This window comes from Tardiphaga sp. OK246 (assembly GCF_900188215.1).
GTDB lineage: Bacteria > Pseudomonadota > Alphaproteobacteria > Rhizobiales > Xanthobacteraceae > Tardiphaga > Tardiphaga robiniae.
The window spans coordinates 1-115096 of record NZ_FZOX01000005.1 but is presented as its reverse complement, the minus strand read 5'-3'; the positions used below and the strand labels follow the sequence as shown (position 1 = coordinate 115096).

The 115096-nt window shown below is 59.9% G+C and carries 104 protein-coding genes, 1 tRNA gene and 3 pseudogenes (1 of these 108 cut by a window edge); 51 read left to right on the top strand and 57 right to left on the bottom strand.

The features are described from left to right. From CHC01_RS22000 to aroA, 12 genes are all read right to left on the bottom strand, one after another. Positions 1-482 carry the 5' portion of a metallophosphoesterase family protein gene (locus CHC01_RS22000; protein ID WP_089266412.1) on the bottom strand. The gene continues 259 nt to the left of window position 1, outside the view, so only the first 482 of its 741 coding nucleotides appear in the window; it begins with the start codon at positions 480-482; its stop codon lies beyond the left edge, outside the window. A 57-nt stretch (positions 483-539) separates the two neighbouring features. Next, positions 540-1871: a bifunctional folylpolyglutamate synthase/dihydrofolate synthase gene (locus tag CHC01_RS21995; RefSeq protein WP_089266410.1), complete on the bottom strand. Its 1332-nt coding sequence runs from the start codon at positions 1869-1871 to the stop codon at positions 540-542. Then, on the bottom strand, positions 1868-2797 hold the full coding sequence (accD, locus tag CHC01_RS21990) for an acetyl-CoA carboxylase, carboxyltransferase subunit beta (protein ID WP_089266408.1): 930 nt from the start codon (positions 2795-2797) through the stop codon (positions 1868-1870). The genes CHC01_RS21995 and accD overlap by 4 nt, the downstream gene beginning before the upstream one ends. Before the next feature lie 105 nt (positions 2798-2902). After that, on the bottom strand, positions 2903-3739 hold the full coding sequence (trpA, locus tag CHC01_RS21985) for a tryptophan synthase subunit alpha (protein WP_089266406.1): 837 nt from the start codon (positions 3737-3739) through the stop codon (positions 2903-2905). Continuing rightward, the gene (gene trpB, locus CHC01_RS21980) at positions 3736-4953 is read right to left on the bottom strand and encodes a tryptophan synthase subunit beta (RefSeq protein WP_089266405.1); all 1218 of its coding nucleotides are present in this window, start codon (positions 4951-4953) and stop codon (positions 3736-3738) included. The genes trpA and trpB overlap by 4 nt, the downstream gene beginning before the upstream one ends. Then, positions 4953-5609, bottom strand: coding sequence for a phosphoribosylanthranilate isomerase (locus tag CHC01_RS21975; protein ID WP_089266404.1), 657 nt, complete (start codon positions 5607-5609; stop codon positions 4953-4955). Before CHC01_RS21975 ends, trpB begins: the two co-directional genes overlap by 1 nt. A 57-nt stretch (positions 5610-5666) precedes the next feature. Then, positions 5667-6056, bottom strand: a complete 390-nt coding sequence (locus CHC01_RS21970; RefSeq protein WP_176454679.1) for a LapA family protein — start codon at positions 6054-6056, stop codon at positions 5667-5669. 87 nt (positions 6057-6143) lie between these two features. Further along, a complete protein-coding gene (locus tag CHC01_RS21965) occupies positions 6144-6455 on the bottom strand; it encodes an integration host factor subunit beta (RefSeq protein ID WP_089266402.1) in 312 nt (103 codons plus the stop codon). Positions 6456-6616: 161 nt separating this feature from the next. Next, complete coding sequence (gene sppA / locus CHC01_RS21960) at positions 6617-7597, bottom strand: signal peptide peptidase SppA (RefSeq protein WP_089266400.1); 981 nt, start codon at positions 7595-7597, stop codon at positions 6617-6619. Positions 7598-7798: 201 nt separating this feature from the next. After that, complete coding sequence (gene rpsA / locus CHC01_RS21955) at positions 7799-9502, bottom strand: 30S ribosomal protein S1 (protein WP_068730324.1); 1704 nt, start codon at positions 9500-9502, stop codon at positions 7799-7801. Between the two features lie 262 nt (positions 9503-9764). Then, the gene (gene cmk, locus CHC01_RS21950; protein ID WP_089266398.1) at positions 9765-10403 is read right to left on the bottom strand and encodes a (d)CMP kinase; all 639 of its coding nucleotides are present in this window, start codon (positions 10401-10403) and stop codon (positions 9765-9767) included. Between the two features lie 110 nt (positions 10404-10513). Further along, a complete protein-coding gene (gene aroA, locus CHC01_RS21945; protein ID WP_176454678.1) occupies positions 10514-11863 on the bottom strand; it encodes a 3-phosphoshikimate 1-carboxyvinyltransferase in 1350 nt (449 codons plus the stop codon). Between the two features lie 147 nt (positions 11864-12010). On the opposite strand from aroA, the gene CHC01_RS21940 reads away from it, so the two are divergent. The 3 genes from CHC01_RS21940 (at position 12011) to CHC01_RS21930 (ending at position 13020) form a co-directional block, all read left to right on the top strand. Beyond that, complete coding sequence (locus tag CHC01_RS21940; RefSeq protein WP_068730321.1) at positions 12011-12424, top strand: TIGR02300 family protein; 414 nt, start codon at positions 12011-12013, stop codon at positions 12422-12424. 81 nt (positions 12425-12505) lie between these two features. Then, positions 12506-12581, top strand: a tRNA-Ala gene (locus CHC01_RS21935). A gap of 202 nt (positions 12582-12783) precedes the next feature. Continuing rightward, positions 12784-13020, top strand: coding sequence for a GIY-YIG nuclease family protein (locus tag CHC01_RS21930; protein ID WP_089266885.1), 237 nt, complete (start codon positions 12784-12786; stop codon positions 13018-13020). 23 nt (positions 13021-13043) lie between these two features. On the opposite strand, the gene CHC01_RS21925 is transcribed toward CHC01_RS21930, so the two are convergent. After that, positions 13044-13502, bottom strand: coding sequence for a MarR family winged helix-turn-helix transcriptional regulator (locus tag CHC01_RS21925; protein ID WP_089266394.1), 459 nt, complete (start codon positions 13500-13502; stop codon positions 13044-13046). A gap of 161 nt (positions 13503-13663) precedes the next feature. Here CHC01_RS21925 and CHC01_RS21920 point away from each other — a divergent pair, with 161 nt between their 5' ends. The 10 genes from CHC01_RS21920 (at position 13664) to CHC01_RS21875 (ending at position 22383) form a co-directional block, all read left to right on the top strand. Continuing rightward, the gene (locus tag CHC01_RS21920) at positions 13664-14089 is read left to right on the top strand and encodes an organic hydroperoxide resistance protein (protein ID WP_089266392.1); all 426 of its coding nucleotides are present in this window, start codon (positions 13664-13666) and stop codon (positions 14087-14089) included. A gap of 222 nt (positions 14090-14311) precedes the next feature. Beyond that, a complete protein-coding gene (locus tag CHC01_RS21915) occupies positions 14312-15520 on the top strand; it encodes a CaiB/BaiF CoA transferase family protein (RefSeq protein ID WP_089266390.1) in 1209 nt (402 codons plus the stop codon). 167 nt (positions 15521-15687) lie between these two features. Continuing rightward, entirely contained in the window at positions 15688-17001 is a 1314-nt protein-coding gene (ugpB, locus tag CHC01_RS21910; protein WP_089266389.1) for a sn-glycerol-3-phosphate ABC transporter substrate-binding protein UgpB, read from the top strand. Between the two features lie 105 nt (positions 17002-17106). Continuing rightward, positions 17107-17988, top strand: a complete 882-nt coding sequence (ugpA, locus tag CHC01_RS21905) for a sn-glycerol-3-phosphate ABC transporter permease UgpA (protein ID WP_089266387.1) — start codon at positions 17107-17109, stop codon at positions 17986-17988. After that, positions 17988-18836: a sn-glycerol-3-phosphate ABC transporter permease UgpE gene (gene ugpE, locus CHC01_RS21900; RefSeq protein WP_089266386.1), complete on the top strand. Its 849-nt coding sequence runs from the start codon at positions 17988-17990 to the stop codon at positions 18834-18836. Before ugpA ends, ugpE begins: the two co-directional genes overlap by 1 nt. A gap of 6 nt (positions 18837-18842) precedes the next feature. Further along, positions 18843-19940: a sn-glycerol-3-phosphate import ATP-binding protein UgpC gene (locus tag CHC01_RS21895; RefSeq protein WP_089266384.1), complete on the top strand. Its 1098-nt coding sequence runs from the start codon at positions 18843-18845 to the stop codon at positions 19938-19940. 158 nt (positions 19941-20098) lie between these two features. Beyond that, on the top strand, positions 20099-20524 hold the full coding sequence (locus CHC01_RS21890; RefSeq protein WP_089266382.1) for an Hsp20 family protein: 426 nt from the start codon (positions 20099-20101) through the stop codon (positions 20522-20524). A gap of 106 nt (positions 20525-20630) precedes the next feature. Continuing rightward, positions 20631-20897 (top strand): BQ00720 family protein, encoded by a 267-nt coding sequence (locus CHC01_RS21885; RefSeq protein ID WP_089266380.1) that lies wholly within the window; start codon positions 20631-20633, stop codon positions 20895-20897. A 322-nt stretch (positions 20898-21219) separates the two neighbouring features. After that, on the top strand, positions 21220-21828 hold the full coding sequence (locus CHC01_RS21880) for a hypothetical protein (protein WP_089266378.1): 609 nt from the start codon (positions 21220-21222) through the stop codon (positions 21826-21828). Positions 21829-21855: 27 nt separating this feature from the next. After that, positions 21856-22383, top strand: coding sequence for a hypothetical protein (locus CHC01_RS21875; protein WP_089266377.1), 528 nt, complete (start codon positions 21856-21858; stop codon positions 22381-22383). Between the two features lie 112 nt (positions 22384-22495). Here CHC01_RS21875 and ptsN read toward each other — a convergent pair whose 3' ends face one another. The 8 genes from ptsN to CHC01_RS21835 form a co-directional block, all read right to left on the bottom strand. Further along, entirely contained in the window at positions 22496-22957 is a 462-nt protein-coding gene (ptsN, locus tag CHC01_RS21870; RefSeq protein ID WP_089266376.1) for a PTS IIA-like nitrogen regulatory protein PtsN, read from the bottom strand. Between the two features lie 224 nt (positions 22958-23181). Beyond that, entirely contained in the window at positions 23182-23787 is a 606-nt protein-coding gene (hpf, locus tag CHC01_RS21865; protein WP_089266375.1) for a ribosome hibernation-promoting factor, HPF/YfiA family, read from the bottom strand. 59 nt (positions 23788-23846) lie between these two features. Next, positions 23847-25523 carry an RNA polymerase factor sigma-54 gene (rpoN, locus tag CHC01_RS21860; RefSeq protein ID WP_089266374.1) on the bottom strand — a complete coding sequence of 559 codons (1677 nt, stop codon included), beginning with the start codon at positions 25521-25523 and terminating at the stop codon, positions 23847-23849. 90 nt (positions 25524-25613) lie between these two features. Further along, positions 25614-26630, bottom strand: a complete 1017-nt coding sequence (gene lptB, locus CHC01_RS21855) for an LPS export ABC transporter ATP-binding protein (protein ID WP_089266373.1) — start codon at positions 26628-26630, stop codon at positions 25614-25616. 197 nt (positions 26631-26827) lie between these two features. Next, positions 26828-27508, bottom strand: a complete 681-nt coding sequence (locus CHC01_RS21850) for an LptA/OstA family protein (protein ID WP_089266372.1) — start codon at positions 27506-27508, stop codon at positions 26828-26830. Next, positions 27505-28254: an LPS export ABC transporter periplasmic protein LptC gene (gene lptC / locus CHC01_RS21845; RefSeq protein ID WP_089266371.1), complete on the bottom strand. Its 750-nt coding sequence runs from the start codon at positions 28252-28254 to the stop codon at positions 27505-27507. The genes CHC01_RS21850 and lptC overlap by 4 nt, the downstream gene beginning before the upstream one ends. 175 nt (positions 28255-28429) lie before the next feature. Further along, positions 28430-29044, bottom strand: a complete 615-nt coding sequence (locus CHC01_RS21840; RefSeq protein ID WP_068730302.1) for a ribonuclease D — start codon at positions 29042-29044, stop codon at positions 28430-28432. Between the two features lie 157 nt (positions 29045-29201). Beyond that, the gene (locus CHC01_RS21835) at positions 29202-29696 is read right to left on the bottom strand and encodes an ester cyclase (RefSeq protein WP_176454676.1); all 495 of its coding nucleotides are present in this window, start codon (positions 29694-29696) and stop codon (positions 29202-29204) included. Positions 29697-29777: 81 nt separating this feature from the next. On the opposite strand from CHC01_RS21835, the gene CHC01_RS21830 reads away from it, so the two are divergent. Both CHC01_RS21830 and CHC01_RS21825 read left to right on the top strand, forming a co-directional pair. Next, positions 29778-30350 (top strand): TetR/AcrR family transcriptional regulator, encoded by a 573-nt coding sequence (locus CHC01_RS21830; protein ID WP_176454675.1) that lies wholly within the window; start codon positions 29778-29780, stop codon positions 30348-30350. Between the two features lie 92 nt (positions 30351-30442). After that, complete coding sequence (locus CHC01_RS21825; protein ID WP_089266368.1) at positions 30443-31261, top strand: NYN domain-containing protein; 819 nt, start codon at positions 30443-30445, stop codon at positions 31259-31261. A 33-nt stretch (positions 31262-31294) separates the two neighbouring features. On the opposite strand, the gene CHC01_RS21820 is transcribed toward CHC01_RS21825, so the two are convergent. Further along, positions 31295-31675 carry a cupin domain-containing protein gene (locus CHC01_RS21820; RefSeq protein ID WP_089266367.1) on the bottom strand — a complete coding sequence of 127 codons (381 nt, stop codon included), beginning with the start codon at positions 31673-31675 and terminating at the stop codon, positions 31295-31297. Between the two features lie 24 nt (positions 31676-31699). After that, a complete protein-coding gene (locus tag CHC01_RS21815) occupies positions 31700-33199 on the bottom strand; it encodes a 4-hydroxyphenylacetate 3-hydroxylase family protein (RefSeq protein ID WP_089266366.1) in 1500 nt (499 codons plus the stop codon). A 784-nt stretch (positions 33200-33983) separates the two neighbouring features. Between CHC01_RS21815 and CHC01_RS21810 the strand changes: the two genes are divergently transcribed. Beyond that, positions 33984-34253, top strand: coding sequence for a helix-turn-helix domain-containing protein (locus CHC01_RS21810; RefSeq protein WP_244558480.1), 270 nt, complete (start codon positions 33984-33986; stop codon positions 34251-34253). A gap of 224 nt (positions 34254-34477) precedes the next feature. Continuing rightward, a pseudogene (locus tag CHC01_RS21805) lies at positions 34478-34642 on the top strand (JAB domain-containing protein); the annotation flags it as partial. 736 nt (positions 34643-35378) lie between these two features. Here CHC01_RS21805 and CHC01_RS21800 read toward each other — a convergent pair. The 10 genes from CHC01_RS21800 to CHC01_RS21755 all read right to left on the bottom strand — a co-directional run bounded on the left by CHC01_RS21800 (position 35379) and on the right by CHC01_RS21755 (position 47857). Beyond that, positions 35379-35702: a hypothetical protein gene (locus CHC01_RS21800; protein WP_089266364.1), complete on the bottom strand. Its 324-nt coding sequence runs from the start codon at positions 35700-35702 to the stop codon at positions 35379-35381. Positions 35703-35899: 197 nt separating this feature from the next. Continuing rightward, complete coding sequence (locus CHC01_RS21795; protein WP_158550426.1) at positions 35900-36901, bottom strand: polysaccharide biosynthesis/export family protein; 1002 nt, start codon at positions 36899-36901, stop codon at positions 35900-35902. Between the two features lie 580 nt (positions 36902-37481). Continuing rightward, positions 37482-39695 (bottom strand): Wzz/FepE/Etk N-terminal domain-containing protein, encoded by a 2214-nt coding sequence (locus CHC01_RS21790; RefSeq protein ID WP_089266362.1) that lies wholly within the window; start codon positions 39693-39695, stop codon positions 37482-37484. Positions 39696-39858: 163 nt separating this feature from the next. Continuing rightward, positions 39859-40596, bottom strand: a complete 738-nt coding sequence (locus tag CHC01_RS21785; RefSeq protein WP_089266883.1) for an SDR family oxidoreductase — start codon at positions 40594-40596, stop codon at positions 39859-39861. A gap of 2 nt (positions 40597-40598) precedes the next feature. Next, the gene (locus tag CHC01_RS21780; protein ID WP_089266361.1) at positions 40599-41921 is read right to left on the bottom strand and encodes an FAD-binding oxidoreductase; all 1323 of its coding nucleotides are present in this window, start codon (positions 41919-41921) and stop codon (positions 40599-40601) included. Continuing rightward, complete coding sequence (locus CHC01_RS21775) at positions 41918-42346, bottom strand: GtrA family protein (protein ID WP_089266360.1); 429 nt, start codon at positions 42344-42346, stop codon at positions 41918-41920. Before CHC01_RS21775 ends, CHC01_RS21780 begins: the two co-directional genes overlap by 4 nt. Continuing rightward, positions 42343-43782, bottom strand: a complete 1440-nt coding sequence (locus CHC01_RS21770; RefSeq protein WP_089266359.1) for a UbiA family prenyltransferase — start codon at positions 43780-43782, stop codon at positions 42343-42345. Before CHC01_RS21770 ends, CHC01_RS21775 begins: the two co-directional genes overlap by 4 nt. A 115-nt stretch (positions 43783-43897) precedes the next feature. After that, positions 43898-45088: an acyltransferase family protein gene (locus CHC01_RS21765; protein WP_089266358.1), complete on the bottom strand. Its 1191-nt coding sequence runs from the start codon at positions 45086-45088 to the stop codon at positions 43898-43900. Positions 45089-45340: 252 nt separating this feature from the next. After that, positions 45341-46672: a hypothetical protein gene (locus tag CHC01_RS21760; protein ID WP_089266357.1), complete on the bottom strand. Its 1332-nt coding sequence runs from the start codon at positions 46670-46672 to the stop codon at positions 45341-45343. Positions 46673-46738: 66 nt separating this feature from the next. Next, the gene (locus CHC01_RS21755) at positions 46739-47857 is read right to left on the bottom strand and encodes an acyltransferase family protein (RefSeq protein ID WP_089266356.1); all 1119 of its coding nucleotides are present in this window, start codon (positions 47855-47857) and stop codon (positions 46739-46741) included. A gap of 479 nt (positions 47858-48336) precedes the next feature. On the opposite strand from CHC01_RS21755, the gene CHC01_RS21750 reads away from it, so the two are divergent. Together CHC01_RS21750 and CHC01_RS21745 are read left to right on the top strand one after the other, a co-directional pair. Further along, positions 48337-49938 carry a GMC oxidoreductase gene (locus CHC01_RS21750; protein WP_176454674.1) on the top strand — a complete coding sequence of 534 codons (1602 nt, stop codon included), beginning with the start codon at positions 48337-48339 and terminating at the stop codon, positions 49936-49938. 242 nt (positions 49939-50180) lie between these two features. After that, the gene (locus CHC01_RS21745; protein ID WP_089266354.1) at positions 50181-51521 is read left to right on the top strand and encodes a UDP-glucose dehydrogenase family protein; all 1341 of its coding nucleotides are present in this window, start codon (positions 50181-50183) and stop codon (positions 51519-51521) included. Positions 51522-51557: 36 nt separating this feature from the next. Here CHC01_RS21745 and CHC01_RS21740 read toward each other — a convergent pair whose 3' ends face one another. Genes CHC01_RS21740 through CHC01_RS21730 form a run of 3 tightly spaced genes read right to left on the bottom strand, consistent with a single transcriptional unit; the run spans position 51558 to position 55361 of the window. Beyond that, positions 51558-53084 carry an oligosaccharide flippase family protein gene (locus CHC01_RS21740; RefSeq protein WP_089266353.1) on the bottom strand — a complete coding sequence of 509 codons (1527 nt, stop codon included), beginning with the start codon at positions 53082-53084 and terminating at the stop codon, positions 51558-51560. Positions 53085-53137: 53 nt separating this feature from the next. Continuing rightward, on the bottom strand, positions 53138-54085 hold the full coding sequence (locus tag CHC01_RS21735; RefSeq protein WP_176454673.1) for a class I SAM-dependent methyltransferase: 948 nt from the start codon (positions 54083-54085) through the stop codon (positions 53138-53140). A gap of 28 nt (positions 54086-54113) precedes the next feature. Next, the gene (locus CHC01_RS21730) at positions 54114-55361 is read right to left on the bottom strand and encodes a glycosyltransferase family 4 protein (RefSeq protein WP_141137147.1); all 1248 of its coding nucleotides are present in this window, start codon (positions 55359-55361) and stop codon (positions 54114-54116) included. 471 nt (positions 55362-55832) lie between these two features. Here CHC01_RS21730 and CHC01_RS21725 point away from each other — a divergent pair, with 471 nt between their 5' ends. From CHC01_RS21725 to CHC01_RS21655, 14 genes are all read left to right on the top strand, one after another. After that, entirely contained in the window at positions 55833-57305 is a 1473-nt protein-coding gene (locus tag CHC01_RS21725; protein WP_089266350.1) for an undecaprenyl-phosphate glucose phosphotransferase, read from the top strand. Between the two features lie 71 nt (positions 57306-57376). Then, complete coding sequence (locus CHC01_RS21720; RefSeq protein WP_089266349.1) at positions 57377-58543, top strand: glycosyltransferase; 1167 nt, start codon at positions 57377-57379, stop codon at positions 58541-58543. After that, positions 58533-59870, top strand: a complete 1338-nt coding sequence (locus CHC01_RS21715) for an O-antigen ligase family protein (RefSeq protein ID WP_210421700.1) — start codon at positions 58533-58535, stop codon at positions 59868-59870. Before CHC01_RS21720 ends, CHC01_RS21715 begins: the two co-directional genes overlap by 11 nt. A 71-nt stretch (positions 59871-59941) precedes the next feature. Then, positions 59942-60895 (top strand): glycosyltransferase family 2 protein, encoded by a 954-nt coding sequence (locus CHC01_RS21710; RefSeq protein WP_089266347.1) that lies wholly within the window; start codon positions 59942-59944, stop codon positions 60893-60895. Further along, positions 60892-61998 carry a glycosyltransferase gene (locus CHC01_RS21705; protein ID WP_176454672.1) on the top strand — a complete coding sequence of 369 codons (1107 nt, stop codon included), beginning with the start codon at positions 60892-60894 and terminating at the stop codon, positions 61996-61998. The genes CHC01_RS21710 and CHC01_RS21705 overlap by 4 nt, the downstream gene beginning before the upstream one ends. A gap of 1865 nt (positions 61999-63863) precedes the next feature. Then, positions 63864-64484, top strand: coding sequence for a GntR family transcriptional regulator (locus CHC01_RS21695; protein WP_176454671.1), 621 nt, complete (start codon positions 63864-63866; stop codon positions 64482-64484). A 199-nt stretch (positions 64485-64683) separates the two neighbouring features. After that, positions 64684-65193, top strand: a complete 510-nt coding sequence (locus CHC01_RS21690; protein ID WP_089266343.1) for an ureidoglycolate lyase — start codon at positions 64684-64686, stop codon at positions 65191-65193. Positions 65194-65203: 10 nt separating this feature from the next. Then, complete coding sequence (locus CHC01_RS21685) at positions 65204-66115, top strand: allantoinase PuuE (RefSeq protein WP_089266342.1); 912 nt, start codon at positions 65204-65206, stop codon at positions 66113-66115. Between the two features lie 34 nt (positions 66116-66149). Further along, entirely contained in the window at positions 66150-67013 is an 864-nt protein-coding gene (locus CHC01_RS21680; protein ID WP_089266341.1) for a substrate-binding periplasmic protein, read from the top strand. A gap of 75 nt (positions 67014-67088) precedes the next feature. Then, entirely contained in the window at positions 67089-67760 is a 672-nt protein-coding gene (locus tag CHC01_RS21675; protein ID WP_089266340.1) for an amino acid ABC transporter permease, read from the top strand. A 9-nt stretch (positions 67761-67769) separates the two neighbouring features. After that, positions 67770-68441, top strand: a complete 672-nt coding sequence (locus CHC01_RS21670; protein WP_089266339.1) for an amino acid ABC transporter permease — start codon at positions 67770-67772, stop codon at positions 68439-68441. 1 nt (position 68442) lies between these two features. Continuing rightward, a complete protein-coding gene (locus CHC01_RS21665) occupies positions 68443-69426 on the top strand; it encodes an NAD-dependent epimerase/dehydratase family protein (RefSeq protein WP_089266338.1) in 984 nt (327 codons plus the stop codon). Further along, entirely contained in the window at positions 69423-70199 is a 777-nt protein-coding gene (locus tag CHC01_RS21660) for an SDR family NAD(P)-dependent oxidoreductase (protein WP_089266337.1), read from the top strand. Before CHC01_RS21665 ends, CHC01_RS21660 begins: the two co-directional genes overlap by 4 nt. Beyond that, positions 70196-70981, top strand: coding sequence for an amino acid ABC transporter ATP-binding protein (locus CHC01_RS21655; RefSeq protein WP_283805464.1), 786 nt, complete (start codon positions 70196-70198; stop codon positions 70979-70981). Before CHC01_RS21660 ends, CHC01_RS21655 begins: the two co-directional genes overlap by 4 nt. A 100-nt stretch (positions 70982-71081) precedes the next feature. Here the strand turns inward: CHC01_RS21655 and CHC01_RS21650 are convergent, their stop codons facing one another. Both CHC01_RS21650 and CHC01_RS21645 read right to left on the bottom strand, forming a co-directional pair. Next, on the bottom strand, positions 71082-72455 hold the full coding sequence (locus tag CHC01_RS21650; protein ID WP_089266336.1) for an NAD(P)/FAD-dependent oxidoreductase: 1374 nt from the start codon (positions 72453-72455) through the stop codon (positions 71082-71084). Between the two features lie 25 nt (positions 72456-72480). Continuing rightward, positions 72481-72879 (bottom strand): nuclear transport factor 2 family protein, encoded by a 399-nt coding sequence (locus CHC01_RS21645; protein ID WP_089266335.1) that lies wholly within the window; start codon positions 72877-72879, stop codon positions 72481-72483. A gap of 229 nt (positions 72880-73108) precedes the next feature. Here CHC01_RS21645 and CHC01_RS21640 point away from each other — a divergent pair, with 229 nt between their 5' ends. Then, positions 73109-73891: a sulfite exporter TauE/SafE family protein gene (locus tag CHC01_RS21640; RefSeq protein ID WP_089266881.1), complete on the top strand. Its 783-nt coding sequence runs from the start codon at positions 73109-73111 to the stop codon at positions 73889-73891. A 6-nt stretch (positions 73892-73897) separates the two neighbouring features. Here the strand turns inward: CHC01_RS21640 and pdxR are convergent, their stop codons facing one another. Beyond that, positions 73898-75442: a MocR-like pyridoxine biosynthesis transcription factor PdxR gene (gene pdxR / locus CHC01_RS21635; protein ID WP_089266334.1), complete on the bottom strand. Its 1545-nt coding sequence runs from the start codon at positions 75440-75442 to the stop codon at positions 73898-73900. A gap of 235 nt (positions 75443-75677) precedes the next feature. On the opposite strand from pdxR, the gene CHC01_RS21630 reads away from it, so the two are divergent. From CHC01_RS21630 to CHC01_RS21600, 7 genes are read left to right on the top strand one after another with little or no spacing between them, the layout of a single operon-like run. Continuing rightward, positions 75678-77279, top strand: a complete 1602-nt coding sequence (locus CHC01_RS21630; RefSeq protein ID WP_502695680.1) for an amidohydrolase — start codon at positions 75678-75680, stop codon at positions 77277-77279. Beyond that, positions 77276-78277, top strand: a complete 1002-nt coding sequence (locus CHC01_RS21625; RefSeq protein ID WP_089266332.1) for a CobW family GTP-binding protein — start codon at positions 77276-77278, stop codon at positions 78275-78277. The genes CHC01_RS21630 and CHC01_RS21625 overlap by 4 nt, the downstream gene beginning before the upstream one ends. Positions 78278-78293: 16 nt before the next feature. Further along, positions 78294-79922 (top strand): ABC transporter substrate-binding protein, encoded by a 1629-nt coding sequence (locus tag CHC01_RS21620; RefSeq protein WP_089266331.1) that lies wholly within the window; start codon positions 78294-78296, stop codon positions 79920-79922. Between the two features lie 32 nt (positions 79923-79954). Then, positions 79955-80935, top strand: coding sequence for an ABC transporter permease (locus CHC01_RS21615; RefSeq protein ID WP_089266330.1), 981 nt, complete (start codon positions 79955-79957; stop codon positions 80933-80935). Then, the gene (locus CHC01_RS21610; protein ID WP_089266329.1) at positions 80932-81834 is read left to right on the top strand and encodes an ABC transporter permease; all 903 of its coding nucleotides are present in this window, start codon (positions 80932-80934) and stop codon (positions 81832-81834) included. Before CHC01_RS21615 ends, CHC01_RS21610 begins: the two co-directional genes overlap by 4 nt. 3 nt (positions 81835-81837) lie before the next feature. Beyond that, positions 81838-82833, top strand: a complete 996-nt coding sequence (locus tag CHC01_RS21605) for an ABC transporter ATP-binding protein (RefSeq protein WP_089266328.1) — start codon at positions 81838-81840, stop codon at positions 82831-82833. Then, positions 82830-83861, top strand: a complete 1032-nt coding sequence (locus tag CHC01_RS21600) for an ABC transporter ATP-binding protein (RefSeq protein WP_244558479.1) — start codon at positions 82830-82832, stop codon at positions 83859-83861. Before CHC01_RS21605 ends, CHC01_RS21600 begins: the two co-directional genes overlap by 4 nt. A 78-nt stretch (positions 83862-83939) precedes the next feature. Here the strand turns inward: CHC01_RS21600 and CHC01_RS32695 are convergent, their stop codons facing one another. From CHC01_RS32695 to CHC01_RS21565, 8 genes are all read right to left on the bottom strand, one after another. Further along, positions 83940-84101, bottom strand: a complete 162-nt coding sequence (locus CHC01_RS32695; RefSeq protein WP_176454670.1) for a hypothetical protein — start codon at positions 84099-84101, stop codon at positions 83940-83942. Between the two features lie 52 nt (positions 84102-84153). Continuing rightward, positions 84154-84873 carry an ABC transporter ATP-binding protein gene (locus tag CHC01_RS21595; protein WP_210421707.1) on the bottom strand — a complete coding sequence of 240 codons (720 nt, stop codon included), beginning with the start codon at positions 84871-84873 and terminating at the stop codon, positions 84154-84156. Positions 84874-84890: 17 nt separating this feature from the next. Beyond that, positions 84891-85688 (bottom strand): ABC transporter ATP-binding protein, encoded by a 798-nt coding sequence (locus tag CHC01_RS21590; protein ID WP_089266326.1) that lies wholly within the window; start codon positions 85686-85688, stop codon positions 84891-84893. Next, positions 85685-87616, bottom strand: a complete 1932-nt coding sequence (locus CHC01_RS21585; protein WP_089266325.1) for an ABC transporter permease — start codon at positions 87614-87616, stop codon at positions 85685-85687. The genes CHC01_RS21590 and CHC01_RS21585 overlap by 4 nt, the downstream gene beginning before the upstream one ends. Positions 87617-87691: 75 nt before the next feature. Continuing rightward, the gene (locus CHC01_RS21580) at positions 87692-88915 is read right to left on the bottom strand and encodes an ABC transporter substrate-binding protein (RefSeq protein ID WP_089266324.1); all 1224 of its coding nucleotides are present in this window, start codon (positions 88913-88915) and stop codon (positions 87692-87694) included. Between the two features lie 137 nt (positions 88916-89052). Next, positions 89053-90294 (bottom strand): FAD-dependent monooxygenase, encoded by a 1242-nt coding sequence (locus tag CHC01_RS21575; RefSeq protein ID WP_089266323.1) that lies wholly within the window; start codon positions 90292-90294, stop codon positions 89053-89055. A 30-nt stretch (positions 90295-90324) separates the two neighbouring features. Continuing rightward, positions 90325-91278, bottom strand: a complete 954-nt coding sequence (locus tag CHC01_RS21570) for a PDR/VanB family oxidoreductase (RefSeq protein ID WP_089266322.1) — start codon at positions 91276-91278, stop codon at positions 90325-90327. Next, a complete protein-coding gene (locus tag CHC01_RS21565) occupies positions 91265-92323 on the bottom strand; it encodes a Rieske 2Fe-2S domain-containing protein (RefSeq protein ID WP_089266321.1) in 1059 nt (352 codons plus the stop codon). Before CHC01_RS21565 ends, CHC01_RS21570 begins: the two co-directional genes overlap by 14 nt. A gap of 96 nt (positions 92324-92419) precedes the next feature. On the opposite strand from CHC01_RS21565, the gene CHC01_RS21560 reads away from it, so the two are divergent. From CHC01_RS21560 to CHC01_RS21545, 4 genes and pseudogenes are all read left to right on the top strand, one after another. Continuing rightward, the gene (locus tag CHC01_RS21560) at positions 92420-93322 is read left to right on the top strand and encodes a TetR/AcrR family transcriptional regulator (RefSeq protein ID WP_210421699.1); all 903 of its coding nucleotides are present in this window, start codon (positions 92420-92422) and stop codon (positions 93320-93322) included. A 15-nt stretch (positions 93323-93337) separates the two neighbouring features. After that, positions 93338-94366 (top strand): 2,5-dihydroxypyridine 5,6-dioxygenase NicX family protein, encoded by a 1029-nt coding sequence (locus CHC01_RS21555; protein WP_089266320.1) that lies wholly within the window; start codon positions 93338-93340, stop codon positions 94364-94366. A 1420-nt stretch (positions 94367-95786) separates the two neighbouring features. After that, positions 95787-95985, top strand: a pseudogene (locus tag CHC01_RS33155) (hypothetical protein). Between the two features lie 284 nt (positions 95986-96269). After that, a pseudogene (locus CHC01_RS21545) lies at positions 96270-96437 on the top strand (JAB domain-containing protein); the annotation flags it as partial. A gap of 15 nt (positions 96438-96452) precedes the next feature. Here CHC01_RS21545 and CHC01_RS21540 read toward each other — a convergent pair. The 6 genes from CHC01_RS21540 to CHC01_RS21515 all read right to left on the bottom strand — a co-directional run bounded on the left by CHC01_RS21540 (position 96453) and on the right by CHC01_RS21515 (position 101665). After that, positions 96453-97148: a tetratricopeptide repeat protein gene (locus tag CHC01_RS21540; protein ID WP_176454668.1), complete on the bottom strand. Its 696-nt coding sequence runs from the start codon at positions 97146-97148 to the stop codon at positions 96453-96455. Positions 97149-97307: 159 nt separating this feature from the next. Then, positions 97308-97958 (bottom strand): AprI/Inh family metalloprotease inhibitor, encoded by a 651-nt coding sequence (locus CHC01_RS21535; RefSeq protein WP_089266317.1) that lies wholly within the window; start codon positions 97956-97958, stop codon positions 97308-97310. Between the two features lie 56 nt (positions 97959-98014). Then, positions 98015-98998 carry a 2-hydroxyacid dehydrogenase gene (locus CHC01_RS21530; protein WP_089266316.1) on the bottom strand — a complete coding sequence of 328 codons (984 nt, stop codon included), beginning with the start codon at positions 98996-98998 and terminating at the stop codon, positions 98015-98017. Next, positions 98998-99789 carry an ABC transporter permease gene (locus tag CHC01_RS21525; RefSeq protein ID WP_089266878.1) on the bottom strand — a complete coding sequence of 264 codons (792 nt, stop codon included), beginning with the start codon at positions 99787-99789 and terminating at the stop codon, positions 98998-99000. The genes CHC01_RS21530 and CHC01_RS21525 overlap by 1 nt, the downstream gene beginning before the upstream one ends. A 41-nt stretch (positions 99790-99830) precedes the next feature. After that, a complete protein-coding gene (locus CHC01_RS21520; protein WP_089266315.1) occupies positions 99831-100634 on the bottom strand; it encodes an ABC transporter ATP-binding protein in 804 nt (267 codons plus the stop codon). Positions 100635-100642: 8 nt separating this feature from the next. Continuing rightward, positions 100643-101665, bottom strand: a complete 1023-nt coding sequence (locus CHC01_RS21515; RefSeq protein WP_089266314.1) for an ABC transporter substrate-binding protein — start codon at positions 101663-101665, stop codon at positions 100643-100645. A gap of 88 nt (positions 101666-101753) precedes the next feature. On the opposite strand from CHC01_RS21515, the gene CHC01_RS21510 reads away from it, so the two are divergent. The 3 genes from CHC01_RS21510 to CHC01_RS21500 all read left to right on the top strand — a co-directional run bounded on the left by CHC01_RS21510 (position 101754) and on the right by CHC01_RS21500 (position 105424). Next, positions 101754-102575, top strand: a complete 822-nt coding sequence (locus CHC01_RS21510; protein ID WP_089266313.1) for a creatininase family protein — start codon at positions 101754-101756, stop codon at positions 102573-102575. A gap of 191 nt (positions 102576-102766) precedes the next feature. Further along, on the top strand, positions 102767-103027 hold the full coding sequence (locus CHC01_RS21505; protein ID WP_089266312.1) for a hypothetical protein: 261 nt from the start codon (positions 102767-102769) through the stop codon (positions 103025-103027). 411 nt (positions 103028-103438) lie between these two features. Further along, positions 103439-105424, top strand: coding sequence for a carbohydrate porin (locus CHC01_RS21500; protein ID WP_244558478.1), 1986 nt, complete (start codon positions 103439-103441; stop codon positions 105422-105424). A 59-nt stretch (positions 105425-105483) separates the two neighbouring features. On the opposite strand, the gene CHC01_RS21495 is transcribed toward CHC01_RS21500, so the two are convergent. Beyond that, a complete protein-coding gene (locus CHC01_RS21495) occupies positions 105484-107124 on the bottom strand; it encodes an FMN-binding glutamate synthase family protein (protein WP_089266310.1) in 1641 nt (546 codons plus the stop codon). A 212-nt stretch (positions 107125-107336) separates the two neighbouring features. Continuing rightward, the gene (locus tag CHC01_RS21490; protein ID WP_089266309.1) at positions 107337-108110 is read right to left on the bottom strand and encodes a ferredoxin--NADP reductase; all 774 of its coding nucleotides are present in this window, start codon (positions 108108-108110) and stop codon (positions 107337-107339) included. A 374-nt stretch (positions 108111-108484) separates the two neighbouring features. Between CHC01_RS21490 and CHC01_RS21485 the strand changes: the two genes are divergently transcribed. Together CHC01_RS21485 and CHC01_RS21480 are read left to right on the top strand one after the other, a co-directional pair. Further along, positions 108485-109492, top strand: coding sequence for an ATP-grasp domain-containing protein (locus CHC01_RS21485; RefSeq protein ID WP_089266308.1), 1008 nt, complete (start codon positions 108485-108487; stop codon positions 109490-109492). Continuing rightward, on the top strand, positions 109485-110804 hold the full coding sequence (locus tag CHC01_RS21480) for a bifunctional folylpolyglutamate synthase/dihydrofolate synthase (protein WP_089266307.1): 1320 nt from the start codon (positions 109485-109487) through the stop codon (positions 110802-110804). Before CHC01_RS21485 ends, CHC01_RS21480 begins: the two co-directional genes overlap by 8 nt. A 151-nt stretch (positions 110805-110955) precedes the next feature. On the opposite strand, the gene CHC01_RS21475 is transcribed toward CHC01_RS21480, so the two are convergent. Next, the gene (locus CHC01_RS21475; RefSeq protein WP_089266306.1) at positions 110956-111873 is read right to left on the bottom strand and encodes an amino acid ABC transporter substrate-binding protein; all 918 of its coding nucleotides are present in this window, start codon (positions 111871-111873) and stop codon (positions 110956-110958) included. A gap of 8 nt (positions 111874-111881) precedes the next feature. After that, complete coding sequence (locus CHC01_RS21470) at positions 111882-113177, bottom strand: dicarboxylate/amino acid:cation symporter (RefSeq protein WP_089266305.1); 1296 nt, start codon at positions 113175-113177, stop codon at positions 111882-111884. Positions 113178-113411: 234 nt separating this feature from the next. Here CHC01_RS21470 and CHC01_RS21465 point away from each other — a divergent pair, with 234 nt between their 5' ends. Continuing rightward, positions 113412-114413, top strand: coding sequence for an NADP-dependent oxidoreductase (locus tag CHC01_RS21465; protein WP_089266304.1), 1002 nt, complete (start codon positions 113412-113414; stop codon positions 114411-114413). Positions 114414-115096 lie beyond the last annotated feature (683 nt).

Sequence of the window (115096 nt, the reverse complement as noted above, 5' to 3'; positions counted from 1 at the left end):
GCACGCGCGATGTGGGTGTGTGCGCAGAGAATCAGCGATTGCGTGATACCCCCCGCCTTCTCCTCGATGGCTTCGATCGGGGCCATATGCACGATGCCTTCGGGGGTCACCGCTTCCATCCAGTAGGTGTTGTCGTCATCGGGCGTCGCGTGAACGAGATAGACCTCGCCCTGATAAATCGTGCTGAAGGGCAGCGCGCGCAGCCAGTCCATCTGCTCTGGTTCTAGCTGACTGTGTGCCAGCCGATCGGACGGCCACATGTCGTCAAGCTTGTAGTCGGTGATGTAACGATCATGATTGCCGCGGACATTGGTGGCATTGAGGCCCATCATGATGTCCACCGCACGGCGCGCATCGAGCGCACCGCTGGCCATATCACCAAGATTGACGATGTCGGTGATGCCTTGGGTACGGATATCGGCGACAACCGCCTCAAGGGCAAAGTGGTTGCCGTGAACATCGGCAATGGCAGCGAAGCGCATCGAACCTCCCTAAAATCAAGCAAAGATCAATCAGAGATCACTTGTATCGATGCCGTTCTATGCAGGGAGCGTGCCGTTCTCCGCAAGTACATGACCGGCCAGATAGAGCGAGCCTGCAATCAGGATCCGCGGAGGCACTTCATAGGCGAGCCGGGTGAGGGATTGCAGCGCATCGGCGACGCTCGGCGCTGTCTCGACGCGCATGCCGAGACTCCGCGCGGCGTCGGCCAACGCATCCGGCGCCATGACGCCGTCGCGGCCGGGGATTTTCACCGCGATGATATGGCGGGTCTGGCCGGCGAAATTCGCCAGAAAGCCCGTCGCATCCTTGTTGGCCATCATGCCGGCGATCACCACCAGCGGCCGCGGCACGCGCTCTTCGAGATCGCCGAGCGCCGCCGCAATGACGCGCCCGCCATCGGCATTGTGACCGCCGTCGAGCCAGACTTCGGAATCGGCGGGCGCCGCCGCCACGAGCCTGCCCGATGTCAGCCGCTGCATCCGCGCCGGCCATTCGGCACGCGCCACACCGGTTTCATAGGCGGCAGGATCGATCTTGAAGATATCCAGCGCGCGCAATGTCGCAATCGCCAGACCCGCATTGCCGAACTGATGGCGCCCGAACAGCCGCGGCGCAGCGATATCCATCAGCCCGCGATCGTCCTGATACACCAGACGGCCACGCTCAATATTGACGTGCCATTCCTGCCCGGCGCTCACAAGTGGCGCGTGCATCCTGCGCGCCTGCTGTTCGATCACTTCGGTTGCATCAGGCGCTTGCTCGGCCGTGATGACCGCCACGCGGCGCTTGATGATGCCGGCTTTCTCGGCGGCGATCTTCGCGAGCGTATCGCCCAGAAAATCCGTGTGGTCGATGGTGATCGGTGTCAGCACGCAGGCGATGGGCGCTTCGATCACATTGGTCGCGTCGAGCCGCCCGCCGAGACCGACTTCGAGCAGCACGACGTCGGCGGGATGCTTCGCGAACAGATCGAACGCGACCGCGGTCTCGGCCTCGAACAACGTGATCGGTGCGCCGGCATTGACCGTCTCGACATGGGCGAAAGCCGCGCGCAATGCGTCGTCGCTCACCAATGTGCCGGCAAGCCGGATGCTCTCATTCATGCGGACGAGATGCGGCGAGGTATAGACGTGGACGCGCAGGCCTGCGGCCTCACAGATCGCGCGTAGATAGGCGATGGTCGAGCCCTTGCCGTTGGTGCCGGCAACATGGATCACCGGGGGCAGCTTGCGCTCGGGATTGCCGAGCTGCGCCATCAGCCACTGCATGCGGTCCAGCGACAGATCGATGGCGTTCGGATGCAGCTTCGAGAGCCGCGCCAGAATCTCGCCGAGGTCGGGCGACGATGGCGGCGCGGAGGTGCTCACGCGTGCGCGGCCGGCACCGCGTCCGGAGCCACGACGATCTCGGCCGGAATGCTCTCCGCGCGCGGCGGGCTCGCAATGGCCGGAGACTTCGTCAGCAGACGACAGAGGCGCGCCAGCGTCGGCTTCAGATCGTGGCGATGCACGACCATGTCGATCATGCCGTGGTCACGCAGATATTCGGCACGCTGGAAACCTTCCGGCAGTTTCTCGCGAATGGTCTGTTCGATCACGCGCGCACCGGCAAAGCCGATCAGCGCGCCGGGCTCGGCGATCTGCACGTCGCCGAGCATCGCATAGGACGCGGTGACGCCGCCGGTGGTCGGGTTGGTGAGCACGACGATGTAAGGCAGCTTGGCCTCGCGCAGCATCTGCACGCCGACGGTGGTGCGCGGCAGCTGCATCAGCGACAGAATGCCCTCCTGCATGCGCGCGCCGCCAGAAGCGGCGAAGACGATGAAGGGCGACTTCTTCTCGACGGCGAGCTCGAGCCCCCGCACCAGCGCTTCACCGGCAGCCATGCCGAGCGAGCCGCCCATGAAATCGAAATCCTGTACGGCGACGACGACGCCGGAGCCTTCCATCTTGCCGTAACCGACCTTGACCGAATCGTTCATGCCGGTCTTGGTGCGCGCATCCTTGATGCGGTCGACATATTTGCGCTCGTCGCGAAACTTCAGCGGATCGGCGATCACCTCGGGCAGCGCGACGTCGTACCAGGTCTCGTTGTCGAAGATCGACTTCATGCGGGCGGTGGCACCCATGCGCATGTGATAGTTCGAGCCGGGAATGACGAACTGATTGCTCTCAACGTCCTTGTAGAACACGAGCTGTCCGGTATCCGGGCACTTGATCCAAAGATTCTCGGGCGTCTCACGACGCAGGATGTTGCGGATTTTCGGCCGGACGACGTTGGTGAGCCAGTTCATATGTGTCTCCGCGTCGCTGAGATGATGCGTCGCTCTGATATCTATATGGCGGCCGGGACGGAGCCCGGCAACCGTTGTTCCCGGTTGATGGAGGCCAATTGTGGCTTATTCCGCAGCCTGTTTGGCCCCATGAACGCCCTGGGCGAGGGCTGCAGCCAGATCGGCGACCGCGCTGACAGTCCTGGCCGTGGCCTTGCCATCGGCGTCCAGCGAGCCTTTCAGCGCATCGATCAGCGCGGTGCCGACCACGGCGCCATTGGCATGCCGGGCGATGTCATGCGCGGCTTCCGGCGTCCGGATGCCAAAACCGACGCAGACCGGCAGCTTCGTATGACGCTTGATCCGCGCCACAGCCGTGCTCACGGCGGATGAATCCGCGCTGGCCGAGCCAGTGATGCCGGTGACCGAGACGTAATAGACGAAGCCCGAGGTGTTCGCGAGCACCGCCGGGAGGCGCTTGTCATCGGTGGTCGGCGTGGCCAGGCGGATGAAGTTCAATCCGGCTTTGATTGCCGGCAGGCAGAGCTCAGCGTCTTCTTCCGGCGGCAAATCGACGATGATCAGACCATCGACGCCGGCAGCCTTTGCGTCGGGCAGGAATTTATCGACGCCGTAGATATAGATCGGATTGTAGTAGCCCATCAGCACGATCGGCGTCTTGTTGTCGGAGCTGCGGAAGTCGCGCACGAGCTGCAAGGTCTTCTTCAGCGTCATGCCGGCCTGCAGTGCGCGGAGGCCCGCGGCCTGGATCGACGGGCCATCGGCCATCGGATCGGTGAAGGGCATGCCGATCTCGATGATATCGGCACCGGCTTTCGGCAGCGCCTTGACGATCTCGAGCGCGGTGGCGGGATCGGGATCGCCGGCCATCACGAAGGTGACGAATGCCGCGCGGCCTTCGGCCTTGAGTTCGGCGAAACGGGTATCGATGCGGGTGGTCACGACTGCCTGCCCTTCAGGATATCGCCGACCTGCGGGACGTCCTTGTCGCCGCGGCCGGAGAGGTTGACGACCATCAGGTGATCCTTCGGCAGCGTTGGCGCGAGTTCGCTCACCTTCGCGAGGGCATGCGCCGGCTCCAGTGCCGGGATGATGCCTTCGAGTTTCGACAGCAGCTGAAATGCGGTGAGCGCTTCTTCATCCGTCGCCGACAGATACTTCACGCGGCCGATCGTATGCAGCCACGAATGTTCGGGGCCGATGCCAGGATAATCGAGGCCCGCGGAGATCGAATGGCCTTCCTGGATCTGGCCGTCTTCATCCATCAAGAGATAGGTACGGTTGCCATGCAGCACGCCGGGACGGCCGCCAGCAATCGATGCGGCGTGCAGGTTGGTGAGCCCGTGGCCCGCCGCTTCGACGCCGTAGATGTCAACCGATGGATCGTCGAGAAACGGATGGAAGAGCCCCATCGCATTGGAGCCGCCGCCGATGCAGGCGATCAACGAATCCGGCAAACGACCTTCGATCTCCTGCATCTGCACACGAGTTTCCTCGCCGATGATCGACTGGAAGTCGCGCACCATCATCGGATACGGATGCGGGCCGGCGACGGTGCCGATGCAATAGAACGTGTCGTGCACATTGGTGACCCAATCGCGCAGCGCCTCGTTCATCGCATCCTTCAGCGTGCGCGCACCGACCTGCACCGGTACCACCTTGGCGCCGAGCATTTCCATGCGGATCACATTGGGCTGCTGACGCGCGACGTCCACCGCACCCATATAGACGATGCATTCGAGGCCGAAGCGCGCGCAGAGCGTCGCCGTCGCCACGCCATGCTGGCCAGCGCCGGTCTCGGCAATGATGCGCTTCTTGCCCATACGGCGCGCAACCATGATCTGGCCGAGCACATTGTTCACCTTGTGCGAGCCGGTATGGTTCAGCTCCTCACGCTTCAGATAGATTTTTGCGCCACCGAGATGTTCGGTGAGACGCTCAGCAAAATACAGCGGCGACGGGCGGCCGACATAGGCCTTGAGGTAACCGTCCATTTCCTTGCGGAAGGCGGGATCGGCCTTTGCATCCTCATAGGCCTTCTGCAGATCGAGGATCAGCGGCATCAGCGTCTCGGCGACGAAGCGGCCGCCGAAAATGCCGAAGTGACCGGTGTCGTCGGGACCGGACCGATAGGAATTGGGAATGGCTTGAGTCATCAGGTCGTCAACTCTTGCGTTGCGCGCGCGGCGCGGATGAAAGCGCGGATCATGTCGGGATCCTTGATGCCCGGCGCGCTTTCCACGCCGGACGAAATATCGACACCGCCGGCCCGCGTGATGCGCAGGGCCTCGGCGACATTGGCGGCAGTGAGGCCGCCCGATACCATGAAGGGCAGCTTCAGATCGAGGTCTTCGAGCAGATGCCAGTCGAAGACCTCACCGAGACCACCGGGACGCGTTGCATCCTTCGGCGGTTTGGCATCGAACAGGATGCGATCGCAGACCGCGGCATAGCCGGGCAATGCGGCGAGATCGGCCCTGGTCTCGACGGCGAGCGCCTTCATCACCGGAAGGCCGAACCTCTGTTTGATATCACGCACCCGCGCCACGCTTTCGTTGCCGTGGAGCTGCAGGATATCGGGCCTCAAGGCATCGATACTGTTTTCGAGATCCGCGTCGTCGGCATCCACCGACAGCGCGACCTTCACGGCGCGCCCCTTCGACTGCTTGCCCAAAGCCCGCGCAACATCGAGCGTGACGTGACGCGGCGACGGCGGGAAGAACACGAAGCCGACCATATCCGCGCCGCCGACCAGAGCCGCGTCGAGCGTCTCCGGAGTGGATAGGCCGCAGATTTTGACGATCAGAGACATGCTTCAAATGGCCGCTGGTAATACCGGGAATGGCGGGAAAAGCCTATGCGCGGGGTTCTACAACGTCGCGCCGGACTTGTCTCGCTCACCGGCCATATAGGAGGAACCCGGCGCCGGAAGCCGCTGCACACCGTTCCGTGACGTGGTCGCGGTATGGGCGCGCAGATCGGCCAGTTCTGCACGGGCCCGCCTGATATCGACCTCATGCTGACGTGCTGCGCGGCGCCAGTGCCCTTGCCTGAACCAGGTCGCCATTCCCCCTGCGATGACGCCCAGGATGGCCGACAGGATGATCACAACGAATAGCGGCAACGTGGCACCGACCGCGGGATCGCTGCTGTTGAACGGATCGAAGGAGACCGTGACCATATGACGGTTGGCGACGGCGAACACGACGAAGACGATCGCGAGGGGGATGATCAGCAGGGCTGAGAAGAATTTGCGCATCAACGTCTCTCGCGAAGGCGATGCGGGCGCGCATTCCGCTAATTGGCTCAGACCTGTCGGCCCGAATGCGCGCGACCTCAAAGTTCTTTATGACGCCGCGCTGGCTTCCGGCGCACCATTCTCACGGTTGAGCCGCTCGCGCATTTCCTTGCCGGTCTTGAAGAACGGAACGCTCTTCTGGTCTACCGGAACATGCTCGCCAGTCCGCGGATTGCGGCCTGCGCGGGCCGGGCGATGCTTCACCGAGAATGCACCGAAGCCGCGGAGTTCGACACGGTCACCGCGTGCCAGCGCAGCCACGATCTCATCGAGAATCGCATTCACGATGTTCTCAACATCCCGCTGGTAGAGGTGCGGGTTATGCTCAGCGATGCGTTGAACGAGTTCGGATTTGATCATCGAGACGTTGGACTCTGAACGGGAGGATGCATTTCCGTGAAAATGCCTTGAACTGTCAAGACGCTAAATGAATTCGGGCACCTTCGAAAATGCGTGACAAATGCCCGAAACCGTTGTTGCAGCCTTCCTTGCAGTGCAGAAAGAACAGGACGAGCAGTTCCCTAGTTGGTGGTGGCCGGCCGCCACAGCGCCAGCATGCCATCGAGACCGAAGCCGTCCATGGCCTGCGCGAGGCCCGCCTGCTCGACTTGCCGCGCGATCGCGTTGAGACCCACTGCATCGAGTGTGATCGTCGCAGCAGCGCGCAGGAAGGTGAAATCGCTGAATTTAGGCGTCAGCTTGAAGTCGCGAACCGGCAGGTCGCTCTTGATCTTCTTCTCGGATACCAGCCACGCCACGGCGGCTTTCTCGTCGCCAAGCTGATCAATCAGCTTGAGGTCCACGGCCTGGCGTCCCGTGAAAACACGGCCATCGGCGACTTTCTGTAGTTGCGCGTCATCCATGGCGCGGCGGCTCTGCACAAGTCCCCGGAACCAGCCATAGGAGTCCTTCACGAGCGATTCCAGCGCTGCCCGCGCCTCCGGGCTGGTCGGCTCGAAACCATTGGGCGCCGCCTTCAGGGGCGAAGATTTGACCTGCTCGACCTCGACACCGACGGTCTTCATCAACCCCGTGAAATTGGGAAACTGGAACAGAACACCGATGGAGCCGACCAGCGAGCTCTGCTGCGCAACGATATGGTCGGATGCGAGTGCCGCGATGTAGCCGCCCGATGCGGCCAGGCCCTCGACCACAACGACCATCGGTTTCTTGGCCTTGAGGCGCATCAGCGCGTCATAGAGCTGCTCGGAGCCAGCCGTGGTGCCGCCCGGCGAATTGATATGTACCACCACCGCCGCCGCCGATGACTTCTCCAGCCGCTCCAGCGCCTCGACGCGATCATTGTTGCTCTGGATCAGGCCCTCGATCTTGATGCGCGCAATCGCCCCCGACGACGACAGCGCCTCGGAGCCCGACCGTGTCACGACGACGCCGACGACGACCACAGCAGCGACCGCGGCCAGCACCGCTGCCACGCGCCAGAACGTCAGCTTGCGACGTATCCTGCGGCGATCGACGATCACATCGGAATCAAGCGACATCGGAAATCTCCTGGAAGCCCTCGGGAGAGCTTGCGTCTGGCGGATGCTGCATCTGTCGTCCGGGCAGCGTTTACTTGAGGTATCTCAAATACATCAATTGCGAGGCAATATGAAGAAAACATGGTCGAAACAGCCAAAAGGGCCCCGGTGAAACCGGGGCCCAATTGGTAGCAACAAGTGAGTCGAAACTTACTTGCGCGCTTACTTGTCGGTGCTCTGCTTGAGCGCCTTGCCGAGAATGTCGCCGAGGGTCGCGCCCGAATCCGACGATCCGTACTGCGCGATGGCTTCCTTCTCTTCTGCCACTTCGAGAGCCTTGATCGACACCTGGACCTTACGGGCCTTCTTGTCGAACTGGATCACGCGGGCATCGACCTTTTCGCCAACAGCGAAACGCTCAGCGCGCTGATCCGAACGCTCGCGCGCCAGTTCCGAACGCTTGATGAAGGTCGTGAAGTCGGTGCCGGCGATCTGAACGTCGATGCCGGATTCCTTCACTTCGATCACTTCGCAAGTCACGACAGCGCCCTTCTTGACGTCGCCCGGCTCTGCGAAGGGGTCGCCTTCGAGCTGCTTGACGCCGAGCGAGATGCGCTCCTTCTCGACATCCACGTCGAGGACGATGGCCTTGACCATGTCGCCCTTCTTGAAGTTATCGATGACCTGCTCACCCGGCTGCTTCCAGTCGAGGTCGGAGAGATGGACCATGCCGTCCACGTCGCCTTCGAGACCCAGGAACAGACCGAACTCGGTCTTGTTCTTGACTTCGCCTTCGACGGTCGAACCGACCGGGAACTTCTCGACGAACACTTCCCACGGATTGCGCATGGTCTGCTTGAGACCGAGCGAAATGCGGCGCTTGACGCTGTCGACTTCGAGAACCTGCACTTCGACTTCCTGCGAGGTCGAAACGATCTTGCCGGGGTGCATGTTCTTCTTGGTCCACGACATCTCCGACACGTGGATCAGGCCTTCGATGCCCGGCTCCAGTTCGACGAATGCGCCGTAGTCGGTGATGTTGGTGACGCGCCCCGAGAAGCGTGCGTTCAGCGGGTACTTCGCCTCGATGCCCTGCCACGGATCGTCGAGCAGCTGCTTCATGCCGAGCGAGATACGGTGGGTCTCGTGGTTGATCTTGATGATCTTGACCTTGACCGTCTGACCGATGGTGAGCACTTCGGTCGGATGGTTGACGCGGCGCCACGCGATATCGGTGACGTGCAGCAGGCCGTCGATACCGCCGAGGTCAACGAACGCACCGTAATCGGTGATGTTCTTGACGACGCCGTCGATGACCTGACCCTCTTCGAGGTTCTGGACCAGTTCCTGACGCTGTTCGGCGCGGGTCTCTTCGAGAACCGTGCGACGCGACACGACGATGTTGCCGCGGCGACGATCCATCTTGAGGATCTGGAACGGCTGCGAGTTGTTCATCAGCGGAGCCACGTCGCGGATCGGACGGATGTCCACCTGCGAACGCGGCAGGAAGGCCACTGCGCCGTCGAGATCGACGGTGAAGCCACCCTTGACCTGGTTGAAGATGACGCCGTGAACCTTCTCGTTGTTGTTGAAGGCCTTCTCGAGCTTGCCCCAGCTCTCTTCGCGGCGGGCCTTGTCGCGCGACAGAACGGCTTCGCCCAGTGCGTTTTCGATCCGGTCGAGGAACACTTCGACTTCGTCGCCGACCTTGAGTTCGCTGTCACGGCCGGGACCGGCGAATTCGCGCAGTGCCACACGGCCTTCAGTCTTCAGGCCGACGTCGATGACGGCCATGTCCTTTTCAATCGCAACCACGATGCCCTTGATAACAGAGCTTTCCTGAAGGTTGCCGCCCGCGAAGGACTCGTCGAGCATTGCCGCGAAATCATCGCGGGAAGGATTATACGAAGAAGCAGTCGAAGCCATTTGTTCTCCAGATGCGGGTATCGCCGGCCGTTCGGGTTAATGGGCGTCTCAAATGTGAAGTGTCAGGGGTCCGCAACCTCTAACGACCGCCTTGCAGGAGGATGCAAGAACGGGCCGGCAGCATGCCTTCACGATCGAAACGTGGGTAGGGTCTTGATGGTGTCCGGAGCCTGAAGCGCGTATCGCAGCTCGAGATCGGGAGCGGGCTTTCCTCCAATGACGGCAACGGTTTTGTCTGACGTCTTTCGGAAAGAAAGAAAAATCAGACCCGTTGCCGGCCCGCTCGGACGGCCTCGACAATGTCGATGGCGGCCCGGACGCCGCCTTCTATATCCAAATTGGAGTTATCCAGCAAGTATGCATCCGTGGCCGGCTTCAGAGGCGCAATCGGGCGGTTCTGGTCGCGTTCGTCGCGCCTGACGATATCCGCCAGCACGGCGGCCTCATCGGCCACCTCGCCCCGTCCGAGAGCCTCCAGGGTGCGCCGGCGGGCGCGGACCCTGGCATCGGCGACGACGAAGATCTTCACGTCGGCATGGGGGCAGATCACGGTTCCAATGTCCCGGCCGTCGAGCACCGCACCCGGCGGATCCTCGGCAAAACGCCGCTGGAAGTTCAAAAGGACCTCCCGCACCCGGGGGATGGCCGAGACCACAGAGGCCGCATCACCGACTTCCTGGGTCTTCAGCGCCGGATTGCCGAATTTCTCGGGATCGAGCTCACTGGCGACAGCCACGGCCTGCGCCTCATCGGTCAGGTCCGCGCCAAGATCGAGCATCGCCTTGGCGACCGCGCGATAGATCACGCCGGTATCGAGGTGCCGGTAACCGTAATGGTGCGCAAGCCGTTTGCCCAGCGTGCCTTTTCCGGATGCGGCGGGACCGTCGATAGCAATAATCATGCGTTGCGCGTGCTCGTCTTGTCACGATGAATGGCGGTGGATCGGGAGTCAGGCTCGCGCGACCTGCGCGGGCTTAGCACCCGTCTCCGGAAATATCCACGCCGGCAACCTCAGGAGAAATCAGCACCCAGCCGACGCATCATCGGGATGAAATCGGGGAAGCTGGTGGCGATGAATGTCGTGTCATCGATGGTCACCGGTCTGTCGGAAGCGAGGCCCATGGCCAGCGCCGACATGGCGATGCGGTGATCCATATGGGTGGCAACGAGGCCGCCACCGGCAACACGGCCATTGCCGTGCACGATGAGGTCGTCGCCAACGATCTCGACATTGACGCCGTTGACCCGCAGCATCGCCGCAGTGGCTTCCAGACGGTCGGATTCCTTCACACGCAGCTCCTGCAGCCCGCGCATGATGGTCGTGCCCTCTGCGAAAGCCGCAGCCACCGCCAGCACCAGATATTCATCGATCATCGACGGCGCGCGCTCCGGCGGCACTTCGACGCCGTGCAGCTTCGACGCTGTGATCCGGAACTGCGCCATCGGTTCGCCGGCATCGCCGCGGATATCGCTTTCCTCGATGGATGCGCCCATCTCGCGCAACGTCGTGAACAGCCCGGTGCGCAGCGGATTGGTCATCACATCGGTGAGCACGATCTCGGAGCCCGGCACGATCAATGCCGCAACCATCGGGAATGCTGCGGAGGACGGATCTGCCGGCACCACGACATCGGCACCCTTCAATTCGGGCTGGCCGGTGAGCGTGATCTTGCGGCCGTGCGCGCCTTCTTTTTCGGAAGTAATCTCGGCGCCGAAATGCTTGAGCATCAGCTCGGTGTGGTCCCGGCTGGCCTCGGTCTCGATGACCGTGGTGGTGCCCGGGGCCGACAGGCCGGCCAGCAGCACGGCTGACTTGATCTGGGCGGAGGCGACCGGGGTGCGATAGACGATCGGCAGCGGATCACGCGCGCCTTTGAGCGTCAGCGGCAGACGCCCGCCGTCCTCGCTCGCGGTGACCTTGGCGCCCATCAGCTCCAACGGATCAACGATCCTGCGCATCGGTCGGCTGCGCAGCGACGCGTCGCCATCGAATGTCGCCTCGATCGGACAGCCCGCGACAGCCCCCATCACCAGCCGGCACCCGGTACCCGAATTGCCGAAATCCAGCGGCGCCTTGGGCGCGGCGAAGCCGGCAACGCCGACGCCGTTGACCTTCCACGCAAAATCGCCTGTTCGTTCGACCTTGGCGCCCAGCGCCTGCATCGATTTGGCGGTATTCAGGACGTCCTCGCCTTCCAGCAGCCCCGTGATCCGGGTCTCGCCGACCGCCAGCGCACCCAGAATAAGGGCCCGGTGCGAGATCGACTTGTCGCCGGGCACGCGGGCAGAGCCGCGCAGGGCACCGGATTTTCGCGCTGTCAGCGGGGTCGGCTGGGCGGCGGCTGTGTCTGATTGGGTCAAGATTGTGTTCCTTCGCGCAGGCGGCTCGTAGCATATGAGCCACGCTGCGTCACGCAGCGGTCATTCTCACGCAAACCGCTATTGACAGGGGCGCGTCAACTAGCCAAGTGAAGCACCGTTTTTCAAAAAATCCCCAGGACCCTTCACGTGGCCAAATCCGATCTCGGAACCAAACGCATTTGCCCCACGACGGGCAAGAAGTTCTACGACCTCAACAAGAGCCCGGTGATTTCGCCTTATACGGGCGAGGTTGTGCCGATTGCGCCGATTGCGCCGCCGCGGACCCGCGCGGATGCAGCCGCACGCGCAGCTGCAGCATCTGCCGCCGCAGAAACTCCGGAAGCCGCCGAGAGCGAAGAATTGGTCTCGCTGGAGGAAGCCGACGCCGAGGAAAATACCGGCAAGAAGGCTGCCGTGCTGGAATCCGAGGACGATATCGAAGTCGATGACACCATCGATGACGATGAGGACGATGATTCGACCTTCATTGCCGACGAAGAAGAAGGCGATGAGGACGTGACCGACATCATCGGCGACGTCTCGGGCGACGAAGAAAGTTAAGCTCAGAAGAGACTTGAGATCACTCCTGATATGTGATCTTGGTTTGCCGCGCGACGCCCCACCCAGTGCGTCGCAGGTATTGGGGCCATAGCTCAGCTGGGAGAGCGCTTGCATGGCATGCAAGAGGTCGGCGGTTCGATCCCGCCTGGCTCCACCATCCTTCGCTCGCTTCGCGAGCTTCGGCTCGGCAAGCCCTACTCCAAACCATCGGACGCGAAGCGAGCGAAGGATGTCCCGCCGTAGCCCACAGGGCGTAGGCGGACCTCGGCAGCTGTTCTCCAAAAATTCTCAATGCTTAAACTTCGCAATTAAACTGCCTTCATCATTCGATGCTCTTCTCGCGCCTGTGGGACACGCCGATGAAGTATGTCTACATCCTCGAAAGCCTCGACTCGGAGCACTTCTACATCGGCATCGCAGACGATTTACGAGCCCGGCTCACGAAGCATAATGCGGGCGAAGTAACGCACACCTCCAAATACCGGCCCTGGCGAATCAAAACCTACGTCGCCTTCAGTGATGAAAAGCAGGCATTCGCGTTCGAGAAGTACCTCAAGTCCGGATCAGGCCGCGCCTTCGCGAAAAAACGCCTCTAACTCCGCAGGCAGGCGCCACACCGCTAATCCCCGAGCGCTGCGTTCAGCCGATCACGTAGCGCCACGAGTTCATTTTTCATCGCGGCCATTTCGCCGAGCGTGCAGGCTGACGCTGCGAGAATTCCCTGCGGCACGGCCTTGGCTTTTTCACGCAGCGCCTGACCTTGCGCCGTCAATGCGATCAGCATCTGCCGCTCGTCTTCGATGCTGCGGGTGCGTTTGATCAGGCCGGCCGCTTCCAGCCGCTTCAACAGCGGCGTCAGCGTGCCGGAATCGAGAAACAGCCGCTCGCCGATGTCCTTCACCGGCACATTGTCCTGCTCCCACAGCACCAGCATCGCCAGATATTGCGGATAGGTCAGCTTCAATCGGTCCAGCAGCGGCTTGTAGACGCGGTTGAACGCGTGGCCGGTCGAATAGACGGCAAAGCAGAGCTGGTTATCGAGCTGCAGCAGCGGAACAGGTGCGGGTTTCTTGGCCATGATTATCTCCGGAGCTTATCTGGCCACAGGTGATCCCAGGCCCAAACCCCTTCACGATCAGTTGAGCACAATTCGATTGCCCCGTCCATTTTATGTATTGCGCACAATCTAATTGTGCGCAATTATGATAGGGCAAGACACAAACAACGAGGAGACCCACCATGTCTGTCAACGTGCTCTACAAGACCAGCGCCAAGGCAACCGGCGGCCGCGATGGCCACGCCGCTACGCTTGATGGCGCGCTCGACGTCAAACTCACCACGCCGAAGGAACTCGGCGGCGCAGGCGGCGCCGGCAACAATCCCGAGCAGCTGTTCGCGGCCGGCTATGCTGCCTGTTTCATCGGCGCGATGAAGTTCGTGGGCTCGCAGGGCGGCCCCAAGGTGCCCGCAGACGTTTCGGTCACCTCCACGGTGGGCATCGGTCCGCGCTCGGCTGGTGGTTTCGGCCTCGATGTCGAACTCGCGGTCTCCCTGCCGGGTCTGGCGCGCGCAGAAGCTGAAGCGCTGGTCGAGAAAGCGCATCAGGTCTGCCCGTATTCCAACGCCACACGCGGCAATATCGACGTCCGCACCGTGATCGTCTGAGTTACGGCGACGCAAGCGAATTAACTCTCGATACGAACGGGCTCGGCCATCGGCCGAGCCCGTTCGCGTTCGTCTGGCGGTTGCGCCATACCCTCGCTCTGGCCATAGCCGCTGCCCGGACAAGGCCATTGCTGACCAGCCGGAAGCCCGCTAGCTCTGACAGCCCTTACATGCTCTCTGGCATAAAAATATCCCAACGACACTTGAGAGAAGGCTGATTGAATGAGCTTGCCCATAGCTCCCGGCGCGATTGCCGGCCTGCGCGTGATCGATCTGTCGCGCGTTCTTGGCGGACCCTATTGCACCCAGATTCTGGCCGACCACGGCGCTGACGTCGTCAAGGTCGAGCCGCCCGCCGGCGACGAGACTCGCGACTGGGGCCCCCCCTTCCACGACGACGATGCGGCCTATTTCATCGGCACCAACCGCAACAAGCGTTCGATCGGTCTCGACCTCGCCTCCGACGGCGGTCGTAGTGTGCTGATGCGGATGCTCGAAAATGCCGACGTGATGATCGAGAACTTCAAGCCCGGCACGCTCGACAAATGGGGAATCGGCAACGATTTCCTGCGCGAGAAATTCCCGCAGCTGATCCATTGCCGCATCTCCGGCTTCGGCGGCGACGGCCCACATGGCGGGCACCCCGGCTATGACGCGATCATCCAGTCGATGGTCGGCCTGATGGCATCGACCGGCTCGCAGGAAAGCGGCCCGACCCGCATCGGCGTCGCGCTCGTCGACATGGCGACCGGTCTCTATGCCTGCGTCGGGATCCTGATGGCGCTCGCCGAGCGTGCCAAATCGGGGCTCGGTCAATTCGTCGAGGCGACACTGTACGAAACCGGCCTCGCGATCATGCATCCGCATACCGCGAACTATTTCTACAATGGCGGCAAGCCGCCGGCGCTGACCGGCAACGAACATCCGAACCTGGTGCCCTACGCCGTGTTCGCTGCCCGCGACGGCAACATCTTCATGGGCGTCGGCAATGACGGCACCTTCCGGAAGCTGTGCCGCGAACTTGGCAAGCCGGAACTCGGCACGGACGTGCGCTTCGCACGCAACCGCGACCGCGTACAGAATCGCGATGCACTGCGGGCCGAACTGGAAGCGATCCTGAAGGATCACGACAGCGCGCCGCTGTGCGAGCGTCTGCTTGGCGCCGGCCTCCCCGCCGGTCCAGTGCAGTCGATCGACAAGGCGCTCGCCAATGCGCACACGAAGCATCGCGGCGATATCATCGAAAAGGACTGGTACAAGGGCGTCGCCTCGCCGGTCCGCTTCGACCGCACCAAAGCGAGCCTGCGCCACGTGCCGCCGAAGTTCAACGAGCACTTCAACGAGATCCTCACCGAGTTCGGCTACTCCGGTGATGAGATCAAGGAGCTGGTTGCCAAAGGAACCGTGAGCGGCTCCGAGCGCAAGCGATAAGAACAACACGGGGCTGCGCGATCCGCAGCCCCGTTCGTCTTCGACTTTTTGCGGCTTCCCAACGCCGCCATTTCCCGCCTAGCATCCGCGCTGTCAAAATGTCGCATGCACGTCATCCGGCGCAGCTTTGTTGCAACGAGACGATGACGGCTAATGGGAGAAACTGGATGATCCGCCCCCAATTCGCACTCGCCACTCTGTTCGCATGCACGCTGGCGCTCGCTTCGCCCGCGCAAGCGGTGACCGAGATCCAGTGGTGGCACGCGATGACCGGCGGCAACAACGACATCGTCAACAAGCTCGCGGCTGACTTCAATGCCAGCCAACCGGACTACAAGGTGGTCCCGACCTTCAAGGGCAGCTATCCCGACACCATGAATGCCGGCATCGCAGCATTTCGCGCCGGCACCGCACCGCACATCCTGCAGGTCTTCGAGGTCGGTACCGCGACCATGATGAGCGCCAAGGGCGCCGTCAAACCTGTCTACCAGCTGATGAAGGATGCGGGCGAGCCGTTCGATCCGATCAACTACCTGCCCGCGATCACCGGCTACTACTCGACATCGAAGGGCGAAATGCTGTCGTTTCCCTTCAACTCATCGTCGATGGTGATGTGGGTCAATCTGGATGCGCTGAAGAAGGCCAATATTGCCGAGATTCCCAAGACCTGGCCCGAAGTGTTTGAGGACGCCAAGAAGCTCAAGGCGGCCGGCTATGCGACCTGCGGCTTCTCCAATGCCTGGGCGACCTGGGCCAATATCGAGCAGTTCTCGGCATGGCATAACGTGCCGATTGGCACGAAAGCGAACGGGCTCGACGGCTTCGACACCGAGCTGAAATTCAATTCGCCACTGCATGTCAAACATCTGCAGACGCTGATCGAATTGCAGAAGGACAAGACCTACGATTATTCCGGTCGCGCCAATGCCAGCGAGAGCCGCTTCGGCTCCGGCGAATGCCCGCTCTTCATGACCTCGTCCGGCTATTACGCGACGGCGAAGGGCACCGCCAAATTCGCCTTCACCTCGGTGCCGATGCCCTACTATCCCGACGTCACCGGCGCGCCGCAGAATTCGATCATCGGCGGTGCCTCGCTGTGGGTGATGGGCGGCAAGAAGCCCGACGAATACAAGGGCATCGCCAAGTTCTTCAGCTTCCTGTCCGACACAGATCGTCAGGCCAAGCTGCATCAGGAGTCCGGCTATCTCCCGATCACCAAGGCCGCCTATGAAAAGACCAAGACCGACGGTTTCTATGACAAGAACCCGATCCTGCAGACCCCACTGAAGGAGCTGACCAACAAGGAGCCGACCGAAAATTCGCGCGGCCTGCGGTTCGGCAACATGGTGCAGTTGCGAGACATCTGGTCCGAAGAGATCGAGGCTGCGCTGGGTGGCCAGAAGACGGCACAACAGGCACTCGACACCGCCGTGAGCCGTGGCAACGCCATGTTGCGGACCTTCGAAAAGACTGCGAAGTAGTATTCAAGCGGACGCTGTCGTTGCCCGGCCTCGCGCGCAATTGCGCGCTTGGACGGGCGATGACATGAGCAGAATGAGGCTGCTTTCTGGGGCACGACGAACTGCATGGAAAAGTCCGCGGTCTTCAAGGGTAAGCTGCTGCCATATTTGTTGCTCGTGCCGCAGCTGGTCATCACCCTGGTGTTTTTCTACTGGCCGGCCAGCCAGGCTGTCTGGCAATCGTTTTTGCGCGAGGACGCGTTCGGCCTGAACTCGGAATTCATCGGGCTGGAGAACTATCAGGCGCTGCTGGCCCAGCCGGAATACTACAAGGCAATGGCGACGACCGTGGTGTTCTCGTCGCTGGTCGCGGCGCTCTCGCTGTCGATCGCATTGTTGTTCGCCACCCAGGCCGACAAGAATCTGAAAGCGGCACCGACCTTCAAGGTCATGATGATCTGGCCCTATGCGGTGGCGCCGGCCGTCGCCGGCGTGCTGTGGCTGTTCATCTTCCATCCCTCCCTCGGCACCATGGCACGACCGCTGCGCATGATGGGCTTCAACTGGAATCCGATGTTGAACGGCAACCACGCCATGGCGCTCGTCGTCATGGCCGCGGTGTGGAAGCAGATCGCCTATAATTTCCTGTTCTTCCTGGCTGGCCTGCAGGCGATCCCGCGCAGCGTACTCGAGGCCGGGGCGATTGATGGCGCCGGGCCGTATCGGCGATTCTGGACGATCACGTTCCCGTTGCTGTCGCCGACCACGTTCTTCCTGCTGGTCGTCAACGTCGTCTACGTCTTCTTCGACACTTTCGGCATCATCGACGCGGTCACCGGCGGCGGGCCGGCCGGGGCGACGACCACCATGGTCTACAAGGTCTATGCCGACGGCAGGCTCGGCGGCGACCTCGGCGGATCAGCTGCGCAGTCGGTGATCCTGATGGTGATCGTGATCGCGCTCACGGCCATCCAGTTTCGCTACGTCGAGCGCAAGGTGCAGTACTGATGGTCGAACACCGCCGCTGGAACGACATCCTCGCTTACGCGATCCTGACTTTCGGCGTGTTCATCGTCGTCTTCCCGGTCTATGTCGCGCTGATCGCCTCGACCCATGACGCAGCAACGGTGGTCAACGGCAACATGCCGATGCTGCCGGGCAGTCATACGCTGGAGAACTATTACCGGGCCATCTTCGTCGGCGGGTCGCGCGCCAGCCGCGAGCCGGTCGGCCATATGCTGATGAACTCGTTCGTCATGGCAATGGGCATCGCGCTCGGCAAGATCGTGATCTCGATCCTCTCCGCCTATGCCGTGGTGTATTTCCGTTTTCCGTTCCGCCAGACGGCTTTCTGGATCATCTTCGTGACGCTGATGCTGCCGGTCGAGGTCCGTATCTATCCGACCTACAAGGTAATCGCCGATCTGAAGATGCTCGACACCTATGCCGGGCTGATCCTGCCGTTGATCGCATCGGCCACCGGCACGCTGCTGTTTCGCCAGTTCTTCATGACCATCCCCGATGAACTGCTCGAAGCCTCGCGCATCGACGGCGCCGGCCCCTTTCGCTTTTTCAAGGATACGTTGCTGCCGCTGTCGGTCACCACAATGGCAGCGCTGTTCGTGATCCAGTTCATCTATGGCTGGAACCAGTATCTGTGGCCGCTTCTGATCACGACGCAAGAATCCATGCAGACCATCGTCACCGGCATCAAGAAAATGCTGACGACGACGGATGAACTCGCTGAATGGCAGCTCGCGATGGCGACGGCGATTCTTGCGATGGTGCCTCCTGTCGCCGTGGTGGTGTTCATGCAGCGGCTGTTCGTGCGTGGCCTGGTCGAGACGGAGAAGTAAGTTCAGATGGCCAATGTTTCGCTGCGCAACGTCCGTAAGACCTATCCCGGCGGCTTCGAGGCCATCAAAGGCATCGATTTCGATATCGGTGACGGCCAGTTCTGCGTGCTCGTCGGGCCAAGCGGCTGCGGCAAGTCAACCTTGCTGCGCATGGTTGCCGGCCTCGAAACCGTCACCTCCGGCGAGGTCGATATTGGCGGCCGTATCGTCAACGAGATCGAGCCGGCGGATCGCGACATCGCCATGGTGTTTCAGAATTACGCGCTCTATCCGCATATGAGCGTCTACAACAACATGGCCTACGGCCTGCGCAACAGGGGCATGCCGAAGCCGGAGATCGATACGCGCGTACGCGAAGCCGCTCAGACACTCGAACTCGCCGGCATGCTCGATCGCAAGCCCAGACAATTGTCCGGCGGCCAGCGCCAGCGCGTTGCCATGGGCCGCGCCATCGTCCGCCAGCCGAAAGTGTTCCTGTTCGACGAGCCACTGTCCAATCTCGATGCTAAGCTGCGCGTTGCCATGCGGGTCGAAATCCGCAAGCTGCAACGTCGCCTCAAGACGACGTCGATCTACGTCACCCACGATCAGTTGGAGGCGATGACGCTGGCGGATATTCTGGTGGTAATGAACGGCGGCCAGGTCGAGCAGATCGGCAGTCCGCTCGATATCTACCGCAAGCCGGCGACCACTTTCGTCGCCTCCTTTATCGGCGCGCCGCCGATGAACCTGATCAAGCTGGGCGGCGATGAGATCCGTGCGCAGTTCGCCGGCGACAGCCGCAGCGCCGCCGACGCCGGTATCCTGGGCGTCCGGCCGGAAGACCTTGCGATTTCCGGCGCGGCCGCAACTGACGGCGGCATCACGCTGAACCTGACGGTCGAGGCCATCGAACGGGTCGGCGCGGAAACCTTCGTCTATGGCACCCGCGCGCGGGCCGAGAAGGCCGTCAGCGCCACTCCGGGCGAGCTGCCCGAGGGCGAGGTCATCGTGCGTATCCCCGGCCAGGATGCCCCGGCCATCGGTGCTTCGATCCGCGCCACGGCTTCCCGCGACAAACTGCACCTGTTCAGCGCTAACGGCCGTAACCGGATCGATATCTGATCGGTTTCAAGGCCTTAGTAACGGTTTCCCGGCAATTTAGAGGTGCTTGAACCGGGCTTTGGCATGCCCATATTGTTGATTGACCGGTTGGCAGAGTGCCGATTGGCCAGGGGTGCCGTAAGGGCCCCTCAAAGTCGCTTCGAGAGGGCTTTGTAGGTATGTCTCGTGTTCCTTCGTTATCTAGTCCGTTCCTTTTGGGATTCGACGAGATTGAGCGTGCGCTCGATCGCGTCGTCAAAGGCGCCGACGGTTATCCTCCTTACAACATCGAGCGGTGCGACCGTAACAACGGTCAACCCGAACGCCTGCGGATCACGCTGGCGGTCGCAGGTTTCACCCGCGATCAGCTCGATGTGACCACCGAGGAAAACCAGCTCGTGATACGGGGCCGCCAGCAGGACGACAAGACCCGGCAATACATCCATCGCGGCATCGCCGCGCGCCACTTCCAGCGCACCTTCGTGCTGGCAGAGGGGATGCTGGTGCTGGGTGCGGATCTAAAGAACGGGCTGTTGTCGATTGATCTGGCCAAGCCTGAGCCTGAAAGGGTCATTAAGACAATCGCTATCAATGAACACGAATAATGCATGATGCGACAAACTGGTTTCCGGTTTTCGATCAGGTCATGCATCCTGAGTATGGAACGAGTAGCGGACTCGACCGCTTGATCTCATAGAAGGAGTCGAGACGATGACTGAAGTTGTTACGATCAATGAAAATGCCGCCGTCACCACCGAAGCATTGGCGCATCTGGGCGAAGGTATGATCGCCTATGTGAAGCCGGTTCGCTCGGAAGATGTGCCGGGACTGTTCCCGCAGGCGCCGGAGATTGCGCCCGGATTGCAGCTGTTCGCGCTGCACGCCGCCGACGGCACGCCGATCATGCTCACCGACAGCCGTGAAGCGGCGATCGCGAATGCATGGAGCCAGGAATTGCAGACCGTCAGCGTTCACTAACGCGAACTGGCCAGCATGCAGACGTTAGGATGCGCGGTGACAGCCGCGTATCCCAATGTCGAGTATCCCAGCGTCCAAACGACGCGCAGGCGCTCGGCTTGCATGACGCGGTATCTATTTAACCCGTCGTCAATATCGTGAGCACATCGGACGCAATCGATCCGCACGCGACCTCATCCGCTGCGCCATCTGATAAACTGATCCCCCTATCAATAGCAATCTGGATATCCGACGCGATGGCATCATCGCGCCTGATCTTTGCTGCCGTTTCACAGAAGAAAATGGTGACCACGCATTCACCATGACTTGAGAAAATCTGGTCATGTTGAGATTCGAGGTCGCCATGAATGGATCGACACAAGCCCAGATAGTTCAAGTCGAAGACTTGCTACGGAGCTTCGGTGCAACGATCACCGCTCCGAAATCAGAGGCAGTTCCCCGGACCGGCTCCTGGGGTTTTGATAGTCGGCCAGTGATCGCAGCCTGTTTCGCGATCCTCGTCTTTGCACCGGGCTGCGCAGCTGCCACCGTATTCCTGATGCGCGCCGACGGTACCGTCCCTCCCATCATCGCCCCCGATAGCAACCCGCCTTTCGTTACCAAGTCAGACCGCTTGCCGCTCGGGCAATGGAGTATCGAGGCCATTCAGAGCCTCGGCACTCTAAATAACGCGCGCGTTGCGGCGGCTGCCGCACTCGCAGATCCCATATTTCTCTCACCGATCCTGATCCGCGGCAGCCTCGAGGACGGCACGCTCACGACCTTCGCTGAGCCCGCGGCCATGCCTGGGCCGACCATGCTGCTGTCAAAGCTGCGGGTGAAGCGTGACGTCCGGCGCCCCAAGCCACCCAAACTCGTCGCCGAAATCACTCACCCTGAGCCGCCACAACCAACCTTCTTCGAAAAGCTGTTCGGACGACGTTTCAACTAACTCAGTCACTCACAAGCGAGGAACACAATGCAAAACACTGCCGCGATGAACTCGGACGTCAAAGCTCTCCTCACTTTGCTGTTGCTGAAGACCGGCACCAGTTCGCCGGAGATTCACAATGCTCTGCAGCTTGCTGCCGCATCGCGGGTAATGATGGCGGAAGAATATGCCAATCCGATGCGCACGCAGGGCATAGAAACTTCAGGCAGCAACGTCGCCAAGCTTCGTCCCGTAACCGCCGTCAACGTTCCTGAAACGTCAGCGGCCGTGCGACGCATGAAGCAGAGCGCAGACGCGATGAATTCCGACGTCAAGGCGCTGCTGACGTTGCTGCTGCTCAAGAGCGGCGCGGATTCCAACGAGATCCAGACAGCACTGCGGATGGCAGCATCATCGCGCGCAGTCGCTGCAGCGGATGAAGCAGAATCGATCCGTGCCGAAACGCAGGCCGAAGCTGCCTCTGCAGCCATGAACGAGCTCGCATCGATCACCGCGCGGCAGGCGGTGCGCAACGAATCGCTCGCTCCAATCTCGGCCAAGGAATTCGCGGCGTAGGCTGGCAAGGCCAACCAGCCTTCTATCTCCGCGCAAGCAGGGATCTGGTTCGGAATAGGAGAATCGCCCGGTCCAACCGGGCGATTCCAGCGTAAGCTGCGGGATGAGCCGGTTAGGCGGCTGTCGCCGGCGGCAAAGCGAGCACCGAATAAATCGCCTGCGCGTCACGGGAGGCACGCAGCTTTTTGGCGACGTCCTGATCGCGCAGCAGACGTGCGATCCGCGCCAGCGCCTTCAGATGATCGGCGCCCGCACCTTCCGGCGCCAGCAGCAGAAACACCAGATCGACCGGCTGGCCGTCCATGGCCTCGAAATCGATCGGACGATCGAGGCGCGCAAACAGGCCGAACAGCTTGTCGAGTTTCGGCAACTTGCCATGTGGAATGGCAACGCCATAGCCCACGGCCGTCGTACCGAGCTTCTCACGCTGCAACAGCACCTCGAAAATGGCGCGGTCGTTCTGACCGGTGAGCGCGGAAGCGCGCGCAGCGAGCTCCTGCAGCGCCTGCTTCTTGCTGTTGACCTTCAACGCCGGGATTATCGCCTCGGGCGCGACCAGATCGGTAATCGTCATTGACCGTTCCGAGGATGTTTGACCGTCAGCGGGTAGTTAGAACCAAAACCGGCAGCGTCAAGAAAGACTGGAAAGGGACATCGTTCCCTGTGATGGAAAACGCGCCGGGCGCGAACGCCCGGACGTACTCTAGCACCGGAACCCCCCATGCGAAATCCATTGACCGGTATAACCCTGTCAAAGGCGGCGGACCATAGGGAGGGGCCGTTTGGGCGTCAATGCCATCAGGACGGTTTAACCACCGGTGGATCGACCCAACCCACGTTACCGTCGCCTCGGCGGTACACGATATTCACCCGACCGGTACTGCCATGCAGGAATAGCACGACGGCCGCGCCGGTGAAATCAAGTTCCATGACAGCTTCGCTCACCGAGAACCGCTTCAGCGACCTGGTCGATTCGGCAATGATGACCGGATCGTAGCCACTGTCGGCATCGCCCTCATGATCGGGCGCCTCAAGAATGTAGCTCGGCGCGTCCAAAGTCGGGGCCGTGAGTTCGGCCATCGCCTGATTTTCAGCATGCGTCTTGCGCGCGGAACGATCCTTCAGCCGGCTCTTGTAGCGACGCAAACGTTTCTCGATCTGAAGCAACGCCTGATCGGCACTGGCATAAGCATCCGCTGCATTGGAATCCGCTTCGAGCGTAATTCCGGAATCGAGATGCAACGCACAATCGGTGCGGAAGCCGAAGCCGTCTTTGCTGAGCGTGATGTGACCGGAATAGTTGCCATCGAAATATTTGCGAAGGACCTCATCGGTCCGCTCGCTCACGCGGCCTCGCAAAGCGTCTCCGACATTGATGCTTTTTCCCGAGATACGAAGGGTCATGCTGATGCCTCGATTCTTCTGCCTTGAACCGACAGTATCCCGTTTCCACGGGAGTGCAATCAAGCTGGTGCAGTGTCGCGGGATCGGTCGGGTGCCCTATCGGACGGAGTGGCGGGTGCCGTGAGTGCATTGCCGAGCATACTCTGCTTGTCGCGCCGGCGCTGAACTGAAGACGGGATACGCATGGCTTCACGGTATTTGGCAACGGTACGGCGCGCGATATCAATTCCGGCTTCGCGCAAGCGTTCCACGATCGTGTCGTCCGAAAGAATAAGAGAAGGACTTTCTCCATCAATCAATTGCTTGATGTGATGTCGCACCGCTTCAGCCGAATGCGCTTCGCCGCCATCAGCCGACGCGATCGACGCCGTAAAGAAGTATTTCAATTCAAAGCTGCCGCGATTTGTCGCCATGTACTTATTGGCGGTGACGCGCGACACGGTCGATTCATGCATTTGAATGGCATCAGCAACCGCCTTGAGATTCAACGGCCGCAGATGCGCAACACCCTGCGTGAAGAAGCCATCCTGTTGCCGGACGATCTCGGTCGCAACCTTCAGAATAGTACGCGCGCGCTGATCGAGCGCACGCACCAACCAGGTCGCATTCTGTAGACAATCCGTGAAGTACGACTTGTCACCATCCTTGCGGATCGTTTTCGACAATTCGGAATAATACACCTGGTTCACGAGAACGCGCGGCAGTGTGTCGCTGTTCAACTCAACATGCCAGCCGCCATCAGGACCCGGCCGCACATAGACATCAGGCACTACGGTTTGTGTTCGCGCCGAGCCAAACTTCAGACCGGGCTTCGGATCGAGTCTGCGAATCTCACCGATCATGTCGGTCAGATCTTCGTCGTCGACGCCACAGATTTTTCTGAGATTGCCGATGTCGCGCTTGGCCAGGAGATCGAGATGCTCGACCAATGCCTGCATCGCGGGGTCGTAACGGTTCTGTTCACGCAACTGGATTGCGAGACATTCGCTGAGACTGCGCGCGCAGACCCCCGGTGGGTCGAATTTCTGCAACGCACCGAGAACGCTTTGGACATCGTCAACAGAGGCACCCAGCCGCTCATGCACGTCGCCGAGATCTTGCGGCAGGTAGCCGGCCTCATCAACGAGGTCGATCAGATACTGACCGATCATCCGCTGCGCGGGCGACGAGAACGCCACCGAGAGCTGTTCGGCGAGATGGCTGCCGAGCGTCACTTCCGCGGCAACGAAGGCCTCAAGATTGTAGCTGTCGTCGTTGGAGGCGCCGCCGCCCCATTCGGTATAGGCGGTCGGAGCAGCGTCTTGTGCGTTGCGTGCGGCGGTTTCGGCCGGCTCTTCGGAAAAGACGTTATCCAGCCCGGTGTCCAGGGTCTGTTCGATCTCGGCGCGGGTGCCGAGTTCGCGGTTCATCCACTCGTCGGGCGCCGGTGCATCGAAGCTGTCGCCGCCTGAACGATCGGAAAAATCGGAATGGTCGCCGCCATCGTCGTGGCCGGAGGCATAGCCCGCCTCGTCCTGGCTGGAAAACTCGCTGCGCTCGGGGCTGGCCTCGCCGGCCACTGGCGGCTCAGGACCGTCGCTGGCGCGTTCCAGCAGCGGATTGCGCTCCAGTTCATCTTCAACAAAGGTTGCGAGATCGAGATTCGACAGCTGCAGCAGCTTGATGGCCTGCATCAGCTGCGGCGTCATCACCAGCGACTGGGATTGCCGGAACTCTAGTCTCTGCGTCAGCGCCATGGAGGCAAAAACCGATCCAAAAGTTGGTCCGTTTCTTGCTTATCTCTTTCCCGGCCTGATGTACACGGCTTGACGAATTGTAAATTTGGTCTAGAGGCGGAATTCCTCGCCAAGGTAAAGGCGACGCACGTCCGGGTCAGCCACGATCTCCTCAGGAGATCCCTCCGTCAGGATTTCACCAGCATAGACGATGTAGGCGCGGTCTGTCAGCCCCAGCGTTTCGCGCACGTTGTGGTCGGTGATGAGCACGCCGATGCCGCGATTGGTCAGGTGACGGACCAGGTCTTGAATATCCCCCACCGCAATCGGGTCGATGCCGGCAAAGGGCTCGTCGAGCAGCATGTAATTCGGCCGCGTCGCCAGCGCGCGCGCAATTTCAACGCGGCGGCGCTCACCGCCGGACAGCGCGATCGACGGCGACTTGCGCAGTCTCTGGATGTTGAACTCTTCGAGCAGCCCGTCGAGCTCGCGCTCGCGCTTCTTGCGGCTGGGCTCGACGACCTCCAGCACCGCACGGATGTTCTGCTCGACCGTGAGGCCGCGAAAAATCGAAGCTTCCTGCGGCAGATAGCCGATGCCGAGGCGCGCACGTTGATACATCGGCAGCTGGGTGACGTCGTGGCCGTCAAGCTCAATGGCGCCGCTGTCGGGCTTGATCAGGCCGGTGATCATGTAGAACACCGTGGTCTTGCCGGCACCGTTCGGTCCGAGCAGGCCGACGGCCTCACCACGACGAACATAAATGCTGACGCCGCGGGTGACCTGGCGTGAGCCGAAGCTCTTTTTCACATTATGGACGGCCAGATAGCCCGCACGCGGGGCAGCTTTTGGTGCGGCGGCGCCGTTGGTCCGGGGCCGCTGCGGCACCTTGTCTGAACGGCGGCCCGGCGCAGGCTGTGGGGCACGCGGCGCCTCCGCCCGAGCCTGCGGAACCTGGGGCGTATCGGCCGGAGCGGTGCGCGCCAAGGGCGGCGCCTCGCGGCTGGGGCTGCCCAGCATGTCGCCCATGCTGTCGCCGAGCGCCGTGATGTCGACCGGCGAGCGTGCAAAGCCTTGCGGACCGCGTTTTGGAGCGCGCCGACGGAACATGCCGAGGAAATCAACCATTCGCGCTTCGATCAGCCTCTAAACGTCATCCGCGCCAGGTCGCGGCATGTTCGATCACTGGGAACAGCATGGCGGACTAGATGTCCCTTGCCCAGCCGAACGCCAAGCCTTCCATGTCGATTAAAACAATGGCGATAACGGGTTACGCAGCCAGATTCAACCGGATCCGGCTCGTCTATATCGGCAAACCCTTCGAGTTACTTGGGTTTTCCGCCTCCAGGCCCGGGTATGATCGAGGTCGGGCCACCGCCACCCTTCTGGCCGGACGACTCGAACATGCCCTGGACCCTGCCGCTGTTGGATTCGACGCGTGAGGTGCCCGTGGTCATATCCACGGTCAGACGATCGCCGCGCAGCACATTCTTGCCCTGGGTAAGCACAACATTGCCCTGCATGGTGACGAGATTGGTCCGGGTGTCGAACACCGCCGTCTCGCCGGTGACGACCTGGTCCTTCTGGGTGACGATGACGCCGCCGCGCGCTTCAAGCCGCTTGATCGCCGACGAACCGCCCGGGCCCGGCTGCGCCGCCTTGATCGGCGCCTTGGGCGCAGCCTTGGCCGCCGGCTCGTTCGCGGAGCCGCCGCCGTCATAGAAGACCACGAGAGTCTTCGACTTCATCGTGGTGTCGCCCTGCACGACCTTCACATCGCCTGCGAAGGTCGCTTCCTTTTTCTTGTCGCGCATTTCCAGCGATGCGGCCTCGATCTGGATAGGCTGATCGCGATTCTGCGAGAAGCCCTGCATCGCGTTCGGCACACCCTGCACCGCGCTCTGCGCATTTGCATCGGCTGTCAAAGCCAGCACGAGCACGGCGATCGCAGCGCCGGTCACCCCGCGAAATCGGACATTACTGACGGGAAAAATCATCACATTCATTTCGCGTTGGCGCGCTTGCCGTTGGCGGCCCGCGGTTTCACGGGCTCCGGCGCGGCTTCGGGCTCCGCCACGGTCTCAGGCTGAGCCGAAGCGTCCGGCGAAGGCGGGTCCATCTTCAGGTTCATCGACACACCGCCCTCGAACCGAACCAGCTCACCGTGTTCCGTGATGCGCATCCGTTGCCCGAGCAAAGTGCCGTTGAGAAGTTTGACATCGACCGGTTCGTCCGACGTGACCGTGCCATTGGCAATATCAATGTTCGCCTGTGTCAGCTTGGCTTCGTAGCCGGTCGTCGTTTGCAGGAAAATGTCCTGATACAGATAGAGCATCTGCGATTTCGAATTGAACTTCCCGGTGCGGGCATCCATCGTCATCGTCGACTTGTCTTCCATCATCACCTTGGCGCGCAAGGTCGTTAGTTCGACATTGTCGGGATCCGTCAGATCCTGCGTCGCGGCCTTGGCCCATAACTCATAGGGCCGTCCGTCCGGCGAGAATCCGGCCAGATGCGGTGTCTCCATGGTGATCTTGGTCCCCGAAACGACCAGATTGCCCATGTCGAGCGGCAATTTGGCGAGGATCCGGAACGGATTGAAGATTGACACGCCGACAATTGCCGCCATCGACAGGATCACGACGGCAGGGACAGCAATCCGCAGCAGACGCACCAGACGGCTATGGCGTGCCGCGGCCCTGAACCGCGCATCCATGCCCGCCTGATAGCTGGGAATCTGAACTGAACTCACCGTCGCTCCAACGGGCCATACCAAAAAGGGCCACACCGAAAGGCCTGCCAAACCGGCGCCAGTCTACGCTGAAATGCACCAGTTTGCAGCCCCGCCCACCAGAACGAGGAGTATGACCGAAACGCGGCGGGAGGGACCCCGAACTGTTTCAGAAAGTCACTTCGCCGCAGGCCGGTCACGAATGAGCGAAAATGTCCTCGTTTTCCCAGCCCGAAAGGTCGAGTTTGGCCCGGGTCGGAAGGAAGTCGAAACAAGCCTGCGCCAACTCGGTGCGTCCTTCGCGCGCCAGCATGACGTTGAGGCGCTCGCGCAGCCCATGCAGATGCAGCACGTCCGACGCGGCGTAGGACAGCTGCGCCTCACTGAGTGTCTGGCTGCCCCAGTCGCTCGACTGCTGCTGCTTCGACAGATCGACGCCGAGGACTTCGCGGACCAGATCCTTGAGACCATGCCTGTCGGTATAGGTGCGGCACAGGCGGGAAGCGATCTTGGTGCAATAGACCGGCTCGGGCATGACGCCGAGCGCGTTGTAGAGAGCGGCGAGATCGAACCGCGCAAAGTGAAAGATCTTCGTCACCTTGGGATCGCCGAGCAGCTTCTTCAGGTTCGGCGCGTCCGTGTGGCCCATCGGGATCTGCACCACATCGGCACTTCCATCGCCGGGCGAGAGCTGCACCACGCATAGCCGGTCGCGATGCGGATTGAGACCCATGGTCTCGGTGTCGATCGCAACCGAATCGGTGTAGCGGCTCAAATCCGGCAAATCGCCGCGATGCAGGCGGATGGTCATCTCAAAGGCCTCGGTATATTCGGCGTCGACGTGACGCGCATGAAACTCAGCTGGACATATGCACCCGATTGCCTGCGCAACGGGGCACTGCCGACATTTCGTCGATTATACCGATTTGGCCTTTCCGGATAGTTGTTCCTGCGGATGGCAGGGCGCTTCACCTGGCGCGCAGCTGTCCCAGCGCGCTGAGCCAGTTCTCCATGTGAAAGGTCCGGGAGATCTTGCCGTCCTTGATGGTCTGGATATCGATGGCCATCATCCGGAAGCTCTTGCCGGAATGCGGCACGCCGAACAGGTCGCCGGCCGGCGTGCCCGTCACTTCGCCGCGCACCACGACACGATCGCCAGCAACCAGCACTTCCTTGATATCGAATTTCATGTCGGGGATCGTGTTGGCAAAATTGCCGACCACCTTGATCGAGGTGTCGCGTCCCCAGCATTCGCCCGGAAGGTAGCCCGCGCAGGATTCGTAGTCCGGCGTCAGCACCTGTTCCTGGATGGTTTTCACATCCCCGCGGCTGGCAACATTGAACAGGCTGTACCAGGGCGCGATCGCGGCGCGGGCCTGGGCTTCGGTCATTGTCTGGGCGGTGGCGCCTGATGCACCCGTAAGAACGGCCGCTGCGAGAACGAGGCGCGAGAAAATGGTCATGAAACGTCTTCTCCATAGTATGTATGTTAACCTACATATTATGACGGTCGACATACTGATTTGCAAATGGTATTTGCGGGTATGGCAAAAGCTACTGATTCAAAAGGGAAAACGCTTGCTGCCGCAGCAAAGCTGTTTCGCCAGCAGGGCTATCACGGCACCGCATTGCACGACATTCTGGCCGCCGGCGGCTCGCCCCGCGGCTCGCTATATTTTCATTTTCCGGGCGGCAAGGAAGAGATCGGCGAGACCGCGCTGACGCTGGCCGGCGAGGCGGTGCGCAAGGCAATCGCCGGCGCGGCCGAGACGTCGGAGGATGCCGAAACCTTCCTGATCCGGATTGCGCGCAGCATGGCCGCAGATCTCGAGACTTCGGATTTCAAGGAGGGGTGCCCGATCGCGACCACGGCACTGGAGACCGCTGCGCAGTCCGACGTGCTGGGCGCCGCGACCAGAAACGCATTCCAGAAGTGGGAAGCCGAGATCAAAAAGGGACTGGAGCGATTCGGACGACCGGCTGATGATGCCGAGGTCATTGCAACAGCGGCATTGAGCCAGCTCGAGGGGGCGCTGCTGCTGGCACGGACCTATCGCAGCCTGGAGCCGATGCACCGCGCGGAGAAAGCCATCCGGTTACTGCTGCGCGAGGCGTGACAGGATCTCAGAATCCTTGAAAGTCGTTTCGTCGTTTGCGGAAAGCTGACACATTCGCAAGCACGTTCATCCCGCGAAGATGGAAGTAGCAGATGAAGGTTCAACAGCAACGCCTGCCGCGTTTCGCGGTCTTGATTGACGCCGACAATACATCGCCTCAGATTGCCGCCGGACTGTTCGACGAAGTTTCCAAATTCGGAGAAGCCAGCGTTCGCCGGATCTACGGCGATTTTTCGAGCCAACAGCTCAAGTCCTGGGCCGATATCCTGCAGAAATACGCCGTCGATCCGTATCAGCAATTCGCATATACAAAAGGCAAGAACGCATCCGACATCGCGCTCGTCATCGACGCGATGGACCTGCTGCATAGTGGGCGCTTCGACGGTTTTTGCCTTGTTTCTTCCGACAGCGATTTTACCCGCCTCGCCTCACGACTGCGGGAGCAGGGAGCGGACGTCTACGGCTTCGGCAATCAGAGAACGCCGGAAAGCTTTCGGCAGGCCTGTCGCCGGTTCATTTATACGGAAAATCTGATCCCCGACCGCGCCGCGGCTACTACAGAACAGCCCCCAAAAGCCGTTGCCCTCAAAAACCCTGCTGCGGCCGTTCCCATTCTGGAAAAGGTCGTTGCGCAACTCAGCAACGAGGAAGGCTGGGTCAGCCTGGACCGCATGGGCGAGCAACTGCCGAACTTCGTTTCCGATTTCGATGTCCGGACCTATGGTTTCAGAAAATTGAGCGATCTCGTGCGCAAGACTGAAATATTCGAGATCGAGAAGACCGAAACTGGTCGCCTGAGAGTACGAGCCAAGGCCAAAGCGAAGCCTCCTAAGGCGGATGCTCCGAAGAGAACGTCAATACGGGCAAGAAAAGCCAGAGATGCGCGCGAGAAAGCCGCCAGCCAGAGCTGACGGCTATCCTGATCAGGACTTGGCAGTGCTCTATCAGGCCGGGTCGAAATAGTGGATTTCCATCAACACGCAGCCGCCGACCGACTTGAACGGGCCGTGATAGGCACCGGGCGGACGGCAAGCATAGGTGTTCGGTTTGAAGGACTCGCCGCCGTTGCCCTGCTTGTCATTGCCGACGATCAGGTCGCCGGTGAACAGGAATACTTCTTCCCAATATTCGTGCACGAACGGCTCGGTGGTGTAGACGCCTGGCTCGAAGCGCAGCAGGCGGGTGCGGCTGCCACGCTTGTTCACTTCGTCGAGCGCCCCCGACAGGATTTTCTGCTGGATGCCTGCCGGATAGCCCGCGGGCGTCTCCCATCCCGAAGACATATCGACGGTACGGAATTCATCGTGAAGTTTATTGATGGCCATGGTCAGTTTTCCTGAAGGGACAGATCAAGCGACAGCGCGCGGCGAGGCAGCCGGCGTCGTTAAGGTGGAGACTTCGTCGGCAAGGTCATAGCTTGACAGCATCTTGTCGAGCAACGCTGCCGATTTCATCCAGTCATAGGTGCGGAAGGCATGGCCCTTGGTGACGAAGGTCGCGCCGGCGAAAAACATCTCGTATTGCGAGTGACGCGAGGCGAATTCGGAGCCGACTGCGTCCCAGGCCAGCTTGTAGAATTTGACCTTTTCTATCGCGCTGGCCGCGGGGGACTGCTGGGTCTTGCCGATCAGACGCGCCAATTCCGGATTGGCGAAGTCCTTCACCGAGGACGGCAGCATGATCATGCCGCCGCCGGCGAGCTCGCGCAGCGTGTTGATGACCTTGGAATAGAGTTGCTGGGTAAGGACCTGTGCCGAATACAGCATCGCCCGGTCTGGCACATAATAAGCGCCGCGCTGGGTGCCCTTGGTCTCCATCGCGACCACGAAGGCTTCGACCATCGACACTTCGGCTGCGAGCTGGCCTAGCATTTCCCTGACCTGCGGGAAGCCGGCGATGCCATTGGTTTCAGCGGTCCGGTGCGCGATCCCGATCAGGAAACGCAGCTTCACCGAGAGCCGGATCATCGCCTGATAATTCTGATACACATGGGCCGGGGTGGCGTGGAACTGCTTCTGGCACATCGCGATGTCATCGACGATGAATACGCGATCCCAAGGCACCTTCACGTCGTCGAAATAGAGCACAGCATCGTTTTCATCGAAGCGGCTGGACAGCGGATTGTCGAACACCGATGGCGACGCGGCTTCATAGGACTTGCGCGACAGGACCTTCAGACCCTTGGTGTTCATCGGGATCGCGAAAGACACCGCGTATTTCTCGTCGCCGGGCTGCAGCGGCTGGATACAGGTGACGAACACCTCATTGGCCATGATGCCGCCAGTCGCCAGCATCTTGGCACCGCGGATCGTCAGGCCCTCGGCATCGCGCGACACCACGCCCGCCGACAGGAATGGATCGGCCTGCTCGGCCGCGCTCTTGGAACGGTCGGCCTGGGGGTTGATGATCACGTAAGTGAGGTAGAGGTCGTTGTCGCGGGCGTAGCGATAGTAATCCGCTAGCGCCTTCGCGCGATCCTTGTTGTAGGCCTCGAAGACCTCGACGCCCATATACATACCTGCGACGCAGGAAGCGACGTGATCGGGCGCGCGGCCCATGAAGCCAGCATGCAGCTCGGTCCAGGCTTCCAGCCCACGACGACGATTGACCAACGCATCATAGCTGCCGGGCAGTTCCCAGATCCGGTTGGCGCGGGTGCCGGTTTCGGTCTCGAAAGTCATCAGCTCGCGATTTTCCGGCGCGCTCTGGAAATCGAACATCCGTCCGATAGAAGCCACCGCGCCCCGGAACGCCGGATGGGTGGTCACGTCATCCACCAGCTCGCCATCGAGATAGATTTCACGGCCATCGCGCAGGCTCGCGATATGCTGTTCGCCGCTCTTGATCATGTCTGCCCTTTCGCTGGCAGCGAGAACTCTAAGCTGCCATTAACTTTGCAACAAAGCTATTACACGAGTTAGGCAGGCGTCAAGCCGCTCGGACCCTCGAAAGTGAGCCAAGCCCTGAACCGGGTCCCCTTTCGATGTGGAGACTAAAAAGGCAAACCGAGCTAACGTCCGCTTAGCGCGGCGGATTCAACCGATCGCTGCAACACATTCGGCGAACTTCTCGGCTGGGAGTAGGGTTTTCCGCGTTCGCTCACCCAAGTGAAGCGCGATCGACCGCAACGAGCGGCGCATGCTGAGCCATCGAGAGACCTTCTCTCGTTCCAAAAGACTGAGCGCCCGCTTGGCGCGATGCCGGACCGGCGGGCGATGCCGCCGGTCGGCGAGATCACCGAACACACCCACGAGGAATCCCTGTCAAATCGGCGGCCGATCGAACTCATCGGCTCGCCGGCCTGCCAGCGATCTCAGATCTCGGAGTGCTGAGCTGCCGAGTAATAGATGCGACGTCGCTGTTTCATGTCCACTCCATCTGTCCTGATAGATTCGAGTGTTGCGCCGACCGGTTGAACCCGCCGCCAAAAGCTGCCATTCCAGAACGGCTTATTCCACGGTTCGTGCATGAGCTTGCTTCAGCTCGGTGCCGGCGCGCGTTCTGTGACCTCAGAAGCGTAGGCATTCAGACTGGTGTATCGGAACGGTCGTAATCCGCTGACGGCGTTCTCGAAACTGCAATCAGTCAATGTTTGATTACAGAACGTCCTCTGCACTTACCGGAGTTTCCTCTATGACCATGCACAGTCTCGTCACCAGCCGCTCCTTCGTACCTCCAGCAGGTCCAGTGTTTCTCACCCTTGAGGAGGTTGTTGAGCGTTATCGCGGACAGGTCAGCGAGGGAACCCTTCGCAACTGGCGTTCGATGAGGGTCGGCCCATCTTTCATCAAGATCGGCAAAGCCATTCTCTATCCGCTGGAAGAGCTCGATCGCTGGGATCGCAGAAATCTAGTTGTTTGCCGGCCTTCACGATCGCTCCCGTTGGAGGACGCTATATCGTGACATCTGCCAGTCCGACAGTTGCCGCTGAGTGAGATGAACTGGCTCAGATAGATTCGATTCGGATCCGTGCTACAATGTGATTGTGGAGTTTCGTGAATACAGCTGCATGATACTTCGGGTCTATCCCGATCTGTAACGAGGAACCGGCCCCAGTTACATCTCCCTTCCGAATTTAGGAAAGCACTAGAAGCTTGCTTTTAAATGAGATTCTTTCTTCAAGGACGTTGATGCACAACCATCCCTCCGGCGATCCGACACCCTCGCAGGCCGATGTGCAGATGACCAAGGCGGTGATCGATGTTGCCGGCCCGCTCGGCATCGCGGTGCATGATCACATCATCGTCGGCAAACACGGCCATTCGAGTTTGAAGGGGCTGAAGCTGATCTGAGCAGGTTAATCTCAAGACGTGCAGCGCCGCAGATGCTGCCCGTTCACCCAACGCTTTCCGCGGTAAGCGGGTCGTGGAGCGGCGAGCCGAGCCACCTTATAAACCTCGAATGTGCCGCTGTTGATCTACCACAGAGACGGCGAATATGTTCATCGCTCATCGCCGGTGAACGGAACAGGCGACTGAGTAACGGGCGTCATTGTCGAGTATTGGATACGAAGGCACTGCAGGCCGATTCGCGGTGACAATTTTAGGCGACGAGAATTGATAGTGAATTGGAACCCACGATTTGGCGGATCGTTGATTTCCGACAGAGATTCGGCGTGCGTTCTCGGGCTCATCACGGTTCATCTGTTGCGAACTCGATCGCGCCTCGTCTCGGCCGTTCCCTCCTGGGAGTCGTTCCAAAATTGTCATTCTGTGATTCGATGCTGAGAGGCATGGATCGAAGGAGGAGGATGGCGGAGCGGGATAAACTGAGCCTTGCGGAAGCACTGGTGTCGCTGCTGGCGCGATTGAAGTTCGAGGGTGCAGGCCGGCGGCCCGTGATCCACTGGTGATGCTGAAGGCGTTGCTATTGCGGCAATGGTACCCGCTGTCGGATGCGGAGGCGGAGAATTGCTTCGGACGCGACGCTAGAGTAAGCGGATCGTTGCACCGGCTCCGCTCCAGATTAACCGGCTTGTTCGATAACTTCCTAGCGCCTCGACGGTATGTCTGCGGTTGTCTCCAACAGCTAATGCGTCTTGCTAGCGGGCTTCTTCTTCCACCGCTTTGCTTCCTTGATTGCGGCATCTTGCGATAAAGGAATTGCGGAAGAACGGCGCTTGTTGCTCCGCAAAAAGACGAACACGGAAGCCAATAGAAACGCGGCTTGCCCTGTGAACATGCAAAGAAGCGTCTTCCAAACAATCTGGCCTTCGACATTAGCTGAGAGCACAATTGCTGAGAAAAGCATCGAGCCAAGTAGCGCAAAAATTGCGATGCCGCTCCGTCCAAGCAGACCGAGTGCAAAGCCAGCCAGCCCGTTGATTATAATCAGCATCATGATGACGCTCATGTCAGCTCTCGCCGCCTAAGCAGAACATTAATGCGTCCCAAGCTAAATTTTGTGAGGCAACTATCGAACTAACGGAACTACACCCAGAGTCCAGAATATTCGATTCCGCGGCGCAAAATCTTGTTAGCATTCGCGGTAGGCGCCCACGTTTTGGACACATGGGCGAGCGTGCATCTGATGCGCGCGATTTCAAAGAATCAGAAGCGAGCTTCCGCAGCCACCCTGTAGTCGGACACGGTCTGCGGGACCGATCGGATAAGAGTGATAAACTTCAGGAAATCAACAGAGGGCGCGTTCGAGACGTAGATCATATCCCGATCACGCATGATGAAATCCGAGATGAGAAAGTAACCGGATGGATCTTCGAGGTCTGCCCGATACACTGTCGGGACAAGCGGGCCGGGATGCAGGCTGACGTCTACGCCCATGCGCTCAAGTGCTTGGCGCGACTCAAATCGATAGAGAAATACAGCTGCCGCCTGCGCCCGGTCATCTTGAAGACCGCCGGCCTTGGCGAGAGCGTCTCCGAGAGACATACGGTACGAGTCGAACGGGAAGCGACGATCCAGGGGCCCAAGAGTTGTTGTCTGACCAGTCGCGCCGAAAGCCAAGAAGTAGCGCGGACGACGCGTAACCGTCACGACATCACCGGGACGAAGCTGAATATTGTTGTCGGGCCGTTCATTTACAGCAACGAGCAGCGCGCTGTCGATTTTCCCTTCTCTCTGGATCGAAATGAGACTTTCAAACGCCGGTGCCTTTGTGCCGCCCGCCCGGGCAAGCGCTGGCAGCAGCTGGATGCCACCAGGTTCGATCGGAATACGAGCGGGCGTATTCACCTCGCCAAGAACGCTGATGCTGTTGGAGATTCGATCCGCGACCGAAACAAGGACCTGAGGATCAATCGCACGGCCGCTTAGCTTACTCTTGATCTCAAGCTGCACATCCTGCGGTGACCGGCCCGCAGCCTTGATGGCGCCAGCATAAGGCACGGTGATGTTGCCGGCCAGGTCGACCTGCTGACGTGGCAGCTCCACAGCGTTGCCAGGCGCGGCATTGCCTTCGGTCGACGTGAACAAACCGCCGCGCTGGGCCTCATAAATTGTGATGCTGACGACATCGCCGATTCCAAGCGCAACACTCGTCTTCGCGCGTCCTCGCATGTTGCTAAAGAGTCGCCCGCCATCTTCGGAATTCAAATGCGTAACCACCTCGGGACGGAGGTTAACTACAACATAGCCGACGGTCGAATTGGGGTTACCAACGGTGTCGACCGACTCCTTGAAGACCCTAGCTGACGGAGGACCACTGGACGGAAGCACTCCGCCCGCACAGCCTCCCAACAGCAACGAGACAAATGCCAGCCCTGCCAACACAGGCCGAGGCCGCGCGCAGTTGGAGAAAAGCGTAATCCGTAAACCGCCCTCGGAATTGGTTGGCGTAGACGTATTCATCAAAGGGCAGCCTTATTGGCAAGAACGCAAACGCATTTCTGAACAATAGCCTGTAGATGCCGTACCAAGGCAGGTCAGACTCGTCCAACCCCTTTGAACTACCAGTGCTTTTTTATTGGGAATGGAGGATTTCAGGCAACATCGGTTAATCGATGATGACCAAAGACGATTAACGAATGCTTATGGCTGGAAACCAAAAATAACATACTGATATCATTGGGAGTCTTGAGAGCAGAGGTGAGAGACTCCAATGAGCCAGAGAGCACCGCGGATTCCTGCCAATCGAATAAGCACAGTTCACCCGACGAGCTCTCAAATGATACTTTCAGGATGCCGCTTTATTAAGCACAACGCCCAGCATTTTCTCATAGACCATTGGTGCCGTAGACAGGGCACCAATGACTTCGTCGTACGAGGTCTTTCTCCACTCCACAACGAAGACGAATTTTTCGATCAGAGGGCTGATGGCCCTGGCATCCACCGCTTTGGTTAGCGGCGGCAAATCGATGATAATGTAATCGAAGTTCTCCTTGGCCTTCTTCAGCAACAAATCCATCCCGACCGACGAGAGTTTCTCCGCCGTGTGGATCGGTCTTTCCTGCGTTATCGCTGGCAGGAACTTCAATCCCGTCTCACCATCTTGCCAGAAAAATTCATTGGTATCTTCAGGACGTCCGATCGCATCGAGTAGTCCGGTTGCCGCCGTTGGAGCCAGCGCACGCGTCAGGCCGGCATCCCTCAGACCGCCGTCGATCAGCAACACATGATTGCCGGCATGCGCCACCAGATGAGCGAGATTAGCAGCAATTGTGGTTGCACCCTCTTCAGGCATCGCTGAAACAACACCAATGACCTTCGACTTCCCGATCAATCCGGCGTGATCAGCAGCGACCCTGATCGTGCGAAGAGTTTCCGCAAAGCGCGAGAATGGATCATTAATGACGTAGCGCGCAATTGACTCGCCTGGGTCGAGGTCGCGGGCCGGAGCATCGGTCTTAGGCTCTCCCAAACCTAGTATCTTCGGTCCCGACCTGCGCAATTTCCTCCCCGCTACGAACGGCAAAGCTCCGAAACAAGAAACGCGTAGCGTCGACTCGACACTCTCAGTCGAGCGGAACGTCCGATCGAGTGCCTCGCGTCCAAAAGCAGCGGCTGCGCCGGCCATCAAGCCAAGCGCGCTTGCGATACCAAGAATGATGCCGCCCTTTGGATTGCTCTTCTTTTCTGGCGGCGTCGCAATCGTGATAACGCGCGCTTCCGTGGAAGGAACCGAGGTTTGTTGATTCGACTGCACATACTTTTGGAGGAACGAGTCAAAAATCGCGCGATAGCTCAGCGCTGTGCTTTCAAGCTGGCGTAGGGTCACCTGCGCCTTACGCGTCAGCGCTTCGCCTTTGATCAAGGTATTTACGTTTGCAGTGATCGCTTGCTGACGTAGCAGGGCAATTTGGTAGTCGCTTTTGTTCGCCTCGGCAACGCGGCTTACTTCGTCAGCCATCGACCGCTCGAGGCCAATCATCACGTTTCGCAGGTTGACGGCGGCTCCGTGTTCGCGTCCGTACTTTCTCGACAATTGTGCTTCTTGCTGCTGCATATCGAGATATTGTTGGCGCATTCGGTTGATAACTTCACTTTTCAACGTATCTGCGACCGCGGCGTTGGTAACACCTTCGGTCATGACCACGTTCACGCGATCCAGTCGTGCTTTGGCTTCCGCGACCTGCCCCTGGACGAGCACCAGTTGCGTGTTCAGTTCGCCAAGTTGCTGTTCACTAATGAGGCCCTGCTTGGTGTCGACGATATTGTTCTGCGATTTGAAATCCTGCACGGCGCTTTCAGCAACGAATGACTCCTGCCGAAGCTCTGCAATTCGTTCACGCAGCCAGTCGGCCGCTCTCTTCGCTTCGCTATACTTTGCTTCCAGTTGACCTGCGATATATGCATCTGAAAACGCATTGGCGATGATGGCAGCCTTCTTCGGATCACGGGCGCGAAAGCTGATCTCGATGACGTAGGTCAATCCAACCCGAGTGACTGTCAGATTCTCAAGTAGATTATCGACTGCAGCACGCGAAACCCGGCTTTCGCTGGGATCGGACGATTCGGTGAAGAGGCCGACAACAAACCGGATAGCAGTCGCGACTGGAGACCCGCCCGGCGAAGTAAAGTCAGGATCGTTGGCAAGATCCAATTTCTTGGCGACAGCAATCGCAACGCCTTCCGATCGCACCACCTCGACCTGGCTCTCGACGGTCATGGCATCCAAAACCCCGTCGGGCGCGCTGGCTTGCTGCGACGACAGGAACTTTGACCTCGTCGCGTCCAGCATCATGCGCGCCTTAGACGTGTATAGCTTGGGAGACGTCATATAGACGGTCGCACCAATGCCCCAGGCGAGGACGAGGCAGCCTATCACCAACCAGCGGTTTCGGCGGAATATTGCCAGGAATCCGGACAGGCTAAGACTTCGATCGCCAAAAGGCGGCGCCTGATTGATCTCTTGGTCAACACGAAACGAATTTCGATGCAATTCGAGCACGGCATGCTCCCTTACTCTGACACTACTTCACAATACTGCGCGTCGTAGAAAGCATAGAAAGGTAGTTGGACTCGAAATCTTCTGAGCCGAACCAAATACTAAGCAAGGACGGTGCCAGATATCGGCCACGATCTCACTCAGACATCTCCACCCTCGATCCTTCTTAGATATCCATGGATTTAAACATACGTTCCGGGATCGCCCGGATAATGAACATGATCCCTCGCCAGATACCCAGCACGTAGAGTACGTCCTTCTTCTTGCGGTGTGCACTGATGATGGAACTGGCAACCTGCTGCGGACTCGCCGTCAGAAGCGGTGGAAGTGCCATTCCCTCGGTCATTCGGGTGGCGACAAATCCAGGTTTGACCGTAAGCACGTGAAGTCCGCTCGATCCGAAGCGATTACGCAGACCGGACAAAAACGCAGTGAAACCTGCCTTGGCGGAACCATATGTATAATTCTTCTTGCGTCCCCGGTCTCCCGCGACCGAGCTAATTCCAATGATGCACGCGCCTGGCCGCTCCGCCATGAGATTGGCCAAGGCCCCGAGCAATAGGGACGGAGCAACATAATTTACTTGCATGATGTGGTTAGCAGCAGCGGCACTGCTCCATGCGGCCACTTCGTCGCCGAGAACGCCGGCAACGGAAATGACGGTACCGGGAACCTCCGTTAGTTTTCCAAGCAGTGCTTCGCGCTGCCCCTCGTCAAGAATATCAAGCTCCATTAGCTGCGCGTCCGCCTTATATCGATAGAACAGATCCTTCACGTCGGGCTCCAGCCTGCTGACATTTCGCGCAGCGAGAATGAGCGAAGCGCCAGCCTTGGCATACTCCGCCGCAATCGCGCGTCCGATATCGGACGCGGCACCCACGATCAAAACAGGCGAAGCGATCATCATTAGATGCCCAGTCGGTCAGAGAGTAAGGAACGCATTTTGCGATCTGGATCGAACCGTTGCCGTACAGCGGCAAATTCAGCGATCCGCGGATATCCACGCTCCAGCATGCGGGCTCCCATCCTGGCATCCTTCGCCAGATAGATCCGCCCCTCGTGATCATCGACGATGCGATCAAGTTCGAGGAGCATGCTGAAAGTTCTTGCTCTAATGGGATAGTCGAGAGTCAGCGTGTAGCCCTCCCGTGGAAACGAGAGTGGACTATTCCGCTGTCTCCCACAGAGCTTCAATACGGAGAGAAATGACCCCATTCCGTAGTCAGAGGCAGTCTGAAGGATCGCGCTTATCCCTTCAAAACTGCTCTCGCGCGGAAATGCCACCTGATACTGAACGAAGCCCGCGCGCCCGTAGATCCGGTTCCATTCCGCGATACTATCGAGAGGGTAGAAGTAAGGCTGGAAATTGATCAACGAGCGCCCGAATTTGCGCGATCCGACATAGAGTGCATTGAAGGCCGATACGCTAAATCTGTTCAGAGTCATTCCGGGAAGGTCGAATGGCACTTTTCGCCCGTTCGGAAGCTTGGCGGAAAATGGCACAGATGCCCGATCCTTCGGCAATTCCGCTGCCGCCAGATGCTCTCCCGTGAACACAACCGAGCGGCCAAACCTGTCTCCTTTTGCCAAGCTATCGATCCATGCGACCGAATACGTTGCAGAAAGCGAGTTCTCCAGCACGTCAAAAGCTTCTCTCAGGTTGTTTGCACGAATCGTTTCCTGAACGATCAGGTCCGTCTCGATGCGCAGCATGCGGAAGGTCGCGCGCAGGATGACGCCGGTCAGTCCCATGCCGCCGATCGTGGCATTGAACAGGTCGACATTCTCATCACCCGCACAGCGCAACGTTCGTCCATCGCTGACCGCGAGTTCAAGGGACTCTACATATTCGCCAAAACTTCCCGCACCATGATGATTCTTTCCATGGACGTCCGAGGCGATCATGCCTCCCACGGTCACGTATTGCGTGCCCGGCGTAACGGGCGGAAACCAGCCCTGCGGTACGAAGACGTTCAGGATGTCGGCGAGAAGCACTCCCGCCTCGCATGTCAGACGCCCCGTCTCGTTGTCGAAAAAAAGAATGCGGTCGCTGCCCTCCATCAGCAACGTCATCTTCGAATTTAGTGCCGCGTCGCCATAAGCGCGGCCCGCTCCGCGGGCGATCAGGCTTGTTGTTGAAGCCATCAACTTGATAACATCGGCTTCGCCGCGCGCCTTCCGGGCTGTGCATGGCAGCACAGGATATCGTCCCCATCCTGAAAGCATCATACCGTCGCCTCAAAGACAAATCGCCGATCGAGGTGGTACTTGATGACATAGCCGATAGTGAGCCCGATCACGCCGCCGACCATCAATCCCGTTGTCGTCGGCACGATGAAGAACGCTACGGATTCGAATATCCAGAAGATGGCCGTCGTCACCAGTCCCATCGCCGTATACTTTGAGAACTTGCGCGCATGAGAGCTAAGGTCGCGACTGCGGTCCTCGAAGATATAGCGCTTGTCCAGCACGTACTTAATCAGAAGTCCCGCCAGTGTACCGCCAGTGAGCACGACAAGCAGTCGAAACTGGTCTGCGAATCCCTGCTTTACCAACAGCCAGCTTAACGCGTTCTGCGTTCCGAGGTTGGTCGCCATTGCTATCACGCAAAAGACGACATAAGTCGCGATCAGGCTATGAGTTGATGACTTCATAGGCTGATATACACGACACCGAGGCATACCGCTCCGACGCCCAGACTGACCCGGTCCCGCGCAGCGAACACGATGGGATCATCGTCCATCTGTCCGCGATGAGCCTTGAGCAACATCCGACTCGTCCAGAACAGCAACGCCACACAGATCAGCAGTAGGCGATGCGGCTTGTTATAGAGATTTACGACAGCCTCGCTATTCAGGTAGAGCGCCATCACCAGCGCCGACAAATAGCCGCTGGCAGCGGCCATGGACTCGATCACCGGCAAATCGTCGAGCCGGTACCCTCGTCCGCTCGGATCACCACGTCCGCTGTTTACTCGATCAACAAGTTCTCCGGAACGCTTCACCAGCGCGAGGCTGAGGAACAGGAAGATGGAGAACGCTTCCAGCCACTGAGAAATTAGTACGCCCGTCGCTACCGATCCGCCGATCACCCTCGCTGCATACAGGCAAGCGAGTGCGATGACGTCCACCAGAACTTTGCGCTTAAGCCAAAAGGAATAAAGCGTTGTCAAAACCAGGTAGCCGGCCAAGACGATCGCAAAGACCTTCGGCAGGAACAATGTGAGGGAAAACGCCGCGAGCAACAGGCTAGGCGCCATCACCGCTCCATGGATGATGGGAACGCGCCCTGATGCGAACGGACGATTGCGCTTGCGCGGGTGCTGCCGGTCGGCTCGCAGATCGAGCAGATCGTTGAGAATATAGACTGCGGACGCGCACAGGCAAAAACTGATGAAGGCGAGGATCGACCCGAACCAGGTCGTCATCAGGACGTGTCCAGCGATAGCGGGAACAAACACGAGCGCGTTCTTCAGCCATTGATGCGGGCGCAGCGCCGAGATGTAATCGCGAAGGCCCGGCTGGGACCCAACAATCTCCACCACGCCGGGCTGGCCGCCTGAAATCCCGGAGCGCCAGGCGCCACGACCACCCGCGACGATTGCAACGTTACAGGTGCTCCAGACCTTAAGGTCCGCCCGGCTGTCGCCAACATAGTCAAACTGCGCCCTGCCAAATCGCTCGCACAAGGCATCCGCCTTGGCCGCACCAGACAGGTTGATCTTGCCGTCGGATCCAAGCACACCGTCGAACAGGCCAAGGTGATCGGACAGTGCGGATACGAGCTGCGCATCTGCCGCAGACGCGAGATAGATCTTCCGCCCTCGAGCCTTCTCGCCGTGAAGGAACGTGATGACCTCTTCCCGCACGGGCATCAGCGAGATATCGATCTCGGCTTCGCTCGCTAGCCGCGCCTTGAAGGCAGCCTTGCCTTTCCGCAACTCCGCCAGTGCCAGCAGCGCTCTCCATGGCTTGCGTGAGAGCAAAGCAAGAAATGTCTCGACGAGCAAATCTGTCTTCAGGAGCGTTCCGTCGACATCGACAATAAGTGGAACCGACATACCGGATAACGACGCTTCTGCTAAGCCCATACGCCTTACTCCAGCTCGCCTTACAGTATTGCAGGTCGTCTCACATCAACTCGTCTGCATCTCCGCCTTGCGTTGCGCCAGCCCATCGAAGCCCCACCTGTCGCCGCCTCGGACTTCAGAGCGCATCCCGCAGGCCACACGGAATCGGCTTCTTCGCACTACCCGCAGGTGCGACCGGAAACATGTTTGCGGCCATATTGTTGAAGAAATCCCGCGCCGGGACCTCAATTAGATTGTACGTATGACGCGACACGAAGATCACGATGACGAGATAGCCAATCGCAACGAGATCCAGAAACCAGGGACCACCGACCGTGAGAACATCGAACGGGGCTCCGTCATGAACGAATTGCGCACGCAGCGGCATATGCAATTTTTGCTCCAGCGCCCGCGTCAGTGCATTGAAAATGGTCAGAACAACAAAATGAACCAAATAAATCGAGTACGAAATCTCTCCCATGCTCTGAAGCGGCCGCCACATGAGCCCGTTCGATACGATCCCGCCCCCGCCCGCGAAGACAAAGACCATCGCTCCAAAGAGAAACGGACTCACGAAGGCTAGCTGGCTGCGGGATGAAATCGAAACCAGCACGACCATCGCGATAACGATTGGGACCTCGAACCACGACGCTACGCGCATCCCCGATGGCGGCGTCATTCGAAAGAGCCGATAAACGAAAACGCCGACGAAGAATTCGCACATGCATCGCGGAACAGCGGTATAGAGCGGCGGCGGCCCGGTACGTTGACCGATCAACATGTAGAAGACGACGGCAGCCAGCGCAGCGGCCACCCCCGCAATCACCACGGACGGTCGTCCGAACACCACGCAAACACTCGCGAATGCTGCATAGACGTAGAATTCAGTGCTGATGCTCCAACTCGGCAGGTTCCAGGTGAAGTCCGGGAAGAAGCCAAGGCCATGCAGCAAGAACACATTATAGATGAGCGCCTCCACGCTCGTTCGCCCGGCAAATGCAGGCGCACCCGCACCGAGGCCTGCAAACTTCATCGTCGCATACTTCAGGACCTCGCTTGCGAGCAGAACAAGCGTAGTGACAATGTGCAGCGGCCACAGCCGGCCGAAGCGACGAATAGCGAAACGAAAAAACTCGTCCTTGTTCGAAAGGCGGCTGCCATAAGCGTGCGTAAGAACAAAACCGCTCAGGACAAAGAAGAAATCGACGAATACATCCGCTTTTCGGACAAAGGGAATATCAAAAAAATGACCGAGAACACTGAGATGGAAAACTGCAACCCCGATGGCTGCTATACCACGCCAGCCGTCTAAAGCTGCGAAACGCAATGGATCCTCCTAAAGGAAAATTCCACTTCGGGTAGGCTATCGAACGCGTACAATTTTCGGCAAGTACATATTATATGCAGGAAACGCCTTCATTTGCGACATCTCCAGAAACTACACTTCCACGTTTAGTTGGGCGGAACCGAGACTTACTTTTCAGTAAAATCAGCCTTCCGCAGGTTTTCCTTCGGAAGCGCGCGATGTCCTATAGCGCACCACTCGCACTGCGGACTGCGCCCGCGTCGCGCGCAGTGCCTATGTTCGCGGCGATTTGAGGCGAGCCAATCCACCGAACGATGCCAATACCAGCACAATAACGAACTGGCGCTCCACCGCCTGGGTGACAATCATGGGAGCGAGCAACGCGACGCATGCGATTGCAAATGAGAATGAAGAAACTCGAATTCGTTCACTTCGTGCCGCATAGATCAAACCGATGAGTGCCATTAGCTCGAGGCCGTAGAATGCCATCAGGTCGAGTTTTGGGCTGACATTACAGCCATAACGCTGGCCCGGGACACAGCCCTCTCCGCCAATCAGGCCTGTGGCGCGCTGCATCGCCCGGATCGCTGCGCCCGCCGGATCGGCGCGGACCTCCTCCATGGCCATTTCCTTGAATATGCGGCGCTTGTTTTCGTCATGGAGCCACTGCTCGTATCTTCCCTGGGGCAACAACATGGGGCGCGGGTATGTCACCTTGTCACGCGCTTTATACCGCCGCTCCATTTCCGCGAAGAGCAGTTCATCCGCCTGCGGTCGCTCATGATTCCGAAGGAACACATTATTGTTCCGTGCAAGATTTTCCTCGGCCGTGGTCGCAAACAGCACCACGCCGTTATGGATCATCGCCTGTGCAGCAACGTAGGGCCCGGCGATCAGGGCAAATGCTAGCACGAAATGGAACCGATATCGGATCCCGAGCAGAGCGAGTATCACTAGATAAATGGCCAGCACCGCAATGAAAGCGTGCGTCAGACAAGCCATCGCGAACAATGCCCCGCAAAGCACATATCGGCTCGGCTGTCTCTGCGTATCAACGGAGAACAGGCGATACTTCACGATCAGAAATATCGCGGCACCGAGCAACAGGAGCACCAGACTTTCAGGACGAATTTGAAAGTAATAATGTGTTCCGATAACGAACAGCGCGACAACCACGATGCCGATATAGCGGCCCCATGGCTGCGCTATCGCGCCGATCAGAAACGCAAAGCCACAATAGGCAAGCAGTACATTGGTTCCCCTAAGAACCCCCACACCGCAATTCGTTAGTGCCAGGAGACTGCCCATCAGCATCGGATAGAGCGGCGGCCAGATTCCCCCCGCATAGAATGTGCCGATCGTCTCGAGATTTGCATTTCCGCGGACAATGCTGGCGAACATCATTGACCGCTTGAAATGGTCATGCTCGTCCGAGAACGTCTCGACAACGCCGAAAATGCCGTTATGAGCAAGCATCGCAAGCGTCAGGACAAAGGCGAGGCCAAGCAGGACGAATGAGCCTCCCGGCTTGATATAATGGGCTGCGGCGTAAACCACCTCGTTGACAGCGCTTCCGTCTTTTGAAGAACTCGTCTCGGCCTGCATGATTGCCTCAATCTGCCCCGTTTACTTTCCACTTGCCCATTCGCCGGCTCCGCCAGGCCAGGGTTCTCACTGCTGCAGGCGTGGACTCCACAAGCGACCGAACGATCCAACACCGGCCGGAAACAGGAGCCTGTGCACTGGCGGCACGCTGCGAATGGCAACAGCAACACCCACGGCGATTGCAATCGTCAAAGCGAGTGTCACAGCGCCCGTCAGCCAAGGCCCCCAACTGGTGACTAGCACCGGCGTGATCGCGCGGATCCCGATATAGATCGGCTGGTGAAGCACAAAGAGCTCGAAGGACATCCTTCCAAGCCCGCCGAACAACCTCTGCACCGGCAATAACAGGCTGACGGCCATGAGAGTAACAAAGGCCCATATCTGGATGAGGTCGAGCGCAATCAATTTTAACGGCGTTGCGACTGAGGGCACAAAGATCATTCCGACATTGAGCGGATGACCACGATTGATCAACCCCGTCGCGAGCATGAGCGTCAATGCAATCGCGCCAAGGCCGATGAGCATCCACACTGGTATTCGACGTCGCCCAAGATCAAGGAGCGCAATTACCATTCCCGGAAACAGCAGCAACGCCGCAATCGGCCACCCGAATGGCGTGACGTATTTCAGACTCTCCGGCAACAGACCTACCAGGCTGTGGGTGAAAGCGGCGACGGCCAGAACAGGCCATAATTGCGCGCCTGCGAGCGGTGCCACGAGCATCATCGCGAAACGGATACCGATCAGCGCTGGCAAAAACCAGAGTAGCTGAAGGCCTGTCGCGTGATCGAAGCCGCGCGCGCTCATGGCAAGCACGGCTTCAGCGACCAGCATGGGTACTTCAGTCAATGAGCGACCGGAGAATTTTACAAAGATAAGTGAGTAGACGAGTGTGAACACCACACATGGCCAGCCGTAGCGGATGATCAGGTCGAGTGGTTTTGCCCGCCCCCACGTCTGCCACGGCCTCAGGAACGGCAAGTACAAGAACATCGCGACGTGAAACAAATACAGAAAAGCCCGGAACTCCGGGCTCGCATATTCCAGGCTTTTGTTATGTCCGAAGATGATAAGGAAGATGCAGATACCTTTGAACGCATCAGCCGACGCCGATTCTAACCTTCCAGCATGCGGCTTCTGCTCATCAATGACTTCCGGCGTCGGATGAGTTGCGGAATAGGTCATAGGTCCTTTGCTCCGTCGAAATCGGTCGCCGGCCCCGGGCATGAAGCCCATGATGCACTACATCCTGCGTCAAGCAATCGACATGCCAGAGCTGGCCTCACTATTGCATGAGTAGTTCATCTCGAGCTTGAGAGGTGCGTATGCCGGACCGTAGCTGGGAAGACGAGTCTCGCTCGTCAGGCTGGCGCGAGTTTCACTGCGCAGCATGCGGAAGCCCATCCATTCGGATCCCGAAGGTCCTCAGAGAGGATCAGGAAGTCAGATGTCAGCGCTGCGACTTCGTCGTCTCGACGTGGGGTAATTTTAGGACTTCGATCGAAAACAATATTAGCTGAGACAGAGCTGCTGCCGATGACGCCACATGACTCCCGCGAGAGCTTTGCGGCATTCTTCTTGCACTACATTCTTGGGGCTATCTTCGCATCCTTTTAAATCCATTGTATCGCGCTTGCGCGATGCGACTGACCGTGGACGAGCGAATGTCTATTCGAGACCTCCGCGACGCAGAGATCGACGAGACGAAGTTTGCACAGATATGTGTCATCGGCGCCGGCTTTGCCGGTTTGGTTGCATCGCTGCGCATGGCCAGGCAGGGCTATTCCGTAATCCTTCTTGAAAGCGGTTATCAGACGGTCGAGTCTGACATCAACGAGTTGAACCGCGCGGACACATCGACGACGTCATATGCTGGCGCCATGACGGGACGGATGCGCGGCCTTGGCGGCACATCGCGCCGGTGGGGTGGCCGCCTTCTTCCACTGACACCGCACGACACAGGTCCACGGCCGCACCTGTCGCTGGATGGCTGGCCGTTTCCGATCCATGAACTCGATATCTATACGACTGAGATCGAGCGCTTATTCGGTCTGGACAACAGCGCTTTCGAGGGCGACGTTCTTGACAGCTTGGACCCCGATACTGTCATTCCGCGGCGCGATCCGGATATCCAGATCCGCCTGCCAAAATGGCCAAACTTCCGGCGCCGAAATATCGGCCAGCGGCTGAGGCGGGAGATCGCACGCAGTTCCGGTCTCCAGCTCTATCTCGGAGCAACCGCTTGCCGCCTGCAAGTCGACGAAGCGACGGGTCGACTGACCTCGGTCGAGGCACGTTCGCTCAGAGGCCGCAAGCTTCAGGTCAAGGCCGATCAGTTCCTGATCTCAGCCGGCACGATAGAAACGACGCGCCTGCTGCTATTGCTCAATTTGCAGACACAATATCGCGCATTCGAAAACTGCCGTGCACTAGGCCATTATTTCCAGGATCATATCCGGCTCGAAGTCGGGCGCCTGCAGCCCGGAGACGATAGTCGCGTAACCCGCTTGTTCGGTTACGACTACTGGGGGAATACTCGCCGAAAGCTCTACTTCCAGCTCAGCGACCAGGCGCAGGATATCAATGCCGTCGCCAGCGCCTATGCCGAAGTGCGTCTGCATATATCCGACGGAACACCCCTGGACATGCTGAGAGCCCTCGTTCGCGATTTCCAGCGAAACGAGATACAGCATTCGCTACGAAAGTTTCTCTATCTCTCGACGAACGTCGATTTTCTGAGGAGTCTTGGCCTCTGGCGTGCGCTGACGCAGAAAAATTTTTTACCATCGGCGGCCGAACTACGCCTCGATGTCAGGATCGAGCAAGTCCCCGTCTACGACAACCAGATTGCACTCTCACAGCAGCGCGACAGCTTCGACGTTCCGCTACCCAAGTTGCAATGGGCGCCAGGCGAGACCGATCTCCGCACCTTCCTGCGGACGATTCAGTGCCTCCGCGATTTCTGGGTTCGTGCGGGGATTGAGCGGCTTTGTCCGGTAATCTGGAATCCGAACGTGATCGAGGGAACCCTGTCCCTCTCCGACTCTATTGACACTTCTCACCCGTCCGGCACCACACGTATGGGCACCATACCGGCAGATTCTGTCGTCAATCCGGATCTGCGATGCCATGCGGTCCCGAACATCTGGATCGCCAGCGCATCGGCATTCCCAACTTCCGGCAGCGCCAATCCAACTTTCACAATCATACAGCTGGCGCTCCGGGCCGCCGATGGAATCGTAAGGACAATGCTATCGGGAGGCTGACGCTGGCCATCCCCACTTGGTTACGAAAGGAAGCCGATAATGCGTTTTCTTGTCACGGGCATAACCGGCTTCATCGGCTTTCGCGTTGCATGTGAACTCCTCAAGCTGAGTCATACCGTCCGCCGGTCCCGCGAATTGGCAGGGATTCTGCATATCAGGCTATGAGGTGCCGTTCGCGCGTCGCTTCAAATATGTGCAATTGCCGGATTTTTCGTTTTCTCGAGTATAAAGAGGTTTGAACGATGGATATTACGGTAGTCGGCGCTGGATATGTCGGACTTGTTTCGGCAGCTTGTTTCGCAGATTTTGGCCACTCGGTAACTTGCGTGGATACCGACGCCACGAAGATCGAGAACCTCAGGGTCGGTACCATTCCGATCTTTGAACCCGGACTGGACGATCTCGTCACACGAAACGTTGCCGCAGATCGATTGCACTTTACGACGAATCTCAAAGACGCTGTCAAAGGCGCATCCGTCATCTTCATCGCCGTCGGCACGCCATCAAGACGCGGCGACGGCCATGCGGACCTGAGCTATGTCTATCAGGCGGCGCGCGATATCGCGGGAGCCGCCAGTCGCTATACGATCGTTGTGCTCAAATCGACGGTACCGGTTGGAACCGGCGATGAAGTCGAGAGCATAATCCGATCGGCACGTCCCGACCTCAAATTCTCGGTCGTTTCCAATCCCGAATTCCTGCGCGAAGGTGCTGCGATCGGCGACTTCAAGCGGCCGGATCGCATCGTGATCGGCACCGAGGACGAGCGTGCGCGCGACGTCATGAGTGAGGTCTATCGTCCTCTTTTTCTCAATCAATCGCCCATCTTCTTCACGGAGCGGCGCACTTCAGAGCTGATCAAATACGCATCAAACGCTTTTCTGGCGGTCAAGATCACGTTCATCAACGAGATCGCAGACCTTTGCGAGCTAGCCGATGCCAATGTCCAGGACGTCGCACGTGGCATGGGCCTGGACAACCGGATCGGCCAGAAATTCCTGCACGCCGGCCCCGGCTATGGCGGATCATGCTTTCCAAAGGATACGGCGGCGCTCGTCAAGACGGCGCAGGACTACGGCGGATCTCTACGTATTGTCGAGACGGCTGCCGCCGTAAACGACCAGCGCAAGCGCGCCATGGCCCGGAAGGTCATTGCCGCCTGTGGTGGCTCCGTCAAAGGCAAGACGGTCGGATTGCTGGGACTGACCTTCAAACCAAATACCGACGACATGCGCGATGCTCCATCCATTGCGATCGTTCAGGCGTTGCTCGACGCCGGCGCGACGGTCAATGTTACAGATCCAATAGGAATGGCGCAGGCCCAAGGGGTTATCAGCGGAGTGACGTTCTACCCGGATGCCTACACTTGCGCCGACAATGCGTCCGCCCTGGTTTTAGTGACGGAGTGGGATGCCTATCGTGCATTGGACTTTCCACGGCTTCGCGAGCTGATGCATCTGCCTATTCTGGTTGACCTCCGGAATGTCTACCGAGCGGCCGAGATCGAACGCCACGGATTCATTTACAACAGCGTCGGTCACAAGCCTTCGCGGCCCAAGTCTTTGCTTCGCGCCGTCAGCTAGATGGCAACATGTAGGCGCCTGGGCTGTCAGTTCGCCTCAGTCGACCGACACAACGGGCAGGCCAACCACCGGCCTGCCCGTCCGGATCTTGATCAGTGAGAATATTCTGCGCCGTACCCAAACCAGATCCTCGCCGATGATCCGATCCGGCAACAGCGACATCGTCACCGCAAGTACGATGATTAGCGCCATTGCCCCCGCACCATGCGACAGAAGCCAGCCGAACCGTGAGAAGGACCAGATCACCACGATGTCGGCGAATGCGCCAACGCCAGCGATCCCAACGGCGCGCACGTGCACGAAGGCGATGCTTGCCCAGCTGAGATGAACAAGACGCCGAGCCTGGAGAACACTCACCACGTAGAATATCCAGATTGCAGCAGTGAAGCCGCTCGCGACTCCGACCAGGCCGTGCGGAGATCCGACCAGCAAGCCCACACTCACAAGGACAAGATAGAGCAGTTGACGAAAGGCAACGCTGCTGAAACGGCCCTTACTGAGCGCTAGCGACTCCGAGATTTTGTAGCTGGCGCGGCCCGAGAATGCCAGGAACAACACACTGGTCACGGGGATCGCGGCCAGCCATTGAGAACCGAACAGGATACGAATGATCGGCTCGGCATGGATGGCAAGCCCAACGCCAATCGTGACGTAAATAGGCAGCAGCACGGACAGCATGCGCCGAAAGAGCAACGTTACACGCTCGCCATCGTCCTGAACTCCCGACAAACCCGAGAACATGACCCGCTCAACCGTCGTGGAGAACAGTTGCGTTGCCATGGAGAATAGACTACCGGCACGTGAGTAAAGCCCCAGTCCATCCGCGCCGAACAGTCGCCCGACGATGACATTCGGACTCGAAAGTGCACCCCAGTTCAAAAGCCCACTGGAGACGGAGGCGCGCCAGTCGCTGATAAAATTCCGATCTGTGATCCGCCATACGAATTTTCGAGGCGGACCGGCTGCACGACCAACCAGGACCAGCTCGGTCAACGCGGCGAGAATGCTCGGGATCACCAAAGCCCAAATCCCGAATCCCAGAGCGGCAAGCAAGATGGCTGCGATGGAGTAGGCGAATATATTCGATAACAGCGCGGCAACCGTGACCTCCCGATAGCGATGATCGCGCATCAGCAACCCGATGGCGGGCGCCGCCATCGCTTTGATTGGAATGATGACGACCGCAGCTAACAGCGGCCATTCGAGTCCTTCTATCCTGAAAAATCCGGCCACCCACGGCGACGCAGCGGCTGCCAAAGCTCCGAGCACGAGGCCAAATATTGCAGACAGACTGAAAACTGCATTTCTGAGATCAGCATCGACCTTTGTCCTTTGAATGATGGGAGAGACAAAGCCGCCCTCGGTCAGAGCATTGCCGAGAAATAGAACGACCGTGATCGCAGCCATCATGCCGAATTCACGCGGTGACATCAGTCGTGCCAGTACCACTGACGACGCAAGCCCGGAGAGTGCCAACCCGAGGCGCCCGATCATCAGCCAGCCAACACCGGTACCGAGCCTTCGTGTGAGGCTGCCGCCGGAGGATTCCCCACGCGCGTCCATCAGCGAAACGTCCCTCCAGTATCAACTGTGTTACGGTTCACGACGCCACCTCACTAGCCTAGATAGATATCCGCTGGATGCAGCTGCGGCCGGACATTCCCCGAAAATTTAACGCCGAAGAAGAATGAGCCATTTGCACCGTCGATCCGCCGCTGCTCGGGGATGAATCGATCCAGCATGACGAAGGCCAGTCCTGGAGCTGCCAACAAATTTCCTAGCGTCTTTGATCGCGTGACCGCCCTCCAGAATTGACGAACGGCCCAGTAGAGCGAAAGACCGGGCCCACCGAGAGTACCACGATCGATTGCCTCGAACTCGCGGAAGAGCAGCCGATGACCGCTTTCGCTGAAACGCCAGAAATCATAGGCACCCTCGTGAACATGCTGCAGGAACGGTGTTTCCGCATAGACGAACCCGCCCGGCTTCAGTACGCGAACGATCTCGGAGACCACTCGGACAGGATCGACGACATGCTCCAGCACGGCCTGAATGCAAACAAGATCGACACAGCCCGACATCAATGGGATCGAGTGCGCGTCGGCGATGAAGAGCGTATTCTCGCTCGGATAGATGTCGAACGAGACGACGCGTAATTCGGCATCACTATAAAGCGCGTCCGCCCCCTCTCCCCTGGTTCCGCCGCCAATCACCAGCACAACCGGCTTGGCGACACGCGCCTTGATCTCCGCCGCTACCCGCTTGTAGTTCCGTGCGCTTGTCGCCGTAGACACATAGAGACTTTTCGCGAACCGTCTGAAAAAAGAGTGTCGCTTCCTATCCAGAAGCGGGCGAAATCCCTCGCTGAAGTCCTCCGGTCGCGCCACGCTGGTATTGAAATCAATTAGTATCGGCTGCCCATGAATGCGGCGGACGGCGTCTTCCGTTTGGACCGGTTCGCCACCGCTGGTGCCAATAGCTTCCTTCAAGAATAACGGCGTCTCCAGACATTCAGGACGCCTGAGCAAATGGGCGATCTCGGTGAGGTTAGCCAGCACGGTCACATCCTCTTTTCTGAGGGTTGAAAGATCACTAGGCTTGATTGACCTGAGATGTCTCGCGAGTGGTCCTTAGTCCGACAGAAGCGCCTGGCTCGGACAGGGCACGATAGAGTTCAACGTAGCGCATCGCGACTGACTCAAGATCGAACGTTCTCTCCGCGTGCTGGGACAGCCGCCGCGACCACTCCAACCAAACCGCTGGATCGAGTGTATAGGCCCTGCGAACGGCGACCGCGATATCGACTTCGCTACCGCTCACCGAAAACAGCGGATAATTCTCGAACGGAATAACGTCGCGCGCACCGCTCATATCCGTAATGATTGGCACCACACCAGCCGCGAGCGCCTCCAGCAGCGCGTTAGAGAGGCCTTCAGAGCTTGAGAGCAGCAGCAGAAAATGCGAGCGGTGAAGAAGTACGCTAACGTCCGTAATGGCACCGAGCAGCCGTACATCTAGCGGATTTCGCGCACTTTTCAATCTGGCTTCGATCGCTCCCCGTAAAGGTCCCTCACCGGCCAGTATCACCGATGTCCCCTTCGGCGCCGGTACGGACTGGAGGCCCGCAATCATCGACAACACATTCTTCTCGGGAGACAGCCGCCCCACGAAGCTGAATACCGCCGCGTCTTTGACACTTGCGGCCCGCGCTTCCTGTGTCTCCTCAATGCGCGCTGCGAAACGAGTGAGATCGACACCGTTCGGGATCGACGCGATTGCAAATGGAGATACGCCATGCGCCTTCAGATCGTCTTCGATCTGCTTGCTGATCGCAATGAACCGACTCGCATGCCTAACCACAAAATCGACACCGGCCTTCCCGAACAGATACTTCCTCCGTCCGATCACCACGAGATCGTTCTCTTCTCCGCCAACGCCCAACTTCAGGACCGATGGCAGCTTCAGGAACTTGCTTGCGACCGCGGCAACATAGGCATTAATCCGGAGCTGGTGCGCGTGAACGACTTTGATGTGCTGACGATGCCAGGATAGCCAGAACAGCGCCTGAACCGCCCAAAGCAATGACGACAACAAATGGCGACCGGCGAGCTGCGGCGGCGACGGACACCAAAATCGGATCACTCGGATACCGATAGCATCGTCATCGAGAGCGACACCGGGTACGCGGCTCGACAAGACGATGACATTCTCTCCGCGACCTTCCAGCGCCCGGGACAGGCTCAAACACTGCTTCTCCGCGCCGCCCATGATCTCCACGAACTGACACGTGAGCATCACAACAAGGGACTGGCGATCGTCCTGCTTATGCCGCAACCACATAATCGAGTACTCCGACTCAAAGCAGTCGCTTAAAAACAAGCATACGTTATGCCAACTAATATCGACGCGAGAGCAAGCAAACCGCTGCACAAAAGACTGCGCAATACTTCATATCCTGCCGCCGCGATGATTAATGACGGAACTCAGGACGATGCCTGAAGAGCAATCGCAACGTCCACATCTTCGGCGGCGACTGCCGCGAAATCTCGCAAAGCATCCATAGCTTCTTCGTCACAGGTCATGTCATGACGACGAACCTACACTTTTGAAAGCAAACACCGCTAAACTTTTAGTCTTGACGTTAAGCGCCTTCGCAACCCTGAATAGGGCCACGATATTTTCTTCTGAACTAACAATTTCTGACTATCAAGAATTACGCTCAACGACCTCGACTGCAGAACGATACAAAGCGACGCCCCATGCGGGGCTTCCACTTTCTATCTTTTTCAATGCAACGCGTCGGTAGCAACTATGGCATCGGTATCAGAGTTCCACGGGCCACAGATCCTCTTCAAGTCGATCCATCGACTTCCACTATCGTATGAAGCATGGGGCTACGCGCTGGCAATAAGCGACGCCTGCGCCATTATCCTGACCGGCTGTATCTCCGTACTGACATATGCATATTTCTATTCTCACGCCCAGATTCCAGTTTTCAGTGAATTAAGCGCTCCGCTCGGCGCGAGCTTCATACTTGGCGCCCTGTACCTCGCCTCGGCACAAGCACGAGGGATATATCGTCCATCATCGTTGCTGCGAAACGGAACTACACTAACCAAGATACTGACAAACTGGGGCGGCGTCTTTCTTTTTGGCTCCCTGGCAGCTTTTCTGCTGAAAATCGGCGATCAATTCTCACGAGGCGCTCTTATTCTTTACTTCGTGACCGGCGCCGTAGCGCTCGGAGTCGTACGATATTCCGCCGGACGTCTTCTAACGAATGCGCTTCGCCACGGCAGCCTCAAGCGCAAGCGGATCGCCCTGATTCAGGATTCCGACCCGCACGTGCCGCTGTCGACAACCAATGGCATCATTCACTCTCTGTCACAGCATGGTTATGAGATTGTTCGAACTTATCCGGCCAATGATCTCGCGGACAGCTTGGGCCGGGACAGCGCGCTAGCCCGCGACGACCTCCTCAATCTCAACCGCGACGGAAAACTCAACGAGGTTGTCATTTGCGCCGGCGCCATGAATTCGAAGCAGCTTACAAACCTGATGCACCAATTGCGTCGCATTCCCGTTTCCGTGAAATTGATCCCGCATAGTGATCTACATTCCCTTCTGCAACGACCGCTGGTCGATATCGGGGCCGGTGTTGCTGTCGAGCTGCAGCGCCGACCGTGCTCAGCGTTCGAACAGACCATAAAGCGCCTGATTGACGTTACTTTGGCCGGTGCCGGCCTACTCGCCCTGTGTCCAATGATGTTGATCATCGCGGCACTGATCCGCCTGGATAGCCCGGGACCCGTATTCTTCGCACAAAGGCGCACTGGCTTTAATGGCCGCGTGTTCCGGATTCTCAAATTCCGCTCAATGACTACCGCAGATGACGGTAACGTTATCCGGCAAGCATCGCGCGGCGACGCTCGCATCACCAGGATCGGTGGCTGGCTCAGATCGACCAGCATCGACGAGCTGCCTCAGCTAATCAACGTTCTCCGTGGCGAGATGTCGATCGTCGGACCTCGTCCGCATGCCGTTGCGCATGACACGACCTACAGCAATTTGCTCGATAACTATGCGCTTCGCTACCGGATGCCGCCGGGCATTACGGGATGGGCGCAAGTCACCGGCTATCGCGGCGAGACGGCAACTACGGAACTTATGGCGAAGCGCGTCGAGCAAGATCTCTGGTACATCGAGAATTGGAGCTTAGCCCTCGATATCAAGATTATCTTTCGGACTATCTACTCGGTTATGAAAATCCGCGATGTCTACTGATCTGCGGGAACGTCATTTCGCGTTCCCTGACTCGTTTGCAATTTTACGTTTTCTCTTCCGGAGAAATCGACATGTACAATACGAATCCGCATCATATTCTTCACATCATCACTCGGCTCGTTGCGGGAGGAGCTGATGAAAATACAGTCCTCAGCTGCAACCATTTTGCTCAACTGGGGCATCCCGTCACAATCATCTATGGTCACGACTTCGATCCGAAGATGATTGCCCGGTTGCATCCGGCGGTGAAAGCCATTCAGGTCAAGTCCCTCACCAGAAGCATCAGCCCGATGCGAGATCTGCGTGCCATGCGCACGATTAGGCGCCTGCTGTGGTGGCTTCGCCCGGACGTCGTACATACGCATACCAGCAAGGCTGGCGTCATCGGACGCATGGCGGCAATGAATATCCCAAGCCTCGCCGTCGTTCACGGAATCCATATCCTCGCTTTCATCAATGTGGGCTGGTTGCAGCGTCAGGTCTATGTTGCTCTCGAACGAATCACCGCATCGTTTACGCACGCCTTTGTCGATGTTAGTCCCGGCATGATGGAGCTGGCTCTCGCGCACGGCGTCGGAACTCCCGATCTGCACTATATCGTACCAAGCGGCATGGACATCGACTCGTTCCGGCGCCGACAGCTAGAACCGGCGCGCATCGATATCGCGACGGGTCGTCCACGCCGCCGTGTTGTCTATCTCGCAAACTACGAACGACGGAAGGCCCATCGAGAACTGATCGACGGCATCGGCGAGCGACGAAGGCAGTTTGGTGACACGACATTCGTGCTGGCTGGTACGGGCGCGCTCGAAGCCTCCCTGAAGGAGCACGTGTCCAATCTCGGGCTGCAGGAGATTGTTGATGTATGCGGATATGCCTCAGACGCACCCGCGCTGCTCGAGACGGCGGATCTATGCATCTATTGCTCTGGCAGAGAAGGTCTACCGCGCGCCGTCGTTCAATATTGTGCCAGCGGGAAGCCTGCGGTCACATTTGACCTTCCGGGTATCGAGGTGATCGTGAAGTCCGAGCATAACGGCGTCGTCTGCAAGCAGGGAGATTTCGCTTCAATGTTGACGGCCGTTCGCGACCTACTCGATGATCCCTTCCTTCTTGCCAGCATGAGTTTAAACGCAAAAACTATCGACCTGGAAAGATGGTCGACTGCTAGCATGGGACTTTCCCTGGAAACGATCTACCAAACTGCCATTATGCGAGCGCGGGCCATTGTACAATAACTCCTCCAGAGGCCGATTTGAGATTACGCCGCGGAGCATCATCACGGCGGGTATCGTTTGCTCGCTTGGTGCACTTTTTATGGGACTGGAGTTACGAACCCCGGTCGGCACGCTCAAGCCCATCGACATCGTTACCCTGGGTCTTATTGCACTGTATCTGGGCACGACGCATCCACGTCATATCAGAACCAGTGCAGGCATGCTTCTTCTCATCATGTTTTATCTGGTTTCGACGGTGCCGGCGCTCTGGACTGGTGACTTGGTTTACATCAGCAAGCGCTTTCTGCAGATTGCGATTCTTATCTCGCTCGGACTTCTCATCTGCAATATCGACCCGACCGGCCTGCGGCGTTGGCATTACCGGCTACTTCTCGGGCTTCTGGCCGCGACAGTTGCATTCAATGTCATTTGGCATGTCTCGCATGGACATATCATTGTCTGGAAGCAGCTGGGTGATCCCAAATCGGCCTTTCTGTTTCTCCCGATGTGCATCGGAGTCGGCCTTGTGATTGGCGCACTCCCGACCAATCGCCTCTGGCTCTCCGTCTGGAGTCTACTATTCGTTTTGATCGTGATGTCGGCTGAACGAAAGGCGTTGTTGCCATTTTTGGCAATCACACTGGCGGTGTTTCTTAATGTCCGGAATCTGGGTGCTCTTTTTCTCGCTGCCGCTGCCGGTGCGCTGGCGATCGCCTTTGCCGACGTCCTGACGGATGGACAGATATCGCAGCGTGTCGGCAGCATCTTCGTCGAGCAGGACCGGAATGAAATCTGGTACGCGATCGAGGGGGGCTTGCCCTCGTCTATCAGCGATACCGCACGCAAGCTCGGAACCGAGGTCGCATGGGCGATGTTCTCTCAGAACCCGTTCTTGGGGGCTGGCACCGACGCGACAGGTAACTTTGCGCGCACTTACTTTGCGAACTACCCGCCTTATCTGCGGGCAGCCGTGCATAACGAATTTCTGCGTATGTTGGCCGAGAACGGGCTTCTCGGCACCGGAATTGTAATTGCTGCGCTTGGTCGTTCGATGATCCTGAGCATTCGTGATGCGATCTGGATGCGATGGCGCTTCGGTGACTATGCCTACATCCGGGTGCTATTCATTCTGTTCATCCCGGTTCTGACTTACATGTGGTATGAAGGGTCAGGAACGGAGATGTTCGTGATCATCGTCTTGATCACTCTCATGCCGGACGTATTGCCGCAGATTATCACGCGCGTCAGGACTCTAGCCGAGCAAATCGCTGCCAGCATTCAGAAGCGCACGCACCACGCGATCCATCTCAAGAAAAATCAGTATGTCACGGAAACAGGAGCTGCTTGATCTGATAACGACGCGCTTGGCCAAGGTTCCAGGCCGAAAGGCCAATCGGAGCGCAATAGTGAGTAACCGTAATGAGTGTTTCCGTTATCATTACCTGCTTTAACGAGGGGCGCTTTCTGCACGCCGCCGTTGATAGTGTGCTCGGTCAGTGTCGATCCGACCTGATCGATTACATCGTGATCTGTGACGACGGGTCAGACGCGGAGACTCAGGCGATCCTGCAGGAACTTCCCAAACGCGATTCCCGTATATCCGTTTTGCCGGTCGCCGAAGGCAAGATTCCAGGTACACGTGGTGTGTCGCTCAATCGCAATCGCGGCGTCTCCACCACCGATAGCGATTATATTGCATTCCTGGACGCGGATGATCTCTGGCGAGCGGGTAAACTCGAGCAGCAGCTTGCCATCTTCGAGGCCAGACCGGAGACTGCGCTCGTCTATACTGCATTCTCATTGTTTTGGACCGACAATCGTAAGCCACCCGAAGTAGCGTCGCTCGTCGATCTGACCCTTGAGCCAGATCAGACTCTTGCGTACTTTATGGAAGATCCCCCCATCGTCCCGTCTACGGTACTGATGCGACGGTCATTGTGGGAGCAACTTGGCGGCTTCGACGCGACACTGGAAGTTTTCGAGGACACCGAATTTTTCTTTCGCGCGACAAGGCTCGGCCGTGTCGCAGCATTGAGCACCCCTCTGATTGACAAGCGGCTACACGAATCTGCGGTTACCTCCAAACGCAGCCTACTGATGAAGCATCACGCTTACGTCGCCTTCCATATAGCCACTCAGGAGCCGCGCCTTCTTCGTTGCGTGGCAAAGCGACTATCTGAACGCGCACGAAAACTCGGAAATCTTGAGGCGCTCGACGACCGCAGCGAGAGTGCTGCCAATCTTCTGGCGTCTGCGATATCTCTAAACCCGTTCAACCTGCGGGCATGGCTGACCCTCACACTACACTATCTGGGTGGTGCATCAGCCATGAGAGCCGCGAAGTTGACGCTCTCACGTGCGAGTCGATCATGACGGAGCAACGTCGCGTCATTTACTTCATCAACGGACTCATGCGAGGCGGCGCCGAGATCGGACTGCGTAGCTTGCTGGAAAACGGGCTTTTCGAAGGTTACGATTTTCGTGTGATTATTCTTCACCGAGGCTCGGCCGAACTGAGGCGCGAAATCGGAAACTTAGCAGGCGAAGACCGAATTATTGAAGCGAGCGATTCCCCAAATCTATCGATCCGCGGCTGCCTGGTGGGCGCGTATCTGCTGTTCCGGACCATCATTACCTTCCGTCCGGAATCAGTCATTCTGTCGCTCAAACAGGCCAACATCATCGGCAGGTTCGTGCTATATGCCTTTCCGAGGGTCAAGTGCATCGCTTTCGAACACATTGCCGAACTTGAGCGCGGACCGGCCGTTGCGTTATATAGCAAACTTCTGCGATTGACTTCCGGTCGAGTCGATAGCGTTTGGGCGGATTGCACGACGACATTACATGCGACGCGCATCTACTTTAAGCCGCGACGACGCGAGGAGGAAGTCGTCCCGCTGTTCCTCGCGAGCGATGAAGCCCCGTTGAAGACGTGTTATGAACTCTCTGGCCCAGCTCGGATCGCAACCGCCGGTCGCTTGGTGAGCCGTAAACGCATCGATCTGCTGCTCATGGCGGTTCGTATTCTCTTCGACCGAGGCCGCCCGGTCATTCTGACCATCTACGGCGAAGGGCCTATGAAATCAACATTTGAGCAACTAGCGAGCGACCTCGGTATTGGACAACAGGTCGAGTTCGCAGGATTTAGGCATAAGTGGTACGCCGATGCGATGGAGCAGGACCTCTTCATCCATATGAGTGATGAGGAAGGGTTCTGCATCGTTGTCGCGGAAGCCATGATGGTCGGCTTACCCGTCATCGCAAATGCTGTCGGCGGAATACGCGATTACTCTTGTGATGGAAACACTGCTGTTCATCTATCATCGATGGATCCGCAACATGTGGCGGACACCATTGGCCAACATCTCGATTGCGAGAGTTATCGGCATTACTTGGGCCATTGCGCCGCCGATTCGATCAAGTCAACATACCGGCGTGAGCGCGTGATGGAACTCTACAGGAGCGTTGAATTCTGACTTATGTATTCTTCCAGATCCGTCTTGGATGGGTCTGCAACGATCGGCCCATAAGACCGCAATGCGGACTAGGGACAATCGTATGACCCATTTTATTTGCCAGTATTGCTAAATTTAAGCTGCTCTTTTTAGGTTAAGAGGCACATCTTCCGATGACGACGGCTCAAGTATTTGTCCTTGAGATTGACGGCAGGCCTACGGTCGTATTCGACGCGCCTGATGCGGATTTCGCTTGCACGATGTGCGTGGATGATCTGCTTAGGACAGATCTCGAGTCGATGACGACCAATGGTGCGCCTATTTGCTACGCCCATTCCCGTCTCGCGTGCCGCCTTGCCTCTCCATGTGAGATTTCTGCCTTTGAGTATGCAAATCTACGTGCGCCCGTGTCTGACGACCCAACCATGGTATTCCTTATCAAGGTCGATGGGATCGTCGTGATATCCGTCACCCCTTCCGCTTAAACCCGATGAATATCGATCCAAATTCACCACCAGAATTCCGATCGTCTTGGAGATCTTTGAGGAGTAAGGGGGCAAACGTGGCGGTTCCGTCGAACAATATTTGGTCGGTTGAGGAGGATCAGAGACTGAGGGAACTTGCTATAGCAGGCCGATCTAGTTTTGAGATCGCGCAGTTCCTCGACCGTACGCCGGCTGCCGTCAAACGACGGGCAAGCTCTCTGGGTGTTCGGTTTGGCCGGGTCGGACGTGCACGACCGCGCATCTCGCGATTTGGATAGAACAACCCCTTCTAGAACAGGCTCGCCTCTTACGCGTAACCGTTAATGTGTTGGGGGTTCATTGGCCCTCGGAGAGATTTCGAAGCAGACGACGGCTTTGAGCCGACTGACGAGCGGCACATGGTCAGGCTGCCATTGATCGAGACAACAAACGAAGGGTTTCGGTACACAGCTCTCAAACCCAACGGATGAGCTTGCTTAGCCGAGCACTGAGCTCTTGGCCCAACGCTTATCCAGGCGGTTTGCGCCTGGTCGTCTCAGAGATAAATGTAATTCGTGCGCTTTGATCGTCGTTGCAGCCCGAGTTCGCCCAATTTCTTTCGCTATCTCTTCTGGTGGTAGCCTTCCAGCTAAACTGCGAAGCGTTGCAATTTCATTGTCCGTCCAAGGCCGGTGTAACATTACCATCTGTACCTCCTAACACTGAACACCTTGCGTAAGTGCTGCAACTTCCATTCCACGCTTTGGGATAGAACCGTAACTTGGTAGTTCTCTATCTTTTACTCGCGAACAAATTGCCGTGAGTTAACTCCAGATCCCAAGCGGAGCTTCCTCACTACAGCCTACCGAAATCGTCTATCAGTTTTGCGAACCAATCAACAAATCGCAGAACTAACTAGCTTGCTAGCCAGCGATGATGTTCTGTCAGATAAATATGGACGTGAATTCCACAGAAGCAGTCGCCCAAGACGCCTTCGACGCTCGATCGCCACTGAAGTCCTGCGCTGCGGAGCAGATTGCCTGCTCCGCAGCCGTCGCGAATAGACCACCGTCCTCACCGACCCATACCGTAGTAGAGCGCGAGGCCATTTGCGATTTTTGTACTTAAGTGACAGCCTCGCTTGATCCGAACGTCCGCCCTGCGCCAGACGCGGTCATGTGGAGATCCAAAGACAGCGGAATTTCGCGGAGTCTTGCATAAAAGGTGACACCAATTGAGAATGGATGGCTCGCCCAGAGCTTCGGCTCGGCCAGCGGCGAGAACGTACCGTACGTCTACCGATATGGCGGCATTTCTATCCAATCGTCGAAAGCAACATCCGTGCCTTCTGTCAACAAAGCAAAGAAATCAACCAGCAAACGCCCGGCACGGACCAATGGCAGCATAACAGACGCAACCTATTTGAAGCTGCACAACCTGATCGAGTCGCGACAGCTGCAGCCCGGCGAGGTGATCGAAGAGCGCCGGCTTGCACTGCGGCTGAAAGTCTCGCGGACGCCGCTGCGGGCTGGCATCAGCCGGTTGCTGGGCGAAGGCAGGCTCGAGCAATTGTCCAACGGCACTGTGGTGGTCCGCACAATCGATATGGCGGAATTGCTCGAATTGATCCATCTCCGCATGGTGCTGGAGAGCGAAGCGACGTTCATTGCGGCGACCCGCATCGCGCTGGATATCCTTGCACCGATCAGGGCTGCGCTGGAGAAGATCATTGCTGCGTCGACCGTGTCCGGGACAGCTCACTGGACCCTCGACGATGAAATTCATGACCAGATCGCGCGGCATTGCAGCAATCGCTCGCTTGAGAAGCTGATTGGAGAGATCCGGCAGAAGATCCGGATGTGCAATGTGGAGCGCCAGCCTGGCCGGCTGCTGCCTGCCACCCGCGAGCATCTGGCGATTATCGATGCCATCATCGATCGTGATGCCGCCGCAGCCCGTCAGGCGATGATCCTGCATCTCACTAATGTGCGGCAGGGATTGCTCGAACGGTTCGGGATCTTCCTGCCCGAGCCTCACGGCTAGGTCGAGATCAGGCAGAATCCCTGCGGGTGCATGTCCGAAAATTCTGCAGCTGCCCGCAATTTTGTCGGACTCCGTCCAAATTTGACGCAGCTTCCCGGGCTTCGCAGCTTGACTGAAATCAGCACGGGCGGTTCATTGGTATACCAGTGGAATATCGGACCGCTTCGCAGCAGACCGACCAACCAGATGTCCCGCCTGAATGACGCCGAACCACATTGCTTCCCACACCGTCGCGGCCGAATCGCTGTCCCCAGCCGCCTTTGCCGCCTTCGGCGATGTAGCCGAGCGACCGATCGACGTGCGCCGGCGCTATCTTCCGACATCGGACGATCGCACCGAGGACGCCGCCACCTTTTCCTTCTGGATCAGCAGCGCCGCCAGGCTCGGCAGTCTGCCCCTGCCAATCACGACGCTGGAGCGTCATCCGTTCTCCGCCCAGACCTTCATCCCGCTCGGCAGCAGCCAATACCTGGCGATCGTGTGCGATGCCGGCCCGGATGGCCTGCCTGATGTGGCCACCCTGCGGTGCTTCATCGCCGGACCGCATCAAAGCATCACCTTCGCCCGCAATGTCTGGCATCATCCCATGACCGTTCTCGGCGCGGCTATGGAATTTGCCGTCGCCATGGGCATGACCGGCCGGCAGGACGACGACGTGTTCGTCGATATCGCTGGCGACGTTCGCGCCGTGATGCCGCAGAGCGCATAGGATCGCAACGATGCCGCATGATGATCACCTCACCCGCGACTTCGTTGGCTACGGCCGCACCCCGCCGCATCCGCAATGGCCGGGCGCAGCGAGAATCGCACTCAACTTCTGCATCAACTACGAAGAAGGCTCCGAGCCGTCGTACGCCGATGGCGACGGCGTCACCGAAGCAGCCCTGACCGAAGGTGGCGGTGGCGGCTTCGAGGGCCGCGACCTCGCTGCCGAGTCGATGTTCGAATATGGCAGCCGCATAGGCTTCTGGCGCGTGCTGCGCCTTCTGTCCGAGCGCGGCATGATCGCCACGGTCATGGGCTGCGCGCTGGCGCTGGAACGCAACGACGAGGCCTGCGCCGCCATTCGCGAATATGGCTACGACGTCTGCGCCCATGGCTGGCGCTGGGAGCGGCATCCGTTGCTGTCCGAGGCCGACGAGCGCGAGCGCATTCGCAAGACCGTCGAGAGCCTCAAGCGCACCACCGGCGAGCGTCCGCTCGGCTGGTACTGCCGCTATGGGCCGAGCGTGAACACGCGGCGCCTCGTGGTCGAGGAAGGCGGTTTCCTCTACGACTCCGACGCCTATAACGACGAATTGCCGTATTGGACACGTGTGCTCGGCAAGCCGCATCTCGTGGTGCCTTACGGTCTTGCCAACAACGACGCCAAGTTCAGCCGCGGCGCGATGGCAACGGCGGATGATTTCTTCGTCTATCTGCGCGACGCCTTCGACATGCTCTACGCGGAAGGCGCCACCGCGCCGAAGATGATGTCGGTCGGACTGCACACTCGCCTGATCGGCCATCCCGGCCGCGCCGCCGGCCTGCAGCGCTTCCTCGATCACGTCGCCAGACACGACAAAACCTGGATCTGCCGGCGCAGCGACATCGCCCGCCACTGGCAGGCCACCCATCCCCCCACGCCCTGATCTCCACCACATCCGCACCCGAAAGGACGTCCCCATGAGACTGAAACCCACGGATTGGCTGTTCGCGCTGATGCTGTCGACTGCGGCATTCGCTGGCGGCGCCAGCGCGCAGGAAGCCGATCATCCCTCCGACAAGCCGATGGTGGTCGCGTCTGACTTCGGCGTCGCGCCGTGGATGGTGCGCGGCCCCAACGGCCCCGAGGGTTTCGGTGCGGATCTGATCAACGAGATCGGCAAAGATCTCGGCCGCCCGAAGGTCGAGATCGTCGACATCAATTTCTCCGGCCTATTTGCGGCGCTGTTCGCCAAGCGCGCCGAATTCCTCGTCAACCCGCTCAACCTCACTGCCGAACGCTCCGAGCGCATGCTCTATACCGAGCCGCTATTCTCCACCGGCAACGGCTTCATCGTCCGCGCCGCCGACGAGATGAAGGGCTTCGAGGATCTCAAGGGCAAGGCCGTCGCCGTCAACCGCGGCACCATCTCGGATACCTGGGCCACCGCCAATGCCGAGAAATACGGCTTCGAAGTGCAGCGCTACGATGTATTCCCCGATACGGTGCAGGCCGTGCTGACTCGCCGCGCCTTCACAGCGCTAAATGAGATCCCGACAACCGTCTATGCTGCCAGCCAGAACAAGGCGATCAAGGTCGGTTTCAAGGACTTCAACGGGCGAAACTTCGCCTATGCATTCCGCCTGGAAGATACTGAGTATCGCAACAAGGTCGAGGCAGTCATCGAATGCATGAAGTTGGACGGCCGCCTGCGCAAGCTGCACGAGAAATGGTATGGCGCAACGCCCGATGCCGGCTCGGCCATCGACACTGTGTATTTCGGCTATGGTCCTCCCGGCTTCAAGGGTTTCGAGCCGACCTCGCACGTTCCGGCGTGCAAGTAGCACGCTTGCTCTGACAAGATAGCTGCGAACACCGGACCGGCCCGAGCCGGTCCGACCGCGGTTGATGGACACCCGATGGAGCGAATAGTCGAATACTACTTCAATGCAGAAGTCATCGCGGGCGCCTTCCCCCAGGTGCTCGCGGGCTTTCGCACGACGGTCATCGTATCGCTTTTGATTATTGTCTGCGGCACGCTGTTCGGCCTGTCGCTGGCACTGCTGCGCTGCGCCAACCTGCGCCCCGTCAATTTCATCATCACTGCTTATGTCGACGTGCTGCGCACGCTGCCGCAGCTCGTCGTGATCGTCTTCATCTATTTTGGCCTGCCTTATCTGGGCCCGACGCTGTCCCCCTTCGCAACCACTGTGCTGGCGCTCGGCATGGTGCTGTCGGCCTTTTCCACCGAGATCTTCTGGTCGGCAATCATGGCGCTGCCGCGCGGACAATGGGACGCCGCCAGCGCACTCGGTTTCAGCCGGCTGCGGACACTGGTCACCATCATCCTGCCGCAGGCCATTCGCCTCGCGATCCCGCTTCTGACCAACCGCGCCATCTCCATCAGCAAGGGCACGGCGCTCGGCACCGCCGTGTCGCTCCCGGAAACGCTCGGACAGGCGCAGAGCGTGATGGCGCTGGTCGCCAATCCCTCGCCGCTGACGCTGGCCGCCGCTTTCTATCTCACCTTCTTTCTTCCGCTGGTGATCGCCAGCCGGTGGATCGAATATCGTACCAGCACGGGGCGGTGAGCGGGTCTCATGCAGGATTTCCTCGACAATTTCGCCAACTGGGAGTCGCTGTTGCGGGTCTATCCGCTGCTGCTGCAGGGGCTGATCTATACTGTCTCGCTGGCGGTGGTGGCGCTGCCGCTCGGCATTCTCGCCGGCCTCGCCATCGCCGTGCTGTACAGCTTCAAGAACCGCTGGGTAAATATCGCGCTACTGATCTATATCGACCTATTCAGGTCGTTTCCCGTGGTGGTGCTGCTGATCCTGATCTTCTACGGCATGCCGTTTCTGGGCCTGACGCTCGGCGGCTTCACGGCGGCCGTGCTGGCCATCGCGCTCAACAATTCCGGCTACTTCGGCGAGATTTTTCGCGCCGGCCTCCTGTCCGTGCCCCACGGCCAGACCGAGGCTGCCCGGGCGCTCGGTTTCAAGCCGCTGCATGTGGTGTTCTCCATCGTGCTGCCGCAGGCGATCCGCAACGTGCTGGCGCCGCTCGCCAGCAATTCGCTAGAACTCGTCAAGGCGACACCAATTGCCGCCTTGGTCGCGCTGCCTGAACTGCTGCGCTCAGCCCGCGTCGCCCAGGAGCAAACCTACAACCCGACGCCGCTGATGGCGGCCGCGGTGATCTTCTTCGTCATCCTGTATCCGTTCGCGCGCTGGGTGGCGCGGCTGGAACGGCAAGCACTGAAAGTTCGCTGACATGGCCACACTGATCACCGGCGGCAGCGGTTTCATCGGGCTCGCGCTCGCCGAACGCCTGATCGCCGACGGCGAGACCGTTATCTTGTTCGACCTCTCAGCCCCCGGCCGCGACATGCTGATGCGCGCCGAGCTTGCCGGCGCTACGCTGGTCACCGGCGATGTCACAAGCGCCGACGACGTCGACCGCGCGTTGAACGCGGCCGGCATCGACCGCGTGATCCACACCGCCGCGATGACGCCGAATGCCCAGCGCGAGCATGACGCTGCGCGCCAGATCGTCGACGTCAATATCGGTGGCACCGTCAATCTGCTCGAACGCGTAACATTGCGACCCGCCATCAAGCGCGTCACCGTGCTCAGTTCGGTCGCAGTGTACGGCTTCTCGCAACCGGCCGCGTCGGGCCTGTTCGAGGAGGATTTCTCGCCGCCGGCGCCAGCCGCGCTCTACGGCATTACAAAGCTCGCATCGGAACAGGCGGCGCTGCGGATCGCCGACCTTCACAAGCTCGATGTGCGCGTGATTCGGCTCGGGCCGGTCTTTGGTCCATGGGAACTGCAAACCGGTGTCCGCGATGCGCTGAGTCCGCATTATCAGGTGCTCCGTATGGCCTTCGACGGCCGTGAAGCGATTCTCCCGCGCAGCATGGCCGGCGATTGGATCTATTCTCGCGACGCTGCCCGCGGCGTCGCGAGGGTGAGCGCCTCCGACACGCTGAAGCACCGCACCTATCACGTCAGCGGCGGTGTGTTGTCCGATCTGCCACGATGGTGCGAGATCATCGCGACGCACATGCCCGGCTTCCGCTGGCGGATGGCGGAGATCGAGGCGGAGGGCAACGTGATCTATGGCCTGCCGAAGGACCGTGCGCCGCTGAATATTGCGCGACTGGCCGCGGATGCCGGCTTCACGCCTCAGTATCATCTGGAAGATGCGGCGCGCGACTATCTCGGCTGGTTGCCGCAGGCAGGAGAACCTGCATGAGCAAACGTCTGGCTGGAAAGTCGGTTCTGATCACCGGCGCCTCCTCGGGCATCGGCCGCGCCATCGCCCGCCGGTTTGCTGCCGAGGGCGCGAAGCTCATGCTCGCGGATCTCACCATGGACGTGCGCGAAGGCGGCACTCCGACATTGGAGCTGCTGCGTGCAGACGGTTATGAGGTCGATTTCATCCAGATCGACGTCGCCTCGGAGGACGACACCGTCCGCGCCGTCCAACAGACCGTTGCGCGCTACGGCCGCCTCGACGTGCTCGTCAACGACGCCGCCATCGGCACCGGCAAGCGTCTGACCGACACCAGCCTCGCCGAATGGGACAGAACGCTGGCGGTCAATCTCACTGGCGTATTCCTGATGTCGCGCGCCGCCGTCAACCAGATGCTGACGCAGGATATTCGCAATGAGGCCCGCGGCCGCCTCGTCAACATCTCCTCGCAACACGGCATGATCGCCTGCCCGGAAGACATCGCCTATGGCACCTCCAAATCCGGGGTCGTCTACATGACGCGGCAGATCGCGGCGGACTACGCGAAGGATCACATCATCTGCAATGCAGTCGCGCCCGGCAAGATCGTCACCGGCAAACCGGGCCGCGCCGCGGAGCCGCGCTGGATGGACTACTCCACCAGCCGCACGCCGATGCCGCGGCTGGGCCGTCCCGACGACGTCGCCAATGCAGCGCTGTTTCTGGCCTCAGACGAGGCAACTTTCATGACGGGCGAAAACATTCTCGTCGATGGCGGCTGGATGGCGTCATGAGCAACGTTTCGGAGAGCACAATGGAGCAAGCGCCAGCGGATACATCCGCGCCGATCATCCAGATGTCCGGCGTCACCAAATGGTATGGCGACGTCCAGGTGCTCAAGGGCATCGACTTCACGGTGGCGCGCGGCGAGCGCGTCGTGATCTGCGGGCCTTCGGGGTCCGGCAAGTCGACCATGATCCGTTGCATTAACCGGTTGGAAGAACATCGCGACGGCCGCATCATGGTCAATGGCGTCGAGCTCGATCACTCGACGCGCAATGTCGACGTGGTCCGCCGCGATGTCGGCATGGTGTTCCAGCAGTTCAACCTGTTTCCGCATCTGACCGTGCTGCAGAACCTCACCATCGCGCCACGCAAGATCCGCGGCGCAACGAGGCAGGAAGCCGACGAAGTCGCGCGCTATTTTCTTGAGCGCGTACGGATCTCCGAACAGGCCAATAAATATCCGAGCCAGCTCTCCGGCGGCCAGCAGCAGCGCGTCGCCATCGCGCGTGCGCTGTGCATGAAACCGCAGATCATGCTATTCGACGAGCCTACCTCCGCGCTTGATCCGGAAATGATCCAGGAGGTACTCGACGTCATGGTCGGCCTCGCCCGCGAAGGGATGACCATGGTCTGCGTCACCCACGAGATGGGCTTCGCGCGCACGGTCGCCGACCGCGTGGTGTTCATGGACGCCGGCCGGATCATCGAAGAAGGCGCGCCGGCCGATTTCTTCTCGGATCCGAAACAGGATCGAACCCGTGCATTCCTCAAACAAATTATGCATCGATGACCGAAGCGTCCGCTTTGTGGCATAAGCGGACATCGATTGTTCCTGCGTGCCCCGTGATCTATGAGCTCACAATCAACGTCTGGGCGACCGCTAGAAAGACCTACGCGGCTTCGTCGCGCGATTGGTAGAGCTTGTAAAGCATGCGTTGCCCGATACGCCGGAACGGCGAGAACGGATGCGTCGGCAGCGGCGACGTGAAGATCGGTAGGTCCTGCCCCTTGAAGTTCTTGCCCGCGATCATCTCGGCCATGCGACGGCCGGCCTGCGCCGAATAAGACACGCCATTGCCACCGTAGCCCAGCGCATAGAACAGAGTTTGCGAAGGATCGGGCCGGAAGATACGCGGCATCATGTCGTGGCTGACATCGACCCAGCCCCACCAGGAATAGTCGATCTCGATTCCCTTGAGCGCCGGGAACTTGCGGTGCAGCCCGTCGATCAGGAGCTGCAGATGCCGCGGATTTGCAGCGTCCGCGCCGGTGATGGCGCTGCGGCTACCGATTTGCACACGGTTGTCGGGCAGCCGGCGATAATAGAAGCGCAGCGTGCGGGTGTCGGTGATGACTTCGGTGGTCTTGAAGCCGGTCGCCTCCAGCTCTGCTTCGGTAAGCGGCCGCGTCACAATCGAGTTGGACATAATCGGCATGCAGCGGCCACGCAGCATCGACGTCAGGCCGAGCGACGTATAGGCGCCGGTGGCGATGCCAACCGCGCGGGCGCGCACGGTGCCGCTGGGCGTGCGCAGATGATGCACACCATTGCGCGTCGTGATCTCCAGCACCGGACTGCCGGGATGCACCTTGGAGCCGAGTTCGCGCGCCATGCGCAGATAGCCGAAAGCGAGTTTGGCAGGATGGACGCCAGTACCCAGCGGCTCATGTACAGCGCCGACACATTCTGCCTCGTTCACATAGTCACGGCGTACGTCCTCGGCGGACAACACGCGTGTCTTGTAGCCGAACACCTCGTTCTGGACCTTCGACTCGGCTGCGATCTTCTCGAACATCCGCTGGCGATGCGCGAGATAGAGATGGCCACCGCGCTGCGGTTCACAATCGATATTTCCGGTCTTGATCAGATCCTCGAAGGTCTCGAAGCCGTCCTGGATTTCCGCGTGCAGCCGCAGCGCCACATCGCGGCCCCAGCGCGCGATCCACTGCGAACGCGACAGCCGGCCCGACGCGTTCTGGCCCTGCCCGCCATTGCGTGTGCTGCAGCCCCAGGCGACGCGATTGGCTTCCAGCACCACGGCCTTGATGCCGAATTCGCGCGCCAGAAAAATCGCACTAGCGAGCCCGGTATAGCCCGAGCCGACGATCGCGACGTCGGCATCGACGTCGCCCGAGATCGGGCCATCATCGTCCGGCGGTGTTCCTGCCGTGGCGGCCCAATAAGTCGGGGCGTAGTCGCGGTGGGTGCCGGGACCGGGGGACACCAGGGGATCGTAGTGCTGATCGTAGGGAGCAATCGACATCGGCGCGGCCTCTATCACGGTGCGATCAAGACTGAGCCGGTAGCGGCGGGCGGTCCTTGCGGAATGCGCTCTTGCGCGAGAGCTTGTCGCCCTTGAATGTGAAGAGATCGCACCCCTCGGCCTCGATCCGCGTGCCGTTGGCTGCTGTACCGCTGAAAATCCATTCAGATAGGCCGCGGTCGCCGAACACGCTGTGCGATGTACAGGTCCAGCTCACATCCGGCATACCGCCCCAGACCTTCTCGAAGGCCTCCTTGACATCGGCGGTGCCGGTGATGCGGTTGCCATACATCTCCGACCCGGCGGCGGTATCGAACACGATATCGGCGGTCATGCAGGCCATGACGCCGTCAACGTCGTGACGGTTGAACGCCTCGAATAGCGTAACGAGAAGCTGGTGGCGCTGGGTCTGCTGCTCGGACATTGCAAGACTCTCTCGATCATTTCAACAACGGCCGGCACGGTGGCCAGCCATGGCCGCGAAATTGCCAGCGGCCGTGCCGCGCGATTAGGGCCAGTTGCGGCGAAGCACCCCTCCAGAGCCGAGCGGTTCACGCCGGCGATCTGGCCCAAAGATTGACGCGGGCTGGCCCTCCCCGGGCTGGCGGATGTCGCCATGGTGGCGGCATGACGAAGCGACGGACCGACGCGACATGCATGACCTGACGATCGCGATCGGCGATCTCGGTGCCGCGCTAACGCCAAAACTGGTTTTGCTGTCGATTGCTTCGATCTTCGTCGCCGCGGTGCTGCGCGGCTTTACCGGCTTTGGTTTTGCCCTTGCGGCCGTGCCACTGCTCGGCCTGTTCATGGCGCCGACCGAGGCCGTGCCGGTGGCGATCGGACTGCAGCTTGCCGGCAGCCTGCTCGATTTCCGCACAGCATCGCGGAGCTGCGACTGGCCGTCGCTGCGCTGGCTGATGATCGGCGCACTGATTGGATCGCCGCTGGGAACCCTGATCCTGACGGAAATCCCGGCGCCAATCTCGCGGCTGGTGATCAGTTCGATCACGCTCCTGGCGGTGTTCGCGCTGGGCCACGGCTTCGCGTTGCCCGCCATCCCGCCACGCCCGGTGACGTCGATCACCGGTTTCTTCTCCGGTCTGTTCAACGGGCTAGCCGCGATGCCCGGACCGCCGGTGGTCGCTTACTATATGTCGGTTCCGCTGCCACGCTTGGCAACGCGTGCGTCGCTGATGGTGTTCTTCCTGATGACCTCGATCACGGCAACGATCACTTTCGTCAGCGTGGGCCTGCTGAACGTCCACACCATTGGCCTGTCGTTGCTCGGCCTGCCGGTGATGTGGCTCGGCACCATATTCGGCGAAATCGCATTCCGGCGCGGCAACGACGCAATGCATCGCCAGGTCTCGATCATCAGCCTCGGCGTGATTGCCCTCGTTAGCGCCGTCAAGGGCGTGAGCGAGCTGACCTGAGCCGCGTCAGCTCATGCGTGCGATGATGCGACCGAGACGTTCAATGCCCGGTTCGATCCGATCATTGCGGATCGACGAGAAGCCAAGCCGGAAGCAATTGGCATGGGTACCTTTCGTCATCGAGAATACGTCGCCCGGCTCGATCACCACGCCTTCTGCCAACGCGGCCGTGGCAAGTTCGGTGGCATCGCAGCCGGCCGGACATGTCACCCAATAGCTGGTGCTGCCGACGCCGCGCACGAAATCGCAACCGGCGAGATGCTTGGGCAGCAACTGATCGAGAATGCGTGCGCGCTCCAGCAGCACGCGTGAGACGCGCTGCAGATGCGAGCGGTAATGGCCAAGGCCGATAAAGAGCGCCGCAACGCGCTGGTTGTTGAGCGGTGGATGCCGCAGCATTAGGCGCCGCAGCGCGCGCAATTCACGGATCACCGGCGCTGGTGCGGCGACATAGCCGAGCCGTAGGCCGGGCGCGAGCGCCTTCGACAGGCTGCCGACATAAAGCACGCGGTCGTTGCGATCGAGGCTCATTAGCGGCGGCAGTGCCGGCCCCTCCGAGATCAGCTCGCTCTCATAATCGTCCTCGATCAGGATGATGTCGCTCTCCTCTGCCTTGCGCAGCACTTCGAGACGGCGCTGCTCGGGCATCGCCACCGTGGTCGGGCATTGATGACCTGCGGTGACGTAAGCGAGATCGCAGCTCTCGAAGTTCGCATCGGGCACCATGCCCTCGCCGTCGACTGCGAGCGGCACGATATTGTCGGTCTGCATACCGAAAATGTTGCGGGCGTCGGGATAGCCGGGATCTTCCATGCCGACCCGGGTGCCCTGCTTCACGAACAATCGGGCGATCAGATACAGCGCATGCTGGGCGCCGATGGTCATCATGATCTCGTCCGGCCGCGCGCGAACGCCGCGGCGCGGCAACACCTGCAGCCGGAGCTGCTCGATCAGCGCCGGATCGTCCTCGTCGATCAGATCGCGGGCCCAGTTGTTGATCTCGGGCACGCTAAGTGCGGCGCGCGCACTTTCGCGCCAGTCATTGGTCGGAAACAGGCTTGGATCGAACTGCCCGAAGATGAAGGGATATGGATAGTCCTGCCAGTTGAGCGGCTTGACGATGTTCCGATTGGCCGACGGCCGCACTGCGAAGCGCCCGGCCCAGCGCGCGGCGCCGGCCTCGTCGGGCGCCGCGCGGTCGTCGCGCCGGGTGCCGAGATGCTTGGGGAGGCCGGCCACGAAGAAGCCGCTGCGTTCGCGCGAAATGAGGAAATTCTGGTCGACCAGCTGCTCATAGGCGATCACGACGGTATTACGCGACACTTCGAGCAGTGTGGCCAGTTCGCGGCTCGACGGCATGCGCACACCAAGCGCCAGACGGCCTTCTTCGATGGCGGTACAGATCAACTGGCGGATCTGGAGCTGCAGGAAGGGACCGCGCCGATCCAGCCCCTGGAACAGCGATCCCCAGAACAGCGCATCCCCAATGCCAGACGCTGCAGGACGCCCGTCTGCACGGGCGGCTTTCACTGAACCTCCGGGATTACCCATCGCGCCCTCCACACTCATCCCGAAACCAAAGCCGCACCCGTCTTCGGGCCTAACAGGATACTAAGCAAAAGCCGCGCCAAGGTGGACCGTCGGCACCACGGGACTGGCCCCATTCGTGCATCCGATCTGGCGCTGGCTCGGAGCGATGCGAGGCCTCACGCTTCAATGACGGAATTTTGAGGGTGGTCCATTGAGCCAGGATACGATTGTTTTCTCGGCCCGCAAGATCGTGACCATGAACCCGTCACGCCCATCCGCCACGCATGTTGCGTTGCGCGAAGGTCGGATCGTCGCCGTCGGCAGTTTCGACGAGATCGTCGGCACCAGCGGCGCCAAGGTCGACGACCGTTTCAAGGACAAGGTGCTGCTGCCCGGCTTCGTCGAAGGCCACAGCCACATCATGGAAGGCATGATGTGGTCGCTGCCTTATGTCGGTGCCTTCGACCGCCGCTCGCCCGAAGGCAAACTCGTCCAGGGCCTGCCGGATATCGACGCCATCGTCGCACGGTTGCAGGAAGCCGAGGCAGCGATGACCGATCCCGAGGCACCGCTCTTCGCCTGGGGTTTCGATCCCCTGCATATCGGCAGCGTGTCCCTGACGCGGCAGGATCTCGACCGCGTATCGACCACGCGACCGATCATGGTCGTGCATGCATCGTTCCACATCAGCAACGTCAACACTATCGTGCTGCAGCGCGCCGAGCTCGATCGCACCACCAACATTTCCGGCGTGGTGATGGGCAAGGACGGCGAGCCATCCGGCGAAGTCCAGGGCATTGCCGCTCGGTTTCGCGTGTTCCGCGTGCTCGGCACTAATCCCCTGTCTGGCAATCTCACAGCCGATGGCGTCAACCGCTACGCGGCATCGTCGTGCATTCAGGGCGTGACTACCATCACCGACCTGCACAACGATCTTTCTGACCTGACCATCGAGGTCTATCGTGCCGCAAGTCGGCGCGATGATTTCTCGGTGCGCCTGGTCCCGGCCATGGCCTCGGTGTCGCACAGCCCGGAACAGGGCGTCGAGAAGATCAAGACACTGAAGGCGTCGAACAACGACAAGCTTCACTACGGCATCGTCAAGCTGGTGGTCGACGGCTCGATTCAGGGCTTTACCGCGCGGCTGCGCTGGCCGGGTTATCACAACGGCGCACCCAACGGGTTGTGGTACATCGCGCCCGAAGAACTGCCGTCCATCGTCGCAGCTTACCACAATGCGGGCATCCAGCTGCACATCCACACCAATGGCGACGAAGCCACCGAAGTGGCGCTCGATGCCGTCGAGGCCGCACAGATCGCAAAGCCGCGGCCCGATCACCGCCATACGCTGCAGCATTGCCAGATGGCGGATGCTGCGCAGTTCAAGCGCATGAAATCGCTCGGCATGTGTGTCAACTTGTTTTCCAATCACGTCTATTACTGGGGTGACTCGCATTACGATCTGACCATGGGTTCGGAACGCGCCAACAGACTCGACGCCACCGGTACCGCGCTGCGCGTCGGCGTTCCCTTCGCAATCCATTCCGACGCCCCGGTGACGCCGCTGAGCCCGCTGTTCACCGCCTGGTGTGCCGTCAACCGCGTGTCGTCGAGCGGACGTGTTCTCGGCAAGGAGACCGAAGCGCTGACCGTCGAACAGGCGCTTGCCGCGATCACGATCAACGCTGCCTATACGCTGAAGCTCGATCACATCGTCGGCAGCATCGAGGCCGGCAAATATGCGGACTTCGCGGTACTTGATGAAGATCCGTTTGAAGTCGCGCCGGAGAAGCTCAAGGATATCGCTATCTGGGGCACCGTGGTCGGCGGCCATGTGCGGGAGGCGCCACGGGCATGACGGCAGCGTCATCAGCGAAAATTCCCGTGACGGTGGTCGGCGGCTTTCTCGGCGCCGGCAAGACGACCTATCTCAATCACCTCCTTCGCACCGGCTCCGCCCGCTATGCCGTTCTGGTCAACGACTTCGGTGCCGTGAATATCGATGCCGGCCTGATCGCGCAGCACGACGGCACCACCATGACGCTGACCAATGGCTGCGTCTGCTGCAGCATCGGCGGCGGCTTTCTGGATACGCTGGGCCGGATTCTCGACGACGCAATCCCGTTCGATCACATCATCATCGAAGCGTCGGGCGTCGGTGATCCCTGGCGCATCGCCGAGATCGCACTGGTGGAGCCGAGCCTGCGCCTGAATGCCGTGATCGTGGTCGCGGATGCATCCCGCATTTCAAAACTGCTGATCGACAGTCGCGTCGGCGACACCGTGCGCGGCCAGTTCGATCGCTGCAGTCTCGTGCTGCTCAACAAGGTCGACCTGCTGAACCGCACCGCCGTCGATGCGAGCCGCGCCGCGGTCGCGGCGCTGCGTCCGGACATCCAGATCATCGAGACGACAGAACATACGCTGCCGGTCCTGCCGGACGGCGAGGTCAAAGCGACATCGCGCTTTGCCGCGACCGCCGTGAACGACCGCGTCGATCATGAAAGCGCGTTCCGCCGCTGGTCGTATCGGCGCAGCGGCACGTTCGATCGTGGCCAGCTTACAGCAGCACTAGCCGCATTGCCGCCGCAGCTTTTGCGCCTCAAAGGACCATGCCGGATCGCCGGTGATGCGTCGCCAGCGCTGCTGCAGATGGTCGGGCAAGACTGGGCGCTGACACCCGCTCCCGCCGATATGACGGCTCAAAACGACATCATGCTGGTCGGCGTCGGCACCGACGCCCTGCCCGATGCCGCCGCGCTTGATGCCATTCTTGATGGCGCGCTGATCCAGGTTTCACAAACACACCCGACAACGGCGGACCTCAACCGTCGGCACGCTGCATTCACCCTCTGAGAGAAGGACCGACAAGATGTCTTCGATCTGGTCACAACGCCCCCGTTCGCTGAAAGCGTCTCTTCTGACCTGCGCTCTGGGCCTTACCCTCGTCGCAACCGCCATCGCGCCGAGCATCAAGCCGGCGCTCGCCGCCGACGGCGGTACGCTGGTGATCGCCTCCACGCAGGTGCCGCGCCACTTTAACGGCGCCGTGCAGTCCGGCCTCGCCACCGCGATGCCGTCCACGCAAATCTTCGCCAGCCCGCTGCGCTATGACGACAACTGGAATCCGCAGCCTTATCTCGCGAAATCCTGGGAGGTCGCGCCCGACGGCCTCTCGGTGACGCTGAAGCTGGTCGACAATGCCCTGTTCCACGATGGCAAGCTGGTCACGTCAGAGGACGTCGCCTTCTCGATCATGACCATCAAGGCGAACCATCCATTTCAGAGCATGCTGGCCGCCGTCGATAAGGTCGATACGCCCGACCCGCTCACCGCTATCATCCGCCTGAAGCATCCGCACCCGGCGCTGCTTTTGGCGATGTCGCCTGCACTGATGCCGATCCTGCCGAAACACGTCTATGGCGACGGCCAGGACATCAAGGCTCATCCCGCCAATCTGAAGCCGGTCGGCTCAGGCCCCTATCGCCTCACCGAATACAAGCAGGGCGAATACTACACGCTGGAAAAGTTCGACAAGTTCTTCATCACCGGCAAGCCCAAGCTCGACAAGATCGTCGTCAAGCTGGTATCGGATTCCAATGCCGCTGTGGTCTCGCTTGAGCGCGGCGACGTCAACGTGCTGCCGTTCGTCTCAAACACCCGCGACATCGAGCGCATCGAGAAGATGCCGAACGTCACCATCACCGACAAGGGCTTTGCCGGCGTCGGCCCGATCAACTGGCTCGCCTTCAACACCAAGAAGAAGCCGCTCGATGACGTGCGCGTGCGCCAAGCCATCGCCTTTGCCGCCAACCGCGAATTCATCACCGGCAAACTGATGGGCGGCAAGGCGAAGACCGCCACCAGCCCGATCGCCCCGGGATCGCTGCTACTGGAGCCCGGCGTCGAGATGTACAAGCTCGATCTCGCGAAGTCGGCGAGGCTGCTCGACGAAGCCGGCTATCCGAAGGCTGCCGACGGCACGCGCATGAGCCTCACCATCGACTACATCCCCGGTGACGAGGAACAGCAGCGCAATGTCGCCGAATATCTGCGCTCGCAGCTCAAGCGCGTTGGCATCAATCTGGAAGTCCGTGCCGCGCCGGACTTCCCGACCTGGGCGCAGCGGGTCTCGAATTGGGATTTTGACCTGACGATGGACAACGTGTTCAACTGGGGCGATCCGGTGATCGGCGTCAACCGCACGTACCTTTCGAGCAACATCCGCAAGGGCATCATCTGGTCGAACACCCAGCAATACAGCAACCCGAAGGTCGACGAACTGCTGGCAGCAGGCGCGCAGGAAACGTCGCCCGAGAAGCGCAAGGCGCTGTATTCGGAATTTCAGAAGATCGTCGTCGACGACGTGCCGATCTATTTCATCAACGGAGCGCCCTATCGCAACGCCTTCAGCAAGGGCCTCGGCGGTCTGCCGACGTCGATCTGGGGCATGATGTCGCCGCTCGACGAGCTTTATTGGGAAGTGCCGCCGAAGACCTGATGGTCTTCGGCTCACTCTGACGGTCCAGCACCATGAACCTCGCTCTTCACATTCTGCGTCAGGTGGCCAATGCAGTTGGCCTCCTCGTCGCCGTGCTGGTCCTCAATTTCTGCCTGATCCATGCTGCGCCCGGCGATCCCGCTCTAGTGATCGCCGGCGAGATGGGCGGTGCGTCGGCCGACGTTATCGCTGCACTGCAGGTCAAATACGGCCTCGATAAGAGCCTGCTCGAACAGCTCTTCACCTATCTCGGCAGCGTCGCCACCGGCGACTTCGGCTATTCCTATTATTTCAATGCCCCCGTGACCGGTCTGATCGCCCAGCGCATTCCGGCAACGCTCTATCTGGTGTTGTCGGCGCTCGCGATTTCGGTGGTGATCGGCACGCTGCTCGGCGTCGTCAGCGCCCGCAAGCCGAACGGGCTGTTCAGCCAGGGCGTCACCATCATCTCGCTTGCGGGCTATGCCGCGCCGGTGTTCTGGACCGGGCTGATGTTGCTGCTGCTGTTCGGATCGGTGTGGCCGATCCTGCCGGTGACGGGCATGACCGACGTCGCGCGGCCCAAGGTCGGCTTCGCGCATGTCGTGGATATATTGCAGCATCTCGTGCTGCCCGCGACCACGCTCGCACTCGTCTTCATCGCGCAATATAGCCGGCTCGCCCGTGTCAACATGATCGATGCGCTGACGGCTGACTACGTGCGCACCGCCCGCGCCAAGGGCCTGCCAGAATTTATCGTGATCGGCAAACATGCGCTGCGCAACACGCTGATCCCGATTGTCACTGTCGCCGGGCTGCAATTCGGCCATCTGTTCGCGGGCGCCGTGCTGGTCGAGACGGTGTTCAGCTGGCCCGGCATGGGACGGCTGGTGTTCGAATCCATTCTGCGCCGAGATTATCCGACCCTGCTCGCCGTGCTGTTCTTCTCGGCAGTCTTGGTCATGGCCGCCAATATCATCACCGATCTGGTCTATCGCCTGGTCGATCCGCGCATCCGTTCGGGGGCCCGATGACCACAATAGAATCCACCGCCATCAAGCCCGATAGGACCGCGCTGCCCGTGAGCGCCGCGGCGTCGCCCACGATGGCCGCGCTGCGCCAGTTTGCCCGCAGCCCGGCGGGCGTCGTCGGCGCGGTTGTGCTGCTATTTCTGATGCTCGCCACCTTGTTCGGGCCGTCGATCTACGGCGTCGATCCGCTCGACATTGCCGGCGCGCCCTTCACGCCGCCGGATGCGGACACCTGGCTCGGCACCGACTATCTCGGCCGCGATATCCTGGCGGGGCTGCTGCAGGGCGGCCGTGCCACGCTGACTGTCGGCGGCGTGGCAGCGATCATCACCATCGTGATCGGCGTCACCATCGGTTCGCTGGCCGGCTTCTTCGGCGGCCCCATCGACACGGCACTGACCAAGATCACCGAGTTCTTCCAGATCCTGCCACCGCTGCTGTTTGCCATGGTACTGGTCACTCTGTTCGGGCAGACGCTGACCACCGTGACCATCGCGATTGGCGTGGTGAGCTGGCCGTCTGCCGCGCGTCTGACCCGCGCGGAGTTCCTGCGCTTGCGCAATCTCGATTTCGTCAAGGCATCGCGCGCCGCCGGCGCGGGCAATGGTCACCTCATCCTGCGCGTCGTGCTGCCCAATGCGCTGCCGCCGATCATCGTCTCAGCGACGCTCGCGATCGGCGTGGCCATCCTGTTCGAAGGCGGATTGAGTTTCCTCGGCCTCGGCGACCCCAACACCATGAGCTGGGGCCTTATGCTTGGGCAGAACCGCAATTATGTGCTCAATGCCTGGTGGACCGTGGCGTTTCCCGGTGCTGCAATCTTCATCGCGGTGCTCGCCATCAGCCTGATCGGCGACGGCGTCAATGACGCCATCAATCCGCGCCTGCGGAAGCGAGGCTGAGCGATGCCCCCCGTTCTCTCCGTCAAGGATCTCAGCGTCTCGATGAACGGCACCAAGGGCATGGTGCCGGTGCTTGAGCATCTGTCATTCGACGTCGCGCAAGGCAAGACCATGGCGCTGGTCGGCGAGTCCGGCTGCGGCAAAAGCATGACCGCGCTCGCGATCATGCAGCTATTGCCCGAAGACTTTCGCGTCACCTCCGGCAGCATTCTGCTGGATGGCGTCGAGGTTTTATCGGCATCACCCAAGGAGTTGCGCAGCCTGCGCGGCGACAAGATGTCGATGATCTTCCAGGAGCCGATGACGGCGCTCAACCCGCTCTACACGGTCGGTGACCAGATCGGCGAGGTGCTGCGTCAGCACCGCGGACTGAGCCGCCGCGATGCCCATGCGCAAGCGATACAGTTTCTCAAGGCGGTGCAGATCCCCGCGACTGACAAACGCGTCGATGCCTATCCGCATCAATTGTCCGGCGGCATGCGGCAACGTGTGATGATCGCCATGGCGCTGGCCTGCAAGCCGAAGCTTCTGATCGCAGACGAGCCGACCACCGCGCTCGACGTCACCGTGCAGGCGCAGATCTTCGACCTGCTCAGCGAATTGCAGGACGACACCGACACGGCCATCGTGCTGATCACCCATGATCTCGGCGCCGTCGCCGAACTCGCCGACGATGTCGCCGTGCTCTATGCCGGCCGCTGCATCGAACAGGGCGCCGCACACGAGATCATCGCCCGTGCGCGGCATCCCTATACGCGCGGGCTGATGGCCTGCGTGCCGCATCTGCAGCTCGGCCGCATGAGCAACCATGCCTCGGCCGAGCTCGATGAAATCCCAGGTATGGTGCCGCCGCTCGGCGCACGCGGGCCGGACTGCGCTTTCCTGCCGCGCTGTGCCTTTGCCGACGAGATCTGTCGCGCACAGCCGCAGCCGCCGCTCGATCGCATCGATGCCGGTGCCGCCGTATCGTGCTGGCGTCATCAGGAGATCACACCGTGAGCGACGGTTTGAATATATCTGCGCCCGCAGACGTCCTGCTCGACGTCAACGATCTCGTGGTGCACTTCCCGGCCGGACGCCGCGGCATGTTCGGTTCACCCTCGAAGGTCCACGCGGTCGACGGCGTGAGTTTTCGCGTCCGCCGCGGCACCACCTTCGGCATCGTCGGCGAAAGCGGCTCCGGCAAATCGACCACCGCGCAGGCGGTGATGCGGCTGATCCCGATGACCTCCGGCCAGATCGTGTTTGGCGGCGAGAACATCGCAGACTTCCGCGGCGAGAAACTGCGGCTGGCGCGCAGCAAATTCCAGATCGTGTTCCAGGATCCGTTCTCGGCACTGGATCCGCGGCGCCGCGCCGGCGATCTGATCCGCGAACCGCTCGACCTGCTCGGCATCGGCTCGCCACGCGAGCGCGAGGTCCGGGTCAAACAGCTTCTGGAGGAAGTCGGCCTGCCGCCGCAGGCGGCTGATCTCTTCCCGCATCAGTTCTCCGGCGGCCAGCGCCAGCGCCTCTGCATCGCGCGCGCGATGGCGCCCGAACCCGACCTGATCGTCTGCGACGAAGCCGTCTCGGCACTCGACGTCGCTATCCAGGCGCAGATCCTGAACCTGCTGAAGAAGCTGCAGCGCGAGCGCGGCCTGACCTATATCTTCATCTCGCACGATCTCGGCGTGATCCAGCATTTCTGCGACGAGATTGCGGTGATGTATCTCGGACGCATCGTCGAACAGGCGCCGGCGCAGGTGTTCTTCTCGGCACCCTTGCATCCCTATAGCTGGTCGCTGATATCAGCCGCCGCACCGCCCGGCCCGCTGCGCGACCGACTGAAGAAGGACTATCTCGTTAAGGGCGATCCGCCGAGCCCCGTCGATCCACCGCCCGGCTGCCGCTTCGTTCAGCGCTGTCCGTTCGTCGTCGCGCGCTGCCGCGACGAGTTGCCGATCCTGAATATCCAGGCCGACGAGCACTTCGTCGCCTGCCACCGGACCGGCGAGATTGCCCCTCCGGATTTTGCATCCCTGTGAGTCGTCGCAGCAGCAGTGGGGCGTCCGCTTTGCGCCAAGAGGTGACATCACGGCGAGATGTGCCTTTATCTTCGGCGGTCACGAAGTCAGCATCGGCTTCTCTGGTCGCTGTGACGCAACGGCGCGGCTTGGGAAGCTACGGCACTGGCAGGCAAGCGCAGTCTGCGGCTGGCGGCCGAGTTGAAGCTTCTGCACCGGACCGACCGGCCTCAGCGCCGAACCGGTCGAAAAGATCTGCATGCGCGGTCCGCGGACGAACCTGCTTCGAATCGCGCGACAAGAGTTTCGAGCATCAGACGCTGAGGTAGGCGCGCTGTATCTCGCTGTTGTGCGCCAGATCCTGCATCGAACCTTTGTACATAATCTGCCCCTTCTCAAGTACGTAGGCACGATCCGAAACCAAGCGGGCAAAATGAAAATTCTGCTCGGACAGCAGAATACTTGCGCCGCGCGCCTTGAGCGCCAGAATCATATGCGCCATTTGCTCGACGATCACCGGAGCAACACCTTCTGACGGTTCGTCGAGCAGGACCAGTAGCGGATTGCCCATCAACGTACGGGCCACCGTGAGCATCTGCTGTTCGCCGCCGCTCATCTGGCCGCCGCGCCGGTCCTGCATGCGGCCGAGATTGGGAAAGAGCTCGTAGAGCGCGTCGGGCGTCCAGTTGAGTGCGGCACTTCCATCCGCCCACTGCCGCGGCGCCTGCCTGCCGGTTTCCAGATTCTCGGTCACCGTCAAATCAGGAAAGATACGCCGATCCTCGGGCACGAACCCAAGCCCCATGCGCGCCACCTGGAAAGGCGCCTTGCCAGCGATGTCCTGCCCCAGGAAATTGATCTGCCCCTCGCTCCGCGACAGCAGGCCCATGATGGCCTTGAGCGTAGTGGATTTGCCGGCGCCGTTGCGCCCCATCAGCGATATGACTTCGCCACGGCGCACGTTGAGCGCAACGTCGAACAGGATGTGAGCTGCGCCATACCAGGCGTTCAGGCCGGAGACGTCGAGCAGGATCGGGTTCACAAATGCAGTCATGCGGGTATCCTTGCCGCGACGGCCAGTTCCGGCGGATGTTCGAAAGTCAGGCCGTTACCGAAATAGACTTCCTTGACCTTGGGATGACTGCGGATTTCGTCTGCGTCCCCTTCCGCAATCAATTTGCCGCGGGCGAGCACGATGATGCGGTCGGCATGGGCGAAGACGACATCCATGCTGTGCTCGGTGAACAGCACGGCCATGCCGCGCTCGATCACCAGCCGCTTGGTCAAAGCCATCAATTCGTTGCGTTCGCGTGGCGCCATCCCGGCGGTCGGCTCGTCCATCAGCAGCAGCCTGGGATTGTTCGCCAGGGCCATGGCGAGCTCGACGCGCTTGATGTCGCCATAAGCCAGTTCGCTGCAAGCTCGGTCAGCCTGCGCGTCCATGCCGACCTGCTCGAGCAGCATCAGCGCCTCATCGCGATAACGGCTTGCGGCGGGACGCCACAGCGAAAAGATCTGCTGCTGATGGGACATCACCGCCATTTGCACGTTCTCGACGACCGTGAAGGATGCGAATGTGGCCGCGATCTGGAATGTGCGTCCGACGCCCAGGCGCCAGATCGCGCGCGGCCTCATCCCGACCAGCTCTTGCTCGGCCAAGCGGACGGATCCGCCCGAGGCACGCAGCTGGCCGTTGACCATATTGAAGGTGGTGGATTTGCCTGCACCGTTCGGGCCGATCAATGCCAGCAATTCGCCAGAATGAAGGTCGAAGGTGATTCCATCGACGGCACATACGCCGCCGAAGGTCATATAGAGATCGCGGACCTCAAGCAGCGCGCCACTCATGTCAGCTTCTCCCGTCGGACAACGCCCACGGCTGGACGATACAGCTGCCATAAGGTTTCGATCTGGCGCGAGATACCCGCCAGTCCCTCCGGGAAGGCGAGCACCAGAAACAGAATAATGCCGCCGAACAAGGCCCGCCAGTAATCCGTGGCGCGCATCACCCAGTCCTGCAGCACGCCGAACACCGCCGCACCGATCACAGGCCCCGTGAGTGACTGGATGCCGCCCAAGAGAACCATGACGAGCCCGTCGACCGATTTGCTGACCGAGATCACATCCGGCGAAACGCTGCCCTTGGAGAAGATGTAGAGCGTGCCGGCCAATCCGCCGAACACGCCGGCGATCGTGAAGGCCAGCCACTGCACGAGCTTCACATCGATACCGATGGCCTCGGCACGCAGCGATGAATCCCGTCCGGCCCTCATCGCATAGCCGAACGGCGCAAAAACGAACCGCCGCAGCGCGTAGGCCGAGAGCCCGACTAGTATGAGGGTGAGGTAGTAGTAGCGCGTTCCGCTCAGCCACTCAGCCGGCCAGATGCCCACCATGCCGTTGGAGCCGCCGGTGATCGCATCCCACTGGAACACGACCGACCAGACGATCTGCGAGAAGGCGAGCGTGAGCATCGCGAGATAGACGCCCGACAGCCGGACGCAGAACCAGCCGAACAGCAAGGCGCCAAGACCGGCCACCAGGGGAGCGACCAGCATCGCGAGCGGCATGGGCATGAATGCCAGTTTGACCAGGATGGCAGCGCCGTAGGCGCCAAGGCCGTAATAGGCGGAATGCCCGAACGAATGCATCCCGCCCGGTCCCATCATGAAATGCAAACTGACCGCGAACAGCGCTGCGACCAGAATGTCCTGACCGAGCACCGCAGCATAAGGCAGCGATTGATCGAGCATAGGCAACACCGCCATCAACAGGAAAACGCCGATGACCGTCATGCGAAACCAGTTGGACCCCGGCTTCAACGGTGCTTCGACCGGCGCCGAGTTACGACTGGTCGCTTGCGGTCGCCCCAACAGCCCCCACGGCCGGATCACAAGGACCACCGCCATGATCAGGAATTCGACCACCAGAGTGAGCTTGGAGAACGAGATCTCGATCCCCGCGAGATGAACCGTACCGATGCCGATACAAATCGCCTTCACCTCGGCGATCAGGAGCGACGCCAGAAAGGCACCGGGGATGGAGCCCATGCCGCCTACCACAACGACGACGAACGCATCACCAATCGTCGAGATATCGACGGTGAGACTCGCCGGCTGACGCGGAAGCTGGACCGCTCCGCCGAGTCCCGCCAGCATGCAGCCGAGTGCAAACACGCCGGTGAACAGCCACGCCTGATTGACGCCGAGCGCGCCCAGCATCTCGCGGTCGTGTGTTGCCGCACGCACCATGACGCCCCAGCGCGTCTTGGTCAGCAGCATCCAGAGCAGGCCGAAAATCGCAGGACCGATCACGATCAGGAACAGATTGTAGCTCGGATAGGCACGACCGAAGAGCTGGATAGCGCCCTCCAGTCCTGGTGCACGACGACCGAGCAAATCCTCCGGCCCCCAGATCCATAGCGCGGCATCGTTAAAGACGAGCACCAGCGCGAATGTCGCGAGCAGCTGAAACAGCTCGGGCGCCTTGTAGATCCGACGCAGCAGCAGAATTTCCACCAGCGCGCCGAGCAGTCCGACAGCCAGTGCTGCGAGCACAAGCGCGCCCCAGAAACCGATCGCCCGCCAAGGCCCCACGCCGATACGTTCGATCAATGAATAGCTCACATACATGCCAAGCATGAAGAACGAGCCATGGGCAAAATTGACGATCCGGGTGACACCAAAAATCAGCGATAGGCCGGTCGCTACCAGGAACAGGGACGACGCACCGGCCAAGCCGTTCAATAGTTGAGCCAAGAGGGCAGACAGATCCATGGCAGTCTCGCTCGGGACAGATGTGGCATCCAAACGCGACCGGGCGCCCTCGACAGGAGGGCGCCCAGCATCAGGTTAGTCGGCAGGACGCAGCTTGCGCACTTCGTCGTCCGACGGCAGCAATTTTTCGCCCGGCGCGTAATGGTAATCGACCATCACGCCCTTGCCGTCCTCGACGGCAAGCTTGCCGACATAGAGTCCCCAGGTCGCCTGGTGATCGATCTTGCGGAAGCTGGTCTTGCCATCCGGCGTATCAAACTGGAGCCCTTCGAACGCCGCTACGAGCGAATCGCTGTCGGTCTTTCCACCGGATGCCGCGACACCGGCCGCAATGGCCTTGATCGTGGAGTAGCCGATGATCGAACCGAACCGCAGATTCTCCTTGCCGTACTTCTTCTGGTACTCAGTCAGGAATTCCTGATGGGCTGGCGTCTTGATGCTGTACCAGGGATAACCGGTCACCATCCAGTTCTTGGGGATCTCATCGCGCAGCGGCTCGAGGTATTCGGGCTGACCGGTGATGATGCTGAACACCGGCATCTGGTCACCGAGATATCCACGCGTGTTGCCCTCGCGGATGAACTGAGCGAGATCGGAGCCAAACAATGCGTTGAACGTGGCCTCGGGCTTGGCGTCGGAGAGCGCCTGGATCACGCTTCCAGCATCGATCTTGTTGAACGGCGGCGCTTGTTCGGCGACGAACTCGACGTCCGGCTGCTTCTCCTTCATCAACCTCTTGAAGGCTGATGCAGCCGACGTCCCGAATTCATAGTTCGGATAGATCAGTGCCCAGCGCTTCTTCTTCAATTTCACCGCTTCGTCGACCAGCGAAGAAACCAGCATATAGGTCGAGGAGTCGAGGCGGAATGTGTACTTGTTGCCGACGGCCCAGACGATGTTATCGCTCAGCGCTTCGGTGATCAGCATGAAGCGCTTCTTCTGCTTCGCATAGTCGGTCAATGCCGTACCGATATGCGCGTAGAAGGCGCCGGCAAGGATGTCGACCTTTTCGCGGGTGACCAGATCTTCTGCCTGGCGGATCGCTTCGCCCGGATTGGCATTGTCATCGCGGGTGATGAGCTCGAGCTTCCGCCCGGCCACGCCGCCCTTGGCGTTGATCTGATCAATGGCGAGCATCATGCCCTTCTTGTAGCCGTCGGTGAAGACCGGCTGGGACTTGTAACTGTTGATCTCGCCAATCTTGATGGTATCTTCGGCCCTGGCCGGGACCGAGACTCCAATGGCAATCGTCGTCAGGCCAGACAGTAGGACGTGTCTAAAACTCACTTGCTTGGTCATGACTTACCTTCTCCGGTGGGTGATGCGATCGTGAAACGCTTGTGGTTGCTCGGAACAACGAGACAGCAGCTCCTGACGATCGACCGTGCCGAACGAGCAAATGTCGACCCGAAGCATGCCATGTGACTGGATGCTTCTCAGGAGGCAGCGCTTAGAGCCGGGGATTTGCCGAAGCGATCACGGCAGGTGCGGGCGTCGTATTGGTAGACCCACTCAGCCTTGATCCCGACTGCGTTGGGGTTCTTCGCCTGCTCGAGCTTGAATGCGAGGTCACGCGCTTTCGATTCTTCGGGCGAAGACAGATGATATGTGCGGCCACGTTCGCGCGCTTCGAGCTGGACACGGGTAGTGCGCGGACGGCGCTCGGCCTCATAGGCATCGAGCGCCGCGCCGAGATCGCCCGGGCCGAAATGGCTCAGTGCCTGCGCGAGAACATAGCCGTCTTCGACTGCCATGGCTGCGCCCTGCGACAGGAAAGGCAGCATCGGATGCGCGGCATCGCCGAGCAGCGTGGCATTGCCGCGCGACCAGCGTGGCATCGGATCGCGATCGAACAGCCCCCACTTGTAGATCTGGTCGGGATTGGTGAGCTCGAACAGACGGATCAGGTTGTCGTTCCAGCCCGCGAACCCATCGAGCAGTTCCTGCCGGCTGCTCTTGATGGTCCAGGACTCCTCGACCCAATCGTGATTCTCATTGACGGCAACGATGTTCACCATCGCGCCACCCTTGACGTAATAGGTCACCACGTGCCCCTTCGGTCCCATCCAGAAGGCAGACGTCGGCGTGACGAAAGGCAGTGGAAACTGTTCGACCGGAACAAGGGCACGCCAGCACATATGCCCGGTGTAGCTGGCCGGTTCCTGGCCCCAGAGCACGGCGCGGACAGCCGAACGAACGCCATCGGCGCCGACCACCAGATCGGCCGCATATTCGCTGCCGTCGTCGAAGCAGGCGATTGTGCGCCCGGCCTGCTGACGCAGCCCAGTGCAGGACACACCGAACGTGATGCGCTCAGGTGTGATATCTTTCGCCAGCATGGTGTGCAGGTCGGCGCGATGAACGTGATAAAATTCGGCCCCGAACACTCGAGGGCATACTTCGCGTAGCGGCGTGCGGAACAACTCCTCTCCGCTCTGCCAATTCCATCCCACCATGGCCTCTGGCAGGAAGCCTGCCGCCGCCAGATCCGGTCCCAGCCCAATCGCTTCAAGCACCTTCACGGCGTTGGGCGTCATCTGCACGCCAGCACCCACTTCGCTCAAGACCGAGGCGCGTTCGAACATGTGATAATCGATGCCGAGCCGGTCCAGACTGCGGGCCAGTGCCGCGCCGCCGATACCGCCGCCAATGATGGCTACTTGGAAATTATGTTTCATGTTGTCTCCGATCACAGGACGTCACGTGAATTAAAGGTCCAGCTCGAGTGTGGTCAGCCCGCGCGAGCAGCAGGCCATCATCGTGCTGGAAGACGCTCTCGCCGCGGGCGCAATCACTTGGTCGCGATGATCGACGCGCCCCGAGAGAATGCGGACTTCGCAAGCACCGCAGACGCCTTCCTCGCATGAGTAGGAAAGATCGATGCCGGCAGCGAGACAGGCGCTGAGCACCGTCTCCTCTGCCCCGACATCGAGCGTGCGCCCCGAGCGCGCCAGACGAACGGTGAAGCTGCCCGTGGGGCCGGTATCCACCGGCGCCACGGCAAAACGCTCGCGATGCACGAGGTCGATCGAACGCCGCTCGGTCAGTTCGTCGAAGGCATCGATCATGCGCGTCGGCCCGCAACAATACAGCGGCGCCTCCATCGGCGTATCCGCAAGGACATCGGCGAGACGTGGCGCTGGTCCACTGGTGTGATGAATCCGCACGCTACCGTCGGCGACGGCAGCAAGCTCGGCATGAAACAGGGTCGCTTCGGGGCTGCGCGTCCAATAGTGCAGCTGTACCGGCTGACCATCGGCGACAAGCTTGCGATACATCGAGACGATCGGCGTGATGCCGATGCCGCCAGCGAACAGGTAACGTATCGTCTCATTGGTAGCGCCGAGCGGGAAATGATTGCGCGGGATCGAACTCTGATAGATCTCCCCTGCGACCGACTGCCGATGCCAGGCACGCGAGCCCCCTCTTCCGTCGAACGCCTCCTGCACCGCGATCTCGTAGCAGTCCGAAGCTGGCTGCGGCCAAAGCAGCGAGTATTGCCGCATCAGTCCGGGCGCCACCTCGAGATCGAGGTGAGCGCCGGGCTCGAAAGCCGGCAGCGTCGCGCCGTCGGACGAAGCGAGCCGGTAGAGATTGATCCCCGGCGCTCCGTATCGCACTTCGACCAGCCGCAACCTCAAACCGAGGTCAGATGACGCCATAGGTGATGCCCTTGGCGCGCAGCCAGCTCCGGTAGCGTTGCCCCATCAGATCCGTTCGGTGATGCAACTCGTAGCGCAGCTCCGTTGGAATGCGCTCCGGTCGCTGCGACTCGACGATCTCGCGATCCTGATTGAAGACCACGTCCGCCCGATCACGCACGACTTTCGGATCGGGATGCGGATTCACGTTCATCGCTGCGCAAACGCGCGCGATAGTCGTCTTCTCATCGACCGGTTGGCAGACGAAGAAGGTGGCGAAGATATCCGACTTGTCGGAAACGATATTGCCCGACTTGTCCGCCTGCTGGGTTCGCTTCGAGAAGTAGGCCACCAGCGGACGGAACGTGTGATAGGTGTAGAACGCCATCAGCGGAATGCCGCGCGCATCGCCCCACGGCTGAAACACCTTTATTTCCGACGAGCAGAGGCCGGTATCGACCTCATGCACGTCATAGGGCTCAAGCCGATCCGGGTTGTCCATGACACCGTTCAGGCCGGCATGGACGAACGGGAAGTGGCTGGCATCGATGAAGTTTTCGATCGAGCGAAAGCCATTGGCCGAATACATATAGGGGCCGCTATGGACCTTCAGAAAGCTCGGATCATCCCATTGCGGGAACACCGGTATGTCGGCCGTCGGCTCGCCGAGACATACCCACACGAAGCCATAGCGCTCGACTGCCTGATAGGGGAAGGCGCGCGCCTTTTTCATCGGCGTCTCGTCGGGAGCAGCAGGCATGAGGGTGCAGCGACCGCCGCCGTCATACTCCCAGCCGTGATAGGGGCAAACGACGCGATCATTCTTGATCCAGCCTCTCGACAGCCGGGCGCCGCGATGAATGCAGAGGTCTTCCCAGACATGGATATCGCCGTTTGCCGAGCGCCAGACGATTAAGTCACGCTCAAGCAAGCGAACGGGATGGATTTTGTCGGAGGCGAAATCGGAGGAATAGCCGACGACATGCCAGTCGTTGAGCAAAACCGGATCCTGACAGCCATCCTGCGCGGTGATCGGCCGCTGGGCCGATAAGGTCGTGACGGACATTGATGCTCCTCAAGATTGGCCGCAGCTAGTTACATTAATTAGCCGGCCATATAATTGTTTGGTTGGCCGGCTATATAATTTCTGGTAGCAATCCTCGTGCCATCCCATGAAACGGCGGGAAACGGCATCGGCATCGACGCCTCAGGGGTCCACAATGCTATCTTTTCTATCTTCGCCACATCGGCTGCACCGATTTTGTGCGCCTTTGTGCTCGAATTGCTGCCACGGCATCGGATTCATGAGGAGGCCAGCATGAACCGCGTGTCCGGCCGGCGAGGCGTCTTGTCCGCTGAGCCACCGATCAAACGTCCTGGGCGGCCCGAAGGCGGCAAGGGAGCGATGCGCGAGGGCATAATGGATGCCGCCGAGGTCGTGTTTGCCAATCAGGGATATGCGGGCACCACGCTACGGGAGATTTCCGTGCTCGCCGGAGTGACACAGGCGCTGATCACTTACTACTTCGGCTCGAAGTTCGACCTCTTCAGCGAAACATTTCTTCGACGTGCGACGCCGATCGCAGATGCGCGGATCGAAAGCTTGGCGAGATTGCAGACCGATGGAAAGGCAACGGACGTCGTCGCCATCGTCGAAGCCTTCCTTCGGCCAGTCCTGGACCTCCGTGCGACCGAGCAAGGGCCCGCTTTCTTGCGGCTCCACGCCAGGCTGCATACCGAACCACCCAACCTCTCTTATGAGCTACGCAAGACGGCTTATGACGAGTCCACCCACCTCTATATCGAAGCGTTGCACAATGCGTTGCCACATCTTTCACGGCTCGACGTGCATTGGCGGATGACGCTCATGATCGGCACTTATCTTTACGCTCTATCCGATACGAACCGCATGGAGGACATGGTGCCCGAGTCGTACGATCCGAAAGACGGCTCCCGATTGATGGCCGAGACTGTCGCCTTCATCACCGGCGGCATCTGCCGCGAGCCGACGAAGGCTGTTGGTATCCATAAAAAGAAGGCTGCGAGAAGCCGAGTTCAGATTTAAACGAGAGGAAGAGTGATGGATCACGCCAGCTTCACTGAAATCTGCCTGCATCAGCTCAAGATGTCCGGGGTTCGCGAAGGCGAGCGTCTTGTCGTTCTGACTCAGGGTAGCGATCGCCTGTCATATGCCGACGCTTTCATGGCCGCGGGCCAGCGTCTCGGCGCCAGGATGTATCACATGCGCCTTCCCGCACCGATGCCGACCGCGGGCTGGAACGTCGGCGTGACCGGCCTGGCCGCTCTGCCCGATGCAGTCGAAGCGCTGAAGAATTGCGACATGCTGATCGACTGCATTTTCCTGCTGTTCTCGCCCGAGCAGTTTGCGATCCAAGCCGCCGGCACTCGCATCCTCACTGCAGTCGAGCCGCCTGCGTTGCTCGCCCGAATGCTCCCCTATCCGGAATTGCGCGAGAAGGTCGAAATTGCCGCTGGCCTTCTCGACAAGGCGAAGGTCATGCGCATCACGTCGCCTAGCGGTACCGACGTGACCTACAAGCTAAATACTTACGATACGATAGCGGAATACGCCTGCAACGACACACCTGGCCGTTGGGATCATTGGCCCTCGGGCTTCGTCTTCACCGGCGGAGACGATGACGGGGTCGATGGCCAGATCGTAGTCGCGACTGGCGACATCCTGCTTCCGCAGAACATCATGGTTCGTGAACCGATCACCTACACCATCGAGAAGGGCTGGGTCACCGACATCCGTGGCGGGCTCGAGGCCGAAATCGTCAAGGCCTACATGGCCTCGTTCAACGACAAACGCGGTTTCGGCATGAGCCACGTCGGCTGGGGTATGAACCCGCAAGCCAGGTGGCACAACTTCGTGCCGGGCGAATTCCCCGGCGGAATGGGAATGGAGCCGCGCAGCTTCTATGGCAACGTCATGTTCTCGACAGGCCCGAATAGCGAGCTGGGCGGCGCCAACGACACCGCCTGCCACCTAGATATTCCGATGCGCAATTGCTCGTTGTTGCTCGACGACGAGCCCGTCGTGATCAATGGTGACGTGGTCGTGAAGGAGATCCAAATGAGCCGTTAAGCGATCGCGGGCGCCTGTGCGACGCAACCGGTTTGTCTGGCGTATTGCGTGCATCGATCGGCGCGCTTTTAAACCAAAGCCGACGTGGGTTGCCCGCTGTTTTCTACAGAGGCCCCGGTTGAATTCCCGGCGGAGCTCGCGTCTCAACCGAGCTGGCCGTACGCAAATTTCACACGCTGTCGAGTTCTTTCTCGATGACGCACGCCGTGACGGCTTCGCAAAAGCAGCGCTTGCACTATACGGCGCGCACGCAATTCCGAAAAACGCTGGCGCCTTTCGCGGCCAGCAGTGGGTAAATACACGAGGGAAAGTACTTCTCTATAATGGGCACTGGGAGCAACACCAGGAAGTAATGGCATATCCTTTGCTTGCACTCGTTGGATGCTTCAACCGCCAACCGAATGGAACGCGAGATGCGCTCGCCTAACTGGTCATCGTGGAAGCTCAATGTTTCACGGGTGCTTGAATGGTCCTACGGCCATCTTATCGCAGCCGAATATGACGCGAGCCATCCTCAATCCGAAGGCGGCGCGCGAAACACGTATCAAGCGATTTGGTCGCCTGAGAATGGATCCTCTGCTTCCCCTTCGCATCGCGAGAACGACTAGGGCAGCGAGCCACCAAGTCGAATTTACGGCGGCCCCCTCCCCCCGGACGCGTTCGCGTGACGATTCTCGCCGCAGACCTGCGAACCTGATCACCCAAGTGGTAGACTGCTCCTGCCACGTGGTCCCGCAGCGAAGGGCCTCTCCCGATGCAATCGCGACTGCATCAACTTCGTGCGAAACACACTCGGCCCGCCGGCGAGCACGTCCGTGATATTGAACGAAGCACCGGTAGTCGCCACTAGTAACAGGATAGCCACCGTCAATTTGTCCAAAATTTGTCGACGGGCTTGCATGAGCTCAGTTCTAATAAAAACGCAGCCGGTTTCGATACCGACTGCGCTTGCGCAACGTGGATGGCGAGATGGCGGGTGGCTGCCCGGTGGCCTCCCAAGGACGTGCACGCATAGATCGCCCTAGACTACTTCTGTCTTCAAGACCAATTTCTGTGCAGATCGTCGCTGCCGCACACGAGATTTGGATGCACGCATACAGAGTTCGAAGCGCTGCCTCATCTAACATGATCTGGACCAAGCTAAGATTGAGAACGATACACCTGGATGGCGGCTTTGCGCCAGAAGCGACCGTTCCATATCGCTCATTCCGCAGTTCTCGCACGAGCTTGCTTCGGGCTCTATGCTGACTTGCGCCCTGTGACCACAGGAAAGTCGGCATTTAGACTGGTCCGCAATCCGCTGACGGCATTCTCGAAGCCGCAATCAATGCTCGACTGCAGAACATCTTCTGCACCTACCGGAGCCTCCTCTATGACCATTAATCCTAACCTCACGCAAACAGGAACGTGCAACAGCTCATTGCGTAATTTCGTCACCAGCCGCTCCTTCGTACCTCCAGCAGGTCCAGTACTTTTCACCGTTGAGGAAGTTGTTGAGCGCTATCGCGAGCAGGTCAGCGAAGGAACCCCTCCGCAACTGGCGTTCGATGAGGATCGGTCCATCGTTCATCAAGATCGGCAAAGCCATTCTCTGTCCGCTGGAGGAGCTCAATCGTTGAGATCGCAAGAATCCAGTTGTTTCCGACCTTCACGATCGCGTCCGTTGGAGAGTGTCGTAACATGTGCCAGTCCGACAGTTACCGCTGAATGAGATGATCTGGCGGAGATGGATATCGATTCGGGATCCGTGCTACAATCTGATCGTGCGGTGTCGTGAAGTCAGTGGCATGACACTTTGTGTCTATCCCTGTCTGTAACGAGGAACCAACTCCAATTTCATCCCCCTTTCCGAACGTAGGAAAGCACTAGACGCTTGCCTCTAAACGAGATTCTTCCTTCAAGTATGTTGATGCACAATCATCCCTCCGGCGATCCGACGCCGTCGCAGGCCGATGTGCAGATGACCAAGGCGGTGATCGATGTTGCCGCACCGCTCGGCATCGCGGTGCATGATCACATCATCGTCGGCAAACATGGGCATGCGAGTTTGAAGGGCCTGAAGCTGATCTAAGGCCAATCAGAACACTTAGTTCTTGGCGGTTTTGACGTATTCTTCTGCTGCGCGAATACCACTCTTTGCCTTGAGTGTTAAAACAGTTGTCCGCGGCTTCCATTCGGACACCAGTTTTTCTGCATTCTTGAGTTCTTGTTCGGACAACAGTGCAGCCATCTCATTCACATTTTTCGCGGGCGCCAGCTTCGAGAGTTTGAAAAACGCATATGACAAAGATAGATCCTTTGGCGCTCCTTTTCCGGCGGAATACAAGCGGGACAAACCAAAGAGGGCACCGGGATATCCCTGATCGCCCGCCCTCTTCCACCACTTGAGCGCTTCGTCTGAATTTCCTCGCCTGTCATACAGATTGGCGACATCGTGCTGGGCAAGCGCATAGCCGGCTTCGGCAGAAACAAGCTTGTATTTTAAAGCTTGATCCGAGTCAGACTCCACGATGCCTGCGCCTTGCCCGTCATAGTAACAACCAAGCTTGTAGGCTCCCAACGGGTCGTTCAACGCAGCCGATTTTTGAAACCACTCAAAGGCCTGCCTGCGATCCTGTTGTGTGCCGATGCCATTATTGTACATCATGCCCACATGATATTGCGCCTCTGCATCTCCCTTGTTCGCCAATGCGAACATTGCATTAAAGGTGTCTGCGTCATTTGCGTTGGCAGGCATTGAGAAAAATAAAAGGCACGAAAAAGCCAAGGCGAAAAATTTCATCTCACCCTCCAATCGGGTTTGAACCATTTCATCTTGGTAACGCGCAGCGGAAATAGGTTCAAAGAAGCTGATTTGAACCAGACGGATTGATGCGTAGCGCGCAATCCAGGCAACGACCTCTCCTCGTCGTCCCCGCAAAAGCGGGCGCGGAGCGACCTCCTACTGTCGCAGCAGGATGAGCGGATCAGCACTATCCGGCACACGGCGCCACTGCGCGTTGTCGTCAGCCTCGAAATGCCAGGTCTCGCCCGATGCTGACATCATCAGCAATTCGCCGCGTTCGAGGCGCCACTGTTTGGGATTGAAATTCGCCACCAGGGGGTCGCAGCGCGGCTTCAGGAACACGGCGAAATTATCCTGGGTCGTCTCGGTATTGGTCAGCGTCAGACCGCAGACCACGCGGCCGCTGCCGCGCACCATCGACCAATCGCCAATCATCTGGTCCATCGACTTGGTCAGCGAGCGGGCTGCAGCGAGATTCTGCAGGATATAGACGCCTTCGCCGGTACGAATGCCTTCGAAGATGCCGCTCTCGACTTCGGTGAAATCGATCACCGCTTCGCCCGTCGGATTCTGCAGCCGGACGATATCGAGCCCCTTGATGTTCCAGGCTGCGATGTCCTTGGTGAAGGGCAGCGCCTTTGCGCAATCCGGTTCGAGTTCGAGCTTCAGCCCCTGTGGCGACGTGTCGTTCTTCAGCGTCACCACGCAGGTCTTGCTGCGCTCGGTGGTGGAGAGCTCCCACTGCCCGATCATGTTTTTTCGAAGGGTGGCAGTGTCCTGCGCTCGCGCCGGTGCGCCGACGAGCATCGCGCCGGCAACTGCCAGCGCAAAATATCGACAGCGCCCCGACGCGAGTCTCACGATCAGCGTCCCTTTATCGGCGTTTCCGCAATCGGCGTCGTCGGCGCCTTGCCGGCGAACCAGAGCTTGAGGTTGTCGACCACCAGCTGATCCATCGCGTTGCGCGTCACCACCGACGCCGAGCCGACATGCGGCAGCAGCACGACGTTCTGCATCGACTTCAGCTCGTCCGGCACCTTGGGCTCTTGCGCAAACACGTCGAGGCCAGCGGCCAGAATGGTGCCCGATTTGAGCGCCGCAATCAGTGCAGGCTCGTCGATCACCGAACCGCGCGCGATGTTGATGATGATACCGCGCGGACCGAGCGCCTGCATGACTTCCGCATTGACCAGGTTGGCCGTCGACGGTCCGCCCGGTGTGATGACGATCAGCGTATCCACCGCCTTCGCCATCTCGATCAGGTTCGGATAATGCTTGTGCGAGACGCCAGCGGCGGGGTTGCGGGAGTGATAGACCACCGGCACCAGCGACGCGTCGAGACGGCGCGCGATGGCCTGACCGATCCGGCCCATGCCCACCATGCCGACCTTGCGGTCGCGCAGCGAGCCGACCGTGAGCGGATAAGGCTGCGTCAGCCACAGGCCCGAACGGACATATTTGTCCGCCTTGATGAATTCGCGGGCAGTCGCAATAAACAGGCCGAGCGCCGTATCGGCGACTTCCTCGGTCAGCACGTCCGGCGTGTTGGTGACGAGAATGTTGTTCTCGGCGGCATATTTCGCGTCGATGTGATCGTAGCCGACGCCGAACGAGGAGATGATCTCGACCTTGGGATATTTCGCCAGCACGGCGCTGTTGGTTGGCACCAGGCCGGTCACGGCAATGCCACGGATTTTCTCGGCGACACCCGCCGGCAGCCGTTCGAGATCGTGCTGGGTTTCATATTTATGCAATACGAACTGATCCGAGAAACCGTTATTGATCAGCGGCTTCGTCGGTCCGTAGATCAGCAGGTCGATTTTGTCCGAAGAGATTCCCGTCCCCATTATTTTTCCTTTCGCAGTGCACTCTCATGCCAGCGCCGCAACACAATGTGGGATACCAGCGCGAGCAGCATATAAATCACAATCCCCGCAACGGACAGCAACAATAACGCAGCGAACATTCGGGGAATATTGAGGCGATAGCTGGATTCCGAAATGCGATAGGCGAGGCCTGAACCAGCACCCGCCGCACCTGCAGCGATTTCCGCCGCCACCGCGCCGATCAGGGACAATCCGCCCGCAATGCGCAATCCGCCAAGTATGAATGGCAATGCCGCCGGAAGCTTCAGATAGCGCAGCACCTGCCAACGCGATGCGCGATAGAGCTGGAACAGCCCGGCCAGATTGCGATCCACCGAATTGAGACCGAGCGTCGTATTGGCCAGCACCGGGAAGAACGCCACGATCCAGGCGCAGACAACAACGGCCGTCTGCTGCGGCAGATAGATCAGCATCAGCGGCGCGATGGCGATGACGGGCGTCACCTGCAGCACAATGGCATAGGGCAGCAGCGAATATTCCAGCCATTTGGACTGGTTGAACAACAGAGCCAATGCGATGCCGCCGACAGCTGCGGCAATGAAACCTTCGAGCGCGGTCAGAAGCGTCACGCCGAGGGATTCAGACAGGATCGACCAGTCGGCGATCAACGTTTGAAAGACGAGCAAGGGGCCGGGCAACAGATAGGGCGGGATTTCGCCGATCCGAACGACAAGATCCCACAAAACGATTCCGGCGACGAACACGACCACCGGCCAGACGATGCGCTGCCACGGCATGCTGCTGCCGGGCATTGCCGAACCGCGATCGACTGTGGGCAATGGCTCCAGCCCTTTCATGCCCGCGCCTTTGTCTCGTTGAATGCCGCGTCACTGGCCGCCATCAGTGCTTGTGAAACATCGCGGCAATAGCCGGCATAGGCCATCGAGGTGCGAAACGCGTCGTCGCGCGGCTCGGCGGATTCGATACGGCATTCGGTGCTGACGCGACCGGGCCGCGAGGTCATCACCACAACGCGCTGCGACAGATAAACCGACTCGAACACCGAATGGGTGACGAAGATGACCGTCTTGCCGAGTTCACGCCATAGCGCCAGCAGGTCGTTGTTGAGCCGGAAACGCGTGATCTCGTCGAGCGCCGCAAAAGGCTCGTCCATCAGCAGGATATCCGGCTCAGTCACCAGCGCGCGGGCCAGCGACGCCCGCATCTTCATGCCACCCGACAATTCGCGCGGATAGGCTTCGGCAAAGTCCGCGAGACCGACCTGTGCGAGCACCTCATCCACCCGCGCCGTCGACTGCGCATCCGGCATATGTGCCAGCTTCAGCGGCAGCCGCACATTTTCCCGGATCGTGCTCCATGGCATCAGCGTCGGCTCCTGGAACACGAAGCCAATGGCGTGACCGCTGCTGCGTGCGGCCACATCCAAAGTGCCCGCTGACGGCGCGATCAGGCCTGCAATCAGGCGCAGTGCGGTGGATTTGCCACAGCCGGACGAGCCCAACAGCGAGACGAACTCGCCCTTGCGAATATCGAGATCAAGAGGCCCCAGCGCCACGGTACCGTTGTCATAGACCTTCGTGACACCGCGCAGGCGCACGGCGGTGGGTGCATCGCTCAACAAGGCAGGGTCGGCCATCTGCCGGGCTACTTCTTCGGCCGGAGATCGAGACCGACACCCTTGTTGATGAACTGCAGCGTATAGGCCTTGCGATAGTCGATGTCGCGCTTGACCACGCCTGCGCGCGACATCTTGTCGAAGAAGCTGGCAACACGCGCTTCGCTCATGGCGCCGATGCCGTCTTTCAGCGTGTCACCTGAGTCGACGATACCGTATTCCTTCATCTTGGCGATGGAATAGGCAAGCAGGTCATCGGTCATTTCCGGATTGAGCTTCTTGATGACCTCATTGGCGGCTTTGTTGTCGCCATAGAGATAGTTGTACCAGCCGATCATCGAGGCATCGACGAAACGCTGGACAAGGTCCGGCTTCTTGTCGACCCATTCGCGGCGCGTTTCGATCAATGTCGAATAGCCATCGAAACCGTAATCCGCGAGCAGCATCACCGTTGGCTTGAAATTGGCCTGCTTCTCGACCACGAACGGCTCGGACGTGACATAGCCCTGCATCGCGCTGTTCTTGTCGACGATGAAGGGCTGCGCATTGTAGGTGTAAGGCTTGACCTTGGACGCGCTGAAGCCAAGCTCGGATCGCATCCATTGGAAATAGCCGGCGACGCCCTCCTTCGAGATCAGCAGCGTCATCGGCTTGAGATCTTCGAGCTTGGTCACCTTGGGATTGGGATGCGCCAGAAAGACCTGCGGGTCCTTCTGAAAGATTGCGGCGACAGCGACCACCGGCACATTATTGGCGACGGCATCGAAGGATTGCAGCGTGTTCGCGCTCATGAAGAAGTCGAGCTTGCCCGAGATCAACAGGATGCGGTTGTTCACGTTCGGGCCGCCCGGCACGATGGTGACGTCGAGGCCGTAATTCTTGTAGGTGCCGTCCGCGACCGCCTGGAAGAAGCCGCCATGTTCGGCCTCGGCCACCCAGTTGGTTCCGAAACTGACCTTGTCGAGCCTGGTTTCCGCCGCGGCAGGCGACCACACGGCCATCACGGCCAGTGCGCCAATGGTTAACGCGCGCAGCAGGGATATCGGGCTCATATTGGACTCCGTCGACCGTTATGGCCCATGATAGGAAGCAATCTGCTGCCAGACTACCCTGCAAAATTGACCAAAGAAACGCACCTCGATGACTGCCAACATGCCGCCCCGCGACTGGACTGCCATTCACTGGCCCGACATCGCCAAGAGCGATCCGGCCTCCTGGATTGCAGTGCTGCCGCTCGCCGCGACCGAGCAGCACGGACCACATCTGCCCCTCGGCACCGACATCATGATTGCGGAGGCTTATCTTGCAGAGGTCCAGCGCCTGCTGCCCGCCGATATTCCGGCGACGTTCCTGCCGCTTCAACCTGTGGGCATTTCAACCGAGCACCTCGCCTTTCCCGGTACGCTGACTCTGCCGACCGAGATCGCATTGCAGACCTGGACTGCGATCGGCGAAAGCGTCGCGCGCGCCGGCGTTCAGAAACTCGTGATCGTGACCAGTCACGGCGGCAACAGCGCAGCAATGACGCTCGCGGCGCAGGACCTGCGCGCCGAATACGGCATGCTGGTCGCCACTACCGGATGGAACCGCTTCGGGACACCGGATGGATTGTTCTCGGACGACGAATTGCGTCACGGGATCCATGGCGGCGCTGTCGAGACATCGATCATACTGGCGCGCTATCCGCAGCACGTGCGGAACGACAAGATCGCAAATTTCGCATCGTCGGCGATTGCAATGGAGAAGCATTATCGCTGGCTGTCCGCAAGCCGGCCCGCGCCATTCGCGTGGCAGGCCGAAGATCTGCATCCCAGCGGCGCGATCGGCGACGCCACGCAGGCATCAGCCGACAAGGGCGAGAAGCTGCTGGCACACGGCGCAAAAGCGTTCTGCGAACTACTCGCGGACATGCATCGCTTCGACGTGACAGCGTTTGATCGCGAACCGGATGCCGGCGCGTGAGATGTGGTTAATCGCGGATTGCGCGATTCACGCGACGACATATTCCACGCGGATGACGACACGATTCTGAAACCAAAAGAATTTGCCTGAAACCAAATAGTTCGACCGGGTCTCGAACCCGATCCGTTTGGGCTCCGACTGATTGGCATGCAGACCACGATGGCTGCGCTCAAACAGGATGGAGTTATCCCATGTCGATCAAGTCCAAGATTGCTGCTTTCGCTCTCGTTGCTCTCACCGCTGCCGGCACCGTGGCATCGTCCCAGCAGGCTCAGGCCAAGGGCCCGGGCATCGGCTTCGGCATCGCGGCCGGTGTAGTCGGCGCCGCAGTCGTCGGCAGCGCCATTGCCGCCAACAACGGCTACTACGGTTACGGATATCGCTGCGGTTGGGTCCGCCAGTATGACGGCTACGGCAACTATGTCGGCCGCGTCCGGACCTGCAACTACTAATCTCTTGATCGACTGACGTGGATTTGCGTCCGACACGGGCGCCTCATCCACCCCGTGTCGCACCAGACCCGCTCGGTTGTCCCCCCGAGCGGGTCATTTTTTTGCGCTCGCCAAATGCCTTTCGAGCCGTGCCGGCCAGCTGCTGTTATCCAACCGTCATGATCGGCTGCCACTGAAACATGCTTCTCCAGTTGCTTCTTGCTATTGCGAATTAGTTGCAATTATAGTCGGGGAGTCGACGGGTTGCTCATTCTGTTTCGTTTTGTCTCACGACGACCCTCGATACCCCCAACATTATGGGCGAATCGACTATTTTTGTGGAATATCAAACGGTTCGTCGCATGATCGGCGGCGACCTAAAGCGAGAAATGACGGCCGCATGAAGTACCCCGACCGATCGCGAGTATTGTCGTGAAGCGCGTTTTGGCCGGTTTTGCGCTGGGCGCATTGGCGTTCGATGGCTCTGCGATCGCGGCCGATATTTCGCCCGGCATGGCGCTGAAAGCGCCCCGCCTGGTTTACGACTGGACCGGGTTTTATCTCGGCGGTCACATCGGCTATGGCGGCGGCAGCTTTGGTCCCGGCAGCAATGCGCTGCCCGCGCAGGGCGTTTTCCTGCCGCCTTCGCCGACCGGCCTGATCGGCGGCTACCAGATCGGCTACAATAGGCAGCTCAGCAACAACGTCGTGCTGGGCTTCGAGGCCGACGCCACGTTCAGCAGTCCGCAGGACGCAGCGCGGTTGATGCCGGCGCCTTTCCATACGACCTTCGACTATTTTGCAACCGCACGCGGCCGCATCGGCTACGCCTTCGGCGCGCTGATGCCTTACGTCACCGGCGGCGTGGCGTGGGGACGCACCAAACTCAATCTCAACGATGCCGACGGCGACCTCATATCATCGGCGACCCGCACCCATTTCGGCTGGACCGCCGGCGCGGGCGTCGAATTTGCCGTTGGCGGCAACTGGACCGCGAAGGCCGAATACGCCTATCTCGATTTGATGCGGCAGACCTATGACCTCGGCAATGCCGGGCTGCCGAATGCGAGCGTTGATCCGAATATTCACACCGTCAAAGTCGGCTTGAATTATCGGCTGTGGGACACGCCGCCGTGGTTGCCGTCAGCCCCCATCGTCGGCAAGACTGTGCTGCCGGAATCGACAGACTGGAACGTCCACGCCCAGACCACCTTCATCGCGTCCGCCTATCCGCGGATTCGCTCGCCCTATGAAGGCACCAACAGCCTTCCCGGCGGCGGCCAGGGGCGCGAGACCTTTACGACGACGGCGTTCCTGGGCTGGCGACTGTGGCAGGGCGGTGAGCTCTATCTCAATCCCGAGCTGGCGCAGGGCTTCGGCCTCAACTCCACGCTCGGCCTCGCCGGCTTCCCTAATGGCGAGGCGCAAAAGGGCGGCGCGCCGTTTCCGCGCTTTCGCATGCAGCGCTATTACTTCCGCCAGACGCTTGGCCTCGGCGGCGAACAGGAAGACGTCCCCGACGCTGCCAATCAATTGGCAGGCAAGCGCGATATCGACCGCATCACGCTCACGGTCGGACGCTTCGCGGTGGGTGATTTCTTCGATGGCAATTCCTACGCCAAGGATCCGCGCGCCGACTTCATGAACTGGGCAATGTGGTCATCGGCCGCTTACGACTTTCCAGCCGACCTGCCGGGCTTCACCCGCGGCGCCATCGTTGAACTGAACCGCAAGGACTGGGCGATCCGAGCCGGCCTGTTTCAGGTGCCGGCGCAGCCTAACAACGACGTCCTGACGTTCAAGACTGGCGGCGCGGTCGTCGAATTCGAGGAGCGTCACCAGATCTTCGACCAGCCCGGCAAGCTGCGCGTCGGTGCCTTCATCAATCGCGGCAATACCGGTAGTTATCGCGGCGCACTGGCGATCGAGGCCAATGATCCCACGCTGGATATCAACGACGTGATGTCCTCGATCCGCCGCGCCAGCGACAAATACGGCTTCTACGTCAACGGTGAGCAGCAGGTTGCCACTGACGTTGGCATCTTCGGCCGCGTCAGCTGGAACGATGGCCAGAACGAGATCCTGTCCTTCACCGATATCGACCGCAGCGTCTCTGCCGGCGTCTCGATCAAGGGCAGCCATTGGGGCCGCGCCAATGACACGATCGGCCTTGGCGGCGCGATCAACGGCCTGTCCGCTGCGCATCGCGACTTCCTCGCCGCTGGCGGCAACGGATTGCTGATCGGCGACGGACGGCTGAATTACGGCACCGAGCGCATTCTCGAAACCTATTACGCCTATGCCATCGACAAGAACTTCACCCTCACGGCCGACTACCAGCTGATTGCGAACCCTGCCTATAACAAGGATCGCGGGCCGGTCTCGATCTTCTCAGGCCGATTGCACGGCGAGTTCTGACGACACATCCTGCGCCGTTTGTAGCCCGGATGAGCGCAGCGATATCCGGGCTACGATATCTAGGCCGAACGTTCCAGGGCCGCCGGCAGGAACGAGCCCGCTTGCGCCATCTCCCATGCATCGCGAAAGCGCTTGTCGCCGGTGCCATCGACCAGCTCGTTGTGGCGCAGCGCCGGATACATCCGCGTGAAGGACAGGACGTCGGTGCCGGAGGCGCGATGCGAGAAATGGATCGGGCGAATATCCTGCGGATGAGCGAGCCCGGCTGCCGCGATCAGCTCAGCCAGCGCATGCAACGTCGCCTCGTGATAGTTATAAACGCGATCGGTCTTCTGTGGCACGGCCAGTGCGCGATTGCGCGTGGGGTCCTGCGTCGTGACGCCGGTCGGACAACGATCGGTGTGGCAACTCAGTGACTGGATGCAGCCCAGTGCGAACATGAAGCCCCGCGCTGAATTGCACCAGTCGGCGCCGAGCGCCATCGCGCGGGCGATATCGAAGGCCGTCGCGATCTTGCCGGAGGCACCAATCTTGATGCGGTCACGCGCGCCGATGCCGATCAGCGCATTGTGCACGAAGTTGACGCCCTCGCGCATCGGCATGCCCAGATGATCCATGAACTCCAGCGGCGCCGCGCCCGTGCCGCCTTCATTGCCATCGATCACGATGAAATCCGGATAGATGCCGGTCTGCAGCATCGCCTTGCAGATCGCGAGGAATTCCCAGGGATGACCGATGCACAGCTTGAAGCCGGCGGGCTTGCCACCGGACAGACGGCGCATCTTGTCGATGAATTCCATCATCTCGATCGGCGTTGAAAACGCCTTGTGATAGGCCGGCGAGATGCAGTCCTCGCCCATGGCGACGCCGCGGATGCGCGAGATCTCTTCCGACACTTTTGCCGCCGGCAACACGCCACCATGGCCGGGCTTTGCGCCCTGGCTGATCTTAAGCTCGACCATCTTGATCTGATCGTTGACGGCAAGCTTCGCGAAGGCGTCGGGATCGAAGTTGCCATCACGCGTGCGGCAACCAAAATAGCCGGAGCCAACCTCCCAGATCAGGTCGCCGCCGTTCTCTTGATGATACGGACTGACGCCGCCTTCTCCAGTGTCATGCGCGAACTCACCACGCTTGGCGCCGGCATTCAGCGCGCGAATCGCATTGGGGCTGAGTGCACCAAAGCTCATAGCCGAGATGTTCAGTACCGAGGCCGAATAGGGCTTGAGGCAATCCGGGCCGCCGATGGTGATGCGGAACTGCTCAGTCGCATGCGGCCGCGGCGCGACCGAATGGTGCATCCACTCATAACCCTCTTCGTAGACGTTCTTCTGGGTGCCGAAGGGACGCTTGTCGAGCACCATCTTGGCGCGCTGATAGACCACCGCGCGCGTGTCGCGGCTGAACGGCATGCCATCCTTCTCGCTCTCGAAGAAATACTGCCGCATCTCCGGACGGATTTCTTCGAGCAGGAAGCGGATATGCGCCGAGATCGGATAGTTGCGCAGAACCGCATGATCCTTCTGCAGCACGTCGTGAATGCCGAGCATGGTCAGGCCGCCGAAGACGATGACCGGGATGACAACGAGAGGGATGACTTTCGGGTCGTGAATGCCAATGCCGACCAGCAGCAAGGTGGCGACACTGCAGATCGTCAAAACGATGAAGCGCGGCGAGAGGGGAAGCATCAACGTTTCCATAAAAATCCTGCCTGACATGAATGGCGCTAGCGTTACACAGACCCGATGACGCAAACATCACAAGCGCGTTGCCGCAGAGCATCGCACCAGAGTGCCTAATCTATCGCGCCACGCTCAATGAATCGTTGCAAAAAGCGAGGGCCCCAGACGACAAAACCCGCGCCGGAGCGCGGGTTTTGCAGTGCAGTGAATTTTGATAGGCTCGGGCTGCCTTAGCGCTCGACGAACGCCTTCTCGATCACGAAGTGGCCCGGCTTCGAGCCGCTGCCTTCGATGAAATCGCGCTCTTCGAACATGATCTTGAGATCTTCGAGCATGCTCGGGCTGCCGCACAGCATGATGCGGTCGGTCTCGATCGAAAGCGGGCCCTGGCCGATGTCGTTGAACAGCTGCGACGACGCGATCAGGTCCGTGATCCGGCCGCGGTTGCGGAACGGCTCGCGAGTGACCGTCGGGTAATAGGTGAACTTGTCCTTCATCAGTTCGCCGAACAGCTCGTCCTCGGCCAGCTTGGCGACCAGGCGCTCGCCGTAAGCGAGTTCGGAAACCTGACGGCAGCCATGCACAAGCACCACATGCTCGTAGCGCTCATAGACGTCCGGGTCCTTGATCAGGCTGGCGAACGGCGCGAGGCCGGTGCCGGTGGAGAGCATCAGCAGGCGCTTGCCGGGCAAAAGATTGTCGGTGATCAGCGTGCCGACGGCCTTACGGCCGACCAGGATGGTGTCGCCTTCCTTGATCTTCTGCAGGCGCGAGGTCAGCGGACCGTCCGGCACCTTGATGCTGAAGAATTCCAGCTCTTCCTCGTGGTTCGCGCTGGCCATGGAATAGGCGCGCAGCAGCGGCTTGCCATCGACTTCCAGGCCGATCATGGCGAACTGGCCGTTCTGGAAGCGGAACGAGGTGTCGCGGGTGGCTTTGAAGCTGAAAAGTGTATCGGTCCAATGCTGGACAGAAAGAACTTTCTCTCTGTGAAAGGCGCTCATGAGATTTGATTTTCCAGTGCGGGCTTTTTTAGAACAAGTCCATTGTTTGCCGCGTCACGATGCCGAGAAACCATTGCGGCTATTGGCTAATTTTGGTTCTCGCAGCTGCGAATGACAATTAGTCAAAGAAGCCATGAAGTGCAATTGCGGACTGAGGGAGGCGGTCGATTAATTTCCAAAGCAGGTTACCCATGCAGCAGCAGCCCATCTGGCCGCGACATTAAATTACCCGATATGGGAGGTTTCGTTCAGTTTCTTGCCGGACACCGTTAATGGTATCCGGCTGGATCGCGTGATCCCGATCCGGTAGTTTCCGGCCACCTCGTTAAAGTCGTCGCAGGCGGCTTTTCGTTCAATCGTCGGCCTGGTCCTTGATGACATCCCTTCGCGACATCCGGGCTCGAAAGCCCCCATCCTATCCCGACCAGTCGATCTATGCCGAATACGCTTGCCGCCAGTTCGGGCTGGATTTCGTCGACGTCGATGGCGGAACGGGCCTGATCTTCACTGTCGGCCGCAACGGCAGAAGCGCATCCTTCGGCGCCGGACGCGGCTCGTTCTTTCCGCAGAACAACGCCACGGCTGCGACGCTAGCGAATGACAAGTATTTCGCCAATGTGCTGATGGAGCGCGCCGGCGTCCCGACTTTGGGCGGGAAATACTTCTTCCTGCATGAGCGTTATCGCGCCCATCGCCCGCCCGGCCACGAACATGCCGACGCCGTCTGGCATTTCGCCGAACTCGGCGACCGGGCCTTCATCAAGCCGCTGATGGGATCGCGCGGCGACTTTGCGGAGATTGTCGTGGGCGGCGACGCGCTCATGGCCTATCTCAAGCAGGTCGCGCAGTATTATGACGCGATCCTGATGCAGCGCATCTATACCGGCCAGGAGTATCGCGTCTTCATCCTCGACGACGAGGTCGTGTATTGCGCGCAGAAGACGTCGCCCTCTGTGACCGGCGACGGCAAGGCGACGCTCAGGCAATTGATCGCCGCGGAGACGTCCGCGCTGGACCGCCACGGGATTTCGTCGGTCACGTCAGGTCTCGATGACGCCTCCCTCGATCGCGTGCTGCCATATTGCGAGCGGCGCGCGATTCCCGGCCGGATGAATCGCAGCGCAGGCGGCAGCATGAGCTTTGCGGCGCCGGGCAACGAAACTGTTGCCTTTGCGATGGCGCTGCAGGCCGCCAAGGCGCTCGGCCTGCGCGCTGGCGCGGTCGACCTGTTTACGGATATCGACGGCGATGCTGCGGCCCTGCGCGTAATCGAGGTCAATGCCAATCCGTCGATCCGCTTTCTCGAAGACAGCGGCCGCGAGGATCTGATCCTGCGCATCTGGCGGCATACATTTACGGCGATTGGCCTGCTCGATGTTTAACCTGCCCAAATATGGCGACGGCCTATGCCTCGCCCGGCTGGCGATGCTGCTCGACGCGCTGTCGATCGACCGTGTCAGGCTGCGCAAACATTCCGTCGTCGTTACCGGCTCCAACGGCAAGGGCTCGACCGCGGCATTCTGCGCCAGCATCGGACGCGCTTTCGGCCTGCGGACGGGCCTGTTCACGTCACCGCATCTCTATCGCTTCAACGAGCGCTTCCAGATCGACGGCGTCCCCGTCGATGACGAGTTGCTGGAAGCTCTCGTCCTGCGCGTGGCCACTGCCATCGCCGATCTCAAGCAGCACACGCTGCATGAGACCTTCGGCGCCTTCGAGGCCCAGTTCGCGCTGGCCTGCCTGTATTTCCAGGAGACCGAATGCGAATTCGCCGTGTTCGAAGCGGGCATCGGCGGACGTTACGATCCGGTTCGGCTGGTCGGCGCCGACATCACCTGCGTCACCTCGGTCGATCTCGAACACGTCAACCTGCTCGGCAACTCGCTGGAGCTGATCGCCTGCGACAAGAGCGATGCCTGTATCTCGGGCGGCACCGTCGTCTACGGTGAGAACTGCCTGCCCATGTGCGGCAATCTCGCCGAGTACAATCGCAACCGCAACGTCACCGGCCTGCATATCGGCGACGAGATCACGATCAGCAACGTCTTTGCATCGGCCAAGGCCCAGGCCTTCAACTGCCGGCTGGGCGCATTCGATCTGCGCGCGCTCGAACTCATGCTGGCCGGCGAGTTCCAGCTCAACAATGCTGCCATTGCGGCTGCGCTGTTCATTCTCTGGATGCAGCGCATGCATCCGGATGCGACCACCAGCGCCATCGATCTCGCGGTCCGGACCGGGCTGCGCGATACCAGATGGCCAGGACGGCTCGAAATCGTTCAGCGCGATCCCCTGACCGTCATCGATGTCGGCCATACGCCCGATGGCGTCGCACAGGCCCTGAAGAGCCTTCGCGCCATCCATGGCGATGACAATTGGTTGCTGGTGCTCGGCGTCTCCGGCGACAAGAATGTCGATGATATCGCCAAGCATCTCGCGCCCGTCTTCGATACGATCGTGTGCACCCGCGCCTATCACAAGGGCGCAGACGCGCGCGTGGTCGGCGCTGCAGCGCGCAAGGCCCATCCGGCGGCGCGCATTCATGTGGCCAATGCCATGGAAGACGCGGTGCGCCTCAGCCAGCAACTGGCTCGCGCCGTGCCGCGCAAGATCTATGTGGCGGGTGGACTGTTCGCGGCGATCGAATATGCCACGGTGCTGCGCGGCGGCAAGGCGCAGGATCTACAGTTTTTTTAAAGTTCCACACTCGTCATTCCGGGGCGTGGCCGGCACTTGCCGGACGCGAACCCGGAATCTCGACATGGGAGTCTCCGGAGAGCCAAACACACCGGGATTCCGGGTTCGCGTGCAGCTGGCGCTGCCCGCGCCCCGGAATGACAGTGTGTGGCTAATTCGTCCCGCCCGCTGAATCGTCCAGCACCTTGAAGCTCTCTTCCAGCTGCGGCGAGATCGAGACACCCATGCGCTCGCCGGTCGGGAGGCGCGCGACGAACCATTTGTTGTAGAGCGGGATCAGGTCGCGGTTTGAACCTAGCCGCCGAAATGCGCGCTCGACGACAGCCGCAAGCTGCGGCTCGCCCTTACGAAACATGATGCCGTAGGGATCATAGGACAGGTAATCGCCGACGACGCGGAATCTGTCCTGCGACTTGTGCCGCGCGATCAGGCCCGACAGCAGGATATCGTCCGTCGCGAAGGCATCGGCCTTGCCGTCAACCAGCATCTGGTAGCTCTGCTCGTGATCGGGCGAGACCACGATGTTGAGACCCAGATTGAATTTCTTGTCGACCGCGTGCATCGCCTGTTCGTTGGTGGTGCCTTTGGTGACGACAATGGTCTTGCCCTTGAAGTCAGTCGGTGCAGTACCCGCCGTGGTTTTCGGCACCATCAGCTTGGTGCCGGCGACGAACATCAGCGGCGAGAACGCGACCTGCTTGCGGCGTTCGGCATTGGCTGTGGTCGAGCCGCATTCGAGATCGATCTTGCCGTCGACCACGGCGGGAATGCGATCGTCCGACGTTACTTTTACATATTCGATCTTGAGCTGGGGATCGTCGACCTCGATGCCGATATCCTCGACGATGGCCTCGCAGAGTTCGAGACTGTAGCCGATCGGCCGGCCCGCCTGATCGAGGAACGAGAATGGCGGCGAGCTCTCGCGGTAGCCGAGTTTGACCACATGCGCCTTCTTGATCGCCGCCAGCGTGGGGCTAAGCCCTTCCGCGGGCGCTTGCGCCTGCGCAGTCGCCGCCAGCAGCAAAGCTGCCAGAAGCCCGGTGATCGAACCGGTCAGATAGTAGCGCATCACGCACCTCAACCATGTCCGAGGGCGGGGATTTCTCCGGGGATCATGTCGCCAGGCACCACATCGTCGGGACCGAGCTCATGTTCGGGCGCGAGTTCGCCCTCCCATTTCGCGACCACGGCCGTGGCCAGCGAATTGCCGATCACATTGGTGGCGCTGCGGCCCATATCGAGGAATGTGTCGATACCCATGATCATCAACAGGCCCGCTTCCGGAATGTTAAACTGGCTGAGCGTCGACGCGATCACCACCAGCGAGGCACGCGGCACGCCGGCCACGCCCTTCGAGGTGATCATCAGCGTTGCCAGCATCGCGAGCTGCGTGCCGAGCGACATCTCGATGTGATAGGTCTGCGCGATGAAGATGCTAGCGAAGGTGCAGTACATCATCGTGCCGTCGAGATTGAACGAATAGCCAAGCGGCAGCACGAAGCTGGAGATGCGCGACGAGGCCCCGAAACGGTTGAGGCCTTCCAGCGTCTTCGGATAGGCAGCTTCCGAACTTGCCGTGGAAAACGCAATCATCAAGGGTTCGCGGATCAGCCGCAGCAAATGGCTGTAGCGCGGGCCGATGACGATGAAACCGACCACCACGAGGATGCCCCACAGGATCGCCAGCGACAGGTAGAAGCCGCCCATGAAGACGATCAACTTCCACAACACGCCCAAGCCATTCTTGGACACCGTCGCCATGATCGCCGCCCACACCGCGAGCGGCGCGAACAGCATCACATAGCCGGTGACCTTCAGCATGATGTGACCGAGGTCATCGATCAGTTGCAGCATCGGCTTGGAGCGTTCCGGCATGGCGCCCATCGCAACTGCGAAGAACACGGCAAAGATGACGATCTGCAGGATCTCGTTCTGCGCCATCGCGTCCGCGATGGAGGTCGGGATCAGATGGGTGAGGAATTTCTCGATCGAGAAAGCCGACACCGGCAGGCCCGTCGATTGCCCCGCAGCCGGCAGCGTTCCCGGGAAATTCGCGCCGGGCTGCAACAGGTTGACCATCACGAGGCCGAGCAGCAGCGAGATGAAGGAGGCGCTGACGAACCAGCCCATGGTCTTGGCGAAGATGCGGCCGAGCTTGGAGCCCGAGCCCATATGGGCGATGCCGCCGACCAAAGTGGCGAAGACCAGGGGCGCGATGATCATCTTGATCAGGCGCAAAAACAACATGGCGATCAGATTGACGTCGGCCGCGATTTCACCGCGGCTATCGGGCAAATAGTTGAAAACCAGCGAGCCCATCACGATGCCCAGCGCCATCGCGATCAGAATGTATTGCGTAAACCTGTTCGACATACCGACCCCCGTTACACATTCCCAACTGCGACAGTCTGTCATATTGATCGGGGCGCGCAACAAGCTTCGTCAGCCGCGTACCGTTTCGGTATCATCAGGCGGCAAATAGCCGTTGTGGAATGCCGTGCTGCCGCATAGCGTCATCGCCAACTACAAAAACTGTGCAGTCTGATTGTTTTGTACGCGGCGACTGCAACAAGTTTCGACAAAGGAAGAAACAGGGAGACAACGGCCATGACCGACACCGTCAATCATCAGGTGCTGCTCGTCGAAAAGCCCACAGGAAAATTGGGGCTAGAACATTTCAAACTATCAAAGGGACAGATTCCCGAGCCGAAGGATGGCGAAGCACTGCTGCGTGTGCGTTACATCTCGCTCGATGCCGCCAATCGCGCATGGATGCATGGCGCGACCTATCGCGCTGCTGTCGAGGCCAATACGGTGATGGCGGGCGGCGGCATTGCCGAAGTCGTGTCCTCGAAGTCGCCTGCGCTGAAGCCGGGTGACATCGTGTTCGGCGACACCGGCTGGCAGAATTACGCGGCGGTGCCGGCCAAGCATCTCAACAAGATGCCATCAATGGAGCCGATGACGCATCTGCTCAGCGTCTATGGCATCGCCGGACTGACAGCCTATTTCGGCCTGCTGGACGTCGGCAAGCCCAAGGCGGGCGAGACCGTCGTCGTCTCGGCGGCGGCCGGCTCGGTCGGCTCCATCGTCGGCCAGATTGCCAAGATCAAGGGCTGCCGGGTAATCGGCATCGCCGGCGGCAAGGACAAATGCGACTGGCTGACCAAAGAACTCGGCTTCGATGCCGCGGTGGACTACAAGGACGGCGCGGTGTTCAAGGCGCTGAAGGCGGCAGCGCCGGGTGGCATCGACGTCTATTTCGACAATGTCGGCGGCGACATTCTCGAGGCTTGTCTGGCACAAATGAATCTCAACGGCCGCATCGCCTGCTGCGGCGCCATCTCGCAATATGACGGCGCGCCCTCGGCGACCGGCCCGCGCGGCGTGCCCGGTCTGATCGTGGTGAAACGCCTGATCATGCAGGGCTTCATCGTGATGGACTATATGAACCAGCGCGAAAAGGCTTTGACCGATCTGCAGTCCTGGGTCGCCGCCGGCAAGCTCAAGGTCCAGGAAGACGTCATCGACGGGCTGGAGAACACGCCGCAGGCACTGATCGGTTTGCTGGCCGGTGAGAACCGGGGCAAGCGGATGGTGAAGGTGTAGGGAGATAGCGTAGCGGCGCTTTCTTGTCCCTCCCCCAAGCGGCGAAGCCGCGCCGTGGGGAGGTTGGATCGACCGCGGAGCGGTCGAGACGGGTGGGGTGGTGCCACGAATGCTGTCCTCGCATAGGGGAGAGGCCCCACCCCGGCCTATCGGCCGACCCTCCCCACTGCGCATTGCTACGCAATGCTAGAGGGAGGGATGCCTCTGGCGCCTGTGCGTCGTTGCTGATGTGAATGTCAAACAGCCACTGTTCTTCAGACATGCGTTATCACCCCCATTATTTGCGGCGCGGGGGCGCCGTCGTGTCTTGCATTCCCGCCCTCTGTTGAGAGGGCGTGCGGAACGCCGGGTGCCCGTTGCACCCTTGGGCCTGATGCGATGCGGTCTTCCGCAATTGTGAGTGCATCAGGACTTTCGGAGGCGCCGAGCAAGTGCCCGACGTTCCGCCTGCGGTGTTTTTTCGGTTGCTTGCACTTTGCCTCGACGAACGCTCCGATCGCGAATTAAAGTCCCAAGGCGATGGGAAGGGAGCCTCAAGCGAATAGGCCGAACGCGTTTTGATTTGGTCGTCCGTCACACTGTCCAGGCTCTTTCCATCCCAAGGTCGGCCGTCTCCTTGCCAGTGGCAGTGCTGGCGCAGATCCGTCCTGCCCGAAGACAGACGTTTCCCCATGAACCGCGTA

What these genes read in the sequence shown, in the direction of transcription:
- CHC01_RS21850 (WP_089266372.1), bottom strand. Translation starts at nt 27,508, where the DNA reads ATGAATGTGATGATTTTTCCCGTCAGTAATGTCCGATTTCGCGGGGTG.
- ptsN (WP_089266376.1), bottom strand. Translation starts at nt 22,957, where the DNA reads ATGACGATTACCGATCTGGTCGCGCCCGAGGCGATAATCCCGGCGTTG.
- CHC01_RS21720 (WP_089266349.1), top strand. Translation starts at nt 57,377, where the DNA reads ATGTACAATACGAATCCGCATCATATTCTTCACATCATCACTCGGCTC.
- CHC01_RS21620 (WP_089266331.1), top strand. Translation starts at nt 78,294, where the DNA reads ATGTCTTCGATCTGGTCACAACGCCCCCGTTCGCTGAAAGCGTCTCTT.
- CHC01_RS21525 (WP_089266878.1), bottom strand. Translation starts at nt 99,789, where the DNA reads ATGCCCGGCAGCAGCATGCCGTGGCAGCGCATCGTCTGGCCGGTGGTC.
- CHC01_RS21920 (WP_089266392.1), top strand. Translation starts at nt 13,664, where the DNA reads ATGTCTGTCAACGTGCTCTACAAGACCAGCGCCAAGGCAACCGGCGGC.
- CHC01_RS21820 (WP_089266367.1), bottom strand. Translation starts at nt 31,675, where the DNA reads ATGGCCATCAATAAACTTCACGATGAATTCCGTACCGTCGATATGTCT.
- CHC01_RS21510 (WP_089266313.1), top strand. Translation starts at nt 101,754, where the DNA reads ATGACTGCCAACATGCCGCCCCGCGACTGGACTGCCATTCACTGGCCC.
- CHC01_RS21690 (WP_089266343.1), top strand. Translation starts at nt 64,684, where the DNA reads ATGACGCCGAACCACATTGCTTCCCACACCGTCGCGGCCGAATCGCTG.
- CHC01_RS21895 (WP_089266384.1), top strand. Translation starts at nt 18,843, where the DNA reads ATGGCCAATGTTTCGCTGCGCAACGTCCGTAAGACCTATCCCGGCGGC.
- CHC01_RS21570 (WP_089266322.1), bottom strand. Translation starts at nt 91,278, where the DNA reads ATGGCGTCATCTGACCTCGGTTTGAGGTTGCGGCTGGTCGAAGTGCGA.
- rpsA (WP_068730324.1), bottom strand. Translation starts at nt 9,502, where the DNA reads ATGGCTTCGACTGCTTCTTCGTATAATCCTTCCCGCGATGATTTCGCG.
- trpB (WP_089266405.1), bottom strand. Translation starts at nt 4,953, where the DNA reads ATGACTCAAGCCATTCCCAATTCCTATCGGTCCGGTCCCGACGACACC.
- CHC01_RS21705 (WP_176454672.1), top strand. Translation starts at nt 60,892, where the DNA reads ATGACGGAGCAACGTCGCGTCATTTACTTCATCAACGGACTCATGCGA.
- CHC01_RS21535 (WP_089266317.1), bottom strand. Translation starts at nt 97,958, where the DNA reads ATGCTCGTCGGCGCACCGGCGCGAGCGCAGGACACTGCCACCCTTCGA.
- CHC01_RS21605 (WP_089266328.1), top strand. Translation starts at nt 81,838, where the DNA reads ATGCCCCCCGTTCTCTCCGTCAAGGATCTCAGCGTCTCGATGAACGGC.
- CHC01_RS21670 (WP_089266339.1), top strand. Translation starts at nt 67,770, where the DNA reads ATGCAGGATTTCCTCGACAATTTCGCCAACTGGGAGTCGCTGTTGCGG.
- CHC01_RS21685 (WP_089266342.1), top strand. Translation starts at nt 65,204, where the DNA reads ATGCCGCATGATGATCACCTCACCCGCGACTTCGTTGGCTACGGCCGC.
- CHC01_RS21475 (WP_089266306.1), bottom strand. Translation starts at nt 111,873, where the DNA reads ATGCGCTACTATCTGACCGGTTCGATCACCGGGCTTCTGGCAGCTTTG.
- CHC01_RS32695 (WP_176454670.1), bottom strand. Translation starts at nt 84,101, where the DNA reads ATGCAGATCTTTTCGACCGGTTCGGCGCTGAGGCCGGTCGGTCCGGTG.
- CHC01_RS21775 (WP_089266360.1), bottom strand. Translation starts at nt 42,346, where the DNA reads ATGAAGTCATCAACTCATAGCCTGATCGCGACTTATGTCGTCTTTTGC.
- CHC01_RS21660 (WP_089266337.1), top strand. Translation starts at nt 69,423, where the DNA reads ATGAGCAAACGTCTGGCTGGAAAGTCGGTTCTGATCACCGGCGCCTCC.
- CHC01_RS21520 (WP_089266315.1), bottom strand. Translation starts at nt 100,634, where the DNA reads ATGGCCGACCCTGCCTTGTTGAGCGATGCACCCACCGCCGTGCGCCTG.
- CHC01_RS21965 (WP_089266402.1), bottom strand. Translation starts at nt 6,455, where the DNA reads ATGATCAAATCCGAACTCGTTCAACGCATCGCTGAGCATAACCCGCAC.
- CHC01_RS21650 (WP_089266336.1), bottom strand. Translation starts at nt 72,455, where the DNA reads ATGTCGATTGCTCCCTACGATCAGCACTACGATCCCCTGGTGTCCCCC.
- CHC01_RS21530 (WP_089266316.1), bottom strand. Translation starts at nt 98,998, where the DNA reads ATGGGGACGGGAATCTCTTCGGACAAAATCGACCTGCTGATCTACGGA.
- CHC01_RS21885 (WP_089266380.1), top strand. Translation starts at nt 20,631, where the DNA reads ATGACTGAAGTTGTTACGATCAATGAAAATGCCGCCGTCACCACCGAA.
- CHC01_RS21880 (WP_089266378.1), top strand. Translation starts at nt 21,220, where the DNA reads ATGTTGAGATTCGAGGTCGCCATGAATGGATCGACACAAGCCCAGATA.
- cmk (WP_089266398.1), bottom strand. Translation starts at nt 10,403, where the DNA reads ATGATTATTGCTATCGACGGTCCCGCCGCATCCGGAAAAGGCACGCTG.
- accD (WP_089266408.1), bottom strand. Translation starts at nt 2,797, where the DNA reads ATGAACTGGCTCACCAACGTCGTCCGGCCGAAAATCCGCAACATCCTG.
- CHC01_RS21915 (WP_089266390.1), top strand. Translation starts at nt 14,312, where the DNA reads ATGAGCTTGCCCATAGCTCCCGGCGCGATTGCCGGCCTGCGCGTGATC.
- CHC01_RS21750 (WP_176454674.1), top strand. Translation starts at nt 48,337, where the DNA reads ATGTCTATTCGAGACCTCCGCGACGCAGAGATCGACGAGACGAAGTTT.
- ugpB (WP_089266389.1), top strand. Translation starts at nt 15,688, where the DNA reads ATGATCCGCCCCCAATTCGCACTCGCCACTCTGTTCGCATGCACGCTG.
- CHC01_RS21495 (WP_089266310.1), bottom strand. Translation starts at nt 107,124, where the DNA reads ATGGAAACGTTGATGCTTCCCCTCTCGCCGCGCTTCATCGTTTTGACG.
- CHC01_RS21615 (WP_089266330.1), top strand. Translation starts at nt 79,955, where the DNA reads ATGAACCTCGCTCTTCACATTCTGCGTCAGGTGGCCAATGCAGTTGGC.
- CHC01_RS21590 (WP_089266326.1), bottom strand. Translation starts at nt 85,688, where the DNA reads ATGAGTGGCGCGCTGCTTGAGGTCCGCGATCTCTATATGACCTTCGGC.
- CHC01_RS21515 (WP_089266314.1), bottom strand. Translation starts at nt 101,665, where the DNA reads ATGAGCCCGATATCCCTGCTGCGCGCGTTAACCATTGGCGCACTGGCC.
- CHC01_RS21970 (WP_176454679.1), bottom strand. Translation starts at nt 6,056, where the DNA reads ATGCGCAAATTCTTCTCAGCCCTGCTGATCATCCCCCTCGCGATCGTC.
- CHC01_RS21760 (WP_089266357.1), bottom strand. Translation starts at nt 46,672, where the DNA reads ATGCAGGCCGAGACGAGTTCTTCAAAAGACGGAAGCGCTGTCAACGAG.
- CHC01_RS21575 (WP_089266323.1), bottom strand. Translation starts at nt 90,294, where the DNA reads ATGAAACATAATTTCCAAGTAGCCATCATTGGCGGCGGTATCGGCGGC.
- CHC01_RS21890 (WP_089266382.1), top strand. Translation starts at nt 20,099, where the DNA reads ATGTCTCGTGTTCCTTCGTTATCTAGTCCGTTCCTTTTGGGATTCGAC.
- CHC01_RS21540 (WP_176454668.1), bottom strand. Translation starts at nt 97,148, where the DNA reads ATGAAATTTTTCGCCTTGGCTTTTTCGTGCCTTTTATTTTTCTCAATG.
- CHC01_RS21470 (WP_089266305.1), bottom strand. Translation starts at nt 113,177, where the DNA reads ATGTCGAACAGGTTTACGCAATACATTCTGATCGCGATGGCGCTGGGC.
- CHC01_RS21710 (WP_089266347.1), top strand. Translation starts at nt 59,942, where the DNA reads ATGAGTGTTTCCGTTATCATTACCTGCTTTAACGAGGGGCGCTTTCTG.
- CHC01_RS21835 (WP_176454676.1), bottom strand. Translation starts at nt 29,696, where the DNA reads ATGACCATTTTCTCGCGCCTCGTTCTCGCAGCGGCCGTTCTTACGGGT.
- CHC01_RS21565 (WP_089266321.1), bottom strand. Translation starts at nt 92,323, where the DNA reads ATGTCCGTCACGACCTTATCGGCCCAGCGGCCGATCACCGCGCAGGAT.
- CHC01_RS21505 (WP_089266312.1), top strand. Translation starts at nt 102,767, where the DNA reads ATGTCGATCAAGTCCAAGATTGCTGCTTTCGCTCTCGTTGCTCTCACC.
- CHC01_RS21800 (WP_089266364.1), bottom strand. Translation starts at nt 35,702, where the DNA reads ATGAGCGTCATCATGATGCTGATTATAATCAACGGGCTGGCTGGCTTT.
- pdxR (WP_089266334.1), bottom strand. Translation starts at nt 75,442, where the DNA reads ATGGGTAATCCCGGAGGTTCAGTGAAAGCCGCCCGTGCAGACGGGCGT.
- CHC01_RS21485 (WP_089266308.1), top strand. Translation starts at nt 108,485, where the DNA reads ATGACATCCCTTCGCGACATCCGGGCTCGAAAGCCCCCATCCTATCCC.
- CHC01_RS21555 (WP_089266320.1), top strand. Translation starts at nt 93,338, where the DNA reads ATGGATCACGCCAGCTTCACTGAAATCTGCCTGCATCAGCTCAAGATG.
- CHC01_RS21975 (WP_089266404.1), bottom strand. Translation starts at nt 5,609, where the DNA reads ATGTCTCTGATCGTCAAAATCTGCGGCCTATCCACTCCGGAGACGCTC.
- CHC01_RS21730 (WP_141137147.1), bottom strand. Translation starts at nt 55,361, where the DNA reads ATGTGGTTGCGGCATAAGCAGGACGATCGCCAGTCCCTTGTTGTGATG.
- CHC01_RS21830 (WP_176454675.1), top strand. Translation starts at nt 29,778, where the DNA reads ATGGCAAAAGCTACTGATTCAAAAGGGAAAACGCTTGCTGCCGCAGCA.
- CHC01_RS21675 (WP_089266340.1), top strand. Translation starts at nt 67,089, where the DNA reads ATGGAGCGAATAGTCGAATACTACTTCAATGCAGAAGTCATCGCGGGC.
- CHC01_RS21825 (WP_089266368.1), top strand. Translation starts at nt 30,443, where the DNA reads ATGAAGGTTCAACAGCAACGCCTGCCGCGTTTCGCGGTCTTGATTGAC.
- CHC01_RS21875 (WP_089266377.1), top strand. Translation starts at nt 21,856, where the DNA reads ATGCAAAACACTGCCGCGATGAACTCGGACGTCAAAGCTCTCCTCACT.
- CHC01_RS21655 (WP_283805464.1), top strand. Translation starts at nt 70,196, where the DNA reads ATGAGCAACGTTTCGGAGAGCACAATGGAGCAAGCGCCAGCGGATACA.
- CHC01_RS21770 (WP_089266359.1), bottom strand. Translation starts at nt 43,782, where the DNA reads ATGGGCTTAGCAGAAGCGTCGTTATCCGGTATGTCGGTTCCACTTATT.
- CHC01_RS21645 (WP_089266335.1), bottom strand. Translation starts at nt 72,879, where the DNA reads ATGTCCGAGCAGCAGACCCAGCGCCACCAGCTTCTCGTTACGCTATTC.
- rpoN (WP_089266374.1), bottom strand. Translation starts at nt 25,523, where the DNA reads ATGGCGCTGACGCAGAGACTAGAGTTCCGGCAATCCCAGTCGCTGGTG.
- CHC01_RS21480 (WP_089266307.1), top strand. Translation starts at nt 109,485, where the DNA reads ATGTTTAACCTGCCCAAATATGGCGACGGCCTATGCCTCGCCCGGCTG.
- CHC01_RS21630 (WP_502695680.1), top strand. Translation starts at nt 75,678, where the DNA reads ATGAACCCGTCACGCCCATCCGCCACGCATGTTGCGTTGCGCGAAGGT.
- CHC01_RS21640 (WP_089266881.1), top strand. Translation starts at nt 73,109, where the DNA reads ATGCATGACCTGACGATCGCGATCGGCGATCTCGGTGCCGCGCTAACG.
- CHC01_RS21930 (WP_089266885.1), top strand. Translation starts at nt 12,784, where the DNA reads ATGAAGTATGTCTACATCCTCGAAAGCCTCGACTCGGAGCACTTCTAC.
- CHC01_RS21810 (WP_244558480.1), top strand. Translation starts at nt 33,984, where the DNA reads ATGACCATGCACAGTCTCGTCACCAGCCGCTCCTTCGTACCTCCAGCA.
- sppA (WP_089266400.1), bottom strand. Translation starts at nt 7,597, where the DNA reads ATGTCGCTTGATTCCGATGTGATCGTCGATCGCCGCAGGATACGTCGC.
- CHC01_RS21785 (WP_089266883.1), bottom strand. Translation starts at nt 40,596, where the DNA reads ATGATCGCTTCGCCTGTTTTGATCGTGGGTGCCGCGTCCGATATCGGA.
- CHC01_RS21740 (WP_089266353.1), bottom strand. Translation starts at nt 53,084, where the DNA reads ATGGACGCGCGTGGGGAATCCTCCGGCGGCAGCCTCACACGAAGGCTC.
- CHC01_RS21465 (WP_089266304.1), top strand. Translation starts at nt 113,412, where the DNA reads ATGACCGACACCGTCAATCATCAGGTGCTGCTCGTCGAAAAGCCCACA.
- CHC01_RS21580 (WP_089266324.1), bottom strand. Translation starts at nt 88,915, where the DNA reads ATGACCAAGCAAGTGAGTTTTAGACACGTCCTACTGTCTGGCCTGACG.
- hpf (WP_089266375.1), bottom strand. Translation starts at nt 23,787, where the DNA reads ATGACCCTTCGTATCTCGGGAAAAAGCATCAATGTCGGAGACGCTTTG.
- CHC01_RS21680 (WP_089266341.1), top strand. Translation starts at nt 66,150, where the DNA reads ATGAGACTGAAACCCACGGATTGGCTGTTCGCGCTGATGCTGTCGACT.
- lptB (WP_089266373.1), bottom strand. Translation starts at nt 26,630, where the DNA reads ATGGTTGATTTCCTCGGCATGTTCCGTCGGCGCGCTCCAAAACGCGGT.
- CHC01_RS21840 (WP_068730302.1), bottom strand. Translation starts at nt 29,044, where the DNA reads ATGACCATCCGCCTGCATCGCGGCGATTTGCCGGATTTGAGCCGCTAC.
- CHC01_RS21725 (WP_089266350.1), top strand. Translation starts at nt 55,833, where the DNA reads ATGGCATCGGTATCAGAGTTCCACGGGCCACAGATCCTCTTCAAGTCG.
- CHC01_RS21610 (WP_089266329.1), top strand. Translation starts at nt 80,932, where the DNA reads ATGACCACAATAGAATCCACCGCCATCAAGCCCGATAGGACCGCGCTG.
- ugpA (WP_089266387.1), top strand. Translation starts at nt 17,107, where the DNA reads ATGGAAAAGTCCGCGGTCTTCAAGGGTAAGCTGCTGCCATATTTGTTG.
- CHC01_RS21745 (WP_089266354.1), top strand. Translation starts at nt 50,181, where the DNA reads ATGGATATTACGGTAGTCGGCGCTGGATATGTCGGACTTGTTTCGGCA.
- ugpE (WP_089266386.1), top strand. Translation starts at nt 17,988, where the DNA reads ATGGTCGAACACCGCCGCTGGAACGACATCCTCGCTTACGCGATCCTG.
- CHC01_RS21815 (WP_089266366.1), bottom strand. Translation starts at nt 33,199, where the DNA reads ATGATCAAGAGCGGCGAACAGCATATCGCGAGCCTGCGCGATGGCCGT.
- CHC01_RS21665 (WP_089266338.1), top strand. Translation starts at nt 68,443, where the DNA reads ATGGCCACACTGATCACCGGCGGCAGCGGTTTCATCGGGCTCGCGCTC.
- CHC01_RS21780 (WP_089266361.1), bottom strand. Translation starts at nt 41,921, where the DNA reads ATGATGCTTTCAGGATGGGGACGATATCCTGTGCTGCCATGCACAGCC.
- CHC01_RS21585 (WP_089266325.1), bottom strand. Translation starts at nt 87,616, where the DNA reads ATGGATCTGTCTGCCCTCTTGGCTCAACTATTGAACGGCTTGGCCGGT.
- CHC01_RS21625 (WP_089266332.1), top strand. Translation starts at nt 77,276, where the DNA reads ATGACGGCAGCGTCATCAGCGAAAATTCCCGTGACGGTGGTCGGCGGC.
- CHC01_RS21490 (WP_089266309.1), bottom strand. Translation starts at nt 108,110, where the DNA reads ATGAGCGCCTTTCACAGAGAGAAAGTTCTTTCTGTCCAGCATTGGACC.
- CHC01_RS21755 (WP_089266356.1), bottom strand. Translation starts at nt 47,857, where the DNA reads ATGACCTATTCCGCAACTCATCCGACGCCGGAAGTCATTGATGAGCAG.
- CHC01_RS21925 (WP_089266394.1), bottom strand. Translation starts at nt 13,502, where the DNA reads ATGGCCAAGAAACCCGCACCTGTTCCGCTGCTGCAGCTCGATAACCAG.